Genomic DNA, 98,103 nt, shown 5'->3' with positions numbered 1-98,103 from the left:
CAAATTTCGGGGTCCACTTCATATTACCCGATTGCATAGTAGATGTTTCCTTATGGGAGAGTGGTGCTGATACACTTTGCTCCACAGCAATAAGGAGCGCGTGCGGTCTTATTGAAGTTGGCATGAGGGTAGGATTGCCCGTCAAGGAACCCCGAGGATTTTCGGGCATCAAGGAAGACGCAAGGAGCAAAGCCATGAGCGGCAAGAAAGTTGTGCTGTTGGGGGATCTAGGTACCGACCATGAGGGTTTTCCGCCCACCCCGATAATCAATGGTTCTCCGGATGTACTCATCGACGGCAGGCCCGTCGCGCGGGTAGGTGACCAACTTGCCCCGCACTCCAAACCCAAGCATTCCCCTCATCCGCGTACTATCGCTTCCGGTTCAAGCACGGTTTTCATTAACGGGTTACCCGTTGCCACAACCGGTGGTGCGATTTCCTGTGGTGGCGTCACCATTGGCAGCAGTAGCGTGGTGGTAGGCGATACCCATGCGCCATTGCCATTCTCTGGTGTTTCGGGGGCAAATTCTCACTCTGCGCCTTTGAGCTCAGAATCCAGTACAGCAGAAACACACACAAACGGCATGCAGGCCTCTTCCGGGGCGCAGCTACGCAGTAGCACCTCCAGCCAGGCAGGTGGAAGAGGTGGCTCAGCCGCAACCCCTTCTCAGGTCACCAAGTCTATTGACGAGTCTGGCAAAACCCTTCGCCTGGGGGTGTTTTTTGATGGCACTGGCAACCATCGGGGCAATGACCAGATCCTGGCGAACCGCGATGTGACGAATGTGGCGAAGCTGTATAACTTATACCGTGACGATGGCGTTGGTAGTGGCCATCGGGCGATTTATATTAAAGGCCCTGGCACTATCGACGGCCAGCACACTCCAGATGGCTTTGAGGCCTCGGAGGACCTCATGGGCCTGGGTTTGGGCATTGGGCCCGAAGGGGGCCATGACAGGATAGAGATTGCGATTACAAGGATGCGAGATGAAATCCATGCTGGGGATTACAACGAAGTGGTCTTCGATGTATTCGGCTTCAGCCGTGGCGCAGCCCTGGCCCGGCATTTTGTCAATCTGATCAATGAACAACGGGAAACTGTTCTGTTGCCCCAGTTTAACGGCGCCTCTTTGTTCTCCCCAATGGTTGGGGTCACACCCGTACCTGCTTTTCCGTCTGGTGTGAAGGTGCGGGTAAATTTTGTTGGCCTGTTTGACACTGTGGGTAGTTTTTACCTACCCGGAGACAACGCCAACCTGGACTTTAATCTGAACCTTTCGCCTAGCAGTGCTGAGAGGGTTGTGCACCTTACGGCCCATCATGAGATCCGCAAGAATTTCCCATTGAGCAGTATTATGGGTGCCAACGGTAGTGGGCCATCACACTTTACAGAAATTGCAGTACCGGGTGCCCATTCCGATGTGGGTGGCGGTTATGAAAACCCGGACAAAGGCTTCGAGAATATTGAGAAGATCGTTCTGGGCATCCACTCGGGGCTTGCGGACGGAGGCCATACTCAGCGCACAGCGATTCCACAGCTTGAAGCACAGTACGCGCGCCCAGGCCGGACTGTGGTAGCGGTGCCACAGCCAAATGGAGATATCCACGTGCAGGAGCGTAGGCGTACCCGTAAGGAATTGGCTATCTATAACCTGCATCGGATGTACGAATTCGCGTTGCAGAGCGACGTGCCACTCAGGCAGATGAATACCAACAACAAGGACTTCCAAATCCCTCAAGACTTGCAGGCCGCGCTGCACAGTTGGCATAAAAGTGGGGAATCACTTGATGCGTCAAGAGATTACCTGGGGGGATATATCCACACCTCTGACAGCATCTACCGGCTTGGTTTGGAGCGGGAACCCTCTGGTAATCGAACAGTGTTTTTCAACCGGCCAACCAAAGCCATAACCCCGCTCAGCAAAGGAGTTGCTCATGCGCAATAACATCACGTCAAGGGTAGCCTTTTCATTTCTATTGCTGGTCTTGGTAACAGCTTGCTCCTCGGAACTTCGGGAATATGACTTTGCCGTGTCTGTGGCGGGAGGGCCTGAAGGGTGGCCTGTTTGGGTAAAGCAAGTTGAGTTCGATGGAGTGTGGACTGTTGGCGCTGGCTCCTTGGGTGGAGGCTTTGACCAAAGGCCTCCTGGAGGGAAGGTGTCAATTATCTACCCCAAAAAGGCGCCTCGTTCCGTATATGCGCAATGGTTTTCCTACCGGACCCAGACGTTCTATGAAGTTACCTTCTCGCTGCCCGAGGATCTTGATGAAAAGTTGCGTAAGTGGTATCGGGACTACCCTCTTGATGACTACAACCATACTCTGATTGTTGGGTTTTCAGGTAAGGGAGAAGCGCTTGCCTGGTGGAAGGCTTTTTGCTCCACCTGCAATTACGATCGCAGCCACGATTTCCACACCCCGCTGATCGAAAATGTCCAAGCCGAAGAGGTCGAAGGGGACCCAAGCGGATACCGATTGCAAACTCAGGAGTTGATTGATGAGGGAAGTATGCCGTCGCCGTGGTAGCCATTCCATTGGCAGCACCACAGGGTTAGCTAGTGCGCGACAAAACCAATGCAGGGGCCACCCATCGGTCTCAATGAGTAAGTTTGGATGGAGAACAGGCTGCCCTTTGCCAAACAATCCACGTAGTATGCGATTTGTCGCTTCTACCCAGGTACCCCCGCAAACTCCCGAACATCCCGCAAAAACCGATCTACCTGCTCCTCCGAGGTCGACCAGGAGCACATCAGCCGGGAACAGCCGCCAACAAAGTTGTAGAACTTCCACCCTTTCGCCCTTAGCGCAGCCTGGGTAGTTTCCGGTAAATCCACAAACACACCATTCGCCTGCCTGGGGTAACGCAGGGATACGCCTTCAATACCGCGCAGTCCATGCTCCAGTCGTTCGGCACAGGCATTGGCGTGCCTGGCATTTTTTAGCCAGGTATCGTCCGTGAGCAGTCCGCACCAGGGGGCTGAGATATAGCGCATCTTTGAGGCGAGTTGCCCCGCCTGTTTACAGCGCCATTCAAAGTCTTCGGCCAGTTTACGGTTGAAGAAAATGACCGTTTCACCCAGGGCCAGGCCATTCTTGGTGCCGGAGAAACAGAGCACGTCGACACGCGCTTTCCAGGTGATTTCAGAAGGGTGCACGTCCAGCGCTGCTACCGCGTTGGCAAAGCGTGCGCCATCCATATGAATGTTCAGGCTATGGCGGTCGGCCACTGCGCGCAGCGCACGGAGTTCTTCTGGGGAATAAAGGGTACCCACTTCCGTTGCCTGGGTGATGCTCAGGGCCTTGGGTTTGGGATAGTGAATATCGCTGCGTTTGGTGACAAGGTGTTCCACGCTTTCCGGGGTCAGCTTGCCGTTGGCACCGGTACCCAGCAACAGCTTTGCCCCGTTGGAGGCGTATTCCGGGCCGCCGCATTCATCGGTCTCGATGTGGGCCAGTTCGTGGCAGATGACACTGTGGAAGGACTGCCCGATGGACGCCAGAGCGAGCGAGTTTGCGGCTGTGCCATTGAATACGAAGTAAACGTCGCAATCGGTACCAAATACTTCGCGTAGTTGGTCTGCCGCTTTGGTTGTCCAGCTGTCTTCGCCGTAGGCGGGTTCGTCCTTCTGGTTGGCCTGTTCCATGGCGTTCCAGGCCTGGGGGCAGATACCACTGTAATTATCGCTGGCGAATTGCTCCGAGTCTGACATTGGTTCTCCCGAAAATATCATGGGTGAATATCCACCCATTATTAGCTTTGCTGTGGGTGGTTAGCCACCCAATGTTCTTCGTCTATTTGTCTAATAAGAAATCAATTCATTGTTTTGTAAGTGTTTTTACTAACTGGCCTGGCCCTTGCTGATAGCTCCCCCAGCGAGGCCGGGCAGGTCTCATCAGCACCCAACCAACAAGATGAATCGGGAGCATTTCTTATGAAACTTCAAACCATTCTGGCGGCTGCGCTCGCCACCTCCGTTGTTGCAGGCCCTGTGGTTGCCCAGGACCGTGACGGCTGGCCGGATAACTTCACTGTCGGTACTGCCAGTCAGGGCGGCACCTACTTTGCCTACGGCTCTGGCTGGGCGAACTTCGTGGCTGAGAACCTGGGCGTATCCGGCGGTGCCGAAATCACCGGCGGCCCGGTTCAGAACATGGCGCTGGTGCACACCGGTGACCTGAAGTTTGGCCTGACCACCATGGGCCCGGCCCGGGAATCCCGTGACGGCGAAAGCCCGCTGGCTCCGGGTATGAAGATGGATAACGTGTGCGCGATGTTCCCGATGTATGAAACCCCGTTCTCCATTACTGCTCTGTCCAGCTCCGGCATTGCGTCTATCTCTGATATTCCTGATGGCGCCACCATCGGCTTTGGCCCGGCCGGTTCCACTTCCGACACCTACTTCCCGCGGATGATGGAAGCGCTGGGGGTGGACTTCAAGCGTCGTAACGGCAGCTGGTCTGACCTCGGCGGTCAGCTGCAGGACGGCCTGATTGATGTGGTGGCGTTCGCTGCCGGTATTCCGATTCCTGCGGTAAGCCAGCTGGAAGTGCAGACCGACGTAAACATCATCGGCATGAACGATGAAGAAGCGAAGAAAGTGATCGATAACTTCCCGGTCTCCGAGTTCATCATCCCGGCCAGCACTTACCAGTCCCTGGAGGAGCCGTCCCGCGTGGTGTCCATGTGGAACTTCGCCATGGTGAACTGCGATATGCCGGAAAGCTTTGTGTATGAAATCACCAAGCTGACCATGGAAAACAATGACAAGATGGTGTCTATCCACAAAGCCGCCCGTCATTCCATTCCCGAGAACTACACCAAGAACAACGTGCTGCCCTGGCATCCGGGTGCTGCCCGCTGGTTTAACGAAAACGGTTACACCATCGAAGCAAGCGCTATCAAGCAGTAAGGCCTGAGCCCGGGGTGCCTGCATGGCGCCCCGGGACTGGTTGTTCGAATTACCGCCTTACCTCCAGGCAGGACTTAACATGACCAAAGAACACACGCATTCCGAGGGTGAACAGCAACTGGCTGAGAACCTGACGATCAACGAAGACCACCTGCTTGCCCACAACGTGGATGAAGAGCCGGTTGAAGCTAACCGACGCTTGTTCACCGGGTTGCTGCTCAAGTTTGTGGTGATGCTGGCCATCGCTTACTCGGTGTTTCATCTGTACACCCTGAACGTAGCGCCCATGGAAACCTGGTCGTTCCGGATTGTGCACGTTGCCGGCGCCCTGGTGCTGGGCTTTATCCTGTTTGCCGGCGCCCGTTTTGTATCGGCCGAAGAAGGCCCTGCCCGGCACAAGTGGACCACCTGGATTGGCGGCGCAGCCATGATTCCTGCGTTGTACGCCCTGTACCAGACCTGGTCATTCAACCAGATGGTCCAGAACGGCACCATGCGTATTCCGGCCGAGCTGGAAACCTGGCACTTCGGCTGGCCGTTGCTGGCGGCGTCTGCCATTGGCATTGTGATGAGCTGGTTCCACCAGCGTGACCGCGCCCGCTTCAGCGTGCCGGACCTGGTGCTGATAGTGTGTTCCGTGGCGGTTGCCGCGTACCTGCTGATTGTCTTTAACACCTCCATGCGGATGACCACCGGCACGGCATTTGCCCCGGTCGGCATTTCCTTTGCCGCAGTGGCCGGCACCGCGCTGATTATGGAATTGACCCGCCGGGTGGCTGGCCTGGCCCTGGTGGTTATCGGGCTGGTGTTCCTGGTTTATGTGTTCGCCGGGCCCTACCTGCCGGGCTTCCTGGGTTATCCGGGGCTGTCTGCCCAGCGTTTCTTCAGCCAGGTGTACACCGATGCGGGCATTCTTGGGCCCACCACCGCGGTGTCATCTACCTACATCATTCTGTTCATCATCTTTGCGGCCTTTTTGCAGGCCTCCAAGGTGGGTGACTACTTTGTGAACTTTGCCTTTGCGGCAGCCGGTCGCTCCCGTGGGGGGCCTGCCAAGGTGGCGATTTTTGCCTCCGGCCTGATGGGGATGATCAACGGCACCAGTGCCGGTAACGTGGTGTCTACCGGTTCCCTGACCATTCCGCTGATGAAGCGGGTGGGGTACAGCAAGGAATCGGCCGGTGCGGTGGAAGCTGCAGCGTCTACCGGTGGCCAGATCATGCCGCCGATCATGGGTGCAGGCGCCTTCATCATGGCGGAGATTACCGGTATTCCCTATACCGAGATTGCCATTGCCGCGATTATTCCGGCCATCCTGTACTTCGCGTCTGTGTTCTTCATGGTGGACTTTGAAGCCAAGAAGCTGGGCATGCGTGGTATGCGCAGTGACGAACTGCCGAACCTGCGGCTGATGATGCGCCAGGTGTACCTGTTTGCGCCGATCATTATCCTGATTGTGGCGCTGTTCCAGGGCTACTCCGTGATTCGGGCCGGCACCCTGGCGACCGTATCTGCAGCGGTGGTGAGCTGGATTTCGCCCAACAAGATGGGTTTGAAGTCTATCCTTCGGGCCTTTGAAATTGCCGCTTACATGTCTATCCAGATCATCGTGGTGTGTGCCGCGGCCGGTATCATTGTGGGGGTTATTTCCCTGACCGGCGTGGGTGCGCGTTTCTCGGTGCTGCTGCTGGATGTGGCTGCCCACAGCCACCTGCTGGCACTGGTGTTTGCCATGTTCATCTCGATCTTGCTGGGTATGGGGATGCCAACCACGGCCGCCTATGCGGTGGCTGCCTCTGTGGTAGCGCCGGGCCTGGTGCAGCTGGGTATCGAGCCGCTGACTGCGCACTTCTTCGTGTTCTACTTTGCCGTGGTGTCTGCCATCACGCCGCCGGTTGCCCTGGCGTCTTACGCTGCGGCCGGTATTTCCGGTGCCAATGCCATGTCTACCTCGGTAGCGTCGTTCCGCATCGGTATTGCCGCGTTCATCGTGCCGTTCATGTTCTTCTATAACGGCGCGCTGTTGATGGAAGCCGGCTGGGTCGAGATCGCCCGGGCACTGGTTACCGCTACCTTCGGCGTGTACCTGCTGTCTGCCGGTGTGCTGGGCTGGTTTGCCCGCTCTGCCGCCCCGGTTCTGGTGCGCCTGTTGCTTGTCGCCGCTGCGCTGATGACCATCGAAGGCGGAGTGTGGACAGACCTGGCCGGTATCGGGCTTGCGGTGGTGGCGTTCCTGATCCAGCGCAAGCGGGCACCCGGGTTGGCTGCGGCCTGATATGGCAAGGCAAGGGCAGGGCAGCGGTCATGACGGCCTGTTGTCCTGCCCGGATTCCGGCGCTAGTCTAGAGGCTTTGCCGGAATCCGAACCCATGCTTAACCGGATCAGCATTACGGTTGTTCTGATTATTACCCTGCTGCTGTCCTGGCTGCTCGGGGGCTGGTCTGGTTACCGGCAACTGGAGCAGGACAGCCTGCAGGAAGCCTTTCGTTATCGCCAGCTGGTCGCCAACGAGCTTAACCGCTACCTGCCGGTGCCTGCCCTGATTGCCGAACACCCCCTGCTGGCGGACGCCCTGAAAGAACCGGATAACGCCGTTACCCTGCTTCGCGCCAACGAGCAGATGCAGCGGATGGCCACCATTGTGGGCGGCTCCGATATCTATCTGATGGACCTGACCGGGATGACCATTGCGGCCAACAATTTTGGCCAGCCAAATACTTTTGTGGGCAACAATTACGCCTTCCGGCCGTATTTTTCAGAAGCGGTTGCCACCGGCGGGTCGGTAGCCTACTTCGCCCTGGGCAATATCTCCTCGGAGCGGGGCCTGTATTTCACCAACCCGGTTCGTGACCAGCGCGGCAATATGCTGGGTGTTGTTGCTATCAAGGTTCTGGTACACGAGCTGGAATCCCAGTGGCACCGGCCGGAATCCCGCCAGCAGGCGGAGATGGTGGTGCTGGACGGCGACGGTATCAGCTTTTTGTCCAGCCGGACGGACTGGCTCTATCGGGATTTCAGGCCGACGGATAATGCCGAAGAGAATGCCAGGGTTCGCCAGCGCTATCCCGAGCGGGAACTGAAGCCCGTTGACTTTGTGGAGCAGGGCAAGCCCTGGGGGCTGGCGGACGAGTCAGCCCGCATCCGGTTAAGGGAAAGTGACAAGGCCGGAACCTACCTGACGGTTGAAACCGGTTTGCCCCGGCTGGACTGGAGCCTGCTGGTACTGACTGACACCCGGCCGATACTGTGGACCCGCATCGGGTTTATGGCCGGTGGCCTGGCCCTGTTCCTGGCCTGTTTCTTGACCTGGCTGTACCTGCGAGAGCGTTACCGCCGGGAGCGGGAGCTGGCGCTCAGGGGTGAACAGCTGGAGCGCCGGGTTGCCCAGCGCACCGCAGACCTCCGTGAAACCCAGCAGGAGCTGATCCAGGCCGCCAAGCTGGCGGTGTTGGGGCAGATGTCTGCCGGCCTGAACCATGAAATCAACCAGCCCCTGACGGCGATCCAGGCCTATGCCCGTAACGGCCGGAAGTTCCTGGAGCGGGGTGCCACCGACATGGTGGATGCCAACCTGGGAGAGATTGTTGCCCTGTGCGACAAGATGGCGGAGCTGATCCGGCAGTTCAAGGTGTTCGCCCGCAAGTCTGAGGGGCCGCCGTCCGTGGTGGATCTGCGCCTGCCGGTTGATGCGGCGCTGAAAATTATCCGCGCCCAGAACGCCAGCGAGGGCATTAACATTCGCTGGCAGCGACCGGACAACCCGGTGATGTGCCACGGTGACCTGATCCGGGTGGAGCAGGTGATGGTTAACCTGCTGGCCAATGCGGTCCAGGCGGTGGAAGGCTGCGAGCAACCGCAGATTGATATCCTGGTTGCCGATGAAGACGACGACTGGCGATGCGTGGTGAAGGATAACGGCCATGGCTTGCCGGGGAATTCCGAGCAGGTGTTCGAGCCGTTCTTTACCACCCGTTCGGTCAAGCAGGGGCTGGGGCTCGGCCTGTCGATCTCCCGGCAGATTGTCGAAGCACTTGGCGGCAGCCTGACCGGCCAGAACCGGGTCGACGGCCCCGGGGCGGAGTTTGTTCTGACACTGAAACAGCGTAAGGCAGAGGGATGACAATACCATCAGTGATTTTTGTGGATGATGACCCGGATATCCGGCCGGTGATGGAACAAACCCTCACCCTGGAAGATATCCCGGTAGCCTGTTTTGCCGACGGAGCATCGGCGCTGAAGCTGGTGCAGCCAGAGTTCGAAGGCATCGTTCTGTGCGACTACAACATGCCGGGCATGGATGGCATGCAGCTGTTGCACGAGGTACGGAAGATTGATGAAGACATCCCGGTGATTCTGCTCACCGGCCAGGGCGACATCAGCACGGCGGTGTCGGCCATGCAGCAGGGGGCCTATGACTTCATTGAAAAGCCCTTTGACCACGATGAGCTGATCGAACTGCTGCGGCACGCCCTGGAAAAACGGCACCTGGCACTGGAAAACCGGCGCCTGAAGGCCCAGTTGCGGCAGCTGGCCAAGCCCGGGCCGCGGGTTTTGGGTGATTCGCCGGCGATGCAGGCGGTGATGTCGACCATCGGGCCGATCCTGGATATTTCCGCAAACGTGCTGCTGCATGGTGAAACCGGTTCCGGTAAGGATGCCCTGGCCCGGTACATTCACGAAAGCAGCCCCCGCAGTGCCCACAACTTTGTTGCCATCAACTGCGGCGCGGTGCCCGAAAACCTGATCGAGAGTGAACTGTTCGGCCACGAAGCCGGGGCCTTCACCGGTGCCGAGAAGCGGCGTATCGGCAAGATTGAGCATGCCCACCGGGGCACTTTGTTCCTGGATGAAGTGGAAAGCATGCCCATGGCGCTGCAGGTGAAACTGCTTCGGGTACTTGAGGAGCTGCGGGTGGAGCGGCTGGGCAGCAACCAGTCAATAGATGTGGATGTGCGCATTATTGCCGCCACCAAGGCCGACCTGAAACAGCTCAGCGATGAGGGAGCGTTCCGGTCTGATCTCTACTACCGGCTGAATGTGGTGAAGGTGGATATTCCGCCCCTGCGGGAGCGCAAGGGAGACATTCCCACGCTGTTTCACCACTTTGCCCTGATTGCCGCCGCCCGTTACGACCGGGAGAGTGTTCCGCTGGATGCCCGGCAGGTGGCCCGGCTGATGCAGCACTCCTGGCCCGGCAACGTGCGGGAACTGCGGAACCTGGCAGAGCGTTACGTGCTGCTGGGGCCAGCAGCCCTGGATGGTGGTGACAGTTCCGAACAGGGCAACCTGTCCGGGCGCCAGACATTATCCGAGATGATGGACGGGTTTGAGCGCACGGCCATCGTCAGCGCGCTCAACGCCAGCCATGGCAGTATCAAAGACACTATGCTTCAGCTGGGAATTGCCCGCAAAACCCTGTACGACAAGATGAAGAAGCACGGCCTGGACAAGGCCCAGTTCAAGGATTAGCGCCCCTCAGGGCGCAATCTTTTTCTTAAGGGCCTTGGTCAGTGGCCGTGGCAAGCTCGGCAGCGACTTCAGCAGCCAGGGCAGTACTTTCCGTTTAACGCCATTCAGCGATTCCGGCACCACTGCTTCAATCAGGTGCGGCCCGGGGTGCGCCTGGGCGTACTCCATGGCTTTGATCAACTCTTCCGCCGTGCGCACTCGCACACCGTGCACACCCATGCTCTGGGCCAGCTGGGCGTAGTGGGTGACCGGCCCGCTGATATCCAGCTGGGACTTGGCCTTGACGCCGGCTTCTTCTGCGCCTACTCGTTCCAGTTCCACGTTCAGGATGGAGTAGGAAGCGTTGTTGAAGATGATGCTGGTGACGTTCAGGTTTTCCCTCGCCATTGTCCACAGGGCCTGGATGGTGTACATGGCGGTGCCGTCGCCGATCAGGGCGAACACCGGGCGGTCCGGGCAGGCGATGGCGGCGCCCACGGCATTAGGCAGACCCTGTCCGATGGCGCCCCCGGTGAGGGTGATCATGTCGTGGCGCGGAGCGCCTGCGGTCATGGCGTTGAGCATCAACCCGGAGGTGATGGATTCATCCACGATGATGCTGTTCTCCGGCATCAGCTCGCCCATGGCCCGACACACTTTTTCAGCGGTCAGCTTGCCTTTGGGCAGTCCCGGCCGGCCTTCGGCCTGCAGCTTGGGCTCGGCACCGGCAGCGCCCAGGGCTTCAGCCAGCTTATTCAGGCTCGCGGCGGCGTCTTGCTCCGGAGTACTGAGCGTGTGGGCGGTGCAGTTGTCGGGCACCAGGTAACTCTGCTTGCCCGGGTAGCCAAAGAACGATACCGGGGCCTTGGCGTCGACCAGTACCAGGTGGTCGAATTCAGACAGCTGCAGGGTGGCCAGCTCTGCCAGGTAGGCTATCCGCTCTACCGGGGGCAGGCCTGCGCCCCGTTCTATGCGGGTTGGGAAGGTTTCGGCAAACAGGGTAACGCCACTGTGGGCGGCAATGCGGGCTGCGGCCATCAATGCCGGCTCGCGCAGGGCGCGGCCACCGAGTAACAGGGCGGTTTTCTGGCCACTGGCGATGGCGTCTTTTACCGCCTGAACGGCGGCATCCTCCGCCGCCTGGGCTTCCGGCTGTGGCAGTGGCGCACAGGGTTGGCCGCCTTCGCCCCAGGATACATCGGCGGGCAGGATCAGGGTCGCTACCTGCCCGGGCAGGCCCTTGGCCACTGCGATGGCTTCGGCGGCGTCCTGGCACAGGGCTTCGGTGCTTTGAGAGGTACGCACAAAGCCCGGAGACACGTTGCGGGCCACGGTTTCGATGTCGGATTGCAGCTGGGCGTCGTGCTTCACGTGGTAGGTGGCGTGGTCGCCGACAATGTTCACCACCGGCACCTTGCCTTTGCGGGCGTTGTGCAGGTTTGCCAGGCCGTTGCCCAGGCCGCAGCCCAGGTGCAGCAGCGTAGCTGCCGGCTTGTCGGCCATGCGGGCGTAGCCGTCGGCGGCACCGGTGGCTACGCCTTCAAACAGGGCCAGTACGGCGCGCATTTTGGGTTCGCTGTCCAGCGCGGCCACAAAGTGCATCTCGCTGGTGCCGGGGTTGGTAAAGCAGACTTCAATGCCGGCATCGACCAGTGTTTTCATCAAGGCTTGGGCGCCGTTTGGCATGTTGGTTCTCCTGATCCTGTCGGATTCTTGTTTTCGAGGCTTGTCTCGTTGTTCAGCGGCCGTTGATGATGGAGCGCGCCGCGGCCCTGGCGGTCATGATGCAGCCGGGCAGGAAGGTACCTTCCAGTGACCGCTTGCCGTTGGCGCCGCCGCCACCAAAACCTGCGGCTTCGCCGACACAGTAAAGCCCGCTGACCGGCTGGCCGCTGGCGTCCAGAACCCGGCTTTGCAGGTCGGTACGCAGGCCGCCCAGGCTTTTGCGGGTGGTCAGCTGCATGTGGATGGCAATAAACGGCCCCGCGCCGGGTTTCTGCAGCGGTGCCGGCTTGCAGGTGCGCAGCTTGTCGGGCCCCCACTGGCGGGCATGCAGGATTTTGCGGATTTGCGCGTCGTTATTCAGCTGGCTGCCCTTGCTGAAGTTGGCGTCGAAGGCATCGGCGGTGGCTTTCAGGGTGGCCGGGTTGATGTCCAGCGAGCAGGTGAGTGCGTTCATTTTCGCTGCCAGTCCTTCCAGGCTGTCGTCCACCAGGAAGTGAGGGCTTTCGTGGGCCATCTGGTTGACCAGCGGTTTGTTGCCCAACAGCAGTTCTTTCAGGAACAGCGGGAACTGCTTGTCGCGGATGCGGGCGTTGTGTTCGGCACCGGAAATGGCAAATTCTTTCAGGGCAATGCGCCGGTTCAGCAGATGCCAGGTCCAGGGTTTTTCCTGCTCGGCTACGCGCTGGCACAGCCAGTGGGTGTCGAAACCGGTTACCAGGGGCTCCGGCCCGATGCGCTCACCACGATGGTTCAGCCACAGGGCGGATTTGCACGGAATGGTCGACAGGCCATGGCCGGGAAAGTGCGGGTAGGGGTGTGGAAAGCCTGCTGCGTAGTTCCACATTTCGCCGGCGTGGGTGATTTTGGCCCCCAGGTGGTCTTCGGCCCAGTGGTGCAGCTTGCCGTCGGCAAAGGGGTGGGCGCCATTGAGCAGGGTGGCCGGTTGTGGCCGGTGTTCGGGCCAGTTGGCCCGGCATTCGGCATGGCTGCCGTTGATGCCACCCATGGCCAGTACCACGGTGGGTGCGCTCAGCCGGACTTCCTCGCCAGTGGATTCCTTGATGGCGACGGCGCCGCTGATGTTGCCCGCCTGTTGCTCCAGGGCCGTTACCTTGTGGCCGTGCAGGATGGTCAGGCCATGTTGGGTGTCGGCGTTGTGCAGGGCATTGATCATGCGGCGGGTCAGTTCCCGGGACGTGCCCCAGACTATGTGGTAGCGGGGTACGGAGTTGCCGTCACCAAACCGGCCGCGTTCTACCCAGTTGACCGCTGGCATGAATTTCAGGCCTTCGTCGATCAGCCAGTCGTGCACCTCGGCGCGGGAGTTTTCCACGTAATAGCGGGCCCACTGCATGGGCCACTCGTCGGTCGGGTCCAGCTCTCCGAAGCTTATCCAGTCTTGCAGGGCCCGCTCCGGGGAATCGGCAATTTTCATGCGCCTTTGCAGTGGAGTTTCGATCAGCGCCATGCCGCCAAAGGCCCAGAGTGCCAGCCCGCCAAGGCGCTCCGGGGTGTCCCGGTCGACAATGGTCACGGTTTTGCCGGCCCGCAGGGCTTCCAGGGCGGTGACGATGCCAGCCAGGCCGCCTCCGGCAATCACGATGTCTGAGGCTATGTGTCTGGCCATTAACGCTATTCCCTTTGTTTTTGGTGTTTTTATAGGAGAGACAATATACCGCAAGACAGGATTCTGAATTGACCTTCGAGGCCAACAGGGTTGGCCTCGAATGCCATGGTCACAGGTTGGCTTCGGCGAACTCCGCCAGAACCGATCGGGGCACGCCCTGCAGGTGGATGTGGCCACCGTGGTGGAAGCCCTTGAAGCGTTCGGTCATGTAGGTCAGGCCGGAGCTCAGGGGGCTCAGGTACGGGGTGTCGATCTGCGCCAGGTTGCCCAGGCAGATCACCTTGGAGCCGTTACCGGCCCGGGTGATGATGGTCTTGATCTGGTGCGGGGTCAGGTTCTGGGACTCGTCAATAATGATCAGGCTGTGCTGGAAGCTGCGGCCCCGGATGTAGTTCATGGATTTGAAGTGCAGGGGCACCTTGCTGAGGATGTAATCCACGCTGGCGGTCATGTTCTCGTCGTCTTCATGCAGGGCTTCGAGGTTGTCCACGATAGCGCCCAGCCAGGGCTCCATTTTTTCGGCCTCGGTGCCCGGCAGGAAGCCGATGTCTTCGTCCAGCCCCTGGGTGGAGCGAGTGGCAATGATGCGCTTGTACAGCTTGCTGGCCACGGTCATTTCAATGCAGGCCGCCAGGGCCAGGATGGTTTTACCGGAGCCGGCGGAGCCGGTCAGGTTGACCAGGTGGATATCCGGGTCCAGCAACAGGTGCAGGGCCATGGCCTGGTAGATGTCCCGCGGTACCAGGCCCCAGACTTCTTCGTTCATCAGGTCGTGCTGGTGCAGGTCTTTGATCACCAGCTGGTCGCCGGAAATGTCCACCACCTGGCCGATGAAGCCGCGCTCGTCAATCACGAACTCGTTGATATTCAACCGGGCCAGCTCGCCCTCGCGCTTGAGCAGGTGTTCGGTGACACCTTCCCGTTGCACGGTTTCCACCTTGGCAATGTTGTCCCAGAAGGAGTTCGGGAATTCCTTGTAGCCCTTGGGCAGCAGGTCGATGTCGTCCAGCAGCTGGTCGTTGTGGTAGTCCTGGGCTTCCACGCCAAAGCCCCGGGCCTTCAGCCGCATGTTGATGTCTTTACTGACCAGGATGATGTCGCGGGATTTGTGCCGGGCCTGCAGGGCGGCCAGGGTGTTGATGATCTTGTTGTCGTTCAGGTGTTCGGGCAGCGAGTGGTTGCCGGCCCCTTCCGTGCTCATGATGATCGAGAGAGTGCCCAGCGGGTCCGCTTTCTGGCCGCGCAGGATCGGTACGCCTTTTTCGATGTCCTTCGGGCTGGCATCGCCCAGCAGTTTGTCGATGTTGCGAATGGCCTGGCGGCAGTCTGCGGCAACGGTCTGCTTACCGGACTTCAGGCTGTCGAGTTCTTCGAGGACGGTCATCGGGATGATGACGTCGTGTTCTTCAAAGTTCAGGAGGGCATTCGGATCGTGGATCAGGACATTGGTGTCGAGGACGTACATCTTCTTGCGAGCTTGCGGTGCTCTGGGCATAGGGTGGGTTACCTCTCTGGTGGCTCAGTCGCTCTCGGCGCATCGCTGGCTGAGTTCCCGGTCGGAAACCAGCTTCAGCATGTCGTAGGTGGTAATGATGCCGGTGATCTTTGAATCCCGGGTTACAAAGATTCGGTGCAGGTGCTCGCGCATCATGATGTTGGCAATGTCGCGCACCGGGGTGTCTTCGTCAACCGAGAGTACGATCGGCGTCATGATATCGCGCACTTCCACCGGCACCTTGCCCATTTCTTCGAAAATCACCATGCGCAGGCGCCGGGCTTCTTCCTGCTCTTCTTCGGTGAGCTTGGGCTGGTCTCCGGAGCGGGCAGCGTTCCAGCGGAATTCGGTGATGTCTTTAAGGGTGGCAATGCCGATGATGTCGCCGTTGTCGTCGGTTACCGGGCTGCCGGTAATTTCGTTGTCGGTGAGGAATCGGGCCAGCCTGTCCATGGTCCAGTGGTGTGGGACGGCTTTGATGGTGGGGGTCATGATCTCATGGGCGAGAACAGTCATGGGCAGGCGTCTTCCATTTGCGGTGCTTTTGCTGAAAGCTTAGCCGTTCCGTGGCCTGCAGTCACCCTTGTTTGTGGCCCGGTCAGCGGTTGTCGGGGACAACGCCTTGCAGGTTGCCGTCTTCGGCCCACTCCAGCCGGTAGCCCTGATACTTTTCAGACCGGGCCACCGCTTCCAGTGCCTGCATGGATTTGACCGGGATATCAACCAGCAGGTTGTTCACCAGCCAGCCGGGCAGGGAGCCGTTGGGTTCGGTGTGCTGAACCCACACCATGTGGGTGCCTTGGCCCTGCGGGGTGAACTGGTAAAGTGTGTTGGAAACGTCTACCCGAACGCGGCTGCTGTACTCTGCCCGCATGCCGGGGGTGGCGTTGAGGTCCATGATGATTCTGCCGGTGCCGGCTTCGCCCCGGGTGCGGATACGCAGAACATAGTCCCGGTCGGTTACCGGCCAGGGCATATCGTTGACGGAGTAGGCGTAGCGGTCGTGGAAGTCACCCTGGCCGAAGGCGTAGGATTCCGAGCAGTTGAGTACCCATTCCTCGCAGGATTCCGGGTTGATCATTACCGCCATCAGGTTTTCGATGGGGGCGTCCAGTTCGGCGACGGCTTTGAAAGCCTGGAAGCCGGAACCGGGCTGGTCCATGGTGTAGATGCGTATGTTGTCGACTTCTTTCTGCAGGGCCCATTGTTCGGCGTCGATGGCCGGAAGGCTGCCCGTTTCGGCGCCAGTGGCGGAGGCAGACAGGACAATGCCGGTAACAAGGCCGGCCAGACTGATCAAGGAGGCCCTGAAGCCAAGGGCTCTGGTAAACAGCATAAGCTACACTTTGATGAGGAAGTTGGCGGCAGTCTAGCACGGAGCCCTGGTGGCCTTTGCTGCCGGAACAAGGGTTTGTGAACCAGGTAACTTACTGAATCGCCCGAGGGCGCAATTGGCCTGATCTGACGGAAAATATGACAAAACAAACACTGATCGATGCAAAGGGGCGGTTTACCCCCGGGGTCCTGGACCAGCCGGTGGAAACCATCAATTACCTGGATTACGACCTGCGTACGGTGATGGACAAGCCGCGGTCCCGGCTGGCGAAGCGCTGGCGGTTCAACCAGTTCCAGTTTGTCAGTGCCATGGCGCCGGGCTGGGTGTTCGGCATGGCGATTGTGGACCTGAAGCTGCTGGGCAGCGGGTTTTTCTACCTGTTCGATTTCGAGAGCGGGCAGATGTTTGAGCAATCATTCATGCAGCCTTTGGCCCGGCACACGGTGATCGAGCCTTTTCCGGAACATGGCGCGTCCCGCTTTCGCAAGGGCGAGGTGAGCCTGTCCATCGAGCCGACGGAGGGTGGCCGCAAGGTACAGGTGACAGCACCGGGAACAATCCGGGTAGACCTGACGTTGCAGGATACCGACCAGCCCCTGCGGCTGGTGTGCCCGGCTGGTTACAACGGCTGGGTGTTTACCCGGAAATCCGCCGGGCTGGCGGTGGAAGGGGAGGTACGCTGGGGCGGGCAGGCGTGGCGTTGTGACGAGCAAACCCGGGCGTCCATCGACTGGAGTTGTGGCTTTATGCGCCGGGAAACCGCCTGGAACTGGGCCTGCCTGGCCGGTGTGGCCGAAGATGGCACATCCATCGGCCTGAACCTGGCTGCCGGGGTAAACGAAACCGGTATGACAGAAAACGCCCTGTGGCTGGATGGCCAGTGTATCAAGCTGGGGGCAGCCCGCTTTGTGTTCGACCGGTACCGGACCGGCAGTGAATGGCGGGTAACCACCGGGGACGGCCGGGTAGACCTGGCCTTTGAGCCGGCTGGCGTGCGCAAGGAGCGGCTGAATGCCTGGGTGCTGGCATCCAACTTCCGGCAGTTTGCCGGCACCTTTCGCGGTACGGTGACGGATGAGACGGGCAAAAAAATCCCCGTAGCCGGGCTACGGGGATTGGTGGAAGATCACTTCGCCCGCTGGTAACGCGGGCGCCGCCGTTATTTTTCCGGCAGGGTGACGTTCAGTTCCAGTACCGAACAGCTATCGTTACGGTCCACATCTACCTGGACCATGTCGTCGCTGATCTGCACGTATTTGCGAATCACATCCAGCAGTTCCTGCTGCAGCTGTGGCAGGTAATCCGGCATGTCGCGCTGGCCCCGTTCGTGGGCCACGATGATCTGCAGGCGTTCCTTGGCCACGCTCGCGGTGTTGTTCTTCTTGCTTCTGAAGTAATCCAGAAAACTCATCCCTTAGCCCCCCTTGAACATCCGTGAGAAGAAACCCTTTTTCTGGGCCGTCATGAAGCGGTGCTCCCGGTCTTCACCCAGCAGCCGCGCTACCGCGTCGTCATAGGCCTGGCCGGCATCGCTGTTTTCTTCCAGGATCACCGGAAGGCCCTGGTTGGAGGCGTTCAGTACCACCTGGCTTTCCGGGATAACGCCCAGCAGGGGGATGGCCAGGATTTCTTCAACGTCTTTCACCGAAAGCATTTCTCCGCGTTCAACCCGGTCCGGGTTGTAGCGGGTCAGCAGCAGGTGTTCTTTCACTGGGTCCTGGCCCATTTCGGCACGGCGGGACTTGCTTTGCAGGATGCCCAGGATGCGGTCGGAATCCCGTACCGAGGATACTTCCGGGTTGGTTACCACGATGGCTTCGTCGGCATAGTACAGGGCCATCTGGGCGCCGTGCTCGATGCCGGCCGGCGAGTCGCACACGATGTAATCGAAGGTCTGCGACAGCTCGTTGATGACTTTCTCTACACCTTCCCGGGTGAGGGCTTCTTTTTCACGGGTCTGGGAAGCCGGCAGGATGTACAGGGTTTCTACCCGCTTGTCCTTGATCAGGGCCTGGTTGAGCGAGGCTTCGCCCTGGATCACGTTTACGAAGTCGTAAACCACCCGGCGCTCGCAGTTCATGATCAGGTCGAGGTTGCGCAGGCCCACATCGAAGTCGATGACGACGGTCTTGTGGCCGCGCTTGGCAAGGCCGGTGCTGATTGAGGCGCTGGTGGTGGTTTTGCCAACGCCGCCTTTACCTGAGGTAACGACAATGATTCTAGCCAAGGTTCAATTCCTGTTTCGCAGTGGATTCGTCTTGTCTTCACATGTTGTTTTTCGGTGTCACAACATCAGGCCTTGTCCAGTGGCGTTACCACCAGCAGGTCGTCCCTGAGCTGGATCTGCACAGCGCTTTTCCAGCCATTGTCCTGAAGATCTTCGGAGATTTTATAGTGTCCGGCGATGGACACAAGCTCAGCTTCAAGTGACTGGCAGAATACCCGGGCGCTTTCGGCACCGTGGATGCCGGCCAGTGCCCGCCCGCGCAGGGGGCCGTACACGTGAATATTGCCCGCGGCCAGTACTTCGGCCCCTGCCTGCACCGGCGCCAGGATAACGAGGTCTCCCTCCGGGGCATACACCTGCTGGCCGGAGCGCACCGGCTGGCTGATGATGCGTGCCGGGGCCGGTTCGGCCGCTGGCACCGTGTCGGCCGGCGCTTCGGCTACCGGGGCCTCTTCGGCCCGGGCTTCCGGCTCCGGTGCGGCCGTTTGTGCCTTGTCGCGGGCCGATCCGCCTGGCAACAGGGCCAGGGAAGCGCCCCGGGCCAGCCGGCGCTGGTCTTCATTGCCGGCGCGCACGCCAATCACGTGGATATTGTGGCGCCGGCAGGTGCCGATGATCTTGAAGAAGTCCAGTTCGCTGTCCAGGCCTTCGTACTTCTCCAGGCTGATGACCAGCGGGATGTCTTTGAAGAAACCCGGCGCCTGGCTGATCTTGTCCCGCAGGTTGGCTTCGAACTCGTCGTTGTCGAAGTAGTACAGCTCCAGGGCCGTCAGTGAGACGTTAGCGCTTTTCAGCTGGAAACTCTGTTTTACCCCGGAGGTGGCGGTATCGCTCATGAATTGCAGTCTTCCCTGGTGTTTTACGATTGGGTTTCGTTTCTCGGGCGCAGCGGCTGGCCGTCAAAGCGGATGCCAGACCAGCCGGTGCTGATAAACTGGCGGATGTTGCCGTGGCTGTCGCCCGCCGGGTCACCCAGTACCTGCTGGTAGTGCTGGGCGAACAGTTGCAGGGTGTCGGCTTCGTTCAGGTTGCAGTACTGTCCCAGGGCAAACACACGGCAGGAACCGTTGTTCTCGCCGGCATCGTTACGCAGCGGGCCGTTGTTGAACCCGGTGGGCTGGAACTCGAAGTGCTGGTCGATCAGCGCCAGGGTGTCGTCAAAACTGGAGTGGCCACCCTGCAGCGAGGCCAGGTGGATGCGAACGGCTTCAGCGATGTTCATTATTTGTGGTCCTGTTTCGGGCCGGTCTGGTACTTCGCTTTCCAGTCTTCGTAAGGCATGCCGTAGATTTCTTCACGGGCGGCCGGGTCGGTTATCTCGAAGCCCCGGTCGGCGGCCTCGGCCCGGTACCACTTCGACAAACAGTTGCGGCAGAAGCCGGCCAGGTTCATCAGGTCGATGTTCTGTACGTCGGTGCGCTCGCGCAGGTGCGCCACCAGGCGGCGGAAGGCGGCGGCTTCGATTTCGGTGCGTTCGTTCTCGGGGATAGGGTTAGTCATGGAGCCTCTCAGTGGTGTACCGGGTTGTGTTCTGGGTTTCCTGACATTCTCGGCATGTTACCGTAAGATACAAGGCTGTATAAACGTACAGATTGTTAACGTGAGTCTGCCTTTTATGGCCCAGCGCAAGATCATCCATGTAGATTGCGACTGTTTCTACGCCGCGGTCGAGATGCGTGACGACCCGTCTTTGCGGGACGTTCCGCTGGCTGTGGGCGGTGCCGGCGGCCGGGGCGTGGTGACCACCTGCAACTACAAGGCCCGGGCTTTTGGCGTGCGCTCGGCCATGCCGGGCAGCGAAGCCCGGCGCCTGTGCCCCGGGCTGGTGATGGTGCCACCGGACCTGGGCAAGTACCGGGCGGTTTCCCAGCAGGTGATGGCCATTCTGCGTGATATGACCGACCTGGTGGAGCCGCTGTCGCTGGATGAAGCCTTTCTGGATGTCTCAGACATTACTGACCATAAAGGCAGTGCCACCCTGATGGCCCGGCACCTGCGGGAGCGGGTGAAGCGGGAGGTGGGGATCACCATTTCCGCCGGCGTGGCACCGAACAAGTTCCTGGCCAAGATTGCCAGCGACTGGCGCAAGCCGGACGGCTTGTTTGTGATCACCCCGGAAGAGGTGCCGGCGTTTGTGCAGTCGCTGCCGGTGGAAAAGCTGTTCGGGGTGGGCCAGGTGACCGCAGGCAAACTGCATGCTCTGGGCATACAGACCTGCGGCGATATGCAGGTGCTGGGTGCTGAGGTGCTGATCGAGAAATTCGGCAAGCAGGGCTACCGGCTGTTCGAGATGGCCCATGGCCGGGATGAGCGGCCGGTGGTGGTGTCGCGGGTGGCGAAGTCGGTCAGTGTAGAGCGGACGTTTTCACAGGACTTGCCGGGCAAGGAGGCCTGCGAATCGGTGATGCCTGCGCTGGTGGCTGACCTGAATCTGCGCCTGGCCCGCAAGGGCCGGGATAAGCCCATCCACAAACTGTTTGTGAAAATCCGTTACAGCGATTTTTCGACTCACACCCTGGAACGGGTGCGGGACACGGTGGCGGAACCCGCTCCGGAGGATTATCAGCCGTTGCTGGATGAACTGGTCAGCAACCGGGATCGTCCGGTCCGGTTGATGGGAGTCGGGGTGCGTTTTCGTAACGACGAAGCGCCGGTTACCCAGCTGCGACTGTTTGACTGAGCTGCAGCAGATCGCTGAACAGCTGTACTGAAGTCCACCCCATCAGGCCGCCAATCAGCGCGCCGGCCGCTACATCACTCGGATAGTGCAGCCCCAGTACCACCCGGGAGGCGGCTACAGACAGGGTAAACGGCAGGATGGCCCAGGCCAGTGCCGGCAGGGTGGCGAACAGCATGGTCTGGAAACAGACGGCGTGCAGGGTGTGGCCCGACGGAAAGCTGTAGCGGTCCAGCGGTGGTGTGGCGCAATTGATGGCCGGGAAGGAAATAAACGGCCGTTCGCGGATCAGCCAGTGCTTGAGGCCTTTATAGGTAACGGTGCAGGTGAGGCCGGTGAAGGTCATCAGCACGGCGATGTTCTGGCCCTGGGCCGGAGCCATGAAGGGTATGGAAAGAATCAGTGCGTACCAGAACCAGCCATCACCCAGCCGGCTGACCAGCTGGAAGTAGCCTTTGACCGGCCGGAAACGGGTGGTTCGGTTAATAGACTGGCACAGGGCGTATTCACGCTGGTCTGCCAGCTCAAAGAATCTGGATGCTTTGCTTGTTGACGCCATGGTATCGGGCCTGTGCAGGTTGGTTGAGTACCAGTTGTTCGAATTGTTCTATCTGGCTGTGCCAGCTCAGCTCCAGTGCGTCCAGTCGGGCCTGGGCCCGGATCCGTTGCAGCAGGCTGGGCTGGTCTGCCAGTCGAAGGGCGTTTTTGATAAAGCTTTCGTCTTCGGTGAGCGGCGCTTTCAGGCCGTTCTCCTCGTGCCGTATGTGTTCCTCCGCAGCGGCATCGTCAAACGCCACCACTGCCAGGCCGCTGGCCATGGCTTCCAGCACCACGTTGCCGAAGGTGTCGGTTTTGCTGGGGAACAGGAACAGGTCGCCGGAGGCATAGTGCCGGGCCAGGTCGTCGCCTTGCCGGGTACCACAGAAAATGTAGTCCGGGTGTCGCTCTTCCAGCTGGCGCCGCAGTGGCCCGTCGCCCACCAGGATAAACCGGGCGTTGGCATGCAGGCCTTTGATACGCTCGAAGCAGGCCACGGCTTTACGGATGTTTTTTTCCAGTGCCAGGCGCCCCACATAGAGCACGGCTTTGTCGTTTTCGTCCAGGCCCCAGCCCTTGCGCAGGCCTGAATCACGCTTGTGGGGTGTAAAGCGCTGACAATCCACGCCCCGGGCCCACAGGCCGGCGTTGGTGATGCCCATGCTGCGGGTAACCGCCTGCATTTTCCGGGTTGGCACCAGGGTCAGGGCCGTGCGGTTATGGAACCAGCGGCCGTAGGCGCACAGCAGGCGTTCCAGCGCGCCCATGCCGTAGTAGCGGGAGTAGCTGTGAAAGTTGGTGTGGAAACCGGAGGTGACCGGAATCCGGAGTTTTCGGGCGGCAGATACTGCGGCAATCCCAAGAGGGCCCTGGGTTGCCACGTAGATGGCATCTGGCCGGCGGTCTTGCCACAGTTTTTTCAGGGTGGCTGGGCGGGACAGGCCGAATTGCAGGTCTTTGTAGCCGGGCAGTGGCAGGCCGGAAACAATCAGCTCCCGGGAAGACAGGCCATTGCCACTGTGGTCGCACAGGCCTTTGTGTTCCCGGCGCTGGCCAGGGCGAACGACCGTGACCTCATGCCCACGCTGCACCAGCCCCTGGCACAGGTGCTTCATGGTGTTGGCCACGCCATTGATTTCCGGCGGAAACGTCTCGGAAACAATGGTAATGTGGTGCGCGCGCCGGTTAGTTGGCGGGAGTTCGGTCACGGCTTGTCCTGAAGGTTTTTCTGTCATGCCTCCACTATGGAAACCGGCCATGACAGTAATACGACAGCTCTGTGACAATCCCTTTACGTATTGTAGTTACTGGTTTCTCATGCAAACGAGGAGAATTCATGCAAACGCGAAAACTTGGAAACACCGACATCGATGTCAGTCTGATTTGCCTGGGCACCATGACCTGGGGCGAACAGAATACCGAGCAGGAAGCGTTTGAACAGCTGGACTACGCCACCGGCGCCGGCATCAACTTTATCGACGCCGCAGAGATGTACCCGGTACCGCCCCGGGCGGAAACCCAGGGTCTGACCGAAACCTACCTGGGTAACTGGCTGGCCAGCCGGGGCAAGCGGGATGACCTGGTGATTGCCAGCAAGGTGGCAGGGCCCGGCAATAGCCTGGGTTACCTGCGTGGCGGCCCCAGGCTGACCCGGGATCACATCCGTGAAGCCTGTGAAAACAGTCTGAAGCGCCTGCAAACGGATTATATCGACCTGTACCAGGTGCATTGGCCTGACCGCAGCGCCAATTTCTTCGGCAAGCTGGGTTATGTGCGCAACCCCAATGAAACCATGACGCCTATCGAGGAAACCCTGGGGGCGCTGGACGAGCTGGTCAAAGAGGGAAAAATACGCCACGTGGGCCTGTCGAACGAGACGCCCTGGGGCACCATGGAGTACCTGCGGCTGTCACGCGAGAATGGCTGGCCCCGGGTGGTGTCTATCCAGAACCCATACAGCCTGCTGAACCGTTCGTTCGAATCGGGGCTGGCCGAGTTTGCCCACCGGGAAGGCACCGGGCTGCTGGCGTATTCGCCGCTGGCCTTCGGCATGCTTACCGGTAAATACCTGGGTGGCAAGTGGCCGGAAAAGGCGCGGCTGACCCTGTATGAGCGTTTCAGCCGGTACACCGGAGAGCATGCCGCCGACGCCACCCGGGCTTATTGCGAACTGGCGCACCAGAACGGACTGTCGCCAGCCCAGATGGCGCTGGCCTGGGTAAACAGCCGGGAGTTTGTGACCAGCACCATCATTGGGGCTACCACCATGGAGCAGCTCCGGGAGAACATCGGTTCGGCAGAGGTGCAGCTCAGCCAGGACCTGGTGGCCGCGATCGAGGCGATCCACGCCGAGTTTACCTATCCCTGCCCGTGACCCCCGGCGACACCCCCTGAAGCCCGGGCAACCGGGCAAATGTTACAGAATGCAAAATAACTGATCATTTCTTGACAAAAAAGTGCCGCAAATGCGCCAGGTTGCTGGCGTATTTGTGTGCAAAGTCACATCAATTTCATGGATAATCACTAGACTTTCGTACAGTATCCTTTTGGCTGACTTAACCACGTCGGGTTTGTAATGTTGTCATGATTATTCGCCTCTTCCTTATTCTGCTCGCGCTCAACCTGGTCGCCTTCGCCGTGCGCGCCGAGGCTGCCGATCCGGTGCTGTATGAACCGGTGTTGTCGGAACGCATGATGGCGGAGCGTGACGGTACGGTTTCCCCCGAAGATATCTACGAATTCCAGGAGTGGATGTCGGGCGATGTCGACGAAGACCGCAGCGATGCCATCGCCGCCATTGGCTCCCGGCTTCTGAGCCTTGGCCTTGTGCGCGCCCGCAGCTCCGGTAAAACCTATGCCTCTGACGGCGCCCAGCCCGACCACGGTATCGCCCTGCTCAATGAAGGTGCCAGCCTGAACCTGCGCTGGAATTTCTGATCCCTTCCTTTAATCCGTAATTTCTTCTGACCTGACGCATTGTCAGCCTCGTTTGCCCGTGTGATCATCACGTTTTCTGAGATTCTCATCGAACGAGGAGCCGGAGATGGCCGAGCAGAACGGAATCTATTCCGATAATGCAAATGACTGTGTAGACCGCGTGATCGAGCGGGTAGGCAAGCAGATTACCCTCGGGTTGCCGCTCGGATTGGGCAAGCCGGTGCGCTTTGTAAACGCCCTGTACCAGCGTGCCAAGGATGATCCTGAAATCCAGCTGCATATTGTCACTGCGTTGTCCCTGCTCGCGCCGGAAGGCAGCTCCTCACTTGAAAAGCGCTTTATGGGCCCGTTTGCACGGCGGCTTTACGGCAACATTCCCGAGCTGGCCTACGCCCGGGATGTGACTAACAACCGGTTGCCGGCAAACGTGACCGTATCTGAATTCTTCTTCAAGGCCGGCAGTTACCTGAACAACCGGGACCAGCAGCGCAATTACGTGTGTACCAACTACACCCATGCGGTGCGTGACCTGATGGCCCAGGGCATCAACGTGATCGGCCAGTTGATGTCGCCGGGCGCTGAACACGTCCGGCCTGGCGAGTTGAGCTTCAGCTGCAACCCGGACCTGACGCTGGATATCCTGCCTTTGATGCGGGAGCGGGAAGCGCAGGGCACGCCGGTAGCCATCGTGGCCGAAGTAAACAGCAACCTGCCCTGGTTCGGCCACCACGCGGCGGTGCCCGAGAATCAGTTCGATGTGGTGCTGGCAGATTCCAGAACTGAGTATCCCTTGTTTTCAGCTCCCCAGATGGCGGTCAGCCCCGCCGACCATATGATCGGCTTTTACGCCAGCACATTGCTTAAAGATGGTGGCACCCTGCAGGTGGGCATTGGTTCCCTAGGGGCCGCGCTGGTGCACAACGCCATTCTGCGCCACCACAGCAATGACGCCTGGCAGGCGGTGTACCGGCATCTGAACGTGGCGGAAGAATTTCCCGTCGCCGTTGAGTATGGCGGCACCGGCCGCTTCGAAGAGGGATTGTACGGCTGCAGCGAAATGATGGTGGATGGCTTTCTGTACCTGATGCAGGAAGGCATCCTGACACGGGAGGTGTTCGACGACGCGCGCCTGCAGGAACTGATCAATCAGGGCGATATCAGCGGGCAGCCGTCGCTGGAGATGCTGGATGTGCTGCTCAAGGAAGGGCTGATCGAGTCGCCCCTTCGGGCCCGGGACCTGCAGTGGCTGATCCGCTATGGGGTGATCCGCGACGGTGTCGAGTTGCGGGGCGGGCGACTGGTTCTGGATGAGCAGCTATCGGTTCAGGCTGACCTGGCCGATGCGGAAACCCGACAGGCACTGGCAGAGCATGCCCTGGGGGACAAATTGGCGGGCGGCATTGTCATGCACGGCGGTTTCTATTTGGGCCCCGAGAAGTTCTACCAGGCACTGAGGGAGCTGCCTCCGGAGCAGCGCGACCGCGTGTGCATGACCAGTGTGAACTACATCAATCACCTGTATGACCACCGGTTTGGCAACCAGAGGCTGAAGGCCGCCCAGCGGGTTCACGGCCGGTTTATCAATTCTGCGATGATGTACACCCTGAACGGCGCGGCGGTGTCTGACGGCCTGGCCGATGGTCGGGTGGTCAGCGGTGTGGGTGGCCAGTACAACTTTGTCTCCATGGCCCATGAGCTGCCGGGTGCCCGGTCTATCCTGGCCCTGCGGGCAACCCGTGTATCCCGCGGCGAAACCGTTTCCAACATCGTCTATAACTACGCCCACTGCACTATTCCCCGGCACCTCCGGGACATTGTGATCACCGAATACGGCATTGCTGACCTGAGGGGCCAGAGCGACGAGCAGGTGATGCTGCGGCTGATCCGCATTGCCGATGCCCGTTTCCAGGAAGGGCTGCTGAAACAGGCCAAGCAGGCCGGCAAGGTGCGGGCTGACTTCAGGATACCGGCGCACTGGAAAGACAACACGCCGGCTGCCGTGCGCAACGCCATGAACGCGGCGGGTGAGGGCGACTGGTTCCCGGCCTTCCCGTTCGGCCGTGATTTCACCGACGAAGAACTGACACTGGGGAAAGCCCTTAAGGGGCTGAAGGCCGCAACCGGCTCCCGTCGTGGTAAACTCGCCACCCTCTGGCAGGCCCTGCGGGCCGAGGATGAGGAAGGTCGCTACCAGGCGCTGCTTGAGCGCATGGGGCTGCAGCGGCCTTCCGGGTTGCGGGAAAAGCTGGACCGCAAGCTGGTCATCCACGGCCTTGACCGCCTGGAAACTCCGACACCGACAGGAAAGCCGAAAAACTGATGCAAGCACAAACCCCGCAAGCAAAGCCGGAAGTCTTTACCGTCCACTACGTGCTGAAAAACCGCATTGGCGAATTGGTAGATACCTCGGAAGGCAGCGAGCCGCTGCACTTTCTCTATGGTTCGCCAGAGATTATTGAAGGTATCCAGGAAGCGGTGAAAGACCGCAAGGTGGGAGACTGCCTGGAAGTGACCATTCCGCCGGAGATGGCCTACGGCGAATACCGGGACGACCTGGTACGCAAGGTGCCCCGCTCGCTGTTCGAGGGGGTGGAAAACCTGGATGTGGGTATGCGTTTTCAGACCAATTCCGGTGACGAAGCCCAGGTGGTCCAGGTGGTGGCGATTGACGGCAACCTGGTGAAGGTTGACGCCAACCACCCGCTGGCAGGATTCACCCTGTATTTTGACCTGGAAATCGTCGGTCGCCGCGAGGCTACGGAAGACGAGATAGCTCAGGGCCGGCCGCTGTTCTGACCGGCGGCGGTTCGCAGGTATCGAATTCGCCGGAATGAATCCGCTTCAGGCCGGCGCTGATCTCCTGGTGGATATGACGGCTAAGTTCGTTCACCGGCTGGTCTGCCGTGACCGGCGGGTGAAACACGATCTCGATGCAGGTTGGCGGCTGGCTGAGAAAACGCACCAGGTGCCGGGTGAAGCTGTCGTCACCCACGAAGGGCGCAACCGGGTCTGGCCGCTGGTTACGCCGGTAACCGATGGTGACTGGCTGAACAGGAACCCCTGCGTCCCGGGCCGCGGTCAGCAATAATCCGTGCATCGGCAGTACCGCAAGCCCGGAACTGGTGGTGCCTTCCGGGAACACCAGGACCGATTCCCCCGCCTGCAGGTGCTCCATCATTGTTTTCTTTATTCTCCGTGCCTGGCCGCCACCGCGTTTGATAAACAGGGTGCCGGCCTGCCGGGCCAGCCAGCCGATCACTGGCCAGCTGCCAACTTCAGCCTTCGACAGAAACCGCAACGGGGTGAGGCTGCCAAGTGCCGGAATGTCTGACCAGCTGATGTGATTGGCTACGTACAGGGCATTGCCGGGGGAGGGCTGGCCGTGCACCCTTATCTGCCAGCCAAGGCACCGGCAAGCCTGCCGGAAACAGAAGGTGGCCCAGGCGTTTTTGTCTGTGGGCTGCTGTCTGAACCGGTCTGCCGCTAACAAGGCCAGAGTCAGCACGCAGGTGCCACACAGGAACACGGCAAAGGCCAGCAACCGGGTGACCAGTCGAATTCCGCTCATGGCGGCTCAGGCCGGTTTGCGCAGGAAGTGCCGGCTGTAGCGCCCGGCCAGGTTGCTGACTTCCAGCAGTACCAGTACATCCGCACACCGGAACTCCGGATCCCAGCAGGGTTCGCCACAGACCTTGGCGCCCAGGCGCATATAGGCCCGGATGAGCGCGGGGATGTCTTCGGCTTTATGGGTTTCCGGGTGGGTCAGGTGGGGCAGGGGGCGCAGCGGAGTAACCCGGCATTCCGGTGCAGACAAATACTGCTGCTGCAGGTGCTGGGCAATGCGCCAGGCCCGGCCACCACCGTCCGCCATGCTGATGCTGGCGCAGCCGATCAGGTAGTCGACCTGTCTTTCAGTGAGGTACTCGGCAATGGCCGCCCACAACAAGGTTATGGTGCCGCCATTGCGGTAATCCGGATGCACACAGGTACGACCCAGTTCGGCCATGGTGCCGGGCAACAGGCCCAGGGCGGCCAGGTCAAACTCTCCGGCCGAGTAGAATCCGCCGATGGTAGCAGCGTTCTGCTGGTGCAGGATTCGCGTAGTGGCAACGGGTTCGCCAGTGTCTTCGTCCGTGACGATCAGGTGGTCGCATACGGTGTCGTAGGCATCGGCATCCAGCCCCGGAACCGTGGCGCCCAGGTCGCTGCCGTATTCCTCGGAAAATACCCGGTAACGCAGGCGCTGGGCGGCCTCTATCTGGTCCGGGCTGCGGGTCAGGCTAATCTTAAGGTTACGGCCGCGGCGTGGTTGCGTGCGTGCAGTTTGTGCGGTCATGGCGTTGCCTCGTTGTTTCTTGTTCAGGTCAAGGCTATGAACCGCGTATGACAGACCGGTGACTTACCGGTGACGTGTCTGTGACAGCCGCAGGGGTGTGGCAAAAAGCGGAACTGTGTCACAAGCTGTAACCCCTTGCCGGATCCATGTATATTTCTGAATAGCATGTATAATTGCTGTAACTGAACGTTGCCTGTATTGTCGGGGCTGTAACCCCGAAAAAAGATCACATAACAACAGAGATGGATGGCGTGGAGCAGACAAACGAGGGTTGGCGAATCCTGATCGTAGAGGATGACGAGCGGCTGGCGGATCTCACCCGCGAGTATCTTGAGACTAATGGCCTGACGGTCTCTCTGGAAAACCACGGTGGCGCCGCCGTTGAACGCATCCGCAATGAGCAGCCGGATCTTGTGGTTTTGGATCTGATGCTGCCCGGAGAAGATGGCCTGTCGATCTGCCGGCGGGTCAGGCCTTACTATTCCGGCCCGATCATCATGCTGACTGCCCGCACTGACGACCTCGACCAGGTTCTTGGTCTTGAAATGGGCGCTGATGACTACATCGGCAAGCCTGTTCAGCCCCGGGTTCTGCTGGCCCGGATCCGGGCCATGCTGCGCCGGGTAGAGAATGTCCCGATGGCGGCTGAGAAAAGCTCCGGCGAAGAACCCGTGCGCCTGCAGTTCAATGACCTGGTGGTAGACCGCTCCATGCGCGAAGCCTGGCTGAACGAACAGAGCATTGACCTGACCAGTGCCGAGTTTGACCTGCTTTGGCTGCTGGCCAGCCATGCCGGCCGGGTACTGAGCCGGGAAGAGATTTTCACCGCTTTGCGCGGCATTGAATATGACGGCCAGGACCGCTCCATTGACGTTCGTGTGTCGCGCATTCGCCCGAAAATCGGTGATGACCCTATACACCCGCGCCGTATCAAGACTGTGCGTAGCAAAGGCTATCTGTTCGTTAAAGAAGCCTGATCGCCCCAGGCGCCGCCCGTTCGGGGCGGTGCCGGTTACAGGGTTTGTTTCCATGTCCCTGAAGTTCTTCCTGAAAATCTACGCTCGACTGCTGGCCATAACCGCTGCAGTACTGGTGCTGTGTGTGCTGTTGTTCAACGGCATCAATTCCGTGCGGGGCCAGTACTGGCATGAGCAGGCCGCCGAGCCACTGATGCGCTGGCTGGCGGCGGTTCCTGACCCGGCCCGGCAATACCACTGGATGCCTTCGCTGTTCGACCTGCACACACTGCTGCCGGAACAGTTGCAAGACGCCCCGGTGCTGGCTGAGCGCCTGGCCTATGGCCAGGTGGTCGCGGAGCCGGAAGGTACCGGCTACCGGTTCTTTGTGCGTGCCGGCGACGGCAGCATTCTCAGCCTGGCGCTGGAGCAAACCTACCCTGAACTTACCCGTGCGCTGGCTTTGCTGGTGCGCTGGCACCTGGATACGGCTAATCCGCAGCATCTGAACCATATTGCCGAAGAGCTGGGGCGATCGCTGAATGTGTCTGTCAGGCCGTTGCAGTCAGCAGATCAGTTACCGGACCAGACGGTGTTGCAGGACTTGGGCGACCACGGCTTTTCGGTGTTCCATGAGGGGCGCCGTGCCAGTGTGCTGCTCCGGTTGTCGGAGGGTGACCTGGTGCGCATGACCATGCCGGCGCCGTTCAATCCCTGGGGCTGGCCGATGCTGGTGCTCCTGGCTGCGGTAATTGGCGGTGTGCTGGCTCTGGGCCTGTATCTGGGATTACGTTTTGTGGATGGTCGCCTGCGCAAGGTCGAAGCGGTGGCTGTGCGTATTGCCAGGGGCGAGATGGGCGCCCGGGTGGAATCCGAGGCCGGTACGCTGGTGTCCCGTCTGGCCTCTTCGTTCAACGGCATGGCCGAACATATCCAGCGCCTGGTGCAGGTGCAGCGGGAAATGATCCACGCGGTTTCCCACGAGCTGAGAACGCCGGTAGCACGCATCCGTTTTGGTGTGCAGATGATCGAATCCGCCAGTTCCCCCGAGACCATGGAAAAGCAGTTGTCCGGTATTGACGGTGATATCCAGGAGCTGGATGAGCTGATTGACGAGATTCTAACCTATGCCCGGCTGGAGCAGGGTGGGCCGGTGTTCAGCCTACAGGAAGGCTCGGTTACTGATATTGCCCGGCAGGTGGTGGAGGAGCAACGACAGATCCGCGAAGGCATCAACATTGAGTGCCGTATTGATCAGGCTTCTGAACGCTGGGCGCTTGCCGACATGGAGCCCCGCTATATTCACCGGGCCATCCAGAACCTGGTTGGCAACGCTGCCCGCTACGCCGACAGCCGTGTGGTGGTGAACTGCCAGCTGGATGAAAATACCTGCCGCATCGATGTAGAAGACGATGGCCCCGGCATTCCCGAACAGGATTGGGAGAAAGTCTTCACCGCCTTTGCCCGTCTGGATGACAGCCGTACCCGAACCTCCGGTGGTTATGGTCTGGGTTTGTCTATTGTTCGCCGCATACTTTACTGGCATGGCGGGCAGGCGTTTCTGGGCCGTAGCGACGAGCTGGGCGGAGCCCGGTTCAGTCTGGTCTGGCCCCGCCGGAAGCCGGCCGACTCAATTTTGTGATCCAGTGCTCGCGGCCTCACCAGATGTAACAAACCTCTACAGAACCCGCGGGGCGGCTGATCAATAATCGAAAACGTAAGGGATGACTTTTGAGGTTGTAGTTCTTACGAACTTTCCTTGTTTCATTCGTCATTTGAGGGCCGGTCTTTTCCGGCCCTTTTTTTCTTCCGGTTTTTGTTCCTCGTATCTGTTCCCTTTCATACAGCCCCGGCTGGTAGAATCTTCTGAAAACAACAGGAGAGTTCGATGTCCCGTTATCTCTTAGCTATTGATCAGGGCACCACCAGTTCCCGAGCGATTGTCTTTAACGAAACCGGTAACCAGGTTGCCGTGGCCCAGCAGGAATTCCATCAATATTTTCCAAAAGACGGCTGGGTAGAACACGATGCCCGGGAAATCTGGGACAGCACGCTGGCGGTGTGCCGCGGGGTGCTGGACAAAGCAGGCCTGCAGGCGTCAGATCTGGCGGGAATCGGCATTACCAATCAGCGGGAAACCACCATCATCTGGGACCGGGCGACCGGAGAGCCGATCCATCACGCCATTGTCTGGCAGGACCGGCGCACGGCCTCTTTGTGCACCAAGTTGCGGGCCGACGGCTACGAATCGCTGGTGGTGGACCGCACCGGGTTGCTGATAGACCCTTACTTTTCCGCTACCAAGATTGCCTGGTTACTGGATAACGTGGAAGGTGCCCGGCAACGGGCAGAGGCAGGCGAGCTGGCGTTCGGTACGGTCGACAGCTGGCTTTTGTGGAACCTGACCCGGGGTAAAGCCCATCGCACAGACGCCACCAACGCTTCCCGAACTGCCCTGTTCAATATCCACACCCAGGATTGGGATGACGAGCTCCTGAAGCTGTTCCGGGTGCCCGCTGCGTTGATGCCCGAGGTGCTCGACAGCGCGGATGACTATGGCCACACCGCCAGGGAATGGCTGGGGGCAGCGGTACCGGTTGCCGGCATTGCCGGTGACCAGCAAGCTGCCCTGATTGGCCAGGCCTGTTTTGAGCCCGGCATGGCCAAGAGCACCTACGGCACTGGCTGCTTCCTGATGCTCAATACCGGCGACAAGGCCCTGCGCTCGGAGAACCGCCTGCTGACGACCATGGCTTACCGGCTCAACGGCAAGCCCTGCTACGCCATTGAAGGCAGTATCTTTGTGGCTGGTGCTGCCATGCAGTGGCTGCGGGACGGCTTACAGCTGATTGCCCACGCCAGCGAATCGACCAGCCACGCCGAGGCTGTGGGCGCCGACAATGCGGTGTACCTGGTGCCAGCCTTCACCGGGCTGGGTGCGCCTCATTGGGATCCGAATGCCCGCGGTGCCATTCTGGGACTGACCCGGGATACCGGCATTGCAGAAATCGTGACCGCTGGCCTGCAATCGGTCTGTTACCAGACCAAGGATCTTGTGCGGGCTATCCGTAACGACGGTGCCCGGCTGGAGTCCTTGCGGGTGGACGGTGGCATGGCGGTGAACGACTGGGTTATGCAGTTCCTGGCCGACATCCTGAATGTACCGGTAGACCGGCCCAGGGTGACCGAAACCACGGCACTGGGGGCGGCTTACCTGGCCGGATTGCAAACCGGTGTGTTCGAGAACCTGGAGCAGATTACCGGAATGTGGGAATGCGAGCGCCAGTTCCGGCCGGATATGAAACCGGCTTTGAGAGAATCCCTCTACGCCGGCTGGCTGGATGCTGTGGAGCGGGTGTGTAATAACTGAGCGCGACCGACTCAGGCGGTGCGCTCGAAGGCGATCAGGTGGTCGGCCTCGACCCGCACCGGCACCTGCTCGCCGATGTGGAAGTCCAGGTGGCTGCGGAACAGGACTTCAAATTCGGTGTCTTCCGAGCACCGGAAGCGGTACAGGGTAGAGGTGCCGGCAAAGGTCTTTTCCACCACTTTGGGCGTCAGGTCCGAGTGTTCATCGTAAACGATGTCGTCGGGCCGGATCAGCACGTCTACCAGGGTTCCCTCTTGCCACTTGTATGCACGGTTACCATGAATAATGCCCAGTTCGGATTCGATGGTATCCGGCCCCAGGGCCTTGCCGGGGATGAAGCCGCCCTGGCCGACAAAGCTGGCCACAAAGCGGTTGGAGGGTTCATGGTACAGGTTGTAGGGCACGTCCCACTGCTGGATCTGTCCGCTTTGCAGCACGGCAATCTGGTCACACATGGCAAAGGCTTCCTGCTGGTCGTGGGTGACCAGGATGGCGCTGATGCCCAGTGTTTTCAGGATTTCCCGCACGTCCAGGCTTAGCCTGCGGCGCAGGTCGGTGTCCAGGTTGGAGAACGGCTCATCCAGCAGGATCAGGGTAGGTTCCGGAGCCAGGGCCCGGGCCAGGGCCACCCGCTGCTGCTGGCCGCCTGACAACTGGTGCGGATAGCTGTCGGCAAGGTCCTGCAGGTGCACCAGGTTCAACAGTTCCATGACCTTCTCGCGGCGCTCGGGCTTTTTCAGGTCTTTCAGGCCAAAGCCGACGTTATCGGCAATGGTCAGGTGCGGGAACAGGGCATAGTCCTGGAAGACCATGCCGATCTTGCGCTTTTCCGGCGCCAGCGTGCGGCCGGGCAGGCTGATGGCCTGGCCCTGCAGCTGGATCTCGCCATGGCTGATGGGCAGAAAACCGGCCAGGGCCCGGAGAATGGTGCTTTTGCCGCAACCGCTGGGGCCAAGCAGGCAGCCGATATCACCATGGCTGAGGGCAAAGCTGACGTCCCGCACCACGGAATCGCCGCCGTAACCACAGGACAGGTTGTTCACTTCCAGTAACCAGCCGGAAGCCGGTGCCGGTGTATTGACCATGGATCAGTCCAGACGGTTCAGAATGAGGAATTCGAGCAGGGCTTTCTGGGCATGCAGGCGGTTTTCGGCCTCGTCCCATACCACAGAGCCGGGATGCTCCATCATGTCGGCGGAAATCTCTTCACCCCGGTGGGCCGGCAGGCAGTGCATGAACAGCGCATCCTTGTTGGCCTGGCTCATCAGTGCAGGGTTGATCTGGTAGTCCCGGAATGCCCGTTCCCGGGCCTTCTGTTCGTCTTCCTGGCCCATGGAGGCCCAGACGTCGGTTACCAGCAGGTCGGCGCCGGTGGCGGCTTCGCCCGGTGTGCGGTATACCGTCACCCGGTCGGCGTGGTCGGCCAGCAGTTTCGCATCCGGCTCGTAGCCTTCCGGGCAGGCTACGTTCAGGTGGAAATCAAACTGTGCTGCCGCGTTGATGTAGGAGTGGCACATATTGTTGCCATCGCCAATCCAGGCCACGGTAGCACCCTTGATGCTGCCCCGGTGTTCCCGGTAGGTCTGCATGTCGGCCAGCAACTGGCAGGGGTGGAAATCGTCTGTCAGGGCATTGATGACCGGCTTGCTGGAGGCAGCGGAAAAACGCTCCACGGTTTCATGAGCGAATGTACGTATCATCACCGCATCCACCATGCTGGAGATCACGATGGCAGAGTCTTCGATCGGCTCGCCACGGCCCAGCTGTGTATCACGGGGTGACAGGAACATGGCAGAACCGCCCAGCTGGGCCATGCCCGCTTCGAAAGACACCCGGGTACGGGTGGATGATTTTTCGAAGATCATCGCCAGGACTTTGTTTTTAAGGGAATCTCTGACGTTGCCCGCACGCCAGTCCCGGCGCAGGCGGGAGGCATGGTCCAGCAGGTCTTCAAGTTCGCTGGTGGACATGTCATTCAGTGTCAGGAAATGTCTTACTGCCATGGAAGGCCCCTTCAAGGAAACTCCGGAACGGATTGGTTCTGAAAAGGGCATCAAGTCTAGCCCTTCGCAACCGCTATGACAACGCTGCCCGGCAGGGCTTGCTCAGGATCAACCGGAGCCGCTTGGTGTGCGCTCCGGCAGGTGTGTACAATAGCCAACCAGAGCCGGAATGCGGCGCCCCCTATTTTTAATCAGAGGTGTATGTTCATGGACATCAATGAAACCATTAAAAGCCAGCTGGAAGAGAACCCGGTCATTCTGTACATGAAGGGTACTCCCCAGGCTCCGCAGTGTGGCTTTTCTTCCCGTACCGTCCAGGCCCTGATGGCGTGTGGCGAGCGTTTTGCGTTTGTAAATATCCTGGACAACCAGGAACTGCGTGAAGCCCTGAAAATCTACTCCAGCTGGCCGACCTACCCGCAGCTGTACATCAACGGCGAACTGCTCGGTGGCTGCGATATCGTCCTGGAGATGGCCGAAAGCGGTGAGCTGGCCAAGGTTGTTAAAGATGCGGTAAAGCAGGCCGAAGCCTGATCTGACCCTTCAGGTCCGTTTCGGGGTGAACACCAGTTTTACCTCGAAACGGTCCGATTCCTCTCCTTTCGGCTCCGGATAGGGGCTGGCGGCCAGCGCGGCCCGATAGGCGGCCTCGTCTATTCTTTGTATCCCCGTTGATCTGATTACCCGGGCCCGGGTCAGGGCACCGTTGGGCAGTAATGTCAGCTCAAGTTCCATACTTACCTGTTCCCCAAGCTGGGAGATTGCGGGTACCCGTTGCTGGTCCAGTTGTTCCGCCAGGTGGGTGGCCAGCAGGATCAGGTAGGGATCGCGCTCAGCGGGGGAGTCGGTGATTCGGGCAATGGTTTCGGCAGACTCCTGCTCGCCGGTGCGCGGGGCTGACTCGATGCTTGGCGTACTGGCCGGTGCTGGCGCCGGTTCCGGGCTTGGTGCGGGCTGGGGTGTTGGTGCGGGAGCTTCCGGGGCCGGCACTGGGTCCGGTTTCGGCTTCGGTGCTGGAGTGGAAGGCGCGGTAGTGGTGACGGGTTCCGGTGTGGTCGGTACTTCCAACTCGGGGTGCCGCGGCGGCTGGGCTGAGGAGCTGGCCGGGGTACTGGCCCGGGTGGCCTCAGAGGGTGCGCTGGCCAGACGGAAAACAACCCGGTGGCTGACCTCGCGGACTTCCTGCAAGGGGGCAGGAAGTCCGGCAAGCAACAGGGTGTGTGCCATAAAGGCCAGGGAGAGTGCCAGGGCCAGCCGGTAATGTGCCGGAATTGCCGGGGCGGGTGGTGCTTTCTCCGGCATTACGATCAGGCGGTCTTGGAGCGCAGGCTGCCAACCATTGCGTTAAGCGCGCGATCGATGAGGGCACCCTGTTCCAGCAGTGTCAGCCGGCCCCTGCGCATTTCATGTGCCAGCTCTACCCGGGTTTTCTCGATCACCTTCAGGCCCATGCGGTTCACGAATACAAAACAGTCGGCTTCATCAATGATGGCGGACAGTTTGCAGCGGAAGCTGGTGCCGTTCACCAGGCTGAACTCTACCCAGTGGCCGATTTCCAGCTTGTCGAGCTGGGTAACGAACTCGGCGATAGCTGCATCGTCCAGCTCCTGCTGGTACTCGGCCTTGGAGTGCAGTGACACGGTGTCTTCCTGCACCGGTTCCGGCTCCTTGCGGGCCTTGATGGACGAGTTGGTGCGGAAGGCATCTGCCAGTTCGTGCTTGAGCTGGCCCATCATCTGGTCGAGCCGGTTGGCGTTGTAAGACACTTCTTCGAGCCCGGCGCGCAGGGTTTTCAGCAGGCCAGGTACAACCCGTACCCACTGGTCGCGCTCTTCGTCTTCTTCGTGGGGATGCAGGCACCAGATCAGGTCGTCGACCACCTTGACGGTTTCCTGCCAGCGGTGCTCGGCATCGTCTCGCAGGTAGGCCAGGAACATTACCCGGCTCCAGCCGTGTACCAGGATATCGTGTACGGATTCCGGCAGGTCGTAGCGGGCAACCTTTTCCTTCAGCAGGCGGTCGACCGCTTCCTGGGCTTTCTGGGATTTGATGCGGCCGCGTTCGGATTCCCGGGTACGCTGCTCAACCAGTGAGGCTTTGCGGTTTTCCCGTTCCAGAAACTGCTCGAACTCCTGGTTCAGGGTTTCAAACAGGCTGATGTCGCCATCGAACTCGTTGAGGATACGCTGTACCACGGTGTGAATCTGGTCGTACAGCTTGTCCCGGCTTTTCTCGTCGCTGCTGCTCCAGCCGATACCGGCGCGGGCCAGGGAGTTCAGGAGCTTGCGGGCCGGATGGGTGGCCTTGCTGAAGAAGCTCTTGTCCTTGATGACGACTTTCAGGATCGGGATCTGCAGGCGGCTGATCAGCACCTGCACCGGCGACGACAGGTTGTAGTCGTCCAGAATGAATTCGAACAGCATGGACACCAGGTTGATGAGGTCTTCATCCACCTCGCTCAGGGCGGCGGTTTTCTCGCCCTGGGCAGCATTTCGGGTAATCAGGCCCTGAATAACCTGGCGCAGGTCTACCGACACCGGTTCGCCACTGCTGAGATCGCCGGACTCCGGCCACATCTGCTGTGCCGGCAGGGCGCCGAGCAGGTTCATCAGTTCCTGGCCACCGATCACCCGCACTGATGGATCGGCACGGCGGGTCGGCATGCCCGAGTTGGCCCGTTGCTGGGCGAGCATTTGACGGATCTGCTCAAACAGCGCGGAATCTTCTGCGCTGGGCTGGTAGCTGCTTTGTTGTTCCGGCGTGGCGCCCGACGGTTCCCCGGCCTTGGTGGTCGCGGCTTTCTGTTGGCCGGTTTTGCCGTGGTAGCGGAAATTGGGAATGATGCCCGCCTGAATCAGGATGCGGTTGGCTTCATCCAGCAGCATGCCCAGGTTGGAGACCACGTAACGGTCAAATTGCTTGAGCACAATCAACCGTTCACGAATCTGGATTTCCAGGGTCTGGATGGCTTCGACAAAGGCGCTGCAAAGGTGTTCCGGAGCCATGGGGTTAACCGGGGCAGTTTCGCTGGCATCCGGATAGACTTCGGTAAACCTGGCCTGAAGCTGTAGCAAGGGGCCTTGAAAGTGTGCCTTGGCCTTACTGACCATGGCGTTCAGTGCCACCTGTTCTTCCAGGTCGTCGTCACCCACAAGGGACAGGCTGTCGGCATTTGTTGGCCGGGAAGCCTCTTCGTTGCGGACTTGACCGGTTACCGGTGGTGTCGCAAAGAACCGGGCAACGGCATTCTGGAAATGGCGTTCGACGCCTTTGCGCTTGATACGGATTTCCCGCATCGCCTCGAAGTAACGGTTTTGTTCATTGTTACTTCTGGAATTGTTTGCCAGCTCGAACAGGGAGTCGTCGACAGCATCGAACGCTCCCTGCAGTAAATCACCCAGCCCCGCGACAACGGTGTCACGGATACGGGCGACCTCCGGCGGAACCGGGCGGGTACTTGCCGCTTCCCTGTGTTCACGGAGGTAATGTATGCCGGACTGCTTTTTCATGGCCGACTCCTGTTTACGCCTTTAACCGGATACATGACCGAGCTGGATTCTTGCCTGTTCTGATTTTGGCTAAATTTAGCGCATTTTACGCCGGAATGACATGATTAATCATCATTCCGGGTTCGGGTTATGAGCCGGTGGCGCGCTTCTTCTTTTTTCGCGGGTGGACAATGGCGGCCTTCACCACGTTGTCCTTGATTTGCAGGACCTCCACCCGGTGGCCGTCCACTTTCAGGCAGACGTTGGTGTCCGGGATGTTCTCGAGGGTTTCGGTGATCAGGCCGTTGAGGGTTTTTGGGCCGTCGGTGGGCAGTTTCCAGCCCAGGGTCTTGTTGATCGACCGGACGGCGGCGCTGCCATCGATGATAAAGGTGCCGTTGTCCTGGGGAATGATGTCCATGGAGGTGGCTGCGAAGTCGGTGGTGAATTCTCCGACGATTTCCTCGAGGATGTCTTCCAGTGTGGCCAGCCCCAGTACATCTCCGTACTCGTCCACGACGATACCGAACCGGCGCCGGCCCTTCTGGAAATTCAGCAGCTGGGTGTTCAGCGGTGTGCTTTCCGGGATGAAGTAGGGTTCGGCGCACAGTTGCAGGACCATGTCTTTGTCGATGTCGTCCTGCTGCAGCAGGCGAGCGACGCTGCGCAGGTGCAGAATACCCTGGATGTTGTTGATGTCGCCGCTGAACACCGGAAGCCGGGTGTGCTGGCTGGTCTTGAGTTGCCGAAGGATGACATCGGTGTCGTCTTCCAGGTCGACACCGACCACTTCATTCCGGGGCACCATGATGTCGTTCACGGTGACGTTGTCCAGGTCCAGGATGCTCACCAGCATGTCTTTGTGCTTGGCAGGAATCAGGGCGCCCGCTTCATTCACCACGGTACGCAGTTCTTCCCGGCTCAGGTGATCCTCCGAAGCCTGGGCTGATGACACTCCGAGCAGTCGCAGGATTATGCCGGTAAACAGGTTGACGGCCCATACCAGCGGGTAAAGGATTTTCAGCAGCGGCCCCAGTACGTGGCTGGCCGGAAAGGCTATTTTCTCCGGGAACAGGGCCGCCAGGGTTTTCGGCGTGACCTCGGCGAAGATCAGGATAACGATGGTCAGCAGAACGGTGGCAATAGCGATGCCCGCATCGCCCCACACGCGAATGGCAATTACCGTGGCAATGGATGAGGCGAAGATGTTGACGAAGTTGTTGCCGATCAGGATAACGCCGATCAGCTGGTCGGTCCGGTTCAGCAGGTTCTGCGCCCGGCGTGCGCCCTTGTGTCCGCTTTTTACCATGTGTTTCAGGCGATAGCGGTTCAGGGACATCATCCCGGTTTCGGAGCTGGAAAAGAAGCCGGACAGAATGATCAGGCCGACGAGGAGGATGAACAGCGCCGTGAGCGATGTTTCGTTCAAAAGAGGAGCCCTTACGTTGACGACAAGTTGCGAAAATAGGGGGTGTGAAGCGCCGGTGTCAAGCGGTTTGCGGGATTACAGGCCCCGCTGAAACAGTACTTCCAGCACGAATTTGCTGCCGTAAAAGGCCATCATCAGCAGGGCGCAGCCGGCCAGGGTCCAGCGGCTTGCAGTCATGCCGCGCCAGCCCTTGGTGTAGCGGCCCACCAGCAGGCCGACAAATACGGCCAGGGAGAGCATGGAAAACAGGGTTTTGTGGGCCAGGTCCTGGGCAAACAGGTCTTCAATAAACATGGCGCCGGTAATAATGGCGAGGGTCAGCAGGACTACGCCCGCCCAGACCAGTTCGAACAATACCGATTCCATGGTTTGCAGTGGCGGCAGGTTGCGCACCAGCAGGCTGTTGTAGTTCTGCTTCAGCTGGCGGTTCTGGAAGTACAGCAGGGCGGCCTGGATGGCGGCCAGGGTAAACAGGCTGTATGCGGTGATCGACAGGGCGATGTGGGACAGCATACCGTAACTTTCATCCGCCACCAGTCGTGACGGCGTATGGGTGATCAGCGCCATGACTATGGTGGCCGCCGCCAGCGGATAGGCGCCCAGGAACAGGCTGCCCACCGGCTTGGAGAGATTCAGGCCCAGGAGCAGGAAAACGATCAGCCAGGCAATCAGTACCGAGCTTTTGAAAAAGCTGAAATCGAAGCCACCATCCAGGTGGACCGTCTGGGCAATGAGCAGGCCGTGGCCTATCAGTGCAAGTACGCCAATCAGGGTGGTCAGTGCCAGGTTGCTTTGCACCTTGCCACGAAAATGGAGGGCCTGCAGGGCAGTGCCGACGCTGTACAGGAAAAGTGCGGTAACCGCGAGGATCAGCGTTCCCATGACGTCCTTTATGTTTGCCTTTTAACGTGAAAGCGGCGTGGAGTTGTTCAGAGGCTCCGTAGTCTGGGTATAATGTCGCGATTATGCAACAGGAATCAAGCGGCCGGCGCCGGCTTCTTGATTTGTGTGAACAATTTCTCCGGGGTACGGAAGAGCAACATGTTTGAGAATCTCCAGGACCGGCTATCCGGCAGCTTGCGCAAGATCTCTGGTCAGGCGCGCCTTACCGAAGACAATATCAAGGAAACCTTGCGTGAAGTGCGCATGGCCCTGCTGGAGGCAGACGTTGCGCTGCCGGTGGTCAAGGCGTTTATCGAAGGAGTGCGCGAGCGGGCCATCGGCCAGGAAGTGCAGCGCAGCCTGACGCCGGGCCAGGTATTTGTGAAAGTCGTCCAGCAAGAGCTGGAGCGGGTGATGGGCGAGGGCAACGAGTCCCTTAACCTGTCTACCCGGCCGCCTGCCGTCATTATGATGGCGGGTCTGCAGGGTGCTGGTAAAACCACCACCGTGGCCAAGCTGTCTCGCTTCCTTAAAGAGCGGCACAAGAAATCCGTGCTGGTGGTCAGTGCCGATATCTACCGCCCGGCGGCCATTCGTCAGCTGGAAACCCTGGCGGGTGAAGTGGGTGTCGAGTTTTTCCCCAGCACCACGGACCAGGACCCGGTCGATATCGCCAACGGCGCCATCGAAGCGGCGCGCCGCAAGCACATTGATGTGGTGATCCTGGATACCGCGGGCCGACTGCACGTTGATGAAGACATGATGGGTGAGATTGGCCGCCTCCATAAAGCGGTGAATCCGGTGGAAACCCTGTTCGTGGTCGATTCCATGACCGGTCAGGACGCCGCCAACACCGCCAAGGCCTTTAACGATGCGTTGCCGCTCACCGGCGTGGTGCTGACCAAGACTGATGGTGATGCCCGCGGTGGTGCGGCCTTGTCTGTTCGCCACATTACCGGTAAGCCGATCAAGTTCCTGGGTGTGGGCGAGAAGTCCGATGCCCTCGAGCCTTTCTATCCGGATCGGGTGGCTTCCCGCATCCTGGGTATGGGTGATGTGCTCTCCCTTATAGAGGAAGCAGAGCGCAAGCTGGACAAGAAGAAGGCCGAGAAACTCACCAAGAAGATCAAAAAAGGTAAGGGCTTTGATCTGGAGGACTTCCGGGACCAGCTTCAGCAGATGAAGAGTATGGGTGGTATCGGCGGCCTGCTGGACAAGCTGCCGGGCATGGGCCAGATGGCCCAGATGGCGCAGCAGCAGGTCAATGACAAGTCTGTAGGCCAGATGGAGGCGATCATCTGCTCCATGACGCCGAAAGAGCGCCGTTACCCGGATGTGATCAATAATTCCCGCAAGCGGCGCATTGCAGCCGGTTCGGGTACGCAGATCCAGGATGTGAACCGTCTGCTCAAGCAGCATAAGCAGATGTCGAAGATGATGAAGAAATTTGGCAAAAAAGGCGGAATGGCCAACATGATGCGCGGTCTTGGTGGTATGATGCCGCCCGGCGGCGGTGGTGGCATGCCCCCGTTTGGCCGTATGTAAAAAGCCTTACATATAAAATGGGGAAACCACGCGTTTCCCTGTTTTCATTGGCGCGTTTTTGGCATAGAATAGCGCCCCTTTCGAGTATGGGTCTTCTCGTCAGCCGTTCTCGGCATGACGTGAATCGTACAAAGTTCGTACAACAGAACAGGATATTGGTCGAAATGGTAACAATCCGTTTGGCTCGTGGCGGCTCCAAGAAGCGCCCGTTCTACCATCTGACAGTCACTGACAGCCGTAACTCCCGTGACGGCCGTTTCATTGAGCGTGTTGGTTTCTTCAACCCGGTTGCCCGCGGTCAGGAAGAGCGTCTGCGCGTTGACCGTGATCGCGTTGAGTTCTGGCTGGGCCGGGGTGCTCAAACCAGCGATCGCGTTGCCCAGCTGCTCAAGACTGCTGAGTAATTGCAATCTGATACCGGGGTTTGACAGGCATGGCACAGCATCCACAGGAAACTGTGATCGGCCGGATCACCTCGGTGTTCGGGGTCAAGGGTTGGCTTAAGGTCTTCTCTTATACAGATCCCAAAGAAGGAATACTGAACTACCGCGACTGGACCCTGGTTCTGGACGGCAAGCGTATTCCTGCAAAGCTTGAGGAGGGTCGCCGCCAGGGGCAGGGGATCGTCGTCAGGCTTAAAGGTATTGATGATCGTGAGCTGGCCCGCAGTTATGGCGGTGCCGAGATCCGGGTTCCGACCGAGTTGCTGCCGGAGCTTCCCGAAGGGGAGTTCTACTGGCATCAGCTGGAAGGCCTGGAAGTGTTCACGGTTGACGGTGAGTGCCTGGGTAAGGTGCATCACCTGCTGGAAACAGGCTCCAACGATGTCCTGGTGGTGCACGCGACAGCGGGCTCCATTGACCAGCGCGAACGGCTCATTCCCTATCTGCCGGATCAGGTAGTTCAGGGGGTGGATCTTGAAAGCTCGCGCATGGTGGTGGACTGGGATCCGGAGTTCTGACGGGTGTGGATTGGCGCAGTCAGTCTGTTTCCCGACATGTTTTCTGCGGTGACAGATTACGGGATTACCGGCAGGGCAGTTCGTGAAGGTCTTCTGGCCTTTAACAGCTGGAACCCCCGGGACTTCACGCATGATCGTCACCGTACTGTGGATGACCGGCCTTATGGCGGCGGCCCCGGGATGCTGATGAAAATCCAGCCCCTGCGGGATGCTATCCATGCGGCCCGGACATCGGCACCCGGCAAGGCCTGTGTGGTCTATCTTTCGCCCCAGGGTGAAAGGCTGGATCAGTCGGTAGTGGAGTCTCTCGCTGCCGAACAACAGCTGATTCTCGTTGCCGGTCGTTATGAGGGCGTTGATGAACGCCTGATATCGGCGGAAGTCGACCGGGAAGTGTCCCTGGGTGATTTTGTGCTCTCAGGTGGCGAACTGGCGGCGATGGCTGTGATTGATGCGGTAACACGCCTCATCCCCGGAGCGCTGGGTCATGCGCAGTCAGCAGAGCAGGACTCCTTTGCTGACGGTTTGCTGGATTGTCCGCACTACACCCGGCCCGAGGTATACGAAGGTCAGGCGGTGCCGGAAGTTCTTTTGGGCGGTCACCATGAACAGATCCGGCGTTGGCGATTGAAAGAATCGTTGAGGCGAACCCGGGAGCGACGCCCCGACCTGCTGGAACAGCGGGTGCTTACGGAAGAAGAGCGTCAGCTTCTGGATGAAATTTTGAACGAACCGGGTGCCTCTGAATCATCAGGGCATTGAAAGATTGGGTATCAGGAGCATTACGATGAGCGGCAAGAACAACATCATCAGTCAACTTGAAGCAGAACAGATGACCAAGGAAATCCCTGCGTTCGCGCCGGGTGATACCGTGGTTGTACAGGTTCGCGTAACTGAAGGTAACCGTGAGCGTCTGCAGGCGTTCGAAGGCGTTGTTATCGGCAAGCGCAACCGTGGCATGAACTCTTCCTTCACTGTTCGTAAGATCTCTTACGGCGTGGGTGTTGAGCGTACTTTCCAGACTTTCTCCAAGCTGATCGACAGCGTAAGCGTGAAGCGTCGTGGTGACGTGCGTCAGGCCAAGCTGTACTACTTGCGCGACCTGTCTGGTAAGGCAGCTCGTATCAAGGAAAAGCTTAACTGAGTTTGGCCTTCCGGCCAGCCAGTTTGAAAAAAGCAGCCTCAAGAGGCTGCTTTTTTTATGCTTTAATGCTGCCCAGACAGACATTGATGAGGTAATGCCTTGCCGCGGCCGGATGACGAGCAGCTGATCAGCCAATTCTCGGATGCCATATGGCTCGAGGATGGCCTGGGTGAGAAAACCCGCCAGGCCTATGCCAGTGACCTGGCCCGTCTTTCCGGATGGCTGGAGCAACAGCCCGGAGCGCCCAGCTTGCGATCCGCTAAAAGGACCGATCTTCTGGCCTGGATGTCCCGTGGGCTGGCGGAGGGCCTGAAAACCAGTACGGCAGCCCGGCGGCTTTCCGGTATCCGGCGTTTTTACCGGTATTTACTGCGAGAAGGTCTCATCGCCGAAGATCCTACCTTGCGAATCGACAGCCCGAAGTTGCCCCGGCGTTTGCCGGATACCCTTACTGAAGCCGATGTCGAGGCCCTGCTGACTGAGCCGGATCCGGAAATACCGCTGGAGTTGCGTGACAGGGCCATGCTCGAAATTCTGTACGGCTGTGGTTTGCGGGTGTCGGAGCTCACCGGGCTGACCGTAGACCGGGTGAACCTGCGCCAGGGTGTGGTGCGTATCAGCGGTAAGGGCGGCAAAGACCGGTTGGTGCCGCTGGGGGAAGAGGCTATCGACTGGCTGCTAAGCTATATGAAGGAAGCCCGGCCGGAATTGCTCAAGGGCAAGAGCAGTGATGCCTTGTTCCCCGGTAACCGGGCCAGTGCCATGACTCGCCAGACCTTCTGGTACCGGATCAAGCACTACGCGGTGCGTGCCGGTATCCGCAAGCACCTGTCGCCCCACACCCTGCGCCACGCCTTTGCCACCCATTTACTCAACCATGGTGCAGATTTACGGGTAGTGCAGATGTTGCTCGGGCATTCTGACCTTTCGACCACCCAGATCTATACCCATGTGGCCCGTCAACGTCTGCAGGATTTGCACCAGGCCCATCATCCCCGTGGTGGTGACTGATCTCGGGGTGAACTTTTGCCGGGGCGCCCTGTCGCAAGGTGCGGGAATGATGCCGGCAGTTGCGTATGAAGGCCCCGGGCAAGCAAAATGCCTGAATCTATTAACCGGAAAAGGTAGTTTCTGATCCATGAATCTTAAAATTACGGCCGCGGTAACCGGCCTGATGATGTCCTTGCTGGCGGTGCCCGCCGTGTTGGCCGGTGAAACCGAAGACGCCATCGCCAAGCGGCTGACTGATGCGGTGCCGGGCCTGAAGATCAGTTCCGTGCAAAAATCTGAAGCGGAAGGCCTGTACGAAGTGCAGAGCAGCAACGGCGACACCATTTATACCACGGCCGATGGCGCCTACCTGTTCACCGGCGACCTGCTCAAGATTACCGACACCGGTATTGCCAACGTGACCGAAGAGTCCCGGGCGACCAGCCGTAAGCAGCAAATGGCAGCCTTCGGTAAGGAAGGGCTGATCTCATACCCTGCCGACGGCGAAGAAAAAGCGGTTATCGATGTCTTTACCGATATCGACTGCCCCTACTGTCGCAAGCTGCATGACGAAATTCCCCAGCTCAACAGCTATGGCATTACCGTCAACTATTACGCCTTCCCTCGATCCGGCCCCGGCACAGCGTCGTTCCGCAAATATGAGTCGGTATGGTGTTCGGACGACCAGCAGGCGGCCATGGATGCTGCCAAGGGTGGCAAAAACGTACCTCAGCAGAGCTGTGACAACCCTGTTGCAGACCAGTACCGCCTGGGTGGCCAGGTCGGTGTAACCGGTACCCCGGCAATTCTGCTGGAAGATGGCAACATGGTTCGCGGCTATGTGCCGGCCAGGAACCTGGCCGAAGGTCTGGGTCTGCTCTGACCCGTTACCGGAGCCGCAGCGCGGCTCCGGACTTCCTGTGTGACTTGTGACCGATTCAGGGCTTATTCAGCGGGCCCTGAACCGGTATACTATCCGGCCTTATTGCAATCCATCAGCACCCCGCATCGGGATCAGAGGTGAGAGCTTGAAAGACGTAAATGTCGGAATCTGCGGATTGGGAACCGTTGGCGGCGGTACATTCAATGTCCTGAAACGCAATGCAGCGATTATTGCCGGCCGTGCAGGCTGCAACATCCGTGTTGTCCGGGTAGCCAGTCGCCGCAGCCGGGATGACCTGGCGCTGGGCGATGTGCCCTTCAGTACCGACATTTTTGATGTGGTGAATGATCCTGCCGTTGATATTGTGGTTGAGCTGATTGGCGGCTATGACGCCGCCAAAGAGCTGGTACTGGCTGCTATTGCCAACGGCAAGCATGTGGTAACCGCCAACAAGGCGCTGATTGCCGTTCATGGCAACGAGATTTTCGAAGCCGCCGAAAAGGCCGGTGTGGTTGTTGCCTACGAAGCTGGCGTGGCCGGCGGTATTCCTGTCATCAAGGCCGTGCGCGAAGGCCTGGCGGCCAACCGCATCGACACCATTGCCGGCATTATCAATGGCACCGGTAACTACATCCTGACCGAAATGCGTGCCGGACGGCCCTTTGAAGAGGTGCTGAAAGAAGCGCAGGCGCTGGGTTACGCGGAAGCTGATCCGACCTTTGATGTGGAAGGCATCGACGCCGCCCACAAACTGACCATCCTGGCCGCGTCCGGTTTTGGTGCGCCCCTGCAATTCGACAAGGCTTTCACCGAAGGCATTTCTGCGCTGACCCCGAACGATATTGCCCACGCTGAACTGCTGGGTTACCGGGTAAAGCACTTGGGTATTGCCCGCCGCCGTGAAGACGGCATCGAGCTGCGTGTGCATCCGACCCTGGTGCCCAAGAGCCACCTGATTGCCCAGGTAGACGGTGTTCTGAACGCTGTTCTGGTGGATGGCGATGCAGTCGGCCAGACCATGTATTACGGCCCCGGTGCCGGTGACGAAGCCACGGCCTCTGCGGTGATTGCCGATGTGGTCGACGTTGCCCGTGCGGTAGCCAGCAACAGCCAGCAGCGAGTGCCTTATCTGGGCTTCAGCCCGGATGCACTGGAAGACCTGCCGGTATTGCCGATGGAAGATGTTCAGTCTGCCTACTATCTGCGCATCCAGGCCTTTGACCACCCGGGCGTGCTGGCCAAGGTGGCGTCGATTCTGAGTGAGCATGGCATCAACATCGAATCCATCATGCAGAAAGAGTCCGAATTCAAGGATGGCCGTATTCCGGTCATCATCCTGACCCACACGGTTCAGGAGCGCCAGATGAACCTGGCCATCGAGGAAATGGAAGCCCTGGCCGACGTTGACGGCAAGGTTGTCCGCATCCGCGCTGAAAACTTTAACTGACAGGTACGCACGTGAGATACATCAGTACACGGGGTGAAGCTCCCGCTCTGGGCTTTGAAGACGTTCTTCTGACCGGACTGGCCACCGATGGCGGCCTGTATGTGCCGGAATCCCTTCCGCACTTCAGCCTGGAAGAAATCCGAAGCTGGCGTGGCCTGCCGTATGCCGAGCTGGCCTACAAGGTCATGTATCCGTTCGTGGAAGATGCCATTCCGGCCGATGACTTCCGCAAGATGCTGGACGAAACCTACAGCGTGTTCACGCACCAGGCCGTCGCGCCGCTGGTTCAGCTGGATACCAACGAGTGGGTGATGGAACTGTTCCGTGGCCCCACGCTGGCGTTCAAGGACTTCGCCCTGCAGCTGCTGGGTCGCCTGCTCGACTATGTTCTGGAGAAGCGTAACCAGCACGTGGTGATCATGGGGGCTACCTCCGGTGATACCGGCTCTGCCGCCATCGAAGGCTGCCGTCGCTGCGAGCACGTGGATATCTTTATCCTGCATCCGCACCAGCGGGTGTCGGAAGTTCAGCGTCGCCAGATGACCACGGTGCAGGGTGATAACATCCACAACATCGCAGTCAAAGGTAACTTCGACGACTGCCAGCGCATGGTGAAGGAGAGCTTCGGCAACCAGTCCTTCCTGGGCGGCAAAACCCAGCTGGCGGCGGTGAACTCCATCAACTGGGCGCGGATCATGGCCCAGATCGTGTACTACTTCCAGGCATCCCTGGCCCTGGGTGGCCCGGACCGCAGCATGGCGTTCTCGGTGCCCACCGGTAACTTCGGCGATATCTTTGCGGGCTACCTGGCCAAAAAAATGGGCCTGCCCATCAGCCAGCTGGTGATTGCCACCAACCGCAACGACATCCTGCATCGCTTCATGAGCGGTAACAAGTATGAGCAGCACCAGCTGGAGCATACCCTGTCGCCGAGCATGGATATCATGGTGTCCAGCAACTTCGAGCGCCTGTTGTTTGACCTGCACGGTCGTGATGGCGCTGCCGTGAAAGACCTGCTGGAGCGTGCCGCCAAGGGCCCGGTCAGCATCGAAGACTATCGCTGGAAGCACGCCCGCAAGCTGTTCGACAGCGATGCGGTGGACGACAAGACCACCTGCGACACCATCCGGGAAATCTACGAGCAGAACGAGTACCTGCTGGACCCGCACACCGCCATTGGCGTGCGTGCCGCCCGCAACTGCCGTCGTGACAGTGCCGTGCCCATGATCACCCTGGGTACCGCCCACCCGGCCAAGTTCCCGGACGCCATCGCCGAATCCGGCCTGAGCGTGAAGCCCGAGCTGCCGGCCCACATGGCCGACCTGTTCGAGCGGGAAGAGCGTTATACCGTTCTGGACAACAGTGTGTCCGAGGTGCAGGGCTTTATTGCCAGGCATTGGAAGAACGCCTGATCCGGCATGACTCCTAAAAAGATCCTGCGTCGCCCCCAGCCGTCCGATGTGGCGGGCTGGGGGCAAAACCTGCCCCCCATCCTTCGCCGTCTGTACGCCGCCCGCGGTGTGCATTCCGACGACCAGCTCCAGTACACCCTGAAACACCTGGCTTCACCGATGCAGCTTCGCGGCATTGATCGCGCGGTTGAACTGCTGGCCGAGGCCATTGTGCAAAAACAGCGGGTGATGGTGCTGGGGGACTTCGATGCCGATGGCGCCACCAGTACCTCTGTGGCCATGCTGGGATTGTCCATGCTGGGCGTGGCAGCCATCGACTTCCGGGTGCCGAGCCGCTTCTCCGATGGTTACGGCCTGACGCAGGGCATCATCCACCGGTTGCAGGAAGAAGGCGATTTGCCCGACTTGCTGGTGACCGTGGATAACGGCATCTCCGCCATCGAAGGTGTGCGTGCCGCCCGGGAGCTGGGTATCAAAGTGGTCATCACCGACCACCACCTGGCCGGTGACGAACTGCCAGACGCCGATGCCATCGTGAACCCCAACCAGCCCGGCTGCCCGTTCCTGAGCAAGAATGCCGCCGGCGTGGGGGTGATGTTCTATGTGCTGACAGCCCTGCGCAAACACCTGCGAGACAACAACCTGCTGCCGGACCCGGAGCCCAACCTGGGCAGCCTGCTGGACCTGGTGGCACTGGGTACCGTGGCCGACGTCGTGCCGCTGGACCACAACAACCGCATCTTCGTGGAGCAGGGCATCCGCCGCATCCGCAAGGGCGAAGCCAGACCGGGCATCCTGGCCCTGCTGGAAGTCGCTGGCCGCGACTACACCGAAATCAGCGCCACCGATCTCGGCTTTGTGGTTGGCCCGCGCCTGAACGCCGCCGGCCGGCTGGACGATATGAGCATCGGCATCGCCTGCCTGCTCGCCGACAGCCGCGACGAAGCCCTGCGCCTGGCCCGGGAACTGGACAACTTCAACCGTGAACGCCGCAGCATCGAAAAAGACATGAAAGCTCAGGCCCAGGACCTGCTGGCCTCCATGTCCCTCGACATCGAAGGCCTGCCCTGGGGCCTGGCCCTGTTCGACCAGGACTGGCACCAGGGTGTGATCGGCATCCTCGCCGCCCGCATCCGTGAGCAGACTCATCGCCCTACCATCGCCTTCGCGCCCGATGACGACGGCGAACACCTCAAAGGCTCCGCCCGCTCCATCCCGGGTTTGCACATCCGTGATGCCCTGGCCGTGGTCGACGCAAAGAACCCGGGGCTGATGAAAAAATACGGCGGCCACGCCATGGCCGCCGGCATGACCATCGCCCGGAACGACCTGGAGCGTTTCAGCAACGCCTTCGACCAGGCCGTGCGCGATACCCTGAAACCGGAAGACCTGGAAGCCGCCATCACGACCGATGGCCCCCTGGCCCCGGAAGAGTTGAACCTGGACACCGCCTACCTGCTCAAGCGTGCCGGCCCCTGGGGACAGCATTTCCCCGAGCCGGTGTTTGACGGCGAATTCCGAGTGGTGAGCCAGCGCATTGTCGGTGAGAACCATCTGAAGCTGGTGCTGCAGTCGGTTGAGGGCGGGGGCATTATTGATGGCATTGCCTTCAATACCGGGCCTGAAGTGCCGGACTTTACCCGGAGTGGGGCTCGGGTGGTTTATAAGCCGGATGCTAATACGTTTCGGGGGCGGACCAATCTTCAGCTGCTGGTGGATTATCTGGAGCCTTTGTAGTGAATTTTTTGGCCACTAAATCCACGAAAGGGCACGAAAAAATAAGGGATTGAAAGATAAGATTTTTTGCCACGGAAGACACGGAAGGACACGGAAAGATATAAAGGGCAAAGAAGTAGCCGCAGACTCCCCGAACGCAGTCTGGGCGCAGGGTGGGTGGGAACCTTTCCGGGAGTATCGAAAACATGGATGTTTTCGTTAAGCGTACATGGACGTATTCACAGCGTCTCCCGGAAAGGTTCCCGCCCACCCTGTGCTTGCACCAGAGCCGAAGCCTCAGGGCCGGGCTCGGAACTCAGATACTCCGTACTTTCCGCTTGCTGATTTACCCCGCAAATTCCGGTAGAATCCGCCCTCTGTTTTTATCGCACCATTTTCCAAAGCGAGACAAGGTTTCATGGAAATTAATCCCATAGTGACGAAGATCAAAGAGCTTCGCGAGCGCACTGAAGCGCTGAGGGGGTATCTTTGACTACGATCAGCGCAGTGAACGCCTGACCGAAGTCGAACGCGAACTCGAACAACCCACCGTCTGGGACGATCCCGAGCGGGCCCAGGCTCTGGGCAAAGAGCGCTCTGATCTTGAACTGATCGTCAAAACCATCGACAACCTCACCAACGGCCTGGCAGATGCAGAAAGCCTGCTCGACATGGCGGTGGAAGAGGACGACGAAGGTACCGTCCAGGAAATCGAAGCCGATCTCGAAGGCCTCGATAAAGAACTCGAGAAACTCGAATTCCGCCGCATGTTCTCCGGTGAAATGGACGCCAACAACGCCTACCTGGACATCCAGGCCGGTTCCGGCGGCACCGAAGCCCAGGACTGGGCCAATATGCTGCTACGCATGTACCTGCGTTGGGCCGAGCGTCGTGGATTCAAATCCGAGATCGTTGAACTTCAGGAAGGTGAAGTGGCGGGCATCAAGAGTGCCACCATTCACATCCAGGGCGACTACGCTTACGGCTGGCTGCGCACGGAAACCGGCGTACACCGCCTGGTGCGTAAATCCCCGTTCGATTCCGGCAACCGTCGCCACACCTCCTTCTCTTCGGTATTCGTATCGCCGGAAGTGGACGACAGTTTCGAAATCGAGATCAACCCGGCGGATCTGCGAGTCGACGTTTACCGCGCCTCCGGTGCCGGTGGTCAGCACGTTAACCGGACCGAATCTGCGGTGCGACTGACCCACAACCCGACCGGGATTGTGGTGGCCTGCCAGGCCGGCCGAAGCCAGCACCAGAACAAAGACCAGGCCATGAAGCAGCTCAAGGCCAAGCTCTTTGAGCTGGAAATGCAGAAGCGCAACGAAGAGAAACAGAAAGCCGAAGACTCCAAGTCTGACATCGGCTGGGGTAGCCAGATCCGCTCTTACGTGCTGGATGACAGCCGTATCAAGGACCTGCGCACCAAGGTGGAAACCAGCAACACCCAGTCGGTGTTGGATGGTGACATCGACAAGTTTATTGAAGCCAGTCTGAAGATGGCGCTGTAATCAGCGCCATTCACCCACACCCGGACAATCCCGACTTCTTAGTGAGCCAAAATGACTGAACACACCCAGAACGCTGCACAGCCCGAGGACAACAAGCTGATTGCCGAGCGCCGCGCCAAACTGGCAAACATGCGTGAGCAGGGCAATCCGTTCCCGAACGACTTCCGTCGCGATGCCACCGCTGCCGAGCTGCAGGAAAAATACGGTGACAAATCCAAGGAAGAGCTGGAGTCCCTGGGCATCAAGGTGGCCATTGCCGGCCGCATGATGCTCGACCGCAAGGCGTTCAAGGTGGTTCAGGACATGACCGGCCGCATCCAGATCTATGCCTCCAAGGATGTCCAGAAAGACACCAAGCACTGGGATATGGGCGACATCGTGGGCGTGCGCGGTACCCTGTCGAAGTCTGGCAAGGGCGATCTGTACGTCACCATGGAAGACTACGTGCTGCTGACCAAGTCTCTGCGCCCGCTGCCGGAGAAGCACAAGGGCCTGACCGACACCGAAGCCCGCTACCGTCACCGGTATGTGGACCTGATGGTGAACGAAGACAGCCGCCGCGTGTTCCATGCCCGGTCGAAGATCATCAACACCATGCGCCAGTACTTCACCGACCGTGACTTCATGGAGGTGGAAACCCCCATGCTGCAGGTGATCCCCGGTGGTGCTACCGCCCGTCCGTTTGTGACCCATCACAACGCCCTGGGTATCGATATGTACCTGCGGATTGCACCGGAGCTGTTCCTCAAGCGCCTGGTCGTGGGCGGTTTCGAGCGGGTGTTCGAGATCAACCGTAACTTCCGTAACGAAGGGCTGTCGACCCGGCACAACCCCGAGTTCACCATGGTCGAGTTCTATCAGGCCTACGCCGATTACAACGACCTGATGGACCTGACCGAAGACATGCTGCGCACCATCGCGCAGAAAGTGCTGGGCACCACCACCGTGGTGAACACCCGGGTACTGAAAGATGGCAGCGAAGAAACCATCGAATACGATTTCGGCAAGCCGTTCGAGCGCCTGACCGTGGTAGACGCCATCCTGCGCCACAACCCGGACATCACCCGCGAGCAGCTGGCAGACGACGCCCAGGCCCGCGAAGTGGCGAAGAACCTGGGTATCCACGTGAAAGATATCTGGGGCCTGGGCAAGGTGCAGATCGAAATCTTCGAGGCCACCGCCGAGCATCGCCTGATGCAGCCGACGTTCATCACCGAGTACCCGAAAGAAGTGTCGCCCCTGGCACGTTGCAAGGACAGCGACCCGTTCGTGACCGAGCGTTTCGAGTTCTTCGTGGGCGGCCGCGAGATTGCCAACGGCTTCTCCGAGCTGAATGACGCCGAAGACCAGGCCGAGCGTTTCCAGGCCCAGGTGGCCGAGAAAGACGCCGGCGACGACGAAGCCATGTTCTACGATGACGACTACGTGATGGCGCTGGAATACGGCCTGCCGCCGACCGCCGGTGAAGGCATCGGTATCGATCGCCTGGCCATGCTGCTGACCGATTCGCCGTCTATCCGCGACGTTATCCTGTTCCCGGCCATGCGCCCGGAGCACAAGGCCGAGCAGAAGCCGGAAGGCGAGTAAAGCAATGCACCTTGCCGAGGCGCTGGCTCAGCAACTGAAGCCCGGTCGCGGCTGGGATGAGTGGCTGGCGGACGAGTTCCGTCAGCCTTACATGCGGCAACTGGCCGAGTTCCTGGCCGCCGAGGAACAGGCCGGAAAGGTGCTGTTTCCTCCAAGACACCTGTGTTTCAACGCCCTGAACAGCACGCCACTGGATATGGTGAGTGTGGTGATTCTGGGGCAGGATCCATACCACGGCCCCGGCCAGGCCCATGGCCTGTGTTTTTCGGTCCGGCCGGATGTGCCTCCGCCACCGTCCCTGGTGAATATCTTCAAGGAAATTGAAACGGATCTTGGCCATCCCCGGCCCGATCACGGCTGCCTGCAAACCTGGGCCGGGCAGGGTGTGCTTTTGCTGAATGCGGTGCTGACCGTGGAGCAGGGCAATGCTGGCGCCCATCAGGGTAAGGGCTGGGAAACCTTTACCGATAAGGTGATCGAAACCATCAATCGCGAGCGCGACGATGTGGTGTTTCTGCTCTGGGGCAGCTACGCCCGCAAGAAAGGCCGGCATATCGATCGCAACCGTCACCTGGAGCTGGAAGGGCCGCATCCGTCGCCCCTGAGTGCCTACCGGGGCTTCTTCGGCTGCAGTCACTTCTCCCGGGCCAATGACTGGTTGCTCAGCCGGAACCGGCCTGCGATCGACTGGAGCCTGCCACCGAAGGCGGAATTGCTACAGCGTTACGGCAAGCAATAATCAGCTTGCCGGATCAGCTTCCCGCTCCGGTACCGGGTAGGGCAGGTCGAGCACTTCGAATTGGCACGAGTCGTTACCTTCCAGGCTTAGCGACGACTTGTCCGCATCATGGCGCAGAACGGCCAGCAGCTCGCCCCCGTTGTCTGAGCTCATCACCGCATTGACCACATCCCCGGCTTTTTTGTCGCCTGCCAGCAGGTTGCTGCCAGCTTCAGGCGCCTGGGTGCAGCCGGTAAAAGCTAGCCTGTACAGACTTTTTTTCAGCTGACCGAGGAAGTGCATGCGGGCGATCACTTCCTGCCCGGTATAGCAGCCTTTCTTGAAATGCACGCCCTGCAGGTGCTGAAGGTTCAGCATTTGCGGTACGTAAGCCTCTGCGGTAGCCGGTGTCAGCCAGGGTACGCCGGCGGCAATGCTGGCGGCGTTCCAGTCGTTTATGGTCAGCTCGGGAAGCCCTTCGGGTAATTCGGCACCACCTTCCGGTAGCCACCATTCGTATCGGGGTAAAGCCCCGGCGCTGTCCTCAATGCGGATCAGGTAGCCGTTCTCTGTGGCCACTACATCGCCCGGGCTGGCCAGTTTGGCGGCGTTGTCTCCGGCAACCGTTACGGCGGCCTCCTGGCCCAGCAGGCCGATAATCCGGGCCTGCTCTACGACATCCATGCGGGTACCGCGGAACAGCATCAGGTATTTCTTCAGCTGGCCCAGGGTGGCGTCTGACAGTTCCCGGTCCAGGTCCATCAGCAGGTCCTGCTGGTCCCGCACCAGGCGGGTCAGGCAGTAGGCGCGGCCTTTTGGCGTGCTGGCTGCGGCCCGGCGTGATTGTTGGGGGGTAACGTCGTCCACGTGCTGGGAAAACTGGCCCTGAACAAACTTGTCGGTGCCCGGGCCGCTGATGCGGACCATGACCCTGTGCTCAAGCACCGCGTAGCCATGTTGGTTGGCGGTGGTGGGGCGGTTGTTCATAAAGCTCTCCGCAATGGGGTGGAAAATTCGTTAAGCCGTTGTTGGCCGGCCGGCTCTCAGCCACATCCGTAACCGGCGAAAATCGGTCTCCGGGGCGTTGGCACCAAACAGGGAGCTGGCACCGAGAACCAGTACAAACATAGTCCTGGATGTGGTGTCTGCAGGGCGAAGTTTCAAGGCCAGGAAGGAGGCGCCGAGGCTGCTCGAACCGCAGATTCTTACAGTGCGGGTTTCCCCGCTTGCCAGCTGGCAGGTGAGGGTGTCGGCGTCAGATTGCAGCGCAACAATGGCGCCACGGCCCTGTAACAGCCCGCAACGTCGGAACTGGCGAATAGCCATGATCCCTGCAGGCGCCAGCAGCAACAGCAGCCAAAGACTGTTGGCAGGGGCTGCGACGAGGCTGAACACCATCAGTACCAGCCAGGGCAGGGCAGCCAGTATGCCGGCCGCCCGCGAAGGGGAAAGTCTCAGTTCAATCCGGCTGGACACGGTTCAGGATGATCTCCACGATCCGCTGCAGATCCGGGTCCTGCGGCTTGCTGCGCTGCATGAACCACTCGAACATGTCGGTGTCTTCGCAGCTCAGCAGCTTGCGGTAGCGCTCCTGGTCTTCCTGATCGAGGTCCCGGTAGGCTTCTTCCAGAAACGGCAGCAGCAGTACATCCAGCTCGAGCATGCCCCGGCGGCTGTGCCACCACAGGCGGTGAAAGTCGGTATGGTCGTTGGATGCGTTGGTGTCAGACATAGTCGATTGCCTTGAAAACAGAATGGAATCTCCCGGTCAGGGAGACAGTGTGCGATAGGTGGTGGGTACCAGGACCGTGTCTTGCGGATCGTTCAGCAGGCCCGGGTAGTCCAGTGTGTAGTGCAAGCCCCGGCTTTCCTTGCGTTGCAGGGCCGAGCAGATGATCAGGTCTGCTACGGTAACCAGGTTACGCAGCTCGATCAGGTCATTGGTTACCCGGTAATTGCTGTAGAACTCGCCGATTTCCCGGGACAGCAGGTCGACCCGGTGCTTGGCCCGCTGCAATCGCTTGGTGGTGCGTACAATGCCCACGTAGTCCCACATGAAGTGGCGAAGCTCGTCCCAGTTGTGGGAGATCACAACGTCTTCATCGGAATCCCGTACCTGGCTTTCATCCCAGTCCGGTGCTGCGGGCGGTGCCGGAATATCCGATTCCCGGCGGGTGATATCGGCAGCGGCGGCGCGGCCGTACACCAGGCATTCCAGCAGGGAGTTGCTGGCCATACGGTTGGCGCCGTGCAGGCCGGTGAAGGCGGCTTCACCGACCACATACAGCTGGTTGATGTCTGTGCGGGCGCGTTCGTTGCTGACAATGCCACCACAGGTATAGTGGGCCGCAGGCACCACCGGAATAGGCTCCTTGGTGATGTCGATGCCAAAGCCCAGGCACTTCTCGTAAATGGTCGGGAAGTGGTGCTTGATGAAGTCTGCCGGTTTGTGGCTGATGTCCAGGTACAGGTGGTCTGCACCCAGGCGCTTCATTTCATGGTCGATGGCCCGGGCGACGATGTCCCGGGGCGCCAGCTCGGCGCGTTTGTCGAAACGGTCCATAAACCGGCTGCCGTCTGGCAGCTTCAGGACACCACCTTCACCGCGAACGGCTTCGGTAATCAGGAATGACTTGGCGTGCGGGTGGTACAGGCACGTAGGGTGGAACTGGTTGAATTCCATGTTGGCGACCCGGCAGCCGGCCCGCCAGGCCATGGCAATACCATCGCCGGAAGCACCGTCCGGATTGGTGGTGTACCGGTAAGCCTTGGAAGAGCCGCCGGTGGCAATCACGGTAAACCGGGCCCGGAACAGTTCCACGTGGTTGTCTTCCAGGTTCAGGATGTAGGCGCCCACGCAGCGGTTGCCCGGTAAGGCCAGTTTACGGTTGGTGATCAGGTCTACCGCCACCCGGCCGGATTTCAGGTCGATATTCGGGCGCGCCGCGGCCTGGCTGGCCAGGGTGGTGGATACCGCGTGGCCGGTGGCATCGGCGGCATGGATGATGCGCCGGTGGCTGTGCCCGCCTTCACGGGTCAGGTGGTAGTCGGCGCCATCGTCCTGGCGGGTGAACTCAACACCGGATTCAATCAGCCACTCGATGCTTTCCTTGCTGTGCTCCACGGTAAAGCGCACGGCGTCTTCGTGGCACAGGCCACCGCCGGCGTTAAGGGTGTCCTGTATGTGGTTTTCCACCGAGTCGGTATCGTCGAGCACCGCCGCAATGCCGCCCTGGGCCCAGAGTGTGGCGCCTGAACTGATGTCAGCCTTGCTGACCACGCACACCCTGAGGTGTTCCGGCAGGTTGAGCGCTACGGTCAGGCCGGCAGCGCCGCTGCCGATAATGAGAACGTCGTATTCGTAGGACTGTGGCATTGAGTCGATGTCGCGGGCCATAATGTGGACGTGTATTGAACTAAACTTTGCGCTTGCTGTCTATTTGGCCTGAACGAACGCAGGAAAATGCCCAATGACTCAAGCAAATCTTGCCAAGGCCAGAAAGCCAGTGGCCAGCAACAGGGGACACACTGCTGTTTCGTCCATGACACCTGATAAAGACTGGAATCCCGGTGAGCAGTCCGACAGCCAGACGGACCTGCAATTGGTGCGCAAGGTCCGTAATGGCGACCGAGCGGCCTTCGACCTGCTGGTGGTGAAATACCAGTCGCGGGTGGCCTCTATTATCAGCCGCTATGTCTACGACAGCCAGGAAGTCATGGATCTGGCCCAGGAAACCTTTGTCAAAGCCTACCGGGCGATTGACCGTTTCAGGGGCGACAGTGCGTTCTATACCTGGTTGTACCGGATCGCTGTTAACACTGCCAAAAATTACCTTGAAGCCCGGGGGCGCAGACCTCAGGGCTCGGCCGATGCTGCCGAAGCCGAAAACTTTGATGATGGCAGTCGCCTGCGCGACGTCGCCTCGCCAGAGCGGCTGCTGCAGCGGGAGCAATTACAGAAAGCCCTGACCGAAGCCATCGCCGGTTTGCCGGAGGAACTTCGGTCTGCGTTTCTGCTCAGAGAGTATGACGGCCTGAGCTACGAAGACATTGCCCGGATTCTGGAGTGTCCGATAGGAACCGTTCGTTCCCGGATATTCAGGGCGCGGGATGCAGTGGATCGCCAGTTGGCGCCGCTGCTGAATCATTCAGAGATATAAACGAGGTTGCACCTGATGGATGATCGTCTCAGAGAGACCCTGTCAGCGATGATGGACGACGAAGCGGATGAACTGTCGGTTCGGCGCTTGTTGTCCCATGCCAACCAGGACGAAGTCCGGGATCAATGGCAGCGCTGGCAGCAGGTCCGGGATCTGATGCACGAAAACCACGGCCCGACGGAAGGCCTGGATATCGCCTCTGCTGTGCGTGAGCAGCTTGATGGCAGGAGCCGCCGCGAGGTAGCTGCCAGTGAGGTTGCCCGGTCGTCGCGCCGGCGCTGGCACATGCCGGTCGCTGCCATGGTAGTGATGGCGCTGGTGGTCGGCTTTGGTGCCGGGGCCGGCTGGGATTCCCGACCGGGTGACGTTCCTGCGGCCATCGCGGGGCAGGGTGCGGTTGCACCGGTTGCCTTACCATCGGCAGTGGAAGAGGTGGCCCTGCAACGCCTGGATGAAGAACAACTGCAGCAGATGCGCCAGTATCTGCTTGAGCATGCGCAGCACAACAGCGTGGGCGCCGGGCGCGGTTCGGTAGGCTATGCCCGCCTGGTCAGTGCCAGCGGCGGTTATTGAGTGTGGGGCAGTTTCAATGATGGTTCCGGTTGGCATGAATGTCAGGTTGGTGGGTACTGCGCTGGTGACAGTGCTGGTATGGTTTTTTGCCATGCAGCCGGTAAAGGCCGACGAGTCGCCTGTTGAGCCGGACCCGGCCATGGCCTGGCTGGAGCGCATGGGCCCGGCCCTGAATATGACGTCTTATCGCGGTGTGTTTGTTTATGCCCGGGGCGACCGGGTTCACTCCATGCGCATCGCCCACCGCTACCGGAACGGTCGGGTGGAAGAACGCCTGGTGATGCAGGACGGTGGCAGCGGAGAGATTGTCCGCAAAGGCATGAATGTAGTCTGCGTGTTGCCGGATCGTGGCCGGATCAGCTTGGAAGAAGTCATTCCCTCCGGCCCCTTTGCCGAGGCCTTTACCAGCCAGTTGATGCCCTTCGGGCAATGGTATCAGCCGGAACTGATCGGTGAAGACCGGGTAGCGGGATACGATGTGGTTACCGTGGCCCTGACCGCCCGAGACAGCGATCGTTACAGCCACCGGCTGTGGCTGGAGAAAGAAACGGCCCTGCTGGTGAAAAGCCATGTGCGCAACGCTGACGGTGAGGTGCTGGAGCATTTCCAGTTCACCAACCTGGAGATAACCGGCGATATTCCCGACGAAGAGTTCGAAGTGCAGACCCGGGGCCGGGAAATTACCCGTACGCTCGACGACGCCGGCCAACCCCGGCAATCGATGATAGCGCGCATGAACGGCTGGACCCTGAACTGGCGCCCCGAGGGTTTTGAACCCGCAGCAGCGCCTCGTTCCGGCAAGGGCAAGGCAGTTGCTTTCTCTGATGGCCTGGCGGCGTTTTCGGTATTTGTTGAACCCATGGGCCGGCTGAAAATGCCCGCCGGGGCGTCCAGAATCGGTGCTACCACCGTATATATGCGTGAGGTGGCGGTAAATGAACGCGCGTTCCTGATCGCGGTGGTGGGAGAGATCCCGCCAGCCACGGCACGAAAGGTGGCCGATGGTGTGAAAATTGACGGCGCCCTTGGCCTGGTGTCTGAACGATGATCACTGAAACCGGCAAAGTGGTTGCCCTCAAGGGCGACCGGGCCTGGGTGCAGACTATCCGCACCAGCGCCTGCCAGAGTTGTTCGGCGCGCTCCGGTTGCGGCCAGCGGGCACTGGCGTCGGTGTCTGGTGGGCGTGCGAACCGGATACTGGTGGCCAACACCGTGGATGCCCGGGTGGGCGATGAAGTGGTGATCGGAGTGGATGAGCAATCGGTGCTGACCGCTTCGCTGGCGGTATACGGGCTGCCCCTTGTGCTGATGGTGCTGGGCAGTATCGGGGCCTATCGGTGGCTGGGGGCGACGGACCTTGTCGCGATTACCGGCGCGCTGGCGGGCCTGGCTGCGGGCTTTATCGCAGTCAGACACTGGCAGTCCGGCTCCGGTGACCGGTTCGAACCGCGCCTTGTGAGGGTCAACCGTATCGCAACGGTGAACTGTCTCTGAATCCTACCGTTTTTTAAGTTGAAAATCAGAGGCCTGACCCCAGAATTAACGCTGTATCACAGTCATAACAGGGGGTTGTAGATGTCGAGAACAAACACAAAAGCTGCCCGGTTGTCCCCGGTCCTGAAGCCCTGGCCGGTGCTGGGCGCACTGCTGATGTTGTCAGCACTGGTGTCGGTATTCTGGAGTCAGGGCCTGGCGGCCCGCGGCTTGCCGGACTTCACCGAGCTGGTGGAGGAAAATTCCAGTGCCGTGGTCAACATAAGCACCACAACGGATCCGCAAAGCAGCGGCTCCCGCTTCCAGGGTATGCCCTTCGACGAACGCCAGTTCGAGCAGCTGCCCCCGTTCCTGCAGGATTTCTTCCGTGGCCCCCAGTCGCCGTTTGGCGGGTCTCCCCATTCCCCGCAGCCCAGCCGTTCCATGGGCTCCGGCTTCATTGTTTCCAAAGATGGCTACGTGTTGACCAACAACCACGTGGTGGAGGGTGCAGACGAAGTGATCGTGCGCCTGAATGATCGCCGGGAGTTCAAGGCGGTTATCGTAGGCACAGATCCACGCTCTGACATGGCAGTGCTGAAAATCGATAACGGTGATGACCTGCCGGTGGTCAGTGTTGGTCGTTCTCAGGATCTCAAGGTCGGTGAGTGGGTGTTTGCCATCGGATCGCCGTTCGGGTTCGACTACACGGTAACTGCGGGCATTGTCAGCGCGCTTGGCCGCTCCCTGCCATCGGAAAACTATGTGCCGTTTATCCAGACCGATGTGGCCATCAACCCCGGCAACTCCGGCGGGCCGCTGTTCAACCTGGATGGTGAGGTTGTCGGCATCAACTCCCAGATTTACACCCGCTCCGGTGGCTTCATGGGGGTGTCGTTTGCCATTCCCATTGATGATGCCATGAGCGTATTCCGCCAGATCCGTGACGAAGGCAGTGTGGCCCGGGGCTGGCTGGGTGTGTTGATCCAGGAAGTAAACCGGGACCTGGCCGAGAGTTTTGGTCTGAAGCGCCCCCGTGGTGCCCTGATCGCTGAAGTGATGGAAGGCTCTCCGGCTGAAAGCGGTGGCCTGCAGTCCGGCGATATTGTCCTCGAGTTCAATGGCGAAGCTGTCCAGCGTTCCTCAGACCTGCCGCCCATGGTGGGTCGCACTGCGGTGGGCGAGTCGGCCCGGTTGACCGTGTTGCGTGAAGGCCGGGAGATGGACCTGGATGTCGAGATCGGTCGCTTGCCGGAGGACGGTGAAACCGCAGCCAGCCCGGAAGTGGGCAGCAACGAGAACAGCGGCGCCAACCCCCTGGGGCTGGCGGTCGAGTCGCTGAATGATGAAATGGCCCGGGCAGCAGGCGTCGACGGTGGGGTGCTGGTGTCCGGAGTTGGTCAGGGCGCAGCCTACGAGGCCGGAATTCGCCCCCGGGATATCATCACCGAAATCAACCGCAAGCAGGTGCGTTCGGTTGACGAGTTCCGCAAGGTGGTCGCGGGCCTGCCGGATAACCGGGCCGTTTCGGTACGCATCGTGCGCCAGGGCCGGGCTATCTATCTGGTGATGAAGCCCTGACCTGAACGCCCGCGTTCGACAGCTCACAAAGCCCCTGACGTAGTTCACGACACGCTCAGGGGCTTTTGCTATACTTTTTCGACCGATAATAACGATGGCTATGGCACGGATCGCCGGAAATGATGACAAAAAAGGAACTCCCCCTCCGTAAGTTGCTGAAATTCCGGAACGCCTGGGTTGCCTGGGGCGTGTTCCTGGTTTCAGTCATTGCCACCATTCTGCTCTGGCAATTGTCCATCCGCCTGGTGGAAGATCGCACCGAGGCCCGCTTCCGTACCCAGTCCCTTCAGCTGAGAACTGCCATTGAAGAGCGTTTGCTCAATTACGAGCAGGTGCTGGCCGGCAGCGCCGGGCTGTTCGCTGTCAGTGGCCGCGTTACCCGAGAGCAGTGGAGCGAGTACGTCAATAAAGTGGACATCAACCGCTACTACCCGGGCATTGAGGGTATCGGGTTTGTCGAGCGCATTGGCGTGCGACAGATGGCGGATCACATCTCTTCGGTGCGGGCCCAGGGGATATACGATTACCTGGTCCGGCCGCTGGGCAAGGGGCCCTACTATTACCCCATGGTGTATCTGGAGCCGGGTACCGACAGGAACCGGCGGGCACTGGGGTACGATGCGTTCAGCGACCCGGTGCACCGGAGTGCCATGGAGCGGGCTCGGGATGCCGCAGTGCCTATGGTTACCGGCAAGGTGGTGCTGGTGCAGGAATCGGTTGATGAAGACCAGGCCGGCTTTCTCATGTATTACCCGGTTTTTCAGGGCGGTGAGGTGCCGGAAATCCGGGCCGAGCGACGCATGATGCTGGCGGGCTATGTGTTCAGTGCCTTTCGTATGAACAGTCTGTTTGACGGCATTGTCGGGCTGATCTCCCCGTTCCTGGACGTTCGCATCTACGATAACGGCGTAGTGTCCCGCGACACCCTGATGTACGGCTCCAACCTCGGTTCCCTGGAAAACGATTTCAGTTTTGAAATGAGCCAGACCGTGTCGCTCGGTGGCCGGGACTGGTTGCTCCAAACCCGCTCCACTCCAGCCTTTGATTACCTGGCCTCTGACGCGCGCCCGCCGATTGTGCTGGGCTCCGGCTTGGCTATCAGCCTGTTGCTCTGGCTGTTTGCCCTCGCCCTGATCCGTTCGCGGATGATTGCCCAGGCCAGCGCCGGCCGTTACCGGGCCATTACCGAGGGGGCTGCCAACGTAACGCTGGTCCTGGATGAAGAGGGCCATGCCCTGTACGCCAGCCCCTCCAGCAAGGATATTCTGGGCTTTGATCCGGACGCCGTTGATCAGCTGGAGTTTGACCAGCTGGTGCATGCGGACGACTGGTCGGCCCTGAAGCGCGGCTTCAAGGATGCGATGGCAGAGCCGGGCAAGCAGATGCCGGTGGTGCGGGCCAGAATACGGGATGCCCAAAGCCGCTGGCGCGATATGGAAGGCACCTACACCGCCATGCTGACGGTTCCCGGGGTGAATGGCGTTGTGCTCAGCCTGAGGGACCTTACCCAGCTGAAGGCGGCCCAGTCGGAATTGCATCGCCTGGCCTTCTACGACCCGCTGACCGGGCTGGCAAACCGGCAGCTGTTCCGGGACCGGCTGGACCACGTGGTGCGCCGGTGCCGGCGCAGTGGCGAGCCGGCTGCCCTGATGTTCCTGGACCTGGACGGGTTCAAGCGAATCAACGACACCCTCGGCCATGACGCCGGTGATGAACTGCTGTGCCAGGTGGCTCAATGGCTGCAGGGCTGTGTCCGGGAAGAAGATTCGGTGGCGCGGCTCGGTGGTGACGAATTTGTGGTACTGCTTTCGCGTATCAGCGATTCCGACGCTGCAGGGCGGGTCGCCGAGTCGATTCTGCGCCGGCTTTGCCAGCGTATCCGCCTGAACGAGCACGAGGTAGGGGTAACTGTCAGTATCGGGATCACCATGATTCCCGACGACAGCGAAGATGCCGGCACCCTGATGAAATACGCAGACCTCGCCATGTACCGGGCCAAGGAGGTCGGCCGCAACACCTATCAGTTCTTTACCCCGGCGATGAATATCAAGGCGGCCAGGCGGCTGTTGCAGCAGGAAGAGCTGGCAACCGCCCTGGAAGGCGACCGGTTTGTACTGCATTACCAGCCGAAACTGGACCTGGCCAGCCAGCGGGTAATCGGGGTAGAGGCCTTCCTGCGTTGGCATCATCCGGAAAAGGGATTGGTATCGGCGCAGCAGTTTATCAGCCTGGCAGAGGAAACCGGCCTGATCATCCGCCTCGGTGAGCTCGCCCTGCGCCAGGCCTGCATCCAGGTACAGGCGCTGGAGCGGGCGGGCTTTGAATCCCTGAAAATGGCGGTGAACCTCTCGGTACGGCAGCTCACAGATTCCGGTTTCCCGGATCTGATGCGCCGGGTGATTACTGAAACCGGGGTATCACCGGACCGGCTGGAGCTGGAAATGCCCGCCGAGCTGCTCAATGAAGACCCGAGACTGGTGCGGGAGTTGCTGGTGTCGTTGAGTGATCTTGGTGTGTGCCTGATCCTGGACGACTTCGGCACCGGTTCCTGCTCTCTGGCTGCCCTGCAGCAGTTACCGCTGAACGTGATCAAGATTGATCACCGGTTTATCCGGGACATTCCCTACAATGTCAGCGCTACCGACGTAGCCTCGGCCGTTATCGCCCTGGCGCACCAGCTGCACCTGACCGTTGTGGCGGAAGGGGTGGAAACCATGCAGCAGCTTAACTTCCTGAAATCCGCCGGTTGTGCCCAGGGGCAGGGTAACCTGTTCAGCTATCCGCTGGACGAAGATGCCCTGATCGGGTTCCTGATTCGCCAGTACGAGAAGCCGCTGATTTCCTGATCATGGCAATGACGGCCGGTAACCGGTAAAATCACGCCGTTCCCGGATCCCGGTAGCGGCCCCTCCGGGCTCAATCCTACGTCTTATATGAGTAATCATTGTCTGTGACTGAACTGAGCCGAATCCGTAACTTTTCCATTATTGCCCACATCGACCACGGTAAATCCACGCTGGCGGACCGCTTTATCCAGATTTGCGGTGGCCTGACGGACCGTGAAATGGCCGAACAGGTCCTGGACTCCATGGACCTCGAACGGGAACGGGGCATCACCATCAAGGCCCAGAGCGTAACGCTCAACTACACCGCCAAAGATGGTGAAACCTACAAGCTGAATTTTATCGACACCCCTGGCCACGTGGATTTTTCCTACGAGGTATCCCGCTCATTGTATGCGTGCGAAGGCGCGCTGCTGGTGGTGGATGCCGGGCAGGGTGTCGAGGCCCAGTCTGTGGCCAACTGTTACACCGCCATCGAGCAGGGGCTGGAAGTTGTTCCGGTCCTGAACAAGATGGACCTGCCGCAGGCCGAGCCCGACCGGGTAGCCGCAGAAATCGAGGACATTATCGGAATCGACGCCACTGACGCCGTGCGCTGCAGCGCCAAGAGCGGCCTGGGTGTCGAGGATGTGCTGGAAGACCTGATCAAGAAGATTCCGCCCCCCAAAGGGGATCGCAGTGCACCGCTGCAGGCGCTGATCATCGACTCCTGGTTTGATAACTACCTGGGTGTCGTGTCACTGGTGCGGGTCACCGAAGGGGTGCTGCGCAAGGGCGACAAGATTGTCATCAAGTCCACCAAGAAAGCGTGGAACGCGGACAAGGTCGGTATTTTCAATCCGAAGCCTACCGATACCAATGTCCTGGAAGCCGGCGATGTGGGCTTCGTGGTGGCGGGCATCAAGGACATTCACGGGGCACCGGTGGGCGACACCATCGTGCACCAGAAGTTTGCTGAAGAAACCCCGATGCTGCCGGGCTTCCAGAAAGTGAAGCCGCAGGTGTACGCCGGTTTGTTCCCGGTCAGCGCCGATGATTACGACGATTTCCGGGATGCCCTGGAAAAGCTGACCCTGAACGATGCTTCGCTGTTTTTCGAGCCGGAAAACTCCGATGCCCTGGGCTTCGGCTTCCGCTGTGGCTTCCTGGGCATGTTGCACATGGAGATTATCCAGGAGCGACTGGAGCGGGAGTATGACATTGACCTCATTACCACCGCGCCCACGGTTATCTACGAAGTGGTCACCAAGCAGGGTGAGACCCTGTCGGTGGACAACCCGTCCCGGCTGCCGGATATTGGCTCCATCGAGGAAATGCGCGAGCCGATCGTAGAGGCCAATATTCTGGTGCCCCAGGAACACCTGGGTAACGTGATTGCCCTGTGCGAGGAAAAGCGCGGCGTTCAGAAGAACATGCACTTTATGTCCACCCAGGTGCAGGTCAGCTATGAGTTGCCCATGGCGGAAGTGGTGATGGATTTCTTCGATCGCATCAAGTCAGCGAGCCGGGGCTTTGCCTCACTGGATTACCACTTTGTGCGTTTCCAGACGGCCAACCTGGTGCGGCTGGATGTGCTGATCAACGGCGAGCGGGTAGATGCCCTGGCCCTGATCGTTCACAAAGACCTGGCCCACCGCAAGGGCCGGCAGCTTGTCGAAAAGATGAAAGAGCTGATCCCCCGGCAGATGTTCGATATCGCGATACAGGCGGCCATCGGAACCCAGGTGGTATCACGGGTTACGGTCAAGGCCCTGCGCAAGAACGTAACGGCCAAGTGTTACGGTGGTGACGTCAGCCGTAAGAAGAAACTGCTTCAGAAGCAGAAGGAAGGTAAAAAACGTATGAAGCAGCTGGGCAATGTCGAGGTGCCTCAGGAAGCGTTTCTTGCCGTGTTGAAAGTCGATAACTAAAACTAAGGCGCCCGGATGGACATTGATTTTCCACTGGTACTGGTAGTTCTGACATTGGTAACCGGTGTGATCTGGCTTGCCGACAAACTGGTTCTGAAAAAGCGGCGCCTGGCGGCTGCCGGGGCAGAGGATGCCCCCGCCGAGGAAGCACCAGCCGAACCCTGGCTGGTGGACCTCAGCCGGTCGTTCTTCCCGGTGCTGGCCGTGGTCCTGGTGTTGCGGTCGTTCCTGATCGAGCCGTTCCAGATTCCTTCGGGTTCCATGTTGCCCACCCTGGAAGTGGGCGACTTTATCCTGGTTAACAAGTATGCCTACGGCCTGCGCCTGCCGGTCGCCGGTACCAAGGTTGTTGAAATCGGCGATCCGGAGCGGGGCGATGTGATGGTGTTTCGTTACCCGGAAGACGGTTCCACCAACTACATCAAGCGGGTGATCGGCCTTCCGGGTGACCATATCCGCTACCGTAACAAGCAGCTGTTCATCAACAACGAGCCGGTGGCCCGGGACTTTGTGGCGCGTCTGCCACCGATGGAGCGCTGGCGCGAGCAGCTGGGGCCGGTAGAGCATGACGTGTACCTGACCATGGGCCGTGTCAGCGGTACCGGTGAGGGCGAATGGGTGGTGCCGGAAGGGCATTACTTTGTTATGGGCGACAATCGCGACAACAGTAACGACAGCCGATTCTGGGGTACCGTGCCGGACGACCTGGTGGTGGGCAAGGCCTTTGCAATCTGGATGCACTGGCAATCGCTGACAAGTCTGCCATCTTTTGATCGAGTAGGCTCTGTTGAGTAATCCATTGTTCCGGAGACAGAAAAGAATGAATAACAAAACTCCTGCAGGCCTGAAAAAGCAGCAAGGTGGCGCACTGGCCATGATGATCATCGCGCTGTTCTTCGGTGCGCTGCTCACCCTGGCGATCAAGATCGGGCCGGCCTACATTGATGACATTACCATCCAGGAAGCACTGGAAAGCCTGGAAGGTACCGAAGGCCTCGGGCAGATGGGGCCGGCACAGGTACGCACACTGATCAACAAACGCTTGAGCGTCAATAACGTCCGGGGCTTCGATGCCAAGAACATCACTGTGGAAAAGAACGGTGAGTTTGTGGTGATCAAGGTGGACTATGAGGTTCGCAACAATATCATCGGGAATGTGGACAGCATTGTTCATTTCCAGCACGAGTATGAGTTAGAGGGCAAGTGAGTTCACAACCAGATCTTGATCAGTTACAGCGCCGGATCGGCTACCAGTTCAGGGAACCTGAAAGGTTGCTGCTGGCGCTGACCCACCGAAGCTACGGCAACCAGAACAATGAGCGGCTGGAGTTTCTGGGCGATTCCATCGTGAATATGGTGATCGCCGAACATCTGTTCCTCCACTTCGAAAAAGCCCGGGAAGGCCAGCTGAGTCGCCTCCGGGCACGCATGGTCAAAGGCGTGACCCTGGCGGAAATCGGCCGGGAGTTCCAGCTGGGCCAGTATCTTCGCCTGGGTTCCGGTGAACTCAAAAGCGGTGGTTATCGCCGGGAATCCATCCTGGCGGATGCCGTGGAATCCATCATCGGGGCCATTTACCTGGACAGTGATTTTCACACCTGCCGCGAGCAGGTGCTGCGCTGGTTCAAGGAGCGGCTGGCGAAACTGGATATCCAGGATACCCAGAAAGATCCGAAAACCCGGTTGCAGGAATACCTGCAGTCCCGGCAGTTCCCGTTACCCCGGTATGAAGTGATTTCCGTGGACGGCGAAGCCCACAACCAGACCTTCCATGTGTCCTGCGCCCTGCCGTCACTGGATCGGAAAACCTCCGGCACCGGCAGCAGTCGCCGTATTGCTGAACAGCAGGCCGCCCGCAGTGCCCTGAAACAACTGGGCGTGGAGAACGACTGATGAATGATATTACCCGCCCGGAGAATCCGGACAGCCGTTGTGGCTTCGTAGCCATCGTGGGGCGCCCCAACGTGGGCAAGTCCACGTTGCTGAACCATATTCTCGGCCAGAAGCTGAGTATTACCTCCCGCAAACCCCAGACCACGCGCCACCAGGTGCTGGGCATCAAGACCGTGGGTCCGGTGCAGGCCATCTATGTAGACACCCCGGGCATGCACGAAGAAGAGCCCCGGGCCCTGAACCGCTACATGAACAAGGCTGCGACATCGGCCCTGATCGATGTAGACGTTGTGGTGTTTGTGGTGGACCAGCTCGCCTGGACCAGCGCCGACGAGATGGTGCTGGAAAAGCTGAAGCGCCTGAAGTGCCCGGTCATCCTTGCGGTTAACAAGGTCGACAAGATCGAGAAGCGGGATTTGCTGCTGCCACATCTGGAAACGCTGTCGAAGAAGCGGGAATTCGCCGAGATTATTCCGCTGTCGGCCCTGAAAGAGACCAACCTGAAACCACTGGAAGAAGCGGTGGGCCGGTATCTGCCGGAGAGTGTGCATTTCTACCCGGATGACCAGATTACGGATCGCAGCGAGCGGTTCATGGCTTCGGAAATGGTGCGTGAGAAAATCACCCGGCAACTGGGTGCGGAATTGCCGTATTCCGTGGCGGTCGAAATTGAAGAGTTCAAGCATCAGGGCAAAACCCTGCATATTTCGGCCCTGATCCTGGTCGAGCGTGAAGGCCAGAGGAAGATCATCATCGGTGATAAGGGCGAGCGCCTGCGCCAGATTGGCCAGGATGCCCGCATGGATATGGAGAAGATGTTCGGCTGCAAGGTGATGTTGCGGCTGTGGGTCAAGGTTAAGCGGGGCTGGGCAGACAGCGACCGGGCCCTGAAAAGTCTGGGCATGAGCGACTTCTGAGGCCGCCATGGTGGCCTCGAAGGGAGCTGTGCAGCAAGAGCCGGCGTATGTGATCCACCGCCGGCCCTGGCGGGAAACCGCCCTGCTGGTGGACCTGTTTACCCTCAACCATGGCCGCATGAGCCTGGTTGCCCGGGGTGCCAACAGTGCAAAAAGCCCCCTCAAGGCCCAGCTGCAGCCGTTTCAGCCCTTGCTGGTCGACTGGACCGGCCGCAGTGACCTGAAAACCCTGGTGCAGCTGGAAGTGCGCTCTGCACCGTTGCTCAGGCAGACCCTGTCGCTCTACAGTGGCCTTTACATCAACGAGTTGCTGCAACGGGTCTTGCCGGTTGCCGATCCTTATCCCACCCTGTTCGCCAGCTATATCGATACCCTGCAAGCCTTGACCGGCCTGGCCGGCCGGGGTGAACTGGAGCCCTTGCTGCGTCGCTTCGAGCGGGAGTTCTGTTCCGCGCTGGGCTATGACTTTGCCTGGGACCAGGCCACCGATACCGGCTTGCCGGTCAGCGCCGGCCAGGTATACGGATACGACCCGGCCCAGGGCATTGTGTCGGCGGCCAGCCGTGATGCCCGCCTGAACCAGTTGCCCGGGGATGTGCTGATAGCCCTCGCTGCCGGTGACTACACCAGTGAAGCCAGCCGCAAAACCGCCAAGCGGGTGATGCGTGTACTGGTAGACTACCTTCTGCAGGGTAAGCCCCTGCACAGCCGCAATCTTTTCAGCCAGACGGTTTCGTCTTCAGGGAGAACGTAATGAACCCCAGAGTGTTGCTCGGAGTGAACATCGACCACGTGGCCACCCTTCGCCAGGCCCGGGGTACCCGTTATCCGGACCCGGTGCAGGCCGCACTGGTGGCAGAGGAAGCCGGCGCAGACGGCATCACCATTCACCCCCGGGAAGACCGCCGGCATATCCAGGACCGGGACGTATTGCTGCTCAAAGAAGTGCTGCAGACCAAGATGAACCTGGAAATGGCGGTGACCGATGCCATGCTGGCCTTTGCCGAACAGGTGCGGCCGGAGTGTGTGTGCCTGGTACCGGAAAAGCGGGAAGAGCTGACCACCGAAGGCGGGCTGGATGTGGATGGCCAGGAAGACCGGGTGGCCCGGGCCTGTGAACGGCTGGCGAAAATCGGCGCAGAAGTGTCACTGTTTATTGATCCGGACCCGGTCCAGATTGACGCTGCGGTGCGCTGTGGTGCGCCGGTGGTGGAACTGCACACCGGCGAATATGCCGAGGCAGAAACCCCGGAGCAGGCGGATGCCTCTTTCCGGATTCTGGCGGATGCCGTGGCCTATGCCCGCAAGAAGGGGCTGATTGTCAACGCCGGCCATGGCCTGCATTACCATAACACCGAGCGGGTGGCGGCTATTCAGGGCATCAATGAACTGAATATCGGCCATGCCATTATTGCCCGCGCAGTGTTTACCGGCCTGAAAGAGGCCGTGCGTGATATGCGGGCGATTCTGGATAGCGTACGCCGCTAGGCTTGCGGGCTTGTGGCCGGCTGGTGCTGTTCCCGGAACAGTTGCTGCCAGTCGGTCTGCTCGCTCCAGTCCTGCAACCGGGCCATCGCGGCCAGCAGCTGGTCTTTCTGGATTTCCAGGTCCTGGGCCTGGCACTTCAGGGCGGTTTCAAACCGGTTGGTGGCTGTGCGCAACTCCGGAACGCCACAATAGCGGGTGGCGCCGTGGAGCTTGTGTACACACTCCAGCAGAACATCCAGTTGCTGCTTTTCCCATAGCTCAGGGATGGCCTTGCTGTCGGTATGCAGCTGTTCCAGCAGCATGCTGAACAGCTCCTCCGCCAGGTCAGCCTTGCCGGCGGCCAGCTGAATACTCTCGTCAATACTTACGCAATCCTGGTGCGTCCGGCGGTTAGACGGCCGCAGACCGCGCCGGGTATCCCGCACCTCGGAAATCTTGAACCTGGGCTGGCTGCCGGAGCACTCGTAGCCCGTAAATTCCCGTACCAGTTCAATCAGCTGGGCGCTGCTGATGGGCTTGGGCATGTAGCCGTCAAAACCCTGCTTGGCCAGTTTTTCCTGTTCGTCGGCCAGGGCATGGGCGGTCAGGGCAATGATCGGCGTTTGATGGGAGCCGGAATCCAGGGCGCGGATACGGGCAGTGGTTTCCACCCCGTCCATGCCAGGCATTTGCAGGTCCATGAACACCAGGTCAAAGGGCTTCTGCCGGGCCTTGGTCAGGGCTTCGAAGCCGCTGGAGGCGCTCTCGGCATCCAGGCGGCAATCTTTCAGCAGGGTCATTACCAGCTTCAGGTTAGCCTCGTTATCATCCACCGCCAGGATGCGCGGCACCCGGCCGGCGCCGGAGGTTCTTGTGCCGGGCACGGGCTGGGGCAGGGTGCCCCTGCCGGTATGGATTCCGTGAATCAGCAGCAGTAATTCGTCATACAGGGGATCACGGCACACCGGCTTGGTCAGGTGACCGCTGGCCAGCCCGGACAGCGGCAGGTCGTGGGTCTCCAGGGTGGGCGTCAGCAGCAGGGTGCGGCAGTCCCGCTCCACCTCCAGGCTGCGCACCAGGCTGCAATACTGGCTGGAGTTTAGCAGGTGCCGGGTAATGCCGAGCAGGACAACGGCATAGCCTTCCTGGCGGCGCTGGGCTTCTTCTACCTGTTCCATCAGGGCGCCGGGCGAGGCCACCCGGTCAACCGCCACGCCCCATTCCCGCAGCAGGTGTTCCACCGCAAGCCCGGTGGTTTTCTGGTGCTCCAGATAGATAATCCGCTCGCCTTTCAGAGCCTCCCTGGAGAAGGAGCCCTCGCCGGTGACGGACAGTTCCGGTGTCAGCGTGAACCAGAAAGTCGAGCCCCGGCCCAGTTCGCTCTCCAGGCCGATTTCGCCGCCCATTTCTTCGACCAGGCGCTTGGAAATCGCCAGCCCAAGCCCGGTACCGCCATACTGCCGGGCGGTGGAAGCATCAGCCTGGCTGAAGGCGTTGAACAGGGATTGCTGCTGGGCCCGGGACAGCCCCACCCCGGAGTCGGTTACGCTCAGGCGCAGGGTGACCCGGTTGGCCTCCTTGTCCTCGTCTTCCAGGCTGGCGCGCAGTACGACTTCGCCGGTCTGGGTGAACTTGATGGCGTTGTTGACCAGGTTGGTGATCACCTGCTTGACCCGGAGCGGGTCGCCCATGATGTTGTCCGGCACGTCGTTATAGACCAGCGGAACCAGGTCCAGGTTCTTGGCGTGGGCCGCCGGTGCCAGCATCACCATCACTTCTTCCACGATATCCCGCAGCTGGAAGGGCACGCGGTCCAGGATCAGTTTGCCGGCTTCGATCTTCGAGAAGTCCAGGATGTCGTTGATGATGGTCAGCAGGATTTCCGACGACTTGCGGATGGTGTTCAGGTGGTCCCGCTGTTGGCGTGGCAGGGGGCTTTTCAGCAGTAATTCGGTGAAGCCGATAATGCCGTTCAGCGGCGTGCGGATTTCGTGGGACATGTTGGCCAGGAATTCCGATTTTATCCGGCTGGCTTCCAGGGCCTCTTTGCGGGCAAAGTCCAGTTCGATGTTCTGGATCTCGATGGTCTCCAGGGTTTCCCGAAGGTCTCCGGTGGCCTGGTCGATGTTCTGCTGCATTTCTGCCTGGGCCTGGCTCAGTTCCGATGCCATCTCGTTCAGGCCGGATTCCAGCTGTTCAAACTCCGGCCCGGCCCGGGTGTATACCCGGGTATCCAGCTTGCCTTCCTTGAGCTTGGCCACCGCTTCATTCAGCTGGAATACAGGGTCGGTAAAGGCCCGGCTCAGGCGCAGGGAAACCAGCAGGCTCAGCAGCACGCCGCCAACCACCAGCATCAGGGAGATCAGCAGCGCCTGGTAGGTTTCTTTTTCGGTGCGGATATGGGACATCTCTACGGCCACCCAACCGAGGGGCTCGGCCAGCCCGGTGGCGGATTCCCGGGCGTCCGGGTCGAGCATGGTTTCGATCATCAGGTCTTGCAGGTACACCGGGGTGACGAAGCGGGTGCTGCTGTCTGAGCTCAGCTTGACCGGTCTTTCCGAGCCCAGGGCCGAGGCCGGGATGGTTTCGGTGCTGCCGGGGCCGCTGTGCAGCAGGCGTTGGCCGTCCCGGTCGAAGAAGGTGATGGAGCGGACATCCTGCTCTTCCAGCAGTGCCGTGGACAGGCTGCTCAGAAGGCTGCGGTTGGCGGTAAACAGGCCATACTCGGCACCGGCAGACAGCTGGCGGGACAGGGATTCGCCCCGGTCGTTCAGCAGGTTTTCGATGTTCTTCACCCAGCTGTAGGTAAAGAACAGGCCCAGCAACAGGGTGGTCAGAAGGGTGGGAACGAGGGTCACCACCAGAACTTTTTTTCGAATGCCCCAACGCCGCATACTGTGTTCCCGTCAGTCTTACGAGCCCGGTGCTGTGTTGGCAGCCAATACCGGGTACTTCCCTGTCAGCATAGATGATCCGGATCGGAATGACTGTGGCCGCCATCCCGCGTATGATTCAAAGCCGAAAGTGTATCACAGGGTTTGCGTATGATTTTCCCCACCATTGAAGATTATGTCGGCCACACGCCACTGGTTCGTTTGCAGCGGATACCGGGCAATACCTCCAATGTCATCCTGGCCAAGCTGGAGGGTAATAACCCGGCCGGTTCGGTAAAAGACCGGCCCGCCATCAGCATGATCCAGGAAGCAGAGCGCCGGGGTGAAATCCAGCCGGGTGATACCCTGATTGAAGCCACCTCCGGCAACACCGGTATCGCCCTGGCCATGGCCGCCGCCATCAAGGGCTACCGGATGGTGCTGATCATGCCCGATAACCTGAGCGAAGAACGCAGGGCCTCCATGCGTGCCTATGGTGCGGAAGTGGTGAATGTTACCCGTGACCAGGGCATGGAAGGCGCCAGGGATTTGGCAATCCGTATGGAAGCCGAAGGCAAGGGCAAGGTGCTGGACCAGTTCAGCAACCCGGATAACCCCCTTGCCCACTATCGCAGCACCGGCCCGGAAATCTGGGAACAGACCCAGGGCAAGGTGACTCACTTTGTCAGCTCCATGGGCACCACTGGCACCATCATGGGCGTGTCCCGTTACCTGAAAGAGCGCAACCCGGATGTCCGTATTATCGGGCTGCAGCCGGAAGACGGCGCCTCCATTCCCGGTATCCGGCGCTGGCCGGAAGCCTATCTGCCAAAAATCTACGATGCCGCCCGGGTAGACCAGGTGCTGGACATCGGCCAGCAGGAAGCAGAAGACACCATGCGGGCCCTGGCCCGTGAAGAAGGCATCTTCTGTGGTGTGTCTTCGGGCGGGGCCATTGCGGCTGCGCTCAAGCTGTCTGGCCAGGTTGAAAACTCGGTGATCGTGGCCATTATCTGTGACCGCGGAGACCGTTACCTGTCTACCGGTGTATTCCCGGGCGCCTGAATCGTTAATCTTCAAGAGACCAGCCAATATGAGTAAGCGCCGCCGCAAGGTTCTGCCGCAAGAACCCGTGCGTTGTGAAATTGAATCCCTCGGCCATGATGGCCGTGGCATCGCCCGAACCGACGGCAAAGTCCAGTTTGTGGACGGCGCCCTGCCCGGGGAAACGGTGATGGCAAAGATGGTCAGCACCCGCAGCAAGTTCGACGAGCTGCGCACCCTGGAAGTGCTGGAAGCCGCCCCTGACCGCCAGCAGCCCCCCTGCGAATTTGCCGACCTGTGCGGCGGCTGCAGCCTGCAACATATGAGCGCCGATGCCCAGATCCGGTTCAAGGAAGACACCCTGCGGGAGCACTTTGCCCATTTCGGGGGCATAGAGCCGGAGCAGTGGATTGAGCCCATGCGTTCACCGGATACCCTGGGATACCGCCGCAAGGCTCGGCTCGGGGTGCGTTACGTAAAGGCCCGGGAATCGGTGCTGGTGGGGTTCCGGGAAAAGCGCAACAGCTTCCTGACCGACATTAGCGAGTGTGTGGTGCTGGACCCGCGTATTGGCAAACGCATCACGCCGCTGCGGGAGCTACTGCACGGCATGGTTGCGTTTGACCGCATCGCCCAGGTGGAAGTGGCCTGTGGTGACGACGTTGCCGCCATGGTGTTCCGTAACATGGACGACCTGGTGCCGGAAGACCGGGAAAAGCTGATTGCCTTTGGCCAGGCCCACGACTTGCATATCTACCTGCAGCCGAAGGGCCCGGACACCGTGCACCGGATCTGGCCGGAATCGGCGGGCCGGGACGACGAACGCCTGGCCTACCGTATGGATGAATTCGACCTGACCATGCAGTTCCACCCCATGGACTTCACCCAGGTGAATGCCGGTATCAACCGGGACATGGTGCACCGGGCGGTTGAGTGGCTGGATATCCAGCCTGGCGAGCGGGTGCTGGACCTGTTCTGTGGCCTGGGTAATTTTACGCTGCCGCTGGCCCGTAAGGGTGGCCAGGTTGTGGGTGTGGAAGGCGACGATGCCATGGTGGTTCGTGGCCGGGAAAATGCACGGTTGAACGGCCTGGATAATGTGGAGTTTTTCGGGGCTGACCTGCACGGCGACTTCACCGGCCAGGGCTGGGCGAAGGAAGGTTTCGACAAGATCCTGATCGACCCGCCCCGCTCCGGTGCCGAGGATATCTGCAAGTACCTGACCGCCTTTGGCGCCAACCGGATTGTCTATGTGTCCTGCAACCCGGCCACCCTGGCCCGGGATGCCGGTGTCCTGGTGCGTAACGGCTACCGGCTGGTGCGCGCCGGTGTGATGGATATGTTCCCGCACACCACCCATGTTGAGTCCATCGCCCTGTTCGAGCGCGACCCGCGCTGACAGGTTCGGGGAACCGGCCTTGCCCCTGCTCCGGACGAGCCCGGGCAACGCCGGAAACTTATCAGGTAAGTTATTGCTATGGTTAAAGTTAGGGAAGAGTACGGGGTAACCGGCGACGGTGAAGTGGATATTGACCGTTGGGTTCAGCACATTGCCGAGCTGACGCATCTGGATAAGCCGGACCAGCTGCGACTGGCCTGCGAGAAAGCGGCTCTGATTGCACTGCAGGCGTTCCGCGAGGACCGCCTGTGGACGCCCGGCTCCAGCAGCTTCCGTACCGGGCTGGAAATGGCCCAGGTGCTGGCGGAGTTGCACCTGGACCAGGCCAGCCTGGTGGCTGCCGTACTCTATCGGGCCGTTCGGGAAGAGCGGGTCGCCCTTGAAGAAATTCGAAAGGAATTCGGCGATGAAGTTGCCGGGCTGATCAACGGTGTCCAGCAGATGGCGGCGATCTCGTCGGTTCACCATCCGCTCAAGGGCAACGTGCTGGGCCAGAGCGAAGGCCAGCTGGACAATGTGCGCAAGATGCTGGTCACCATGATCGACGACGTGCGGGTAGCCCTGATCAAGTTGGCAGAGCGAACCTGCGCCATCCGGGCGGTGAAAGACGCTCCGGAAGAAAAGCGTATGCGGGTGGCCCGTGAGGTGTTCGACATCTACGCGCCGCTGGCCCACCGGCTGGGTATCGGCCATATCAAGTGGGAACTGGAAGACCTGTCTTTCCGCTACCTGCATGCTTCCGCCTACAAGAAAATCGCCAAGCTGCTGGATGAAAAGCGGCTCGACCGGGAAGGCTATATCCGTCGGGTGATCGATACCCTGCAGACCGAGCTGAAGGCTTCCGGCATCAAGGGCGACCTCAGTGGCCGGGCCAAGCACATCTACAGCATCTGGCGCAAAATGCGTCGCAAGGGCATTGATTTCTCCCAGGTATACGATGTCCGGGCGGTACGGATACTGGTGCCGGAAGTGCGGGATTGCTACGCCGCACTGGGTATCGTGCATACCCTGTGGCGGCACATCCCCAACGAGTTTGATGACTACATCGCCAACCCCAAGGAAAACGGTTACCAGTCCCTGCATACGGCGGTGATCGGCCCCGAGGGCAAGGTGATGGAAGTGCAGATCCGTACCCATGCCATGCATGAAGAAGCTGAACTGGGTGTCTGTGCCCACTGGCTGTACAAGGGTACGGACAAGAACAACAAGTCCTCCGGCTACGATGCCAAGATCAACTGGCTGCGCCAGGTACTGGAGTGGCAGGAAGAGCTGGGTGACTTGTCCGGGCTGGCAGACCACCTGAAATCCGATGTCGCCTCCGACCGCGTGTATGTGTTTACCCCGGAAGGCCATGTGGTGGACCTGCCCCAGGGCGCCACGCCGGTGGACTTCGCCTATCGCGTGCATACCGAAATCGGCCATGCCTGCCGGGGCGCCCGGGTGAACAGCCGGATTGTGCCATTGACCTACCCGCTGAAAACCGGCGACCAGGTGTTTATCCTGACCTCCAACAACCCGGCGCCCAGCCGGGACTGGCTGAACCCGAGTCTGGGCTATATCCAGACTTCCCGGGCCCGGGCCAAGGTCACCCACTGGTTCAAGCAACAGGACCGGGACCGCAACATCACCGATGGCCGGGCAATCCTGGAAGACGAATTCCGGCGCCTGTCGATCTACGATGTCGAGCTGTCGGAGCTGGCGAAAAAGGTTAACTATCACTCCACCGAAGACATGTTTGCGGCGGTGGGTGCCGGTGATTTGCGCCCCACCCATGTGGCTAACGTGGCCCAGCAGATGCTGGAGCCCAGAACCGAGCAGCTGGATCTCAAACTCACCGGCAACCGCAAAAAAGCCTACGACACCGAATCGGATATCCAGATTCTGGGTGTGGGCAAGCTGAAAACCCAGGTGGCCAAGTGCTGCAAGCCGCTGCCGGGTGACCCGATTGGTGGCTACATTACGGTGGGCCGGGGCGTTACCGTGCACCGTCAGGACTGCATGACTTTCCTGAACCTGAAGGAATTCGAACCCAACCGGATCATCGAAGTAAACTGGGGTGGCCAGCCGGCCGCGGTGTATCCGGTGGATATCGAGATCGAGGCCTACGACCGGTCTGGATTGCTGCGGGATATCACCCAGGTGCTGTCGGCGTCCAAGAGTGATGTCATGTCGCTGCATACCCAGACCAATAAAGACGAGAACACTGCCACCATGCTGGTGACTGTGGAAATCTCCAGCCTGGAACAGTTGGCGCGGTTGCTGGCGCAGATCCGCAACCTGCCGAACATCATCGACGTAAGGCGAAAGCGCGGATGAGCTATTCCATCGACGACCTGAAAACCCTGATGGCGCGCCTGCGGGAACCGGACACCGGTTGCCCGTGGGATACGAAGCAGACCTTCGCCAGCATCGTACCCCATACCATCGAAGAGGCCTACGAGGTGGCCGATGCCATCGAGCAGGGTGATTACCCCCATGTGAAAGACGAGCTGGGGGATCTGCTGTTCCAGGTGATCTTCTACGCCCGGATGGGGCAGGAAGAGGGCCACTTTGATTTCGATGGCATTGTCGACAACCTGGTGCGCAAACTGATCCGCCGGCACCCCCATGTGTTTCCGGAAGGTACCCTGGAAAGCCGGATAGACCCGGACAACCGGCCCACGGAAGCCTGGATCAAGGAAAGCTGGGAGCGCATCAAGGCGGAAGAGCGGGCGCAGAAACCTGCGCCGGATGCCGATACATCGGTCAGCCGCCTGGACGGTATTGCCCGCACACTGCCGGCCATGGCCCGGGCCGAGAAGTTGCAGCGCCGCGCGGCCCGCCACGGCTTTGACTGGCCGGATATCGGCCCGGTGTTCGACAAGCTGCACGAAGAAATCGACGAACTGAAGGAAGCCTGGCAGGCCGCCGAAGACGGCACCGGCGAGCGCGATGCGGTGGAAGACGAGCTGGGCGACCTGCTGTTTGTGTGCGTGAACCTGGCCCGGTTCATGAAAGTGAATCCGGAGCAGGCGCTCAAGCGCACCAATCGCAAATTCGAAATGCGCTTCCGGGCCATTGAAGAGATCCTGGCCGCCGAGGGGCGTGACATGGACGAAGAAAGCCTGGAGGCGCTGGATGCCATCTGGCAGCGGGTCAAGGGCGTGGAAAAAGGGTAACCCCAAGGCCTGATAGACTTTCCCGGGCAATCCTTAGTATCGTAAGTCTCTCCTGATTACGCCCTACAGAAGGAACCCGCTGTGACAGAACTGCATCCCGATCTGCGAGAGAACGTACGTTTACTGGGTGAATTGCTCGGCCAGAGCATTCTGCAGCAGCCTGGGCAGGAGTGCTTCGACCTGATCGAGCAAATCCGGGCGGCGGCAAAGGCCGATCGCCGCCAGGAAAGCGGTTCCGGCCAGCGGCTTGAAACCCTGCTGCGTCAGCTCAGCGATAATGAGCTGCTGCCGGTGACCCGCGCCTTCAACCAGTTTCTCAACCTGGCCAACCTGGCGGAACAGTATCACGGCATTCGCCGTAAGCAGGGGCACCCGTCTGACCTGATGGTGGAATCCCTGAGCGAAGTCTTCGAACGGCTGAAATCCGGCGGCGTTGACCCGGAAGAACTGCACCGCCGCGTGGCCGACCTGCGCATCGAATTTGTGCTCACCGCACACCCCACCGAAGTGGCCCGCCGTACCCTGATCCTGAAATACGACGAAATGTCAGACTGCCTGGCCCGGCTGGACCATGACGACCTGATGCCGGCGGAACGGGGCGAAATCACAGACCGTTTGTCGCAGCTGATCGCCGAAGCCTGGCACACCGACGAAATCCGCCACGAGCGGCCCACCGCGGTCGATGAAGCCAAGTGGGGGTTTGCGGTGATTGAAAACAGCCTTTGGCAGGCGCTGCCGAAGTTTCTGCGCAGCCTGGATACCTCCCTGGAGGGTGCTACCGGCAAGGGGTTGCCGCTGCAGGCGACCCCGGTGCAGATTGCCTCGTGGATGGGCGGCGACCGGGATGGTAACCCCAACGTCACCCACGATGTGACCCGGCAGGTATTTCTGCTTGGGCGCTGGATGGCGGCCGACCTGTACCTGCGTGATATCCAGTCCCTGAGAGCCGAGCTGTCCATGTGGCAGGCCAGTGCTGAATTGCAGGCAGTCACCGGTGACTCCCGGGAGCCGTACCGTCAGGTACTGGCGCAGTTGCGGGACCGGCTGATCCGCACCCGGGACTGGGCCGAGGCCAGCGTCAAGGGCGATCCGGCCGACAGCACTGACATCCTGTTCGAAAACGAAGACCTGACCGCACCGCTGGAGCTGTGTTACCGCTCGCTGGTGCAATGCGGCCTTGAACACATTGCCAACGGACCGCTGCTGGACACCATTCGCAGGGCCCACACCTTCGGGCTGCCGCTGATCCGGCTGGATATCCGCCAGGAAGCCACCCGCCATGCCGAAGCCGTCGCGGAAATGGTGGAGTATCTGGGGCTGGGTGATTACTCGTCCTGGCCGGAGCAGCAGCGCCAGGAGTTCCTGTTGCGTGAACTGCAGGGCCGCCGGCCGCTGGTGCCCAGAAACTGGGAACCCTCGGAGCCGGTCCGGGAAGTGCTGGCTACCTGCGAAGTGGTGGCGCAGCAAACCCCGGAAGCGTTGGGCTCTTATGTGATTTCCATGGCGAGCACGCCATCGGATGTGCTGAGCGTAATCCTGCTGTTGCGCGAAGCCGGCATGAAGTTCCCGATGCGGGTCGTGCCGCTGTTCGAAACCCTGAGCGATCTGCAGGGCGCGCCGGACAGCATGGCCGCCCTGTACGAGGTGGACTGGTATCGCGAATACTGTCAGGGCCGTCAGGAAGTGATGATCGGCTACTCGGATTCGTCCAAGGACGCAGGCCAGCTGATGGCCGCCTGGGCCCAGTACCAGGCCCAGGAGAAGCTGACCCGGGTGGCTGGCCAGTATGGCGTGCACCTGACCCTGTTCCATGGCCGCGGCGGTACGGTAGGCCGGGGTGGTGGTCCTGCCAACCGGGCGATCCTGTCCCAGCCCCCGGGGTCAGTAAACGGCAGTTTCCGGATTACCGAGCAGGGCGAGATGATCCGCTTCAAGTTCGGCTTGCCCCGGCTGGCGGTGCAGAGCCTGACCCTGTACACCACGGCGGTTATCGAGGCCACCCTGGCGCCGCCACCGGAGCCGGAAGACAGCTGGCGCGAAACCATGGACTGGCTGACTGAAAGGTCCCTGAAGGCCTATCGGGATGTGGTTCGGGAGAATCCGGATTTTGTGCCTTATTTCCGCCAGGTTACGCCGGAAACGGCCCTGGGCAAACTGGCCCTGGGCAGCCGTCCGGCCCGCCGCAAGCCCACGGGTGGAGTGGAAAGCCTGCGGGCCATTCCCTGGATCTTTGCCTGGACCCAGATGCGCCTGATGCTGCCAAGCTGGCTGGGCAGCGATGTGGCACTTGAAGAAGCGGCAAAGGCAGAGCGCCTGCCGGAACTTCGGGAAATGATGCGCGGCTGGCCGTTCTTCCGCACCTATGTGGATATGCTCGAGATGGTACTGGCCAAGGCTGACCTGCGCATTGCGAGCTATTACGAGCAGACCCTGGTGGAAGACGACAAGCTCAAGGCACTGGGCGCCAGCCTTCGGGAACGGCTGACCGGATGCATTGAGCGCTTGCTGGAGCTCAAGGAGCAGCAGGAACTGCTGGAAAGCGAACCGGTGTTCGCCCACTCCATGAAAGTGCGCAACCCCTACACCGACCCGCTGCACTACCTACAGGCCGAGCTGCTGCGGCGTGACCGGGAAAGCGAAGACAAAGGCGAGGTGCCGGAGATGGTCGAGCGGGCCCTGAAAGTCACCATGGCCGGTATTGCTGCCGGCATGCGTAACACGGGCTGATGCCGGGGAGACAATGCGTTTGAACGTATCCGAGCGACTGGAACAATACTTCGCCCGCCGTGGGCTGGCCTGGACACCGGTGGATATTGCGCCGGTTACCAACCTGGATGAGGCGATCAAGGCGTCCGGGCAGGCGGCTGACTTTGCCGTGGCCACGGTACTGATCGATGTAAGCGGCCTGTTGATGGTGGTGCACCGGGCCGGAAATCCGCCTTCGCTTGCGCAGCTGCGCAAAGTCACGGGCCGGCCCTTGCAGCAGCTGGAGCCTTTGCAGGCCGCCAGCTTCTTTGACGATTGCCATCCCGGCTTTATTCCGCCGGTGGGCGCGGCCTGGGACCTGGACGTGCTGGTGGATGAAGACATCTACGGTGCCCGGCAAGTGTGTTTTACCTCGGGTAGTGAGCAGGTTCTGATACAGATGGCTGGCGAGGAATTCCAGCGTGCCCTGGGCAACGCCCGGAGAATGGATTTCACCGGTAATGAAGCGGGTAACGGCGGCGATGATGAAGCCGGTGCCACCCCGACCCTGAACAAGGTGGCAGACCGCCTGAAAGGCCTTACCCGGCTGCCGCCCATGCCGGCACTGGCCGGCCGGATGGCGGAACTGGCACAAGACCCGGAGCAGCACGGTGATGAACTGGCGAACCTGGTCGGTATCGACCCGGGCCTGGCGGCCCAGGTACTGAGGTACGCCCGTTCCGGATTGTTCGGGCAGACCCGCCAGAACGGATCCCTGGCGGAGGCGATAGAATTGATGGGGGCGGACCGTCTGGCCCATGTGGCCCGCGGTGCAGCTGGTGTGCGTTCGTTCAGGGTTGCCCGGGACGGCGCGCTGGGCATCAACAGCCTGTGGCGCCATTCCCTGTATTGCGCGTTTATGTGCCGTGCACTGGCGGAGCGGCTGGAGCTTGACCAGGATATGGCCTACCTGTGCGGCCTGCTCCACAACTTCGGTTTGCTGCTGATTGCCTGGCTGTATCCGTCCGAATTCCGTGAATTGCAGGCGCTGCGGGAAATCAATCCGGAAAGCGACATGCGTTCGCTGGAGCGTGAAGTGTTTGGCTCCGGCGAGGGTGGCGACACCGTACCCATGGGGCATGCGACCCTGGGCGGATTGCTGTACCGCTTATGGCAGTTGCCGGAGCCGGTCATCAAGGCCGCAGGCCTGCACCAGAGCCCGGACTATCAGGGCGCTGATGAAGACTACGTGCGGATGGTATTGCTGGCCAACGGCCTGCTGAAAAAGCGCGGGATCGGCGACGAGCTCAGCCCGGATGATATACCGGCACTGACCGATGCCCTTGGCCTGGGGTCGGTGGCACTGGAAGAAGTGCAGCAGGAAATCAGCAGTTTGTCGGCGGATCTGGACGCCCTGATAACCCCCCTCGAACCTTGAGTTCAGTCAGTTACTCATCCAATGATACGGAGGTCGACTTTCTATGCGGGGTCTGACTTCGTATAATGCGGCCTCGATTCTGGGCAGGTGTGCCGTTAACCCACTGGAATCCTGTTGAGAGGTTGCCGCAAAGGCAGGGGTCTTTGCCGCAGTTTTTCAAACGATAATATAAGACAACGGGAGCACAACGTTATGCGAATCATTATGTTAGGCGCGCCAGGCGCGGGTAAGGGTACCCAGGCCCAGTTTATTACCGAGCGTTTCGAGATCCCCCAGATCTCCACCGGTGACATGCTGCGGGCCGCGGTCAAAGCCGAGTCCGAGCTGGGCAAGCAGGTAAAGGAAGTCATGGCTTCCGGCGGCCTGGTATCTGACGACATCATCATCGCGCTGATCGAAGAGCGCATCCAGCAGCCGGACTGCAAGAACGGCTTCCTGCTGGACGGTTTCCCGCGCACTATTCCCCAGGCCGAAGCGCTCAAGGAACAGGGCATTGCCATTGATTACGTGGTCGAGATTGCCGTAGCAGACGAAGAAATTGTCAGCCGCCTGTCTGGCCGTCGTGTGCACGAAGGCAGTGGTCGCATCTATCACGTGAAATACGATCCGCCCAAGGTAGAAGGCAAAGACGATGAAACCGGCGAGCCTCTGGTTCAGCGTGAAGATGACAAGGAAGAAACTGTACGCAAGCGCCTGGGTATCTACCACGACCAGACCGCTCCGCTGATCGGTTTCTATCAGGACTGGGCCGGTAAGGCGCCGTCTGAAGCACCCAAGTACGTGCGCGTAGAAGGTGTTGGCAGCTTGGACAGCATCCGCGACCAGATCCTGTCCCAACTCAAGTAATATCAAGGCCGGAGCGGCCCCGGAGGCACTGATTCTGTGAAGTTACTGGCACTGGATACGTCTTCCGAAGGCTGCTCCGCCGCGCTCTGGCTGGATGGCCATATTACCGAGCGCTTTGAAGTGGCCCCCCGGGGCCACACCCGTCTTCTGATACCCATGGTGCGCGAGTTGCTCGCGGAGCAGGGGCTCACTCCTTCTGGCCTGGATGCCCTGGCGTTTGCCCGGGGGCCGGGCTCTTTCACCGGCTTACGCATTGCCACCGGCGTGGTTCAGGGCCTGGCCTGGGGGCTGGATATCCCTGTGGTGCCGGTATCTTCCCTGGCTGCTGTTGCGCTGCAAGCCATCGACAAGCATCAATTGCCCGAAGGGGCCTGCGTAGCCGTAGCTTTCGACGCCCGCATGGGTGAAGTCTACTGGGGCACTTTCCAGTGCCGTGACGGCCTGCCGGTGTTGCTGGCAGACGAGCGGGTATGCGCGCCATCGGCAGTCAGCCTGCCGGATGTCAGTGCAGATCGCTGGATCGGTGTTGGTTCCGGCTGGGCCTTCGCCGGTGACATGCCTGCGGATGTAGCGGAAACCGTCGCTGTGGTTGATGACACCCTGGTACCCCGGGCCTGTGAAGTTGTCCGGTTGGCGGAACAGGGCTACCGCCAGGGTGAGGCGGTGCCGGCGGAGCAGGCCCAGCCGGTTTATATCCGCGATGAAGTCGCCTGGAAAAAGCTGCCAGGCCGTGACTGAGCCTTCCGTGCCAGGCACCCTTGCGGTGGCCTGCAGCCCGCTGGGTGACCAGCACCAGGCCCGAGCGCTGGCTGAGGAACTGGCATTGCCCTGGTTGGGCGTCGTCAAGCCGCAACAGGTTCGTGATTACTCCATTCTTCTGTATTCCGACGACCAGGGCCTGGCCCTGCAGATCACCGGTAAAGGTGCGCCTGGCCCGGTACGGGCCGAGTTTGTTACCGGTAAGATGGGTTATCGCCGTGAACACGGTGGCGGCACGGGCCAGCTGGTCGCCAGGGCAGTGGGTTTGCAGAAGACCCGCGCAGGTTTACACGTTCTGGATGCCACGGCCGGGTTGGGGCAGGACGCCTTTGTACTGGCAGGCTTGGGCTGCCGCGTCACCTTGCTGGAGCGAAACCCGGTGATCCACGCCTTGCTGGCCGATGGTCTGGCCCGGGCTGCGTTGAATCCGGACTGTTCGCCAGTGGTGGCCAGGATGACCCTGGAAGCCGGCAGCTCCATTGACTGGCTGGCGCAGGCTGACCCGGAATCGGTGGATGTGGTTTACCTGGACCCTATGTTCCCGCATCGGGACAAGTCGGCCCTGGTGAAAAAAGAAATGCAGGTGTTCCGGCAGGTGGTGGGCGACGACGATGATTCAGCTCAATTACTGCAAGCGGCACTGAAGGCTGCCCGTTACCGGGTGGTGGTCAAACGCCCCCGCAAGGCCCCGGCCGTAGAAGGTCCGGAACCGGCTACCCGCATCGAAGGCAAGAGCAGCCGCTACGATATCTATTCCCTGAAAGCCCTGCCGGCCTGAGGCTGACCCAAACCGGCAACCGGCTTCAGGCGTCCAGCATGGTGACCTGCTGGATGGCCTGGCGTTTCTCTACACTCAATACCAGACGAGCGTCCTCGGCCACCTCATCCAGGCCTTCGCCATAACACAGCAGGCCGTTGTCGTCGGTGGTCAGAACCCCTTCCTTCTGCATGTTGGCAATGAAGTTCCGGAACAGGGTCTTGTCGAAGAATTCCGGGGCATTCAGCCCGAACAGGATAGACATCCGCTCGGCCAGCAGGGTGCTCTGTTCTTCCAGTTCGGCGGCGGTCAGCTTGCCGGAACCGTATTTGCGCAGAATGCCCAGGGCAATGTGGTAACGCTCCAGGGTCTGGATAATAAACCGGGACAAAATACGCGCCCGCAGCATTGCTTCTGTGCCTTCTTCCGGCCGGCTCAGGCGTTCGTCATCCAGGGTCACCAGCAGGCCCTGGTCAACCAGCACATCAATCCAGTCGTTAATGACGGATTCGATCTCGTCCTGCGAGTATTTCAGGAACAGCTCTGATTGCAGGTAGGGGTAGGCCACGCTGGCCAGGAAGACGATTTTGTCACGGCGCAGACTGGACTTGTTTTCGAACAGGCTGACAACCAGGGCTGGCAGGGCAAACAGGTGCTGGATGTTATTGCGGTAGTAGGTCATCAGGGTGGCGTTGGAGCCTTCCAGGCCGATGATGTCTCCCAGCTTCTGTGGCTGGCGGGACACCAGCCCCATGCTTTCACAGTAGGCCACCCAGTCCTTTCCACTGCCCTCGGGCAGGGTAACGGTGCCGGCGTAGGGCCGGGCTTTCAGCAGGCTCGCGTACTGGTCCAGCAGCCGGATCAGCTGGCCTTCGTCCATGGCCAGGCGCTCGGTGCCCAGCAGCACGGTGGCGGTCATGCCAATGGGGTTCACCGCAACCGAGGCGTTGATGTTGCTGGCAACCCGCTGGGCCAGGGCGTCAACGGCATCCGGCAGCCAGGACGGCCGGAATTCCGCATCGTAGGCCTCTTCGCGCCAGCTGTCGTGTACGTTGTCCAGAACCTCGGCTAGCGGAATCGGGTCGCCGAAGTTGACCGCTACCCGGCCAAAGGAGTTGGTGAGCTTGCGGGCGGTCTTGGCGAGCCCGAATACGCTTTCCTTCTGCTTTTTCTTACCCCGGAGTTCGCCCAGGTACGACCGGCCTTCCATCACTTTCTCGTAACCGATATACACCGGTACAAAGACAATCGGCTTGCGGTGATCCCGCAGGAAGCTGCGCACCGTCATCGACAGCATGCCGGGCCGTGGGGCCAGCATGCGGCCGGTGCGGGAGCGGCCGCCTTCCACGAAGTATTCCACCGAGTAACCCCGGGTGAACATCACGTGCATGTATTCGTTGAACACGGTGGCGTACAGGGGATTGTCACGGAAACTGCGGCGCATGAAGAAGGCACCGCCACGGCGCAGGATCGGCCCGACAACGGGCATGTTCAGGTTGATGCCGGCAGCAATGTGGGGCGGCATCAGACCGTTCTTGTACAGCACATAAGACAGCAGCAGGTAGTCGATGTGCGAGCGGTGGCAGGGCACATAGACCACGGCATTGTCCTGTGCTGTTTCCTTGGCCACCTTGATGTTGTTGATGGCAATACCGTTGTAGATCCGGTTCCACAACCAGGCCAGCACCAGTTCCAGGAAGCGTATGGTGACAATGGACATGCTGGCGGCGATTTCGTCGGCGTACTTGTAGGCCTTGGCCCGGACTTTCTCAGGGGGAATATCGTCCTTGGCGGCGGTTTCGCGAATGGCTTCTTTTACCGCCTGGGTGCGTACCAGGCCTTCCACCAATGTGCGGCGGTGGGACAGGTCTGGCCCCAGTACCGCCTGGCGTACCCGACGGAAATGGGTGCGCAGCAGGCGCGCCAGTTTGCGGTTGGCCTTCTGTTCGTTATCCCGGTATTCCTCAACCACCTGGTTCAGTGACAGCGGCTGGTTGAACTGCACGTAGGTGTTGCGCCCGTGGACCAGGATGATGAGGAACTTCTGTAAACGGCCGGCGACTGACCAGGTGTCGGACAGCAGCAACTTCACCAGGGATTTTTCCTTGTCCGGAGAGCGACCCCAGAACAGGGAAACCGGAACAATCTGTACGTCCTGCTCGGGGTGTTCCAGCCCGAAACGGACCAGGTCACCGAATTCCCTGGTGGGAACGGGCTTGTGCCGGCCGCCGCGGAACAGGCCGCCAATCCGCTTGTACAGAAAGAAAAACGAATGGGATGGCCCGTTCTTGACGGGCAGGACCGGCGTGGCACCGGGCAGCCGGGCCTGGATGACCTCCTGCTCCAGCACCAGTCGGCTGGAAAGCGAACTGTATTGCAGCACGTAACACACCGGCTTCTGCGGATCGAGGCCGAGGGCTTCAAGGGTGTTGCCGCTGACATCCGTCCTGACCCAAAGGAACAGGATCTTGCGGAAAAGAGACAGGATCAGGCTGCGAATACCCTGATAAAGTCGCATAAGGTGCTACTCCGGTGCTGGAAACAGGCGCCAAGTTTAACGGGTTGGAGCGGGGCCGGAAAGCGCTATGCCGATTCTGGCCGGTGAATGTGATGTGGTACATTGCCACGGAACGTAATCGCTGCAGGTACAAGGCAAGGGTATGGTCGATCAAAACATGCAATGGGTACCGGGTTGGTCTGAACAGGGGCCGGAGCCGGGTGACCTGTTACTGGCGTTTGCCGGTAACAGCATTCTCAAACCCGGTGACGGCTGGTTTCTGACCTGGGGCGGCCCGGAAATGGGTGACAGCCGGCCGGAAGCCCTGATGCTTGGCACCGTCGGCGGCCGCAGGTTATATGTGACGGCATTGCCCGACACCGGCCTGCCCGGGCTGGAAACCCTGAGCCTGCGCGAGGCCATGTTGCATACGCCTGATGCCCCCTCCGAACTGCTCAGTACCGGTTTCCAGGTGTGGCAGTGGTGGCAGGACCATCGCTATTGCGGACGCTGTGGCGAGCGCACGGGGCCGCATCCCCGGGAGCGCGCCCGTTGGTGTGGCCGGTGTAACATTCCCTGGTACCCCAGGATTGCCCCTTGCATCATTACTGTGATTCGCCGGGATGACCGTTTTCTGCTGGCCCGGTCGGCCCGGGTAACCCGAAATTTCTTCAGCCTGATTGCTGGGTTTGTGGAGCCGGGCGAGAGCCTGGAGCAGGCCGTGGCCCGGGAAGTGATGGAAGAAACCGGCCTGGAAGTGACCAATATCCGCTACCAGGCTTCCCAGCACTGGCCATTTCCCCATCAGCTGATGGTGGGCTTCCTGGCAGACTATAAAAGTGGCGAGCTGAAGCTGCAGGAGGACGAGCTGGCCGAAGCAGGCTGGTTCACGCCGGAGGAGCATCCGCCGATCCCGCCGGAAACCACCATTGCCGGCCGCCTGATCAGTGCCATGAAAAAGGAAATCGCTGGTGGGTCGGGTAACTGACCATGGCTGATGCATGTCCCAGGGTATTGGTGTTCGACTCCGGCGTGGGTGGCCTGAGTGTGGCGTCCTGCATTCACCAGGCCTTGCCGGGGGCCGAGCTTGTTTACCTGGCTGACAACGCCGGCTTTCCTTATGGCGATAAACCGGAGCAGGTAGTGATCGAGCGCAGCTGTGGCCTGATCATGGAGTGCCTGGCCCGGTGGCGCTGCGATGTCATTGTGATCGCCTGTAACACCGCGAGTACCGTGGCCTTGCCGAGCCTGCGGTCCAGAACGGACATTCCGGTGGTGGGAGTGGTGCCTGCGGTGAAGCCCGCCGCCGCCTGCAGTGAAAACCGGCGCATCGGCTTGCTGGCTACCCCGGCCACGGTGCGGCGACCTTACCTGGACGACCTGGTGCGCGAGTTTGCGGTGGATTGCCAGGTGGTTCGGTTGGGGCATCCGGGCCTGGTGCTCTGGGCCGAAGCCCTGGTGTCCGGTGCCGAGCCGCCTCAACAGGATCTGGACCAGGCCATGCAACCGCTGCGGGAAGCGGGGGTTGATACCGTGGTGCTGGGCTGCACCCATTACCCGCTGTTGCTGCCCTGGTTACGCAAAAGCCTGCCGGACGTGCGCTATTGGGTAGAGTCTGGTGAGGCGATTGCCCGAAGGGTGGCCTACTGGCTGGAGGAAGCCGGGCGTTTGCCAGAGGCGGAAACACCCAGGGAGGCAGGGCTGCCGATTGTCCGGGAAGCCTGCTTTACCGGCGAGGTAGCGCCACAGATGGACCTGTTCCTGGCTGAGATGGGAATTCCGGTGGGGCAGGTGACTGGCCACTGGCCCGGCGCTACAGCAGCCGGGTCAGTTTGAACATGGCCAGGAATTCCAGTGCCGGAATTGCTCGCTTGTGGCAGCAGTAGGTTTTGAAGTCATCACCGCGGAAGCGTGACTTGGTGAACTCCAGCCCCTTGAAGTTATAAAGGAAGTTTCCTTTCTCATAGACTCCGTGCAGCAGCGATTTCAGCAGCCGGCTTTCCTGGTGCTCGGTGGTTTTATCCAGCGATAGCGGAATCAGTCCCAGATCCAGGTAGGGCACGCCTTCTTCTTTGAACACGTCCATGGCATGGGCCATCAGGGTGTAAAAAATGCCCTGGCGGAAATCGGCGTTGGCCCGGGAAATATTGGGCACATAGCTGATGATTTCGTTGTTGCGATACACCGGGTCAAAGTAGATAAAGCCCACCGCCTTGTCGTCCTGGTAGGCGTAGAAGTGGCGCTCGTTCTCTCGGTACTCCATTTCCATCGGCCGGATCAGGAAACGGATTTCATTACTTTTGCACTTGCGGGTACGAATCCAGGCCTCGGAAATTTCCCGGGTGTGGTCGTCACTGAACCGTTCTTTAACGGTAATGCCGCTCTTTTCAGCCTGGTTGAGGGCAGTACGCAGAATCTGCTTCTTCTTACCGCTCAGGCTCCATTTGCGGAGGTCGATCCGGGATTCGCTGCCAAACTGGGTGCCGTAGAGGCCAAAGCGCAGGTGCAGGAAATCCACCACCGGCTTGGATACCTGGATGTAGCAGGCATTTGGGAATTTCTGGTGAAAGCGTTCCAGGATGGCAGGGAAGTGTTCGGGCGCGCTGACCGGGTCAGACAAAACAAAGGTGCCGCCCCATTTGCGCATGTAGGCAATGTAGCCCATGCCGGGTACGTCAAAGTATTGCATGCCCGGTTGCAGGGTGGAGAACGACTGGGTGTGGGCTCCGTACTTTTTCAGGTAGTTAACCCGCTCGGAGAAGGAGAACTGGCCATCGGCCAGGTCCCTGACGCTGTCGAGTGCGAGAATCTGATCGGTCATGGTGAAGCTCCCGTTATCCGGTTGTTATTGTTTTGGTCGGCGGGCAGGGGTCAGACCTGCTTTTGCCCGAGAATCGACCAGTAACAGTCCATGTTGAGAAGCTTGAACTTTTTCTTTTCCGTTACCTGCAGGCCAAGGCGCTGCATGTGTTCGGGATAGTTGTAGATTTTGTGGAAAGCGTTGTTGGCAAACAGCCAGAAGGTGAACACCGCCATATACCAGTACATCTTCTTGAACAGGCGGGACAGCAGGTTTCCCGTGGGGTAGCAGAAGTCACCGACGACCACCTTGGCATCGGCCTTGCCGAGCCGGATCAGGTGTTCCAGTACTTTGACCATCATGTCTTCGTCGAAAACGTTGAGGAAAAAGTTGGCCACCACCATGTCGTACTGTTCGAACTCATCCACCTTCATGATGTCACTGTGGATGCGGCGAATGGTCAGGTTTGGTGCCTCGCTGTGCTGGGCTTCGGCAAACTTGCGCAGCATGGTTTCGGACAGGTCGACCACGGTCACGTCGGCACCCAGCTCGGCGGCGCGAATGGCATCGCGGCCATGGCCAACGCCGGCAAACAGGATGCGGTCGCCGGGTTTCACGGTTTCCACGTCCAGCATGGCGGTTTTGCAGCGGTGGATATTCTTGCCGCTGTAGAGGTTGCTCAGAAAGTCGTAAACAGGGCCGATGTATTTATATTTGTCGCGCATATCACTGCAGCCTTCGTTCTTGTTCCCTGGGGCCGTCACCGTTTTTGTGGTTTTTGATCCGGCGTAAGCCGGTGCGGTGATCGGTTGTGATGGATCGAGCTTAGAGAAGGCTGTGGTCGAAATATGTGCAGTAGGCCGCATTTCCGGATACACAAAGTAACGCTCTGCAACGCTTTGCAAACTGCGTCAATATTTATAATAAGAGTGTCAGACAATCAATAATTGAAGTATGAATTCGGGAATAGAGTCGTGTGCCGGCAGGGTGCAGCTGCCCTGATAATGTGCAGTTTGGTTCGTCATTTTATTGTCGGTCCGGGTTGTGTAAGTTTGCAGTCTGTCACCACCCTGTCACCTGTGGTGTGCAAGAATTGGCCGATATCGTTTTCGTGGCCCGCATTATGCGGGTACCGGTTTGCTGGCATCGTTGCCGGCTACGTGAAGATCAGAGAAGGAGTTCTACCATGACAAAACGGCAGGTCAGCGGCGGTGAAGCATCGTCAAGGGTGCTGGAGCAGTTACGCGGCAAAAAAGTGCTGATTACCGGAACAACCGGTTTTCTCGGCAAGGTGGTACTGGAAAAGTTGATCCGGGCGGTTCCGGATATCGGTGGTATCTATCTGCTTATCCGCGGCAACAAGCGCCATCCGAATGCCCGCAGCCGCTTTCTGAACGAAATCGCCACATCCTCGGTGTTCGATCGCCTCCGCGAGGCAGATACCGAAGCATTCGATGCCTTCCTTGAAGACCGCATCCACTGTGTAACCGGTGAGGTGACCGAGCCCGGCTTTGGCCTGGGAGAGCCGGCCTGCCGCAAACTGGCCATGGAGCTGGATGCGGTAATCAACTCCGCAGCCAGCGTGAATTTCCGGGAAGAACTCGACAAGGCGCTGACCATCAACACCCTGTGCCTGGAAAACATCGCACAGCTGGCCCGCATGAATCCTGCCCTGGCGGTGTTGCAGGTATCCACCTGCTATGTGAATGGCATGAACTCCGGGCAGGTGGCCGAGGCGGTGATCAAGCCGGCAGGCGAGGCTATCCCGCAATCGCCCGAAGGTTATTACGAGATTGAAGACCTGGTGCGACTGCTGCACGACAAGATCGAGGATGTCCGCTCCCGTTACACCGGTAAAGCGTTGGAAAAGAAACTGGTGGAGCTGGGCATTCGCGAGGCCAACCGCTATGGCTGGAGCGACACCTATACCTTCACCAAGTGGCTGGGCGAGCAGCTGTTGATGAAAGCACTGCAGGGGCGGAGCCTGACCATCGTGCGGCCTTCGATTATCGAAAGTGCGCTGGAGGAACCGGCGCCCGGCTGGATTGAAGGGGTCAAGGTGGCTGATGCCATCATCCTGGCCTACGCCCGCGAAAAGGTCACCCTGTTTCCGGGCAAGCGCTCCGGCATTATTGATGTTATACCGGTCGACCTGGTGGCCAACGCCATCATTATGGGGCTGGCAGAAGCCCTGGCCGAGCCGGGTGAGCAGCACATCTACCAATGCTGCAGTGGCGGTTCCAACCCGGTTACCCTGGGCCAGTTTATCGATCACCTGATGGAAGAATCGAAAACCAACTATGCCGCCTATGACCACCTGTTCTACCGCCAGCCGAGCAAGCCCTTTGTGGCCGTAAACCGGGGCCTGTTTGACCTGGTGGTGAGCGGCGTTCGCCTGCCTCTGAGCATCACAGACCGGGTGCTGAAACTGCTGGGTAACTCCCGGGACCTGAAATGGCTGCGCAACCTGGATACCACCCAGTCCCTGGCGACCATCTTCGGTTTCTATACCGCCCCGGATTATGTGTTCCGCAACGACCGTCTGCAGGACCTTGCCGAGCGGATGGGGCAGACCGACAAAGCCCTGTTTCCGGTTGACCCCAAGGCGATTGACTGGCAGCACTACCTGCGCAAAATCCACCTTGCCGGCCTGAACCGCTATGCGCTGAAAGAGCGCAAGGTCTACAGCCTGAAATCTTCCCGCCAGCGTAAAAAAGCGGCCTGAGCCGCTACCTCACCGGGCCCGGCCAGGCACCTGTCCTGGCCCGGATTACTGCCTTATGAGAATGCCATTTGGACGTTAGTCTAATTCATTGTGTAGTGGCACACATGTTGAACTACGGGTATCTGTCTTAAGAAGGACTGATAAAGTCCCACCACCCTGAATTTTGAAAACCCATAATGACAACAGACTCTTAATAGGGGGAGCACAATGACTGATAAACAGGTATATCCGGTGAGTCCGGAAGTGGCCGATCGCGCACTGGTTACCCGCGAACAGTACGAAGCCATGTATCGCCAGTCGGTAGAAGACCCGGACACCTTCTGGGGCGAGCACGGCAAGCGCCTGGACTGGATCAAGCCCTACAGTAAGGTCAAGAACAGCACCTACGACTACAACAACCTGTCCATCAAGTGGTTTGAAGACGGCGTGCTGAACGCCTCTGCCAACTGCCTGGACCGTCACCTGAAAGACCGCGCAGACCAGACCGCCATTATTTTCGAAGGCGATGATCCCTCGGTTTCCCGCAACGTCACCTACCGCGAACTGCACGAAGAAACCTGTAAGTTTGCCAACGTACTGAAAGATCAGGGCGTCAAGAAGGGTGATGTCGTCACCATCTACATGCCGATGATTGTTGAAACTGCCGTTGCCATGCTGGCCTGTGCCCGTATCGGTGCCATCCACTCGGTGGTGTTTGGTGGTTTCTCTCCGGAAGCACTGGCAGCCCGCGTTGTTAACGGCAAGTCCCGCTTTGTGATCACCGCCGACGAAGGCCTGCGTGGCGGCCGTGCCATCCCGCTGAAGAAAAACGTGGATGCCGCCCTCAAGCACGAGGAAGACGCCAAGGTTGACCGCGTAATTGTGGTAACCCGTACCGGCAACGACCAGGTGCCCTGGACCGAAGGCCGCGATGCCCGCTACGAAGACCTGATGAAAAACGCCTCGGCCGAGTGCGAGCCGGAGCCGATGAACGCAGAAGATCCGCTGTTCATGCTGTACACCTCCGGTTCTACCGGCGCCCCGAAAGGCGTTCTGCACACCACCGGTGGTTACATGGTGTATGCCTCCATGACCCACCAGTACGTGTTCGATTATCACGATGGTGACGTGTACTGGTGTACCGCTGACTTCGGTTGGGTAACCGGCCACAGCTACATCCTGTACGGCCCGCTGGCCAATGGCGCTATCACCCTGCTGTTTGAAGGTGTGCCCAACTATCCGGACAGCTCCCGCATGGGGCAGGTAGTGGACAAGCACCAGGTCAACATCCTGTATACCGCACCGACCGCTATCCGTGCCCTGATGGCTGAAGGCGAGTCCTGCATGAGCGGTACCAAGCGTGACAGCCTGAAGCTGCTGGGTTCTGTGGGTGAGCCCATCAACCCGGAAGCCTGGGAGTGGTATCACCGGGTGATCGGTAACAGCAAGTGCCCGATTGTGGACACCTGGTGGCAGACCGAGACCGGCGGCATCCTGATTTCCCCGCTGCCGGGCGCAGTAGACCTGAAGCCGGGCTCCGCTACCCTGCCGTTCTTTGGCGTACAGCCGGCGCTGGTGGATAACGAAGGTAACATCCTGGAAGGCAAGACCGAGGGCAACCTGGTCATCATGGACAGCTGGCCGGGCCAGATGCGCACCATCTACGGTGACCATGAGCGCTTCATCCAGACTTACTTCAGCACCTACAAAGGCATGTACTTCACCGGTGACGGTGCCCGTCGCGACGAAGACGGTTACTACTGGATTACCGGCCGTGTGGACGACGTACTGAACGTATCCGGCCACCGCCTGGGTACTGCCGAAGTTGAAAGCGCGCTGGTTGCCCACGAAAAAGTGGCCGAAGCCGCTGTTGTAGGCTATCCGCACGAGATCAAGGGGCAGGGCATCTATGTTTACGTAACCTTGGTTCAGGGCGAAGAGCCGTCTGACGAACTGAAGAAAGAACTGGTGCAGTGGGTGCGCAAGGAAATCGGCCCGATTGCCTCTCCGGACGTGATCCAGTGGGCGCCTGGACTGCCCAAGACAAGATCGGGCAAGATTATGCGCCGGATTTTGCGTAAGATTGCCGCTAACGAGCACGATCAGTTGGGTGATACTTCTACCCTGGCTGATCCGGGCGTAGTGGATGAGCTGATCGACAGCCGGGCGTTCAGGTAACGCCGGCCCTCGACAGCCCTTAACCTGAGAGGAATCTGTTGAATGACACAAACAATTATCGTCGCTGATGATCACCCGTTGTTTCGGGCAGCATTGAAACAGGCGGTCAATCAGGCGGTGCCGGATGCCGAGACCGTAGAGGTCGACAGCATCAAGGCCCTGCAGGCGGCGGTAGAGTCGCACCCGGATGCCGATCTGATCCTGCTGGATCTGAATATGCCGGGTGCCCACGGCTTCTCGGGTCTGGTGTTCATGCGTGGCCAGTACCCGGGCTTGCCGGTGGTGGTTGTGTCAGGTTCGGAGGACTTGCAGGTTATGCGCCGTTCGGTGGACTACGGTGCCTCCGGGTTCATTCCCAAGAGTGCACCGCTGCCAACCATTACCGAGGCCATTCAGGCAGTTCTGGAAGGTGATGTCTGGCTGCCGGAAGGCGTAGCGGACAAGATCGAACGCATGCAGGCTGAAACCACGGACTTCTCGGAGCGCCTTGCGTCACTGACGCCGCAGCAGTTCCGGGTGCTGGGTATGCTGGCCGAGGGGCTTTTGAACAAGCAGATCGCTTATGATCTGGATGTTTCAGAGGCGACCATCAAGGCGCATATTACAGCGGTGTTCCGCAAGCTTGGGGTTCGTAACCGGACCCAGGCGGTGATTGCCATTCAGCAGATGGAGCTGGATCCTTCGGAGCAGTCGCTTTCGGGGGGCTGAGGTTTTAGCTTTTAAGTTTGTTTCAGAACGGGAGCCTTTGGGCTCCCGTTTTGTTTTGGGGCCCTTGAGTTCTGGAGCTGTGCTGCAGGTGACGAGCCCCTCCCAGGAAACGCTACAAGCACATATATGTAGACCTCTT

At 59.9% G+C, this 98,103-nt stretch carries 85 protein-coding genes; 56 read left to right on the top strand and 29 right to left on the bottom strand.

The window, feature by feature from the left end; genetic code table 11:
• The first annotated feature begins 194 nt into the window (after positions 1-194).
• Positions 195-1,946: a type VI secretion system PAAR protein gene (locus Q668_RS16610; protein ID WP_152521766.1), complete on the top strand. Its 1,752-nt coding sequence runs from the start codon at positions 195-197 to the stop codon at positions 1,944-1,946.
• Positions 1,936-2,526, top strand: coding sequence for a DUF2931 family protein (locus tag Q668_RS07250; protein WP_022988939.1), 591 nt, complete (start codon positions 1,936-1,938; stop codon positions 2,524-2,526). The genes Q668_RS16610 and Q668_RS07250 overlap by 11 nt, the downstream gene beginning before the upstream one ends.
• A 143-nt stretch (positions 2,527-2,669) precedes the next feature.
• On the opposite strand, the gene Q668_RS07245 is transcribed toward Q668_RS07250, so the two are convergent.
• Positions 2,670-3,710, bottom strand: a complete 1,041-nt coding sequence (locus Q668_RS07245; RefSeq protein ID WP_022988938.1) for a threonine aldolase family protein — start codon at positions 3,708-3,710, stop codon at positions 2,670-2,672.
• A gap of 222 nt (positions 3,711-3,932) precedes the next feature.
• On the opposite strand from Q668_RS07245, the gene Q668_RS07240 reads away from it, so the two are divergent.
• The 4 genes from Q668_RS07240 (at position 3,933) to Q668_RS07225 (ending at position 10,380) form a co-directional block, all read left to right on the top strand.
• Positions 3,933-4,910 carry a TAXI family TRAP transporter solute-binding subunit gene (locus Q668_RS07240; RefSeq protein WP_022988937.1) on the top strand — a complete coding sequence of 326 codons (978 nt, stop codon included), beginning with the start codon at positions 3,933-3,935 and terminating at the stop codon, positions 4,908-4,910.
• 79 nt (positions 4,911-4,989) lie between these two features.
• Positions 4,990-7,185: a TRAP transporter permease gene (locus Q668_RS07235; protein ID WP_022988936.1), complete on the top strand. Its 2,196-nt coding sequence runs from the start codon at positions 4,990-4,992 to the stop codon at positions 7,183-7,185.
• A 94-nt stretch (positions 7,186-7,279) separates the two neighbouring features.
• Complete coding sequence (locus Q668_RS07230; RefSeq protein WP_022988935.1) at positions 7,280-9,031, top strand: sensor histidine kinase; 1,752 nt, start codon at positions 7,280-7,282, stop codon at positions 9,029-9,031.
• A complete protein-coding gene (locus Q668_RS07225; protein WP_022988934.1) occupies positions 9,028-10,380 on the top strand; it encodes a sigma-54-dependent transcriptional regulator in 1,353 nt (450 codons plus the stop codon). The genes Q668_RS07230 and Q668_RS07225 overlap by 4 nt, the downstream gene beginning before the upstream one ends.
• A 6-nt stretch (positions 10,381-10,386) precedes the next feature.
• Here the strand turns inward: Q668_RS07225 and Q668_RS07220 are convergent, their stop codons facing one another.
• From Q668_RS07220 to Q668_RS07200, 5 genes are all read right to left on the bottom strand, one after another.
• A complete protein-coding gene (locus Q668_RS07220) occupies positions 10,387-12,045 on the bottom strand; it encodes an acetolactate synthase large subunit (RefSeq protein WP_022988933.1) in 1,659 nt (552 codons plus the stop codon).
• Between the two features lie 52 nt (positions 12,046-12,097).
• Entirely contained in the window at positions 12,098-13,711 is a 1,614-nt protein-coding gene (locus Q668_RS07215; RefSeq protein WP_022988932.1) for an FAD-dependent oxidoreductase, read from the bottom strand.
• A 109-nt stretch (positions 13,712-13,820) separates the two neighbouring features.
• Entirely contained in the window at positions 13,821-15,206 is a 1,386-nt protein-coding gene (locus Q668_RS07210; protein WP_036219393.1) for a PhoH family protein, read from the bottom strand.
• A gap of 24 nt (positions 15,207-15,230) precedes the next feature.
• Positions 15,231-15,722: an HPP family protein gene (locus Q668_RS07205; protein ID WP_022988930.1), complete on the bottom strand. Its 492-nt coding sequence runs from the start codon at positions 15,720-15,722 to the stop codon at positions 15,231-15,233.
• A gap of 82 nt (positions 15,723-15,804) precedes the next feature.
• Positions 15,805-16,542 carry an START domain-containing protein gene (locus Q668_RS07200; RefSeq protein WP_022988929.1) on the bottom strand — a complete coding sequence of 246 codons (738 nt, stop codon included), beginning with the start codon at positions 16,540-16,542 and terminating at the stop codon, positions 15,805-15,807.
• A 137-nt stretch (positions 16,543-16,679) separates the two neighbouring features.
• Here Q668_RS07200 and Q668_RS07195 point away from each other — a divergent pair, with 137 nt between their 5' ends.
• Complete coding sequence (locus tag Q668_RS07195; protein ID WP_022988928.1) at positions 16,680-17,687, top strand: DUF2804 domain-containing protein; 1,008 nt, start codon at positions 16,680-16,682, stop codon at positions 17,685-17,687.
• A gap of 14 nt (positions 17,688-17,701) precedes the next feature.
• Here Q668_RS07195 and minE read toward each other — a convergent pair whose 3' ends face one another.
• From minE to Q668_RS07170, 5 genes are all read right to left on the bottom strand, one after another.
• Positions 17,702-17,953, bottom strand: coding sequence for a cell division topological specificity factor MinE (minE, locus tag Q668_RS07190; protein ID WP_022988927.1), 252 nt, complete (start codon positions 17,951-17,953; stop codon positions 17,702-17,704).
• A 3-nt stretch (positions 17,954-17,956) separates the two neighbouring features.
• Entirely contained in the window at positions 17,957-18,769 is an 813-nt protein-coding gene (gene minD, locus Q668_RS07185; protein WP_022988926.1) for a septum site-determining protein MinD, read from the bottom strand.
• A gap of 65 nt (positions 18,770-18,834) precedes the next feature.
• On the bottom strand, positions 18,835-19,605 hold the full coding sequence (gene minC, locus Q668_RS07180) for a septum site-determining protein MinC (RefSeq protein WP_022988925.1): 771 nt from the start codon (positions 19,603-19,605) through the stop codon (positions 18,835-18,837).
• A gap of 23 nt (positions 19,606-19,628) precedes the next feature.
• Positions 19,629-19,991 (bottom strand): HopJ type III effector protein, encoded by a 363-nt coding sequence (locus tag Q668_RS07175; RefSeq protein ID WP_022988924.1) that lies wholly within the window; start codon positions 19,989-19,991, stop codon positions 19,629-19,631.
• Positions 19,991-20,269 (bottom strand): DUF1244 domain-containing protein, encoded by a 279-nt coding sequence (locus Q668_RS07170; protein WP_022988923.1) that lies wholly within the window; start codon positions 20,267-20,269, stop codon positions 19,991-19,993. The genes Q668_RS07175 and Q668_RS07170 overlap by 1 nt, the downstream gene beginning before the upstream one ends.
• A gap of 115 nt (positions 20,270-20,384) precedes the next feature.
• On the opposite strand from Q668_RS07170, the gene dinB reads away from it, so the two are divergent.
• Entirely contained in the window at positions 20,385-21,449 is a 1,065-nt protein-coding gene (gene dinB / locus Q668_RS07165) for a DNA polymerase IV (protein WP_022988922.1), read from the top strand.
• On the opposite strand, the gene Q668_RS07160 is transcribed toward dinB, so the two are convergent.
• Together Q668_RS07160 and Q668_RS07155 are read right to left on the bottom strand one after the other, a co-directional pair.
• Positions 21,424-22,005 (bottom strand): phosphatase PAP2 family protein, encoded by a 582-nt coding sequence (locus Q668_RS07160; RefSeq protein WP_022988921.1) that lies wholly within the window; start codon positions 22,003-22,005, stop codon positions 21,424-21,426. The genes dinB and Q668_RS07160 overlap by 26 nt on opposite strands.
• Complete coding sequence (locus Q668_RS07155; protein ID WP_081697565.1) at positions 21,971-23,218, bottom strand: glycosyltransferase family 4 protein; 1,248 nt, start codon at positions 23,216-23,218, stop codon at positions 21,971-21,973. The genes Q668_RS07160 and Q668_RS07155 overlap by 35 nt, the downstream gene beginning before the upstream one ends.
• Before the next feature lie 101 nt (positions 23,219-23,319).
• On the opposite strand from Q668_RS07155, the gene Q668_RS07150 reads away from it, so the two are divergent.
• From Q668_RS07150 to Q668_RS07135, 4 genes are all read left to right on the top strand, one after another.
• Positions 23,320-24,357: an NADP(H)-dependent aldo-keto reductase gene (locus Q668_RS07150; RefSeq protein WP_022988919.1), complete on the top strand. Its 1,038-nt coding sequence runs from the start codon at positions 23,320-23,322 to the stop codon at positions 24,355-24,357.
• Positions 24,358-24,566: 209 nt separating this feature from the next.
• Complete coding sequence (locus Q668_RS07145; protein ID WP_022988918.1) at positions 24,567-24,920, top strand: DNA polymerase; 354 nt, start codon at positions 24,567-24,569, stop codon at positions 24,918-24,920.
• A 106-nt stretch (positions 24,921-25,026) separates the two neighbouring features.
• A complete protein-coding gene (locus tag Q668_RS07140) occupies positions 25,027-27,240 on the top strand; it encodes an acetyl-CoA hydrolase/transferase C-terminal domain-containing protein (protein ID WP_022988917.1) in 2,214 nt (737 codons plus the stop codon).
• Positions 27,240-27,716 (top strand): FKBP-type peptidyl-prolyl cis-trans isomerase, encoded by a 477-nt coding sequence (locus tag Q668_RS07135; RefSeq protein WP_022988916.1) that lies wholly within the window; start codon positions 27,240-27,242, stop codon positions 27,714-27,716. Before Q668_RS07140 ends, Q668_RS07135 begins: the two co-directional genes overlap by 1 nt.
• Here Q668_RS07135 and Q668_RS07130 read toward each other — a convergent pair.
• Positions 27,676-28,488, bottom strand: coding sequence for a lysophospholipid acyltransferase family protein (locus Q668_RS07130; RefSeq protein ID WP_022988915.1), 813 nt, complete (start codon positions 28,486-28,488; stop codon positions 27,676-27,678). The two genes, Q668_RS07135 and Q668_RS07130, sit on opposite strands and share 41 nt — an antisense overlap.
• A 6-nt stretch (positions 28,489-28,494) precedes the next feature.
• Complete coding sequence (locus Q668_RS07125; RefSeq protein WP_022988914.1) at positions 28,495-29,256, bottom strand: GNAT family N-acetyltransferase; 762 nt, start codon at positions 29,254-29,256, stop codon at positions 28,495-28,497.
• 242 nt (positions 29,257-29,498) lie between these two features.
• On the opposite strand from Q668_RS07125, the gene Q668_RS07120 reads away from it, so the two are divergent.
• The 3 genes from Q668_RS07120 to glpK all read left to right on the top strand — a co-directional run bounded on the left by Q668_RS07120 (position 29,499) and on the right by glpK (position 33,582).
• The gene (locus Q668_RS07120) at positions 29,499-30,233 is read left to right on the top strand and encodes a response regulator (RefSeq protein WP_022988913.1); all 735 of its coding nucleotides are present in this window, start codon (positions 29,499-29,501) and stop codon (positions 30,231-30,233) included.
• A 52-nt stretch (positions 30,234-30,285) separates the two neighbouring features.
• Positions 30,286-31,854, top strand: a complete 1,569-nt coding sequence (locus Q668_RS07115) for an ATP-binding protein (protein ID WP_022988912.1) — start codon at positions 30,286-30,288, stop codon at positions 31,852-31,854.
• Positions 31,855-32,100: 246 nt separating this feature from the next.
• Complete coding sequence (glpK, locus tag Q668_RS07110; RefSeq protein WP_022988911.1) at positions 32,101-33,582, top strand: glycerol kinase GlpK; 1,482 nt, start codon at positions 32,101-32,103, stop codon at positions 33,580-33,582.
• A gap of 11 nt (positions 33,583-33,593) precedes the next feature.
• On the opposite strand, the gene Q668_RS07105 is transcribed toward glpK, so the two are convergent.
• Together Q668_RS07105 and argF are read right to left on the bottom strand one after the other, a co-directional pair.
• On the bottom strand, positions 33,594-34,667 hold the full coding sequence (locus Q668_RS07105) for an ABC transporter ATP-binding protein (RefSeq protein ID WP_022988910.1): 1,074 nt from the start codon (positions 34,665-34,667) through the stop codon (positions 33,594-33,596).
• 3 nt (positions 34,668-34,670) lie between these two features.
• The gene (argF, locus tag Q668_RS07100) at positions 34,671-35,585 is read right to left on the bottom strand and encodes an ornithine carbamoyltransferase (protein WP_022988909.1); all 915 of its coding nucleotides are present in this window, start codon (positions 35,583-35,585) and stop codon (positions 34,671-34,673) included.
• Positions 35,586-35,792: 207 nt separating this feature from the next.
• On the opposite strand from argF, the gene grxD reads away from it, so the two are divergent.
• Positions 35,793-36,119 carry a Grx4 family monothiol glutaredoxin gene (gene grxD / locus Q668_RS07095; RefSeq protein WP_036219402.1) on the top strand — a complete coding sequence of 109 codons (327 nt, stop codon included), beginning with the start codon at positions 35,793-35,795 and terminating at the stop codon, positions 36,117-36,119.
• Between the two features lie 9 nt (positions 36,120-36,128).
• Here grxD and Q668_RS17600 read toward each other — a convergent pair whose 3' ends face one another.
• The 4 genes from Q668_RS17600 to Q668_RS07075 form a co-directional block, all read right to left on the bottom strand.
• The gene (locus Q668_RS17600; RefSeq protein WP_022988907.1) at positions 36,129-36,887 is read right to left on the bottom strand and encodes a TonB family protein; all 759 of its coding nucleotides are present in this window, start codon (positions 36,885-36,887) and stop codon (positions 36,129-36,131) included.
• A 5-nt stretch (positions 36,888-36,892) separates the two neighbouring features.
• Positions 36,893-39,094 (bottom strand): DUF1631 domain-containing protein, encoded by a 2,202-nt coding sequence (locus Q668_RS07085; protein WP_022988906.1) that lies wholly within the window; start codon positions 39,092-39,094, stop codon positions 36,893-36,895.
• Between the two features lie 127 nt (positions 39,095-39,221).
• Positions 39,222-40,502, bottom strand: a complete 1,281-nt coding sequence (locus tag Q668_RS07080) for an HlyC/CorC family transporter (RefSeq protein WP_022988905.1) — start codon at positions 40,500-40,502, stop codon at positions 39,222-39,224.
• 75 nt (positions 40,503-40,577) lie between these two features.
• Positions 40,578-41,384 (bottom strand): inner membrane protein YpjD, encoded by an 807-nt coding sequence (locus tag Q668_RS07075; RefSeq protein WP_022988904.1) that lies wholly within the window; start codon positions 41,382-41,384, stop codon positions 40,578-40,580.
• A 159-nt stretch (positions 41,385-41,543) separates the two neighbouring features.
• On the opposite strand from Q668_RS07075, the gene ffh reads away from it, so the two are divergent.
• From ffh to ung, 13 genes are all read left to right on the top strand, one after another.
• The gene (gene ffh, locus Q668_RS07070) at positions 41,544-42,929 is read left to right on the top strand and encodes a signal recognition particle protein (protein WP_022988903.1); all 1,386 of its coding nucleotides are present in this window, start codon (positions 41,544-41,546) and stop codon (positions 42,927-42,929) included.
• Between the two features lie 164 nt (positions 42,930-43,093).
• Positions 43,094-43,333 (top strand): 30S ribosomal protein S16, encoded by a 240-nt coding sequence (rpsP, locus tag Q668_RS07065; RefSeq protein WP_022988902.1) that lies wholly within the window; start codon positions 43,094-43,096, stop codon positions 43,331-43,333.
• A gap of 29 nt (positions 43,334-43,362) precedes the next feature.
• On the top strand, positions 43,363-43,890 hold the full coding sequence (gene rimM, locus Q668_RS07060; protein WP_022988901.1) for a ribosome maturation factor RimM: 528 nt from the start codon (positions 43,363-43,365) through the stop codon (positions 43,888-43,890).
• Between the two features lie 3 nt (positions 43,891-43,893).
• Positions 43,894-44,652, top strand: a complete 759-nt coding sequence (gene trmD, locus Q668_RS07055) for a tRNA (guanosine(37)-N1)-methyltransferase TrmD (protein WP_022988900.1) — start codon at positions 43,894-43,896, stop codon at positions 44,650-44,652.
• A 25-nt stretch (positions 44,653-44,677) separates the two neighbouring features.
• On the top strand, positions 44,678-45,034 hold the full coding sequence (gene rplS, locus Q668_RS07050) for a 50S ribosomal protein L19 (RefSeq protein WP_022988899.1): 357 nt from the start codon (positions 44,678-44,680) through the stop codon (positions 45,032-45,034).
• 99 nt (positions 45,035-45,133) lie between these two features.
• A complete protein-coding gene (xerD, locus tag Q668_RS07045) occupies positions 45,134-46,045 on the top strand; it encodes a site-specific tyrosine recombinase XerD (protein WP_022988898.1) in 912 nt (303 codons plus the stop codon).
• 127 nt (positions 46,046-46,172) lie between these two features.
• Positions 46,173-46,907, top strand: coding sequence for a DsbC family protein (locus tag Q668_RS07040; protein WP_022988897.1), 735 nt, complete (start codon positions 46,173-46,175; stop codon positions 46,905-46,907).
• A gap of 145 nt (positions 46,908-47,052) precedes the next feature.
• Positions 47,053-48,354, top strand: coding sequence for a homoserine dehydrogenase (locus Q668_RS07035; protein ID WP_022988896.1), 1,302 nt, complete (start codon positions 47,053-47,055; stop codon positions 48,352-48,354).
• Between the two features lie 11 nt (positions 48,355-48,365).
• Positions 48,366-49,766 carry a threonine synthase gene (gene thrC / locus Q668_RS07030; RefSeq protein WP_022988895.1) on the top strand — a complete coding sequence of 467 codons (1,401 nt, stop codon included), beginning with the start codon at positions 48,366-48,368 and terminating at the stop codon, positions 49,764-49,766.
• A gap of 6 nt (positions 49,767-49,772) precedes the next feature.
• Positions 49,773-51,503, top strand: coding sequence for a single-stranded-DNA-specific exonuclease RecJ (gene recJ, locus Q668_RS07025; RefSeq protein ID WP_022988894.1), 1,731 nt, complete (start codon positions 49,773-49,775; stop codon positions 51,501-51,503).
• Between the two features lie 397 nt (positions 51,504-51,900).
• Positions 51,901-52,996, top strand: a protein-coding gene (gene prfB, locus Q668_RS07020) for a peptide chain release factor 2 (protein ID WP_145840241.1) whose coding sequence is annotated in 2 segments (ribosomal slippage) — positions 51,901-51,972 and positions 51,974-52,996 — 1,095 coding nt in all. Because the reading frame shifts where the segments join, the coding sequence is not laid out codon by codon here.
• 51 nt (positions 52,997-53,047) lie between these two features.
• Positions 53,048-54,583, top strand: a complete 1,536-nt coding sequence (lysS, locus tag Q668_RS07015) for a lysine--tRNA ligase (protein ID WP_022988892.1) — start codon at positions 53,048-53,050, stop codon at positions 54,581-54,583.
• Between the two features lie 4 nt (positions 54,584-54,587).
• Positions 54,588-55,322, top strand: coding sequence for a uracil-DNA glycosylase (gene ung, locus Q668_RS07010; protein ID WP_022988891.1), 735 nt, complete (start codon positions 54,588-54,590; stop codon positions 55,320-55,322).
• Here the strand turns inward: ung and Q668_RS07005 are convergent, their stop codons facing one another.
• From Q668_RS07005 to nadB, 4 genes are read right to left on the bottom strand one after another with little or no spacing between them, the layout of a single operon-like run.
• Positions 55,323-56,288: a YgfZ/GcvT domain-containing protein gene (locus Q668_RS07005; RefSeq protein WP_022988890.1), complete on the bottom strand. Its 966-nt coding sequence runs from the start codon at positions 56,286-56,288 to the stop codon at positions 55,323-55,325.
• A gap of 30 nt (positions 56,289-56,318) precedes the next feature.
• Positions 56,319-56,777 (bottom strand): hypothetical protein, encoded by a 459-nt coding sequence (locus Q668_RS07000; protein ID WP_022988889.1) that lies wholly within the window; start codon positions 56,775-56,777, stop codon positions 56,319-56,321.
• The gene (locus Q668_RS06995; protein WP_022988888.1) at positions 56,761-57,033 is read right to left on the bottom strand and encodes a succinate dehydrogenase assembly factor 2; all 273 of its coding nucleotides are present in this window, start codon (positions 57,031-57,033) and stop codon (positions 56,761-56,763) included. Before Q668_RS06995 ends, Q668_RS07000 begins: the two co-directional genes overlap by 17 nt.
• A 36-nt stretch (positions 57,034-57,069) precedes the next feature.
• On the bottom strand, positions 57,070-58,677 hold the full coding sequence (gene nadB, locus Q668_RS06990; protein WP_200861345.1) for an L-aspartate oxidase: 1,608 nt from the start codon (positions 58,675-58,677) through the stop codon (positions 57,070-57,072).
• 94 nt (positions 58,678-58,771) lie between these two features.
• Here nadB and rpoE point away from each other — a divergent pair, with 94 nt between their 5' ends.
• The 13 genes from rpoE to pdxJ all read left to right on the top strand — a co-directional run bounded on the left by rpoE (position 58,772) and on the right by pdxJ (position 72,139).
• On the top strand, positions 58,772-59,461 hold the full coding sequence (gene rpoE / locus Q668_RS06985) for an RNA polymerase sigma factor RpoE (RefSeq protein WP_036219391.1): 690 nt from the start codon (positions 58,772-58,774) through the stop codon (positions 59,459-59,461).
• A gap of 15 nt (positions 59,462-59,476) precedes the next feature.
• Complete coding sequence (locus tag Q668_RS06980) at positions 59,477-60,034, top strand: sigma-E factor negative regulatory protein (RefSeq protein ID WP_036219401.1); 558 nt, start codon at positions 59,477-59,479, stop codon at positions 60,032-60,034.
• A 91-nt stretch (positions 60,035-60,125) separates the two neighbouring features.
• The gene (locus Q668_RS06975; protein WP_052009686.1) at positions 60,126-61,082 is read left to right on the top strand and encodes a MucB/RseB C-terminal domain-containing protein; all 957 of its coding nucleotides are present in this window, start codon (positions 60,126-60,128) and stop codon (positions 61,080-61,082) included.
• Positions 61,079-61,528: a SoxR reducing system RseC family protein gene (locus Q668_RS06970; RefSeq protein ID WP_022988883.1), complete on the top strand. Its 450-nt coding sequence runs from the start codon at positions 61,079-61,081 to the stop codon at positions 61,526-61,528. Before Q668_RS06975 ends, Q668_RS06970 begins: the two co-directional genes overlap by 4 nt.
• A gap of 156 nt (positions 61,529-61,684) precedes the next feature.
• Entirely contained in the window at positions 61,685-63,088 is a 1,404-nt protein-coding gene (locus Q668_RS06965; protein ID WP_264629981.1) for a DegQ family serine endoprotease, read from the top strand.
• A 119-nt stretch (positions 63,089-63,207) separates the two neighbouring features.
• Positions 63,208-65,934, top strand: a complete 2,727-nt coding sequence (locus Q668_RS06960) for an EAL domain-containing protein (RefSeq protein ID WP_022988881.1) — start codon at positions 63,208-63,210, stop codon at positions 65,932-65,934.
• A 104-nt stretch (positions 65,935-66,038) separates the two neighbouring features.
• On the top strand, positions 66,039-67,841 hold the full coding sequence (gene lepA, locus Q668_RS06955; protein WP_036219390.1) for a translation elongation factor 4: 1,803 nt from the start codon (positions 66,039-66,041) through the stop codon (positions 67,839-67,841).
• Positions 67,842-67,856: 15 nt separating this feature from the next.
• Positions 67,857-68,636: a signal peptidase I gene (gene lepB / locus Q668_RS06950; protein WP_022988879.1), complete on the top strand. Its 780-nt coding sequence runs from the start codon at positions 67,857-67,859 to the stop codon at positions 68,634-68,636.
• A gap of 25 nt (positions 68,637-68,661) precedes the next feature.
• Complete coding sequence (locus Q668_RS06945; RefSeq protein WP_022988878.1) at positions 68,662-69,048, top strand: DUF4845 domain-containing protein; 387 nt, start codon at positions 68,662-68,664, stop codon at positions 69,046-69,048.
• A complete protein-coding gene (rnc, locus tag Q668_RS06940) occupies positions 69,045-69,734 on the top strand; it encodes a ribonuclease III (protein ID WP_036219388.1) in 690 nt (229 codons plus the stop codon). Before Q668_RS06945 ends, rnc begins: the two co-directional genes overlap by 4 nt.
• Positions 69,734-70,651 carry a GTPase Era gene (gene era / locus Q668_RS06935; protein WP_022988876.1) on the top strand — a complete coding sequence of 306 codons (918 nt, stop codon included), beginning with the start codon at positions 69,734-69,736 and terminating at the stop codon, positions 70,649-70,651. Before rnc ends, era begins: the two co-directional genes overlap by 1 nt.
• A gap of 7 nt (positions 70,652-70,658) precedes the next feature.
• Entirely contained in the window at positions 70,659-71,405 is a 747-nt protein-coding gene (gene recO, locus Q668_RS06930; RefSeq protein ID WP_022988875.1) for a DNA repair protein RecO, read from the top strand.
• A complete protein-coding gene (gene pdxJ, locus Q668_RS06925) occupies positions 71,405-72,139 on the top strand; it encodes a pyridoxine 5'-phosphate synthase (protein WP_022988874.1) in 735 nt (244 codons plus the stop codon). The genes recO and pdxJ overlap by 1 nt, the downstream gene beginning before the upstream one ends.
• Here the strand turns inward: pdxJ and Q668_RS06920 are convergent.
• Positions 72,136-75,012 (bottom strand): ATP-binding protein, encoded by a 2,877-nt coding sequence (locus Q668_RS06920; protein WP_022988873.1) that lies wholly within the window; start codon positions 75,010-75,012, stop codon positions 72,136-72,138. The two genes, pdxJ and Q668_RS06920, sit on opposite strands and share 4 nt — an antisense overlap.
• 150 nt (positions 75,013-75,162) lie before the next feature.
• Between Q668_RS06920 and cysM the strand changes: the two genes are divergently transcribed.
• From cysM to Q668_RS06875, 9 genes are all read left to right on the top strand, one after another.
• Positions 75,163-76,056 (top strand): cysteine synthase CysM, encoded by an 894-nt coding sequence (gene cysM, locus Q668_RS06915; protein ID WP_022988872.1) that lies wholly within the window; start codon positions 75,163-75,165, stop codon positions 76,054-76,056.
• 28 nt (positions 76,057-76,084) lie between these two features.
• Positions 76,085-77,434: a 23S rRNA (uracil(1939)-C(5))-methyltransferase RlmD gene (gene rlmD, locus Q668_RS06910; RefSeq protein ID WP_022988871.1), complete on the top strand. Its 1,350-nt coding sequence runs from the start codon at positions 76,085-76,087 to the stop codon at positions 77,432-77,434.
• 78 nt (positions 77,435-77,512) lie between these two features.
• The gene (gene relA / locus Q668_RS06905) at positions 77,513-79,750 is read left to right on the top strand and encodes a GTP diphosphokinase (RefSeq protein WP_022988870.1); all 2,238 of its coding nucleotides are present in this window, start codon (positions 77,513-77,515) and stop codon (positions 79,748-79,750) included.
• Positions 79,747-80,592 (top strand): nucleoside triphosphate pyrophosphohydrolase, encoded by an 846-nt coding sequence (gene mazG, locus Q668_RS06900; RefSeq protein WP_022988869.1) that lies wholly within the window; start codon positions 79,747-79,749, stop codon positions 80,590-80,592. Before relA ends, mazG begins: the two co-directional genes overlap by 4 nt.
• Before the next feature lie 81 nt (positions 80,593-80,673).
• Complete coding sequence (ppc, locus tag Q668_RS06895) at positions 80,674-83,319, top strand: phosphoenolpyruvate carboxylase (RefSeq protein WP_022988868.1); 2,646 nt, start codon at positions 80,674-80,676, stop codon at positions 83,317-83,319.
• A gap of 13 nt (positions 83,320-83,332) precedes the next feature.
• The gene (locus Q668_RS06890) at positions 83,333-84,715 is read left to right on the top strand and encodes an HDOD domain-containing protein (RefSeq protein ID WP_022988867.1); all 1,383 of its coding nucleotides are present in this window, start codon (positions 83,333-83,335) and stop codon (positions 84,713-84,715) included.
• A gap of 192 nt (positions 84,716-84,907) precedes the next feature.
• Complete coding sequence (adk, locus tag Q668_RS06885; RefSeq protein ID WP_022988866.1) at positions 84,908-85,561, top strand: adenylate kinase; 654 nt, start codon at positions 84,908-84,910, stop codon at positions 85,559-85,561.
• 36 nt (positions 85,562-85,597) lie between these two features.
• Complete coding sequence (tsaB, locus tag Q668_RS06880; RefSeq protein WP_022988865.1) at positions 85,598-86,299, top strand: tRNA (adenosine(37)-N6)-threonylcarbamoyltransferase complex dimerization subunit type 1 TsaB; 702 nt, start codon at positions 85,598-85,600, stop codon at positions 86,297-86,299.
• Positions 86,262-87,098 carry a class I SAM-dependent methyltransferase gene (locus tag Q668_RS06875; protein ID WP_052009684.1) on the top strand — a complete coding sequence of 279 codons (837 nt, stop codon included), beginning with the start codon at positions 86,262-86,264 and terminating at the stop codon, positions 87,096-87,098. Before tsaB ends, Q668_RS06875 begins: the two co-directional genes overlap by 38 nt.
• A gap of 25 nt (positions 87,099-87,123) precedes the next feature.
• Here the strand turns inward: Q668_RS06875 and plsB are convergent, their stop codons facing one another.
• Positions 87,124-89,595 carry a glycerol-3-phosphate 1-O-acyltransferase PlsB gene (gene plsB, locus Q668_RS06870; RefSeq protein WP_022988863.1) on the bottom strand — a complete coding sequence of 824 codons (2,472 nt, stop codon included), beginning with the start codon at positions 89,593-89,595 and terminating at the stop codon, positions 87,124-87,126.
• A gap of 142 nt (positions 89,596-89,737) precedes the next feature.
• On the opposite strand from plsB, the gene nudC reads away from it, so the two are divergent.
• Together nudC and murI are read left to right on the top strand one after the other, a co-directional pair.
• Entirely contained in the window at positions 89,738-90,562 is an 825-nt protein-coding gene (nudC, locus tag Q668_RS06865; RefSeq protein WP_022988862.1) for an NAD(+) diphosphatase, read from the top strand.
• Positions 90,563-90,564: 2 nt separating this feature from the next.
• On the top strand, positions 90,565-91,410 hold the full coding sequence (murI, locus tag Q668_RS06860; RefSeq protein ID WP_022988861.1) for a glutamate racemase: 846 nt from the start codon (positions 90,565-90,567) through the stop codon (positions 91,408-91,410).
• Here murI and Q668_RS06855 read toward each other — a convergent pair.
• Complete coding sequence (locus tag Q668_RS06855) at positions 91,388-92,395, bottom strand: DUF2156 domain-containing protein (RefSeq protein WP_022988860.1); 1,008 nt, start codon at positions 92,393-92,395, stop codon at positions 91,388-91,390. The two genes, murI and Q668_RS06855, sit on opposite strands and share 23 nt — an antisense overlap.
• Before the next feature lie 50 nt (positions 92,396-92,445).
• Positions 92,446-93,099 (bottom strand): class I SAM-dependent methyltransferase, encoded by a 654-nt coding sequence (locus Q668_RS06850; protein WP_022988859.1) that lies wholly within the window; start codon positions 93,097-93,099, stop codon positions 92,446-92,448.
• A 461-nt stretch (positions 93,100-93,560) separates the two neighbouring features.
• Here Q668_RS06850 and Q668_RS06845 point away from each other — a divergent pair, with 461 nt between their 5' ends.
• From Q668_RS06845 to Q668_RS06835, 3 genes are all read left to right on the top strand, one after another.
• A complete protein-coding gene (locus tag Q668_RS06845) occupies positions 93,561-95,099 on the top strand; it encodes a fatty acyl-CoA reductase (RefSeq protein ID WP_022988858.1) in 1,539 nt (512 codons plus the stop codon).
• Between the two features lie 207 nt (positions 95,100-95,306).
• Entirely contained in the window at positions 95,307-97,256 is a 1,950-nt protein-coding gene (gene acs, locus Q668_RS06840; protein WP_022988857.1) for an acetate--CoA ligase, read from the top strand.
• A 42-nt stretch (positions 97,257-97,298) separates the two neighbouring features.
• On the top strand, positions 97,299-97,964 hold the full coding sequence (locus tag Q668_RS06835) for a LuxR C-terminal-related transcriptional regulator (protein WP_022988856.1): 666 nt from the start codon (positions 97,299-97,301) through the stop codon (positions 97,962-97,964).
• Positions 97,965-98,103 lie beyond the last annotated feature (139 nt).

The organism is Marinobacter sp. ES-1, assembly GCF_000475255.1.
Lineage (GTDB): Bacteria > Pseudomonadota > Gammaproteobacteria > Pseudomonadales > Oleiphilaceae > Marinobacter > Marinobacter vinifirmus.
Note: the sequence above shows the minus strand (reverse complement) of the source record. Positions and strands in the feature narration are given on the sequence as shown.

Excerpts from the sequence above, each read along its gene's own strand:
- lysS (WP_022988892.1), top strand. The coding sequence starts at position 53,048 with ATGACTGAACACACCCAGAACGCTGCACAGCCCGAGGACAACAAGCTG.
- dinB (WP_022988922.1), top strand. The coding sequence starts at position 20,385 with ATGGCCCAGCGCAAGATCATCCATGTAGATTGCGACTGTTTCTACGCC.
- Q668_RS07235 (WP_022988936.1), top strand. The coding sequence starts at position 4,990 with ATGACCAAAGAACACACGCATTCCGAGGGTGAACAGCAACTGGCTGAG.
- Q668_RS07105 (WP_022988910.1), bottom strand. The coding sequence starts at position 34,667 with ATGGTCAATACACCGGCACCGGCTTCCGGCTGGTTACTGGAAGTGAAC.
- Q668_RS07125 (WP_022988914.1), bottom strand. The coding sequence starts at position 29,256 with ATGACCGCACAAACTGCACGCACGCAACCACGCCGCGGCCGTAACCTT.
- cysM (WP_022988872.1), top strand. The coding sequence starts at position 75,163 with ATGATTTTCCCCACCATTGAAGATTATGTCGGCCACACGCCACTGGTT.
- Q668_RS07220 (WP_022988933.1), bottom strand. The coding sequence starts at position 12,045 with ATGCCAAACGGCGCCCAAGCCTTGATGAAAACACTGGTCGATGCCGGC.
- Q668_RS07215 (WP_022988932.1), bottom strand. The coding sequence starts at position 13,711 with ATGGCCAGACACATAGCCTCAGACATCGTGATTGCCGGAGGCGGCCTG.
- recJ (WP_022988894.1), top strand. The coding sequence starts at position 49,773 with ATGACTCCTAAAAAGATCCTGCGTCGCCCCCAGCCGTCCGATGTGGCG.
- ung (WP_022988891.1), top strand. The coding sequence starts at position 54,588 with ATGCACCTTGCCGAGGCGCTGGCTCAGCAACTGAAGCCCGGTCGCGGC.
- Q668_RS07240 (WP_022988937.1), top strand. The coding sequence starts at position 3,933 with ATGAAACTTCAAACCATTCTGGCGGCTGCGCTCGCCACCTCCGTTGTT.
- rimM (WP_022988901.1), top strand. The coding sequence starts at position 43,363 with ATGGCACAGCATCCACAGGAAACTGTGATCGGCCGGATCACCTCGGTG.
- Q668_RS06965 (WP_264629981.1), top strand. The coding sequence starts at position 61,685 with ATGTTGTCAGCACTGGTGTCGGTATTCTGGAGTCAGGGCCTGGCGGCC.
- Q668_RS06960 (WP_022988881.1), top strand. The coding sequence starts at position 63,208 with ATGATGACAAAAAAGGAACTCCCCCTCCGTAAGTTGCTGAAATTCCGG.
- Q668_RS07140 (WP_022988917.1), top strand. The coding sequence starts at position 25,027 with ATGGCCGAGCAGAACGGAATCTATTCCGATAATGCAAATGACTGTGTA.
- Q668_RS06835 (WP_022988856.1), top strand. The coding sequence starts at position 97,299 with ATGACACAAACAATTATCGTCGCTGATGATCACCCGTTGTTTCGGGCA.
- minE (WP_022988927.1), bottom strand. The coding sequence starts at position 17,953 with ATGAGTTTTCTGGATTACTTCAGAAGCAAGAAGAACAACACCGCGAGC.
- rlmD (WP_022988871.1), top strand. The coding sequence starts at position 76,085 with ATGAGTAAGCGCCGCCGCAAGGTTCTGCCGCAAGAACCCGTGCGTTGT.
- rplS (WP_022988899.1), top strand. The coding sequence starts at position 44,678 with ATGAGCGGCAAGAACAACATCATCAGTCAACTTGAAGCAGAACAGATG.
- Q668_RS06995 (WP_022988888.1), bottom strand. The coding sequence starts at position 57,033 with ATGTCTGACACCAACGCATCCAACGACCATACCGACTTTCACCGCCTG.
- Q668_RS07135 (WP_022988916.1), top strand. The coding sequence starts at position 27,240 with ATGCAAGCACAAACCCCGCAAGCAAAGCCGGAAGTCTTTACCGTCCAC.
- Q668_RS07245 (WP_022988938.1), bottom strand. The coding sequence starts at position 3,710 with ATGTCAGACTCGGAGCAATTCGCCAGCGATAATTACAGTGGTATCTGC.
- Q668_RS06850 (WP_022988859.1), bottom strand. The coding sequence starts at position 93,099 with ATGCGCGACAAATATAAATACATCGGCCCTGTTTACGACTTTCTGAGC.
- Q668_RS06945 (WP_022988878.1), top strand. The coding sequence starts at position 68,662 with ATGAATAACAAAACTCCTGCAGGCCTGAAAAAGCAGCAAGGTGGCGCA.
- Q668_RS07075 (WP_022988904.1), bottom strand. The coding sequence starts at position 41,384 with ATGGGAACGCTGATCCTCGCGGTTACCGCACTTTTCCTGTACAGCGTC.
- Q668_RS07250 (WP_022988939.1), top strand. The coding sequence starts at position 1,936 with ATGCGCAATAACATCACGTCAAGGGTAGCCTTTTCATTTCTATTGCTG.
- relA (WP_022988870.1), top strand. The coding sequence starts at position 77,513 with ATGGTTAAAGTTAGGGAAGAGTACGGGGTAACCGGCGACGGTGAAGTG.
- Q668_RS07230 (WP_022988935.1), top strand. The coding sequence starts at position 7,280 with ATGCTTAACCGGATCAGCATTACGGTTGTTCTGATTATTACCCTGCTG.
- acs (WP_022988857.1), top strand. The coding sequence starts at position 95,307 with ATGACTGATAAACAGGTATATCCGGTGAGTCCGGAAGTGGCCGATCGC.
- Q668_RS16610 (WP_152521766.1), top strand. The coding sequence starts at position 195 with ATGAGCGGCAAGAAAGTTGTGCTGTTGGGGGATCTAGGTACCGACCAT.
- Q668_RS06975 (WP_052009686.1), top strand. The coding sequence starts at position 60,126 with ATGCAGCCGGTAAAGGCCGACGAGTCGCCTGTTGAGCCGGACCCGGCC.
- Q668_RS07150 (WP_022988919.1), top strand. The coding sequence starts at position 23,320 with ATGCAAACGCGAAAACTTGGAAACACCGACATCGATGTCAGTCTGATT.
- rpoE (WP_036219391.1), top strand. The coding sequence starts at position 58,772 with ATGACTCAAGCAAATCTTGCCAAGGCCAGAAAGCCAGTGGCCAGCAAC.
- Q668_RS07115 (WP_022988912.1), top strand. The coding sequence starts at position 30,286 with ATGTCCCTGAAGTTCTTCCTGAAAATCTACGCTCGACTGCTGGCCATA.
- ffh (WP_022988903.1), top strand. The coding sequence starts at position 41,544 with ATGTTTGAGAATCTCCAGGACCGGCTATCCGGCAGCTTGCGCAAGATC.
- Q668_RS17600 (WP_022988907.1), bottom strand. The coding sequence starts at position 36,887 with ATGCCGGAGAAAGCACCACCCGCCCCGGCAATTCCGGCACATTACCGG.
- Q668_RS07040 (WP_022988897.1), top strand. The coding sequence starts at position 46,173 with ATGAATCTTAAAATTACGGCCGCGGTAACCGGCCTGATGATGTCCTTG.
- Q668_RS07085 (WP_022988906.1), bottom strand. The coding sequence starts at position 39,094 with ATGAAAAAGCAGTCCGGCATACATTACCTCCGTGAACACAGGGAAGCG.
- Q668_RS07225 (WP_022988934.1), top strand. The coding sequence starts at position 9,028 with ATGACAATACCATCAGTGATTTTTGTGGATGATGACCCGGATATCCGG.
- pdxJ (WP_022988874.1), top strand. The coding sequence starts at position 71,405 with ATGAACCCCAGAGTGTTGCTCGGAGTGAACATCGACCACGTGGCCACC.
- Q668_RS07160 (WP_022988921.1), bottom strand. The coding sequence starts at position 22,005 with ATGGCGTCAACAAGCAAAGCATCCAGATTCTTTGAGCTGGCAGACCAG.
- Q668_RS06855 (WP_022988860.1), bottom strand. The coding sequence starts at position 92,395 with ATGACCGATCAGATTCTCGCACTCGACAGCGTCAGGGACCTGGCCGAT.
- Q668_RS06875 (WP_052009684.1), top strand. The coding sequence starts at position 86,262 with ATGAAGTCGCCTGGAAAAAGCTGCCAGGCCGTGACTGAGCCTTCCGTG.
- nadB (WP_200861345.1), bottom strand. The coding sequence starts at position 58,677 with ATGCCACAGTCCTACGAATACGACGTTCTCATTATCGGCAGCGGCGCT.
- plsB (WP_022988863.1), bottom strand. The coding sequence starts at position 89,595 with ATGCGACTTTATCAGGGTATTCGCAGCCTGATCCTGTCTCTTTTCCGC.
- grxD (WP_036219402.1), top strand. The coding sequence starts at position 35,793 with ATGGACATCAATGAAACCATTAAAAGCCAGCTGGAAGAGAACCCGGTC.
- adk (WP_022988866.1), top strand. The coding sequence starts at position 84,908 with ATGCGAATCATTATGTTAGGCGCGCCAGGCGCGGGTAAGGGTACCCAG.
- Q668_RS07205 (WP_022988930.1), bottom strand. The coding sequence starts at position 15,722 with ATGACTGTTCTCGCCCATGAGATCATGACCCCCACCATCAAAGCCGTC.
- Q668_RS07130 (WP_022988915.1), bottom strand. The coding sequence starts at position 28,488 with ATGAGCGGAATTCGACTGGTCACCCGGTTGCTGGCCTTTGCCGTGTTC.
- Q668_RS06920 (WP_022988873.1), bottom strand. The coding sequence starts at position 75,012 with ATGCGGCGTTGGGGCATTCGAAAAAAAGTTCTGGTGGTGACCCTCGTT.
- Q668_RS06980 (WP_036219401.1), top strand. The coding sequence starts at position 59,477 with ATGGATGATCGTCTCAGAGAGACCCTGTCAGCGATGATGGACGACGAA.
- rpsP (WP_022988902.1), top strand. The coding sequence starts at position 43,094 with ATGGTAACAATCCGTTTGGCTCGTGGCGGCTCCAAGAAGCGCCCGTTC.
- minC (WP_022988925.1), bottom strand. The coding sequence starts at position 19,605 with ATGAGCGATACCGCCACCTCCGGGGTAAAACAGAGTTTCCAGCTGAAA.
- Q668_RS07175 (WP_022988924.1), bottom strand. The coding sequence starts at position 19,991 with ATGAACATCGCTGAAGCCGTTCGCATCCACCTGGCCTCGCTGCAGGGT.
- Q668_RS07005 (WP_022988890.1), bottom strand. The coding sequence starts at position 56,288 with ATGAACAACCGCCCCACCACCGCCAACCAACATGGCTACGCGGTGCTT.
- Q668_RS07170 (WP_022988923.1), bottom strand. The coding sequence starts at position 20,269 with ATGACTAACCCTATCCCCGAGAACGAACGCACCGAAATCGAAGCCGCC.
- glpK (WP_022988911.1), top strand. The coding sequence starts at position 32,101 with ATGTCCCGTTATCTCTTAGCTATTGATCAGGGCACCACCAGTTCCCGA.
- Q668_RS07120 (WP_022988913.1), top strand. The coding sequence starts at position 29,499 with ATGGATGGCGTGGAGCAGACAAACGAGGGTTGGCGAATCCTGATCGTA.
- Q668_RS07210 (WP_036219393.1), bottom strand. The coding sequence starts at position 15,206 with ATGCCCAGAGCACCGCAAGCTCGCAAGAAGATGTACGTCCTCGACACC.
- recO (WP_022988875.1), top strand. The coding sequence starts at position 70,659 with ATGGTGGCCTCGAAGGGAGCTGTGCAGCAAGAGCCGGCGTATGTGATC.
- nudC (WP_022988862.1), top strand. The coding sequence starts at position 89,738 with ATGGTCGATCAAAACATGCAATGGGTACCGGGTTGGTCTGAACAGGGG.
- Q668_RS07145 (WP_022988918.1), top strand. The coding sequence starts at position 24,567 with ATGATTATTCGCCTCTTCCTTATTCTGCTCGCGCTCAACCTGGTCGCC.
- Q668_RS07195 (WP_022988928.1), top strand. The coding sequence starts at position 16,680 with ATGACAAAACAAACACTGATCGATGCAAAGGGGCGGTTTACCCCCGGG.
- Q668_RS06890 (WP_022988867.1), top strand. The coding sequence starts at position 83,333 with ATGCGTTTGAACGTATCCGAGCGACTGGAACAATACTTCGCCCGCCGT.
- mazG (WP_022988869.1), top strand. The coding sequence starts at position 79,747 with ATGAGCTATTCCATCGACGACCTGAAAACCCTGATGGCGCGCCTGCGG.
- lepB (WP_022988879.1), top strand. The coding sequence starts at position 67,857 with ATGGACATTGATTTTCCACTGGTACTGGTAGTTCTGACATTGGTAACC.
- murI (WP_022988861.1), top strand. The coding sequence starts at position 90,565 with ATGGCTGATGCATGTCCCAGGGTATTGGTGTTCGACTCCGGCGTGGGT.
- era (WP_022988876.1), top strand. The coding sequence starts at position 69,734 with ATGAATGATATTACCCGCCCGGAGAATCCGGACAGCCGTTGTGGCTTC.
- Q668_RS07200 (WP_022988929.1), bottom strand. The coding sequence starts at position 16,542 with ATGCTGTTTACCAGAGCCCTTGGCTTCAGGGCCTCCTTGATCAGTCTG.
- argF (WP_022988909.1), bottom strand. The coding sequence starts at position 35,585 with ATGGCAGTAAGACATTTCCTGACACTGAATGACATGTCCACCAGCGAA.
- Q668_RS06970 (WP_022988883.1), top strand. The coding sequence starts at position 61,079 with ATGATCACTGAAACCGGCAAAGTGGTTGCCCTCAAGGGCGACCGGGCC.
- Q668_RS07155 (WP_081697565.1), bottom strand. The coding sequence starts at position 23,218 with ATGACAGAAAAACCTTCAGGACAAGCCGTGACCGAACTCCCGCCAACT.
- Q668_RS06845 (WP_022988858.1), top strand. The coding sequence starts at position 93,561 with ATGACAAAACGGCAGGTCAGCGGCGGTGAAGCATCGTCAAGGGTGCTG.